Annotated in this window: 97 protein-coding genes, 2 tRNA genes, 1 other RNA gene and 1 CRISPR repeat array (1 of these 101 running past the window's edge); of the genes, 61 read left to right on the forward strand and 39 right to left on the reverse strand. The window is 36.7% G+C overall.

The window, feature by feature from the left end:
• From AACY93_RS01850 to AACY93_RS01895, 10 genes are all read left to right on the forward strand, one after another.
• A partial coding sequence (locus AACY93_RS01850; RefSeq protein ID WP_339611019.1) for an STAS/SEC14 domain-containing protein occupies window positions 1–155 on the forward strand: 155 nt, incomplete at its 5' end.
• A gap of 6 nt (window positions 156–161) precedes the next feature.
• Window positions 162–2,690 carry a heavy metal translocating P-type ATPase gene (locus AACY93_RS01855; RefSeq protein ID WP_339610939.1) on the forward strand — a complete coding sequence of 843 codons (2,529 nt, stop codon included), beginning with the start codon at window positions 162–164 and terminating at the stop codon, window positions 2,688–2,690.
• Window positions 2,691–2,740: 50 nt separating this feature from the next.
• The gene (locus AACY93_RS01860) at window positions 2,741–3,178 is read left to right on the forward strand and encodes a transcriptional repressor (protein ID WP_339610941.1); all 438 of its coding nucleotides are present in this window, start codon (window positions 2,741–2,743) and stop codon (window positions 3,176–3,178) included.
• Window positions 3,179–3,259: 81 nt separating this feature from the next.
• Entirely contained in the window at window positions 3,260–4,576 is a 1,317-nt protein-coding gene (locus AACY93_RS01865) for an amino acid permease (protein ID WP_163518181.1), read from the forward strand.
• Window positions 4,577–4,786: 210 nt separating this feature from the next.
• Window positions 4,787–5,146: an STAS/SEC14 domain-containing protein gene (locus AACY93_RS01870; RefSeq protein WP_045079533.1), complete on the forward strand. Its 360-nt coding sequence runs from the start codon at window positions 4,787–4,789 to the stop codon at window positions 5,144–5,146.
• A gap of 24 nt (window positions 5,147–5,170) precedes the next feature.
• Window positions 5,171–5,437, forward strand: coding sequence for a hypothetical protein (locus tag AACY93_RS01875; protein ID WP_110473888.1), 267 nt, complete (start codon window positions 5,171–5,173; stop codon window positions 5,435–5,437).
• 170 nt (window positions 5,438–5,607) lie between these two features.
• Entirely contained in the window at window positions 5,608–6,150 is a 543-nt protein-coding gene (locus AACY93_RS01880; RefSeq protein ID WP_045079774.1) for a hypothetical protein, read from the forward strand.
• Window positions 6,151–6,182: 32 nt separating this feature from the next.
• Window positions 6,183–8,138: a heavy metal translocating P-type ATPase gene (locus AACY93_RS01885; protein WP_339610957.1), complete on the forward strand. Its 1,956-nt coding sequence runs from the start codon at window positions 6,183–6,185 to the stop codon at window positions 8,136–8,138.
• 575 nt (window positions 8,139–8,713) lie between these two features.
• Complete coding sequence (locus tag AACY93_RS01890; RefSeq protein WP_339610959.1) at window positions 8,714–9,571, forward strand: cation transporter; 858 nt, start codon at window positions 8,714–8,716, stop codon at window positions 9,569–9,571.
• Window positions 9,572–11,446: 1,875 nt separating this feature from the next.
• Window positions 11,447–11,599, forward strand: a complete 153-nt coding sequence (locus AACY93_RS01895; RefSeq protein ID WP_286852459.1) for a hypothetical protein — start codon at window positions 11,447–11,449, stop codon at window positions 11,597–11,599.
• Between the two features lie 72 nt (window positions 11,600–11,671).
• On the opposite strand, the gene AACY93_RS01900 is transcribed toward AACY93_RS01895, so the two are convergent.
• From AACY93_RS01900 to AACY93_RS01915, 4 genes are read right to left on the reverse strand one after another with little or no spacing between them, the layout of a single operon-like run.
• The gene (locus tag AACY93_RS01900) at window positions 11,672–11,851 is read right to left on the reverse strand and encodes a hypothetical protein (protein ID WP_286852461.1); all 180 of its coding nucleotides are present in this window, start codon (window positions 11,849–11,851) and stop codon (window positions 11,672–11,674) included.
• Window position 11,852: 1 nt separating this feature from the next.
• Window positions 11,853–12,104: a hypothetical protein gene (locus AACY93_RS01905; RefSeq protein WP_286852462.1), complete on the reverse strand. Its 252-nt coding sequence runs from the start codon at window positions 12,102–12,104 to the stop codon at window positions 11,853–11,855.
• Window positions 12,105–12,127: 23 nt separating this feature from the next.
• Window positions 12,128–12,553: a DUF5675 family protein gene (locus tag AACY93_RS01910; protein ID WP_286852482.1), complete on the reverse strand. Its 426-nt coding sequence runs from the start codon at window positions 12,551–12,553 to the stop codon at window positions 12,128–12,130.
• 18 nt (window positions 12,554–12,571) lie between these two features.
• Window positions 12,572–13,327: a hypothetical protein gene (locus AACY93_RS01915; RefSeq protein ID WP_286852463.1), complete on the reverse strand. Its 756-nt coding sequence runs from the start codon at window positions 13,325–13,327 to the stop codon at window positions 12,572–12,574.
• Between the two features lie 253 nt (window positions 13,328–13,580).
• Between AACY93_RS01915 and AACY93_RS01920 the strand changes: the two genes are divergently transcribed.
• Complete coding sequence (locus AACY93_RS01920; RefSeq protein WP_286852464.1) at window positions 13,581–13,781, forward strand: hypothetical protein; 201 nt, start codon at window positions 13,581–13,583, stop codon at window positions 13,779–13,781.
• A gap of 56 nt (window positions 13,782–13,837) precedes the next feature.
• Here AACY93_RS01920 and AACY93_RS01925 read toward each other — a convergent pair whose 3' ends face one another.
• The 3 genes from AACY93_RS01925 to AACY93_RS01935 all read right to left on the reverse strand — a co-directional run bounded on the left by AACY93_RS01925 (window position 13,838) and on the right by AACY93_RS01935 (window position 15,613).
• Complete coding sequence (locus AACY93_RS01925; protein ID WP_286852465.1) at window positions 13,838–15,097, reverse strand: site-specific integrase; 1,260 nt, start codon at window positions 15,095–15,097, stop codon at window positions 13,838–13,840.
• Window positions 15,098–15,330: 233 nt separating this feature from the next.
• A tRNA-Arg gene (locus AACY93_RS01930) sits at window positions 15,331–15,404 on the reverse strand.
• A gap of 56 nt (window positions 15,405–15,460) precedes the next feature.
• Window positions 15,461–15,613: an SsrA-binding protein gene (locus tag AACY93_RS01935; RefSeq protein WP_286852466.1), complete on the reverse strand. Its 153-nt coding sequence runs from the start codon at window positions 15,611–15,613 to the stop codon at window positions 15,461–15,463.
• A 118-nt stretch (window positions 15,614–15,731) separates the two neighbouring features.
• On the opposite strand from AACY93_RS01935, the gene AACY93_RS01940 reads away from it, so the two are divergent.
• Window positions 15,732–17,681, forward strand: coding sequence for an endonuclease (locus AACY93_RS01940; protein WP_286852467.1), 1,950 nt, complete (start codon window positions 15,732–15,734; stop codon window positions 17,679–17,681).
• A gap of 67 nt (window positions 17,682–17,748) precedes the next feature.
• Here AACY93_RS01940 and AACY93_RS01945 read toward each other — a convergent pair whose 3' ends face one another.
• The 3 genes from AACY93_RS01945 to AACY93_RS01955 are packed head-to-tail and all read right to left on the reverse strand — an operon-like array spanning window position 17,749 to window position 21,369.
• Window positions 17,749–19,563 (reverse strand): M56 family metallopeptidase, encoded by a 1,815-nt coding sequence (locus AACY93_RS01945; RefSeq protein ID WP_286852468.1) that lies wholly within the window; start codon window positions 19,561–19,563, stop codon window positions 17,749–17,751.
• 4 nt (window positions 19,564–19,567) lie between these two features.
• Window positions 19,568–19,939 carry a BlaI/MecI/CopY family transcriptional regulator gene (locus AACY93_RS01950; RefSeq protein ID WP_286852469.1) on the reverse strand — a complete coding sequence of 124 codons (372 nt, stop codon included), beginning with the start codon at window positions 19,937–19,939 and terminating at the stop codon, window positions 19,568–19,570.
• Between the two features lie 2 nt (window positions 19,940–19,941).
• The gene (locus tag AACY93_RS01955) at window positions 19,942–21,369 is read right to left on the reverse strand and encodes a serine hydrolase (protein WP_286852470.1); all 1,428 of its coding nucleotides are present in this window, start codon (window positions 21,367–21,369) and stop codon (window positions 19,942–19,944) included.
• Window positions 21,370–21,510: 141 nt separating this feature from the next.
• On the opposite strand from AACY93_RS01955, the gene AACY93_RS01960 reads away from it, so the two are divergent.
• The 10 genes from AACY93_RS01960 to AACY93_RS02005 all read left to right on the forward strand — a co-directional run bounded on the left by AACY93_RS01960 (window position 21,511) and on the right by AACY93_RS02005 (window position 34,173).
• The gene (locus AACY93_RS01960; RefSeq protein ID WP_007649733.1) at window positions 21,511–22,461 is read left to right on the forward strand and encodes a calcium/sodium antiporter; all 951 of its coding nucleotides are present in this window, start codon (window positions 21,511–21,513) and stop codon (window positions 22,459–22,461) included.
• 125 nt (window positions 22,462–22,586) lie between these two features.
• Window positions 22,587–24,773, forward strand: coding sequence for a glutamine synthetase III (locus AACY93_RS01965; RefSeq protein WP_286852471.1), 2,187 nt, complete (start codon window positions 22,587–22,589; stop codon window positions 24,771–24,773).
• 545 nt (window positions 24,774–25,318) lie between these two features.
• The gene (locus tag AACY93_RS01970; RefSeq protein WP_286852472.1) at window positions 25,319–25,972 is read left to right on the forward strand and encodes a Curli production assembly/transport component CsgG; all 654 of its coding nucleotides are present in this window, start codon (window positions 25,319–25,321) and stop codon (window positions 25,970–25,972) included.
• Window positions 25,973–26,011: 39 nt separating this feature from the next.
• Window positions 26,012–27,190: an AIR synthase related protein gene (locus AACY93_RS01975; RefSeq protein ID WP_286852473.1), complete on the forward strand. Its 1,179-nt coding sequence runs from the start codon at window positions 26,012–26,014 to the stop codon at window positions 27,188–27,190.
• A 19-nt stretch (window positions 27,191–27,209) separates the two neighbouring features.
• Window positions 27,210–28,163, forward strand: coding sequence for a DUF3078 domain-containing protein (locus AACY93_RS01980; protein ID WP_286852474.1), 954 nt, complete (start codon window positions 27,210–27,212; stop codon window positions 28,161–28,163).
• A gap of 180 nt (window positions 28,164–28,343) precedes the next feature.
• The gene (locus AACY93_RS01985) at window positions 28,344–30,902 is read left to right on the forward strand and encodes an adenosylcobalamin-dependent ribonucleoside-diphosphate reductase (RefSeq protein WP_286852475.1); all 2,559 of its coding nucleotides are present in this window, start codon (window positions 28,344–28,346) and stop codon (window positions 30,900–30,902) included.
• A gap of 174 nt (window positions 30,903–31,076) precedes the next feature.
• Window positions 31,077–31,205, forward strand: coding sequence for a hypothetical protein (locus AACY93_RS01990; RefSeq protein ID WP_287005808.1), 129 nt, complete (start codon window positions 31,077–31,079; stop codon window positions 31,203–31,205).
• Window positions 31,206–31,370: 165 nt separating this feature from the next.
• Window positions 31,371–32,447, forward strand: a complete 1,077-nt coding sequence (prfA, locus tag AACY93_RS01995) for a peptide chain release factor 1 (RefSeq protein WP_286852483.1) — start codon at window positions 31,371–31,373, stop codon at window positions 32,445–32,447.
• 34 nt (window positions 32,448–32,481) lie between these two features.
• Window positions 32,482–33,303, forward strand: a complete 822-nt coding sequence (gene pyrF, locus AACY93_RS02000; RefSeq protein ID WP_286852476.1) for an orotidine-5'-phosphate decarboxylase — start codon at window positions 32,482–32,484, stop codon at window positions 33,301–33,303.
• Window positions 33,304–33,375: 72 nt separating this feature from the next.
• Window positions 33,376–34,173, forward strand: coding sequence for a helical backbone metal receptor (locus tag AACY93_RS02005; protein WP_286852484.1), 798 nt, complete (start codon window positions 33,376–33,378; stop codon window positions 34,171–34,173).
• Window positions 34,174–34,203: 30 nt separating this feature from the next.
• On the opposite strand, the gene AACY93_RS02010 is transcribed toward AACY93_RS02005, so the two are convergent.
• Window positions 34,204–34,404: a Lacal_2735 family protein gene (locus AACY93_RS02010; RefSeq protein WP_286852477.1), complete on the reverse strand. Its 201-nt coding sequence runs from the start codon at window positions 34,402–34,404 to the stop codon at window positions 34,204–34,206.
• A gap of 271 nt (window positions 34,405–34,675) precedes the next feature.
• Complete coding sequence (locus AACY93_RS02015; protein ID WP_286852478.1) at window positions 34,676–35,383, reverse strand: DUF4197 domain-containing protein; 708 nt, start codon at window positions 35,381–35,383, stop codon at window positions 34,676–34,678.
• 129 nt (window positions 35,384–35,512) lie between these two features.
• Between AACY93_RS02015 and AACY93_RS02020 the strand changes: the two genes are divergently transcribed.
• The 5 genes from AACY93_RS02020 (at window position 35,513) to AACY93_RS02040 (ending at window position 50,928) form a co-directional block, all read left to right on the forward strand.
• A complete protein-coding gene (locus AACY93_RS02020) occupies window positions 35,513–38,959 on the forward strand; it encodes a methylmalonyl-CoA mutase family protein (protein ID WP_286852479.1) in 3,447 nt (1,148 codons plus the stop codon).
• Window positions 38,960–39,176: 217 nt separating this feature from the next.
• The gene (locus tag AACY93_RS02025; protein WP_286852480.1) at window positions 39,177–39,917 is read left to right on the forward strand and encodes a hypothetical protein; all 741 of its coding nucleotides are present in this window, start codon (window positions 39,177–39,179) and stop codon (window positions 39,915–39,917) included.
• Window positions 39,918–40,614: 697 nt separating this feature from the next.
• Entirely contained in the window at window positions 40,615–45,273 is a 4,659-nt protein-coding gene (cas9, locus tag AACY93_RS02030; RefSeq protein ID WP_286852481.1) for a type II CRISPR RNA-guided endonuclease Cas9, read from the forward strand.
• A 95-nt stretch (window positions 45,274–45,368) separates the two neighbouring features.
• Window positions 45,369–46,721: direct repeats of the CRISPR family, unit length 36 nt; unit sequence GTTGTGGTTTGATTAAAGATTAGAAAACACGATATT.
• Between the two features lie 1,027 nt (window positions 46,722–47,748).
• On the forward strand, window positions 47,749–49,602 hold the full coding sequence (locus tag AACY93_RS02035) for a T9SS type A sorting domain-containing protein (protein ID WP_286854566.1): 1,854 nt from the start codon (window positions 47,749–47,751) through the stop codon (window positions 49,600–49,602).
• A 795-nt stretch (window positions 49,603–50,397) separates the two neighbouring features.
• Window positions 50,398–50,928, forward strand: a complete 531-nt coding sequence (locus AACY93_RS02040) for a transposase (RefSeq protein WP_339610980.1) — start codon at window positions 50,398–50,400, stop codon at window positions 50,926–50,928.
• Here AACY93_RS02040 and cas2 read toward each other — a convergent pair.
• A complete protein-coding gene (gene cas2, locus AACY93_RS02045) occupies window positions 50,925–51,254 on the reverse strand; it encodes a CRISPR-associated endonuclease Cas2 (protein ID WP_286854564.1) in 330 nt (109 codons plus the stop codon). The two genes, AACY93_RS02040 and cas2, sit on opposite strands and share 4 nt — an antisense overlap.
• Window positions 51,245–52,129, reverse strand: coding sequence for a type II CRISPR-associated endonuclease Cas1 (gene cas1, locus AACY93_RS02050; protein WP_286854563.1), 885 nt, complete (start codon window positions 52,127–52,129; stop codon window positions 51,245–51,247). The genes cas2 and cas1 overlap by 10 nt, the downstream gene beginning before the upstream one ends.
• A gap of 398 nt (window positions 52,130–52,527) precedes the next feature.
• Between cas1 and AACY93_RS02055 the strand changes: the two genes are divergently transcribed.
• Both AACY93_RS02055 and AACY93_RS02060 read left to right on the forward strand, forming a co-directional pair.
• Window positions 52,528–53,067, forward strand: coding sequence for a sigma-70 family RNA polymerase sigma factor (locus tag AACY93_RS02055; protein ID WP_286854562.1), 540 nt, complete (start codon window positions 52,528–52,530; stop codon window positions 53,065–53,067).
• A 163-nt stretch (window positions 53,068–53,230) separates the two neighbouring features.
• Window positions 53,231–53,362 (forward strand): hypothetical protein, encoded by a 132-nt coding sequence (locus AACY93_RS02060; RefSeq protein WP_286854561.1) that lies wholly within the window; start codon window positions 53,231–53,233, stop codon window positions 53,360–53,362.
• Window positions 53,363–53,602: 240 nt separating this feature from the next.
• Here the strand turns inward: AACY93_RS02060 and AACY93_RS02065 are convergent, their stop codons facing one another.
• A complete protein-coding gene (locus AACY93_RS02065; protein ID WP_286854560.1) occupies window positions 53,603–54,745 on the reverse strand; it encodes an acyl-CoA dehydrogenase in 1,143 nt (380 codons plus the stop codon).
• A gap of 30 nt (window positions 54,746–54,775) precedes the next feature.
• On the opposite strand from AACY93_RS02065, the gene AACY93_RS02070 reads away from it, so the two are divergent.
• The 8 genes from AACY93_RS02070 to AACY93_RS02105 all read left to right on the forward strand — a co-directional run bounded on the left by AACY93_RS02070 (window position 54,776) and on the right by AACY93_RS02105 (window position 62,103).
• The gene (locus AACY93_RS02070; protein WP_316928587.1) at window positions 54,776–55,903 is read left to right on the forward strand and encodes an anhydro-N-acetylmuramic acid kinase; all 1,128 of its coding nucleotides are present in this window, start codon (window positions 54,776–54,778) and stop codon (window positions 55,901–55,903) included.
• Between the two features lie 165 nt (window positions 55,904–56,068).
• Window positions 56,069–57,295, forward strand: coding sequence for a Glu/Leu/Phe/Val dehydrogenase dimerization domain-containing protein (locus AACY93_RS02075; RefSeq protein WP_007649699.1), 1,227 nt, complete (start codon window positions 56,069–56,071; stop codon window positions 57,293–57,295).
• 12 nt (window positions 57,296–57,307) lie between these two features.
• On the forward strand, window positions 57,308–58,702 hold the full coding sequence (nhaD, locus tag AACY93_RS02080) for a sodium:proton antiporter NhaD (protein WP_007649697.1): 1,395 nt from the start codon (window positions 57,308–57,310) through the stop codon (window positions 58,700–58,702).
• Window positions 58,703–58,756: 54 nt separating this feature from the next.
• The gene (locus AACY93_RS02085) at window positions 58,757–59,458 is read left to right on the forward strand and encodes a MotA/TolQ/ExbB proton channel family protein (protein WP_007649696.1); all 702 of its coding nucleotides are present in this window, start codon (window positions 58,757–58,759) and stop codon (window positions 59,456–59,458) included.
• Window positions 59,458–59,850, forward strand: a complete 393-nt coding sequence (locus AACY93_RS02090) for a biopolymer transporter ExbD (RefSeq protein WP_007649695.1) — start codon at window positions 59,458–59,460, stop codon at window positions 59,848–59,850. The genes AACY93_RS02085 and AACY93_RS02090 overlap by 1 nt, the downstream gene beginning before the upstream one ends.
• Window positions 59,851–59,856: 6 nt before the next feature.
• On the forward strand, window positions 59,857–60,750 hold the full coding sequence (locus tag AACY93_RS02095) for an energy transducer TonB (RefSeq protein WP_286854559.1): 894 nt from the start codon (window positions 59,857–59,859) through the stop codon (window positions 60,748–60,750).
• Window positions 60,750–61,964 carry a folylpolyglutamate synthase/dihydrofolate synthase family protein gene (locus AACY93_RS02100; RefSeq protein ID WP_286854558.1) on the forward strand — a complete coding sequence of 405 codons (1,215 nt, stop codon included), beginning with the start codon at window positions 60,750–60,752 and terminating at the stop codon, window positions 61,962–61,964. The genes AACY93_RS02095 and AACY93_RS02100 overlap by 1 nt, the downstream gene beginning before the upstream one ends.
• A 64-nt stretch (window positions 61,965–62,028) precedes the next feature.
• Window positions 62,029–62,103 (forward strand) — tRNA-Val (locus tag AACY93_RS02105).
• Between the two features lie 68 nt (window positions 62,104–62,171).
• On the opposite strand, the gene AACY93_RS02110 is transcribed toward AACY93_RS02105, so the two are convergent.
• Window positions 62,172–63,023 carry an AraC family transcriptional regulator gene (locus tag AACY93_RS02110; RefSeq protein WP_286854557.1) on the reverse strand — a complete coding sequence of 284 codons (852 nt, stop codon included), beginning with the start codon at window positions 63,021–63,023 and terminating at the stop codon, window positions 62,172–62,174.
• 148 nt (window positions 63,024–63,171) lie between these two features.
• On the opposite strand from AACY93_RS02110, the gene AACY93_RS02115 reads away from it, so the two are divergent.
• The 5 genes from AACY93_RS02115 to AACY93_RS02135 all read left to right on the forward strand — a co-directional run bounded on the left by AACY93_RS02115 (window position 63,172) and on the right by AACY93_RS02135 (window position 69,773).
• Window positions 63,172–64,086: a dihydrodipicolinate synthase family protein gene (locus AACY93_RS02115; RefSeq protein ID WP_286854556.1), complete on the forward strand. Its 915-nt coding sequence runs from the start codon at window positions 63,172–63,174 to the stop codon at window positions 64,084–64,086.
• Between the two features lie 104 nt (window positions 64,087–64,190).
• Window positions 64,191–65,774 (forward strand): aldehyde dehydrogenase (NADP(+)), encoded by a 1,584-nt coding sequence (locus AACY93_RS02120; protein ID WP_287006211.1) that lies wholly within the window; start codon window positions 64,191–64,193, stop codon window positions 65,772–65,774.
• Window position 65,775: 1 nt separating this feature from the next.
• Window positions 65,776–66,786 (forward strand): 4-hydroxyproline epimerase, encoded by a 1,011-nt coding sequence (locus tag AACY93_RS02125; RefSeq protein ID WP_007649689.1) that lies wholly within the window; start codon window positions 65,776–65,778, stop codon window positions 66,784–66,786.
• 438 nt (window positions 66,787–67,224) lie between these two features.
• Window positions 67,225–68,472 carry an FAD-dependent oxidoreductase gene (locus AACY93_RS02130; protein ID WP_287006213.1) on the forward strand — a complete coding sequence of 416 codons (1,248 nt, stop codon included), beginning with the start codon at window positions 67,225–67,227 and terminating at the stop codon, window positions 68,470–68,472.
• Window positions 68,473–68,474: 2 nt separating this feature from the next.
• On the forward strand, window positions 68,475–69,773 hold the full coding sequence (locus tag AACY93_RS02135) for an aminopeptidase P family protein (protein ID WP_287006214.1): 1,299 nt from the start codon (window positions 68,475–68,477) through the stop codon (window positions 69,771–69,773).
• Here AACY93_RS02135 and AACY93_RS02140 read toward each other — a convergent pair.
• The 5 genes from AACY93_RS02140 to gldJ all read right to left on the reverse strand — a co-directional run bounded on the left by AACY93_RS02140 (window position 69,765) and on the right by gldJ (window position 76,259).
• On the reverse strand, window positions 69,765–70,832 hold the full coding sequence (locus AACY93_RS02140; protein WP_287006215.1) for a proline racemase family protein: 1,068 nt from the start codon (window positions 70,830–70,832) through the stop codon (window positions 69,765–69,767). The genes AACY93_RS02135 and AACY93_RS02140 overlap by 9 nt on opposite strands.
• A complete protein-coding gene (locus tag AACY93_RS02145; RefSeq protein ID WP_287006216.1) occupies window positions 70,825–71,784 on the reverse strand; it encodes an ornithine cyclodeaminase family protein in 960 nt (319 codons plus the stop codon). The genes AACY93_RS02140 and AACY93_RS02145 overlap by 8 nt, the downstream gene beginning before the upstream one ends.
• A gap of 112 nt (window positions 71,785–71,896) precedes the next feature.
• Complete coding sequence (locus tag AACY93_RS02150) at window positions 71,897–73,210, reverse strand: S28 family serine protease (RefSeq protein WP_287006217.1); 1,314 nt, start codon at window positions 73,208–73,210, stop codon at window positions 71,897–71,899.
• A gap of 17 nt (window positions 73,211–73,227) precedes the next feature.
• Window positions 73,228–74,502, reverse strand: coding sequence for a UDP-N-acetylmuramoyl-tripeptide--D-alanyl-D-alanine ligase (gene murF, locus AACY93_RS02155; protein WP_287006218.1), 1,275 nt, complete (start codon window positions 74,500–74,502; stop codon window positions 73,228–73,230).
• 65 nt (window positions 74,503–74,567) lie between these two features.
• Complete coding sequence (gldJ, locus tag AACY93_RS02160) at window positions 74,568–76,259, reverse strand: gliding motility lipoprotein GldJ (protein ID WP_286854545.1); 1,692 nt, start codon at window positions 76,257–76,259, stop codon at window positions 74,568–74,570.
• A 263-nt stretch (window positions 76,260–76,522) separates the two neighbouring features.
• On the opposite strand from gldJ, the gene porU reads away from it, so the two are divergent.
• From porU to AACY93_RS02200, 8 genes are all read left to right on the forward strand, one after another.
• Complete coding sequence (porU, locus tag AACY93_RS02165) at window positions 76,523–80,401, forward strand: type IX secretion system sortase PorU (RefSeq protein WP_286854544.1); 3,879 nt, start codon at window positions 76,523–76,525, stop codon at window positions 80,399–80,401.
• 33 nt (window positions 80,402–80,434) lie between these two features.
• A complete protein-coding gene (porV, locus tag AACY93_RS02170; protein WP_286854543.1) occupies window positions 80,435–81,676 on the forward strand; it encodes a type IX secretion system outer membrane channel protein PorV in 1,242 nt (413 codons plus the stop codon).
• A 158-nt stretch (window positions 81,677–81,834) separates the two neighbouring features.
• Window positions 81,835–82,317 carry a cytidine deaminase gene (cdd, locus tag AACY93_RS02175; RefSeq protein WP_286854542.1) on the forward strand — a complete coding sequence of 161 codons (483 nt, stop codon included), beginning with the start codon at window positions 81,835–81,837 and terminating at the stop codon, window positions 82,315–82,317.
• Window positions 82,318–82,495: 178 nt separating this feature from the next.
• Window positions 82,496–83,494, forward strand: a complete 999-nt coding sequence (pdhA, locus tag AACY93_RS02180) for a pyruvate dehydrogenase (acetyl-transferring) E1 component subunit alpha (protein WP_286854541.1) — start codon at window positions 82,496–82,498, stop codon at window positions 83,492–83,494.
• 3 nt (window positions 83,495–83,497) lie between these two features.
• Window positions 83,498–85,177, forward strand: coding sequence for a pyruvate dehydrogenase complex dihydrolipoamide acetyltransferase (locus tag AACY93_RS02185; RefSeq protein WP_286854540.1), 1,680 nt, complete (start codon window positions 83,498–83,500; stop codon window positions 85,175–85,177).
• A gap of 90 nt (window positions 85,178–85,267) precedes the next feature.
• Window positions 85,268–86,299, forward strand: a complete 1,032-nt coding sequence (locus AACY93_RS02190) for a M28 family peptidase (RefSeq protein ID WP_287006221.1) — start codon at window positions 85,268–85,270, stop codon at window positions 86,297–86,299.
• Window positions 86,289–86,978 (forward strand): SDR family oxidoreductase, encoded by a 690-nt coding sequence (locus AACY93_RS02195; protein WP_287006222.1) that lies wholly within the window; start codon window positions 86,289–86,291, stop codon window positions 86,976–86,978. The genes AACY93_RS02190 and AACY93_RS02195 overlap by 11 nt, the downstream gene beginning before the upstream one ends.
• 146 nt (window positions 86,979–87,124) lie before the next feature.
• Window positions 87,125–91,165 (forward strand): FG-GAP-like repeat-containing protein, encoded by a 4,041-nt coding sequence (locus AACY93_RS02200; RefSeq protein WP_287006224.1) that lies wholly within the window; start codon window positions 87,125–87,127, stop codon window positions 91,163–91,165.
• A gap of 76 nt (window positions 91,166–91,241) precedes the next feature.
• Here the strand turns inward: AACY93_RS02200 and AACY93_RS02205 are convergent, their stop codons facing one another.
• Window positions 91,242–91,748: a DUF3124 domain-containing protein gene (locus AACY93_RS02205; protein WP_007649660.1), complete on the reverse strand. Its 507-nt coding sequence runs from the start codon at window positions 91,746–91,748 to the stop codon at window positions 91,242–91,244.
• Window positions 91,749–91,960: 212 nt separating this feature from the next.
• Here AACY93_RS02205 and AACY93_RS02210 point away from each other — a divergent pair, with 212 nt between their 5' ends.
• Window positions 91,961–92,893: an arginine deiminase-related protein gene (locus AACY93_RS02210; protein WP_286854536.1), complete on the forward strand. Its 933-nt coding sequence runs from the start codon at window positions 91,961–91,963 to the stop codon at window positions 92,891–92,893.
• Here the strand turns inward: AACY93_RS02210 and AACY93_RS02215 are convergent.
• Window positions 92,890–94,956 carry a tetratricopeptide repeat-containing sensor histidine kinase gene (locus AACY93_RS02215; protein WP_286854535.1) on the reverse strand — a complete coding sequence of 689 codons (2,067 nt, stop codon included), beginning with the start codon at window positions 94,954–94,956 and terminating at the stop codon, window positions 92,890–92,892. The two genes, AACY93_RS02210 and AACY93_RS02215, sit on opposite strands and share 4 nt — an antisense overlap.
• A gap of 420 nt (window positions 94,957–95,376) precedes the next feature.
• Here AACY93_RS02215 and argS point away from each other — a divergent pair, with 420 nt between their 5' ends.
• Window positions 95,377–97,161, forward strand: coding sequence for an arginine--tRNA ligase (gene argS, locus AACY93_RS02220; RefSeq protein ID WP_286854534.1), 1,785 nt, complete (start codon window positions 95,377–95,379; stop codon window positions 97,159–97,161).
• A gap of 39 nt (window positions 97,162–97,200) precedes the next feature.
• Window positions 97,201–97,593 (forward strand): STAS/SEC14 domain-containing protein, encoded by a 393-nt coding sequence (locus AACY93_RS02225; protein WP_286854533.1) that lies wholly within the window; start codon window positions 97,201–97,203, stop codon window positions 97,591–97,593.
• Here AACY93_RS02225 and AACY93_RS02230 read toward each other — a convergent pair.
• The 11 genes from AACY93_RS02230 to AACY93_RS02280 form a co-directional block, all read right to left on the reverse strand.
• Window positions 97,590–98,045 (reverse strand): tRNA (cytidine(34)-2'-O)-methyltransferase, encoded by a 456-nt coding sequence (locus tag AACY93_RS02230; RefSeq protein ID WP_286854532.1) that lies wholly within the window; start codon window positions 98,043–98,045, stop codon window positions 97,590–97,592. The two genes, AACY93_RS02225 and AACY93_RS02230, sit on opposite strands and share 4 nt — an antisense overlap.
• Window positions 98,046–98,145: 100 nt before the next feature.
• A complete protein-coding gene (locus AACY93_RS02235; RefSeq protein ID WP_286854531.1) occupies window positions 98,146–98,289 on the reverse strand; it encodes a hypothetical protein in 144 nt (47 codons plus the stop codon).
• A gap of 154 nt (window positions 98,290–98,443) precedes the next feature.
• Window positions 98,444–99,478, reverse strand: a complete 1,035-nt coding sequence (locus AACY93_RS02240; protein WP_286854529.1) for a DUF481 domain-containing protein — start codon at window positions 99,476–99,478, stop codon at window positions 98,444–98,446.
• Between the two features lie 12 nt (window positions 99,479–99,490).
• Window positions 99,491–101,206, reverse strand: a complete 1,716-nt coding sequence (locus AACY93_RS02245; protein ID WP_286854528.1) for an amidohydrolase — start codon at window positions 101,204–101,206, stop codon at window positions 99,491–99,493.
• 56 nt (window positions 101,207–101,262) lie between these two features.
• Window positions 101,263–102,030, reverse strand: coding sequence for a tryptophan synthase subunit alpha (gene trpA, locus AACY93_RS02250; protein WP_286854526.1), 768 nt, complete (start codon window positions 102,028–102,030; stop codon window positions 101,263–101,265).
• Between the two features lie 3 nt (window positions 102,031–102,033).
• Window positions 102,034–103,215: a tryptophan synthase subunit beta gene (gene trpB / locus AACY93_RS02255; protein WP_286854525.1), complete on the reverse strand. Its 1,182-nt coding sequence runs from the start codon at window positions 103,213–103,215 to the stop codon at window positions 102,034–102,036.
• Window positions 103,212–103,826 (reverse strand): phosphoribosylanthranilate isomerase, encoded by a 615-nt coding sequence (locus tag AACY93_RS02260; RefSeq protein WP_286854523.1) that lies wholly within the window; start codon window positions 103,824–103,826, stop codon window positions 103,212–103,214. The genes trpB and AACY93_RS02260 overlap by 4 nt, the downstream gene beginning before the upstream one ends.
• The gene (trpC, locus tag AACY93_RS02265) at window positions 103,823–104,608 is read right to left on the reverse strand and encodes an indole-3-glycerol phosphate synthase TrpC (RefSeq protein WP_286854521.1); all 786 of its coding nucleotides are present in this window, start codon (window positions 104,606–104,608) and stop codon (window positions 103,823–103,825) included. The genes AACY93_RS02260 and trpC overlap by 4 nt, the downstream gene beginning before the upstream one ends.
• A complete protein-coding gene (gene trpD, locus AACY93_RS02270) occupies window positions 104,605–105,603 on the reverse strand; it encodes an anthranilate phosphoribosyltransferase (protein ID WP_286854520.1) in 999 nt (332 codons plus the stop codon). The genes trpC and trpD overlap by 4 nt, the downstream gene beginning before the upstream one ends.
• Before the next feature lie 102 nt (window positions 105,604–105,705).
• Window positions 105,706–106,272: an aminodeoxychorismate/anthranilate synthase component II gene (locus tag AACY93_RS02275; RefSeq protein ID WP_286854519.1), complete on the reverse strand. Its 567-nt coding sequence runs from the start codon at window positions 106,270–106,272 to the stop codon at window positions 105,706–105,708.
• A 91-nt stretch (window positions 106,273–106,363) separates the two neighbouring features.
• Window positions 106,364–107,767, reverse strand: coding sequence for an anthranilate synthase component I family protein (locus tag AACY93_RS02280; RefSeq protein ID WP_287006230.1), 1,404 nt, complete (start codon window positions 107,765–107,767; stop codon window positions 106,364–106,366).
• A gap of 348 nt (window positions 107,768–108,115) precedes the next feature.
• Between AACY93_RS02280 and AACY93_RS02285 the strand changes: the two genes are divergently transcribed.
• The 5 genes from AACY93_RS02285 to AACY93_RS02305 all read left to right on the forward strand — a co-directional run bounded on the left by AACY93_RS02285 (window position 108,116) and on the right by AACY93_RS02305 (window position 110,610).
• Complete coding sequence (locus tag AACY93_RS02285; protein WP_287006232.1) at window positions 108,116–108,634, forward strand: TlpA disulfide reductase family protein; 519 nt, start codon at window positions 108,116–108,118, stop codon at window positions 108,632–108,634.
• A gap of 5 nt (window positions 108,635–108,639) precedes the next feature.
• Window positions 108,640–109,245, forward strand: coding sequence for a thioredoxin family protein (locus AACY93_RS02290; RefSeq protein ID WP_286854516.1), 606 nt, complete (start codon window positions 108,640–108,642; stop codon window positions 109,243–109,245).
• A 97-nt stretch (window positions 109,246–109,342) separates the two neighbouring features.
• Window positions 109,343–109,657 (forward strand): rhodanese-like domain-containing protein, encoded by a 315-nt coding sequence (locus AACY93_RS02295; protein WP_286854515.1) that lies wholly within the window; start codon window positions 109,343–109,345, stop codon window positions 109,655–109,657.
• Window positions 109,658–109,700: 43 nt separating this feature from the next.
• A complete protein-coding gene (locus AACY93_RS02300; protein ID WP_040491908.1) occupies window positions 109,701–110,093 on the forward strand; it encodes a rhodanese-like domain-containing protein in 393 nt (130 codons plus the stop codon).
• A 289-nt stretch (window positions 110,094–110,382) separates the two neighbouring features.
• On the forward strand, window positions 110,383–110,610 hold the full coding sequence (locus tag AACY93_RS02305) for a hypothetical protein (protein ID WP_286854514.1): 228 nt from the start codon (window positions 110,383–110,385) through the stop codon (window positions 110,608–110,610).
• Window positions 110,611–110,801: 191 nt separating this feature from the next.
• Here the strand turns inward: AACY93_RS02305 and ssrA are convergent.
• Window positions 110,802–111,196, reverse strand: a transfer-messenger RNA (tmRNA) gene (gene ssrA, locus AACY93_RS02310).
• A 157-nt stretch (window positions 111,197–111,353) separates the two neighbouring features.
• Between ssrA and AACY93_RS02315 the strand changes: the two genes are divergently transcribed.
• The gene (locus tag AACY93_RS02315) at window positions 111,354–112,556 is read left to right on the forward strand and encodes an NAD(P)-dependent oxidoreductase (protein ID WP_286854568.1); all 1,203 of its coding nucleotides are present in this window, start codon (window positions 111,354–111,356) and stop codon (window positions 112,554–112,556) included.
• A 15-nt stretch (window positions 112,557–112,571) separates the two neighbouring features.
• The gene (locus AACY93_RS02320; RefSeq protein WP_286854512.1) at window positions 112,572–113,354 is read left to right on the forward strand and encodes an SDR family oxidoreductase; all 783 of its coding nucleotides are present in this window, start codon (window positions 112,572–112,574) and stop codon (window positions 113,352–113,354) included.
• A gap of 197 nt (window positions 113,355–113,551) precedes the next feature.
• Here AACY93_RS02320 and AACY93_RS02325 read toward each other — a convergent pair whose 3' ends face one another.
• The 4 genes from AACY93_RS02325 to AACY93_RS02340 are packed head-to-tail and all read right to left on the reverse strand — an operon-like array spanning window position 113,552 to window position 115,214.
• A complete protein-coding gene (locus tag AACY93_RS02325) occupies window positions 113,552–113,926 on the reverse strand; it encodes a DUF2809 domain-containing protein (protein WP_286854511.1) in 375 nt (124 codons plus the stop codon).
• Between the two features lie 38 nt (window positions 113,927–113,964).
• Window positions 113,965–114,258 (reverse strand): transcriptional regulator, encoded by a 294-nt coding sequence (locus AACY93_RS02330; RefSeq protein WP_286854510.1) that lies wholly within the window; start codon window positions 114,256–114,258, stop codon window positions 113,965–113,967.
• A gap of 36 nt (window positions 114,259–114,294) precedes the next feature.
• Window positions 114,295–114,588 (reverse strand): hypothetical protein, encoded by a 294-nt coding sequence (locus AACY93_RS02335; protein WP_286854509.1) that lies wholly within the window; start codon window positions 114,586–114,588, stop codon window positions 114,295–114,297.
• Window positions 114,589–114,602: 14 nt separating this feature from the next.
• A complete protein-coding gene (locus tag AACY93_RS02340; protein WP_286854508.1) occupies window positions 114,603–115,214 on the reverse strand; it encodes a hypothetical protein in 612 nt (203 codons plus the stop codon).
• Window positions 115,215–115,304: 90 nt separating this feature from the next.
• On the opposite strand from AACY93_RS02340, the gene AACY93_RS02345 reads away from it, so the two are divergent.
• Window positions 115,305–115,343, forward strand: partial view of a DUF1801 domain-containing protein gene (locus AACY93_RS02345; RefSeq protein ID WP_007649613.1) — the 5' portion only. 324 nt of this gene lie beyond the right edge of the window; 39 of the gene's 363 nt are visible here — the first part of the coding sequence; its start codon is at window positions 115,305–115,307; its stop codon lies beyond the right edge, outside the window.

The raw sequence follows: 115,343 nt of genomic DNA on the forward strand, positions 1-115,343 counted from the left end.
CGAATGAAACACATTTAAAGCGTGTTGCTTTAGTGGGTAGCGTTAAATGGCAGGAGCAATTTACCGAGGTATTGCTTCCTTTTTCAGAAGCTCATATAAAATTTTATAAGCCAGAAGAAAAAGACGATGCCAAAGAATGGATTAAAAAAAAATAGTGAAAAATGAAAAAACTACAACTAAAAATCCCGGTTATCCTACAGCAAGTTCCAAACGAAAAAGACACTTGTGTTAAAAGGCTTATTCAAGAACTACAGGCCAAAGAGGGTATCGAAAAAGTACACGTTACCGATACAAAGGAAGATACCACGCCACAGCTCTGTTTTCATTATGACCCAGATATCATTTCCATAGACCGCATTCAATCTCTCGCAGAACAGACAGGTGCCGAGATTACCGAAAAATATGGGCATTTGCTCATTGAGGTAAAAGGAATCAGACATACAAGACAGGCACGTTCCATAGAGAAAAGTCTTTTGGCAATCAATGGGGTTTTGGAGGCTTCCGTTTCGGCCTCTGGAATGGTGCGCCTTGAGTTTGATAAAAAGCAAACAAATTTTGATGAAATAAGTAAACAGATTGAAAAGGAAGACCTTCAGGTTCAGCGGAGTTCTTCAAACGAAAATAATTACACCGAAGCATCCAAAAAAAAACAGGAACGTTCAAAGAAGGAAGATACTAAAGAGCAAACTTCCACAGAGGGCCACGAGCACAAGGAGGGCGAGACCCACGAGGAAGGAGAAGAGCACGCCCATGGTGGGGTTTTCGGTAAAAATACGGAGCTTATTTTTTCCATTATCTGTGGGGCACTTCTCGGGATAGGTTTCGGGCTTTCTTATGTGGAATCCATCCCGGATTGGGTCAGTCTTACTTTGTACATTGGCGCGTACTTTTTCGGTGGTTTCTTTACGGCCAAGGAAGCGGTTCAAACTGTGGCCAAGGGTGGTTTTGAAATTGATTTTTTAATGCTGGTCGCTGCCATTGGTGCCGCCATTCTGGGAGAATGGGCAGAAGGTGCACTGTTGTTGTTTTTATTTAGCCTTGGGCACGCCTTGGAACATTACGCAATGAACAAAGCAAGAAAAAGCATTGCTGCGCTTGCAGACCTTGCACCAAAAACAGCATTGCTTAAAAAAGATGGCAAGACCGAAGAAGTTGGAATTGAGCAATTGAGTATTGGCGATATTATAGTGGTCAAGCCCAATAGTAAAATATCCGCAGATGGCGTCGTGGTCAACGGAAAAAGCAGTGTAAACCAGGCCCCTATTACTGGGGAAAGTGTACCCGTGGATAAACTTCCCGTGGAAGATACAGGCAGGGACTATTCGGCAGACGATGATATTAAGGATGAAAATCGGGTATTTGCCGGAACTATCAACGGTAATAACACGCTGGAAATAAAGGTAATCAAAGAAGCCAAAGACTCTACCCTGTCCCGACTGGTCAAATTGGTCAACGAGGCACAGACCCAGAAGTCCCCCACGCAACTGCTGACCGATAAGTTCGAAAAATACTTTGTGCCATCCGTACTGATACTGGTTGGTATCCTACTCTTTGCCTTTCTGGTCATTGACGAACCGTTTAGTGCCAGCTTTTATCGTGCAATGGCGGTATTGGTAGCTGCAAGTCCCTGTGCACTGGCCATTTCAACACCAAGTGCCGTATTGAGCGGTGTGGCAAGGGCAGCACGTGGCGGCGTGCTCATCAAAGGTGGGCGACCACTTGAGGATTTAGGGGTCATAACCGCTTTGGCTTTTGATAAAACAGGCACGCTTACCGAAGGCAAGCCCAAACTTACCGAAGTAGTACCATTGGGGGATATTGAAGAAAATGAACTGTTAAAGATAGCCGTTGCCGTTGAAAACTTGAGCGACCACCCTTTGGCCAAAGCCGTCGTAAGGGATGGGAAAGAGCGTCTGAAAGGTACTGATATTATCGATGCGTCAGATTTGGAAGCAGTTCTCGGAAAAGGTATCAAAGCTTCTTTGGGCAAGGATAAAATCTATATTGGAAACCTTGACTTGTACGAAGACCTCGATGAAGCAAAACCATCCGAAGATATATCGAATAAAGTAAAAGAACTTGAAGGTGGTGGAAATACTACGATGCTCATAAGAAGGAACAAAGAATATATAGGTATCATCGCCCTGATGGACACCCCACGGGAAGCGGCCAAGGAAACACTGAAAAAATTAAAGGAAATCGGTATCAAGCGGATGATAATGCTAACCGGGGATAATCAAAAGGTTGCCGATGCCGTTGCTAAAGAAATTGGGTTGACCGATGCCTGGGGAAGCCTGTTGCCAGAGGAAAAGGTAGATGCCATTAAAAAATTAAAAGAACAGGAATCCAAAGTCGCAATGGTAGGCGACGGTGTGAACGATGCCCCTGCAATGGCAAACAGCACAGTAGGTATCGCAATGGGTGCAGCGGGCAGTGATGTGGCCTTGGAAACTGCAGACATTGCCCTAATGGCCGATAAATTGGAAACCCTGCCCTTTGCCATAGGCTTGAGCAGGAAGGCAAAGGCAATTATCAAGCAAAACCTTTGGGTAAGCCTCGGTATTGTGGCATTGCTTATCCCGTCGACCATTATGGGTTGGGCCAATATCGGTATTGCAGTGGTCATCCACGAAGGCTCAACATTACTTGTGGTTTTTAATGCGTTAAGGCTTTTGGCTTATAAGAAATAGCATCAAATATATGTTTTGAAAAAAGGGTTTGCTTTTGAATTAATATTGCAATGACTAAAACGGAAAAGATACTATTAAATCACGGTATTCGACCTACTCAAATGAGGTTGAAGATATACAAGTTCCTGAAAAGGAAGCAAAGGGCCGTGTCCTTTTCCGATTTGAAAAAGGCTTTTGTTCAAAAGAGCGAAACCAATAAAACAGCAAACAGAACGACATTTTATCGAAATCTCAAGATTTTCGAGGATAAAGGGCTGATTCATCAGATTAATGATGGGGTCGGAGTGGCAAAATATGCTATTTCTGATGAAAACGCCAAAGATAAATACGGTATAGATTTACATCTGCATTTTCATTGTACCGATTGCAGAAGAACAATCTGTTTACCGAATAAGATATCGAAAGAAAGCTTGCCAGACGATTATGAAGTGAGAAATGTGAACCTGATATTAAAGGGAATATGTGAAAAATGCAGGCAAAAATATTAGATGGAAGTTTCAGAATTCTGAACCCTTGGGTCCAATGGTCAGGTTCAGGTTTCTTCCACCTTCTCTAACTTAAAAAATATTATGGCAGAATTAAAAAAATCATTGGGAACAATTCGTCTTACCTTTTATGGAGTAGGCACTATTGTGGGTGCAGGAATATATACTGTCATAGGCGCAGCAGCTGGACAAGCAGGTACCGACCTTTGGTTGAGTTTTGTTTTCGCTGCAATTGCTGCCAGCGTTTCGGCATTGTCTTATGCAGAGTTATCCTCTACCTATCCCAATGCAGGTGCCGAATTCATTTTTGTACGCAAAGCGTTTCCGAAAATTGACATTCCTTCCTTTCTCACTGGCTGGACAATTGCCTTTCACAGTTCTGCCACGATAGCCGCTGTATTGCTGGCCTTTTCAGGTTATTTCAACACTTTTTTTAGTGTGCCTTCCCTATTGATAAGTTATGGCGTATTGATAATTCTTTCATTGATAAGCATTACGGGAATCAAGAAATCATCTACTGCCAATATTATAATGGTTAGCATACAACTTTTGGGATTGTTCATTCTTATTGTGGTCGGGCTTGCAGAAACTGGCCCGCCAAAGGCTGAATTTTTTAAAGTTGAATCCTTTTCCGGTACTTTGGCGGCTACCGCAACCTTGTTTTTTGTCTATACAGGTTTTGAGCATATGGCTGCATTGGGTTCTGAAGTAAAAAACTCTGGCAAGACCATTCCTCGTGCCTTTCTACTGACAATGGTTTTTACAACCGTTATCTATCTGCTCATAGCTTTTACGGTACTTAACATTGCCGACCCGTCAGAACTGGCAAAAGTAGATTCGCCACTTTCACTTGCGGCATCAAATCTCAACAGTTGGTTGCCCGTGACATTGGCGGTCGCAGCACTTTTTGCTACTGCCAATGCGGCCTTTAGCGGTATTATCTCTATCAGCAGGCTGCTGTTTGGAATGGCAAGCGTGGGCGAACTTCCGAAATTTATGACCAAAACCAATGCACATAAAGTGCCGTGGGTTACTACCATTGTGGTTATGGCGGCAGTTGCGGGTTTTATGCTATTGGGCGATATTAAAATCGTAGCGGGAATGTCGTCATTGGGTGCGTTGCTCGTCTTTGTCGCCGTGAACATTGCCCTTATCGTATTGCGTTTCAGAGCACCAGATAAAGACAGGCCCTTTAAAGTTCCTTTATCTGTTGGGAAAGTTCCGATACTGCCAATTTTGGCGATAATCATAAGCCTCTCTTTGGTCATACAATTTGATTGGAAAGTTTATGCCGCGTTTGTGGGAGCGATTGTAGTAGGTATCTTGCTGGATTATTTTTTGGATAAAAGAGAAAAAAAAGATATAGACCCCGAAAAGGAAAAGGAATTGTTTAACCACTAATATATTTTTTATGGACTGGACATTTGAAGAATTTAGAGCAGAGCTTGACACCCTTAATCCATCGGTAAGAAAATAGGCAATTGAAATTGCGAAAGAATTAATCGAAAAGGAAGACTTTTCAAAAGAAAAGGCCATCAAAAAAGCAATTGTAATGGCTGAAGAATGGTTTTACGATTTAGAAGGATAATAATTAATTAAAAACTATATAAAATGTTACAGATAATTGAGTTAAAGGAAAAAAATATTGTTGCAACAAAAGCTTCGGGCAAATTGAGAAAAGAAGACATCGAAAAAATCCATCCACTTATCCACGCTATACTGGACAAGGGGATGAAGGTTCGTTGGTATTTTGAGATGGACAATTTTACGGGTTGGGACTTGCCTAGTTTATGGGAAGACCTCAAAATGGATACGGCCCACGCCAGAGACTATGAAAAAATAGCAATGGTAGGAGATAAAAAATGGCAAGAATGGATAACCCAATTTATGAAGCCTTTTACCAACGCCGAAATTAAGTATTTCAATATAGACCAAAAGGAAGATGCCAAAAGTTGGATTGAGAGCCAGTAAGCTTACTTCCGTAAAAGACAGACGATGAATAAAAAGAATATTCTTATTACCATACTAATTGGGTTTGCCATAGGTGTTTTTATCCTTCAACCTTTGGGGATAACAATTTTCACGATTAGCAGTCAGAATTATGAAATTAATTGGTGGCAATATTTAATAAATAATTTCATTGAAATTGTGAATATCAATGGGAATCAAATTTTCGAGAATATTCTGTTTGGACTATTAGGTGCAAGTGTTGCTCTGATGTATTATTTCGGTAAAAGAGAAAAGGATATAGATAATAAATAGCGGTAAGTGGTTATGTGAAAGAGTGAAATTTTTTATTTAAAATAAATTAAGTGAAAACTTAATTAATAGCAGGCAGCTTTTATGATGCTTCTTAAAGCAAAATGATTAATAGCATTAAAAGCAAAAGTAGAAGCTGCTTTTTTTTAATTATACAATTAAAGATGGATATTATGAATGTTAAACATTGTATTTTAATAATCTTGTTGGTTAGTTATTATAAAGTAAACGCCCAAAAAATTTATACAACTGAAGAAGGTCATATTATGATGATGACTTTGGTTAACTCTAAACCCGTCAAGGCAGAAAGCCATAAATTGGCCTTATATCTTGATTATGATTCCAAAGTGGTTAATGGTGTACTCGACCTTAAGACTTTATCAACAGATATTCCTGAAATCAATACCATTTTACAACAGCAGGAAGCCCCTTTGATGCTTCGGTTCACGGGCACTATTCCATCACAGGATTTTTTATCAAAACGGCACGACCCTATCAACTTTAATTGGCTGATAGATGTTACTTATCAAGGAAAATCCTTTAAATCACAATTTAAAGCAACCATTACCCATATAGAACAAGGAGTAAGTATGTCCTGCTTGATAAGTGCAACCGGACAATTATTGGTTTCAAATACTGGTTTGGATTTCTTAATAGAGGGTATCGATGATACCATAGAAGTGCAGTTTGCGCAATTGGTGTTGAGATTGGAATAACTGTGAATTAAAATAAAATTATTATCAAACTAATGAAAAAAAAGAAAGTCAATTTAAGAGATTTGAATAAAACTTCTTCAGATACTCACAAGCGCAATGATGCCCACAACCAAAGCAGCGCAGAAAGCATAGTGAAATTTAAAGTTTATGTACCAGCAATTTTCAGCTTTGTAATGCTGATTATTGGCATTGCGATGGATTATTTTGACGTAGCATTTTTTAAAGATTGGATACGTATCGTCTGGTATGCAGTCGCATACCTTCCTGTAGGTTTTCCTGTGATAAAGGAAGGTTGGAACAGCATCAAAAATGGCGATTTCTTTACCGAATTTCTATTGATGTCCATCGCAACCATAGGTGCATTCGCCATTGGCGAATATCCGGAAGGTGTGGCAGTAATGTTGTTTTATGCGGTAGGCGAATTATTCCAAAGTGCCGCGGTTAAAAGAGCCAAAGGAAGCATCAAGGCATTACTGGATGTAAGACCCAATGAAGCTTTGGTTTATCGGGACAACAATTATGTTTCTGTAAATCCCGAAACCGTTGCTATTGGCGAAAAAGTGCAAGTACGTGTGGGCGAAAAAATTCCTTTAGATGGTATTTTATTGTCCGAAAAAGGCTCGTTCAATACCGCAGCATTAACGGGCGAAAGCAAACCTGATACCATTGCAAAAGGCGAAAAAGTATTTGCTGGAAGCATAAACTTGGACGGTGTAATTGAAATAAAAACTACTAAAGAATTTAAGGATAGTTCTATTGCAAGAATTTTGGATATGGTGCAAAACGCCACCGCACGGAAATCAAAGACCGAATTGTTCATTAGAAAGTTTGCAAAAATCTATACGCCTATCGTGGTATTCTTGGCAATTGCCTTGACATTTCTACCTTACTTTTTTGTGGACGATTATGTTTTTAGCGATTGGTTGTATAGAGCATTGATTTTCTTGGTTATTTCCTGTCCGTGTGCTTTGGTTATCTCTATTCCGTTGGGCTATTTTGGTGGATTGGGAGCAGCTTCAAAAAACGGGATTTTGTTCAAAGGCGCATCTTATTTGGATGAAATGACGAAGGTTAATACCGTTGTTATGGACAAAACAGGAACTGTAACCAAAGGTGTTTTTAAAATCAAAGAAATAAAAGCCATTGGCTGGAAAGAACCTGAATTTATGAAATACCTAATGGCGATGGAAGAACAATCTACCCATCCCATTGCCAAGGCAATTATGGATTATAAAGCCGATGGCGAAGATTTTCAAGCTTCCGAAGTAAGTGAAGTAGCAGGAAAAGGCTTAAAGGGAACAGTAAACGGCAAAACCGTATTGGTTGGGAATAAACCATTGATGATTTCAAACAATATCGAAGTTCCATCTGAAACCGACAACATTGTAGAATCTATCGTGATGGTTTCCATTGAAGGCAAATTTGCAGGCTATGTAATCATTGCAGACGAGTTAAAGGATGATGCCCACGAAGCCATTAATCAAATTCGGGAATCGGGTATTTCAAAAATCATAATGCTTTCGGGCGATAAGGATTCCATTACTCAACAAGTTGCCAAAGAAATGGGTGTAGATTGGGCAAAAGGCGGATTGCTTCCAGAAGATAAATTGAACGAAGTCGAAAAACTAATGTCCGAAAATGACGGAAGAGTAGCTTTCATTGGCGATGGCATCAACGATGCCCCAGTATTGGCAGTAAGCGATGTTGGTATCGCAATGGGCGGCTTGGGAAGTGATGTAGCGATAGAAACGGCAGACGTTATCATCCAAACAGACCAACCGAGCAAAATTGCAAAAGCTATTAAAATTGGTCGTTCAACCAGACGTATTGTATATCAAAATATTGCGCTTGCTTTTGGAGTAAAAGCTGTGGTACTTGTTTTGGGTGCAGGAGGCCTGGCGACAATGTGGGAGGCTGTGTTTGCAGATGTAGGAGTGGCTTTGTTGGCTATCTTAAATGCTGTTAGATTACAGAAGATGAAATGGTAATAATCAAAAACGATGTATCAAAAACAGAGAAATAAAAGAAATAAAAAGGTTAGTAAATCATCGAATAACAAAATCACAAAAAAAAGATAAGTTCAATGGGATTCTTGCAATAATCTTTGTGGTAATAACCGCATTCCTATTATACTATTTTGTGCTAAAAGGGAATATTCATAAGCATTGATTAACTGCGAGAATATAATTTTTGGGGTTACAGCAGATGAAGTGGAAGTGGTTGATTGGTTGGTTGGTTCATAGCAAAAATGATATTCTATGTTAGAAAATAGACGAAATAGACGAGATAGACGAAATAAAAAAAACACTAAAGTACCGTCTGTAAAAAATAGCATTACCAAAAAAGATAAAATAATTTGGATTGGTATTCTAATCGTTGTTATCCTGTTAATCTGCTTTGTACTGTTCTTACAGTTCCTAAAGTATTTTATATCTGTTTAGATACAACGCTTTTGCAATAGATGAACCGAATTCAGCAAATTCTACAAATCATTCAGCAAATAACATAATACATTAAAGTCTTTTAATCCTGAAATTTGCAGAGTACAAATTAGAATAGGACTATGGAGACAATTAACATATTTGAAACCAAAGAAAAGAGCCATAAACAAGGAATAAAAGAATCATTCCCGGTTACAGGAATGACCTGCGCATCGTGTGCAGCAAGCGTTGAATCTGTATTAAAACATACGGAAGGCGTTTTTGATGCAAGCGTAAATTTTGCCAATAGCTCTGTTCTTGTAGAGTACGACAAAGAGTTGAGTCCTAATCAGCTTCAAAATGCACTTCGCGAAGTGGGCTATGATATTATCATTGATGCGGAGAATCCTTCGGAAGTACAACAAGAACTACAGCAAAAGCACTATCAAGACATAAAAAATCGCACTATTTGGTCAGCGATACTTACGCTACCCATTTTTGTGTTGGGAATGTTCTATATGCAATGGGAACCAGGCAAATGGATTTCATTGGTATTGGCCTTTCCAATTCTTTTTTGGTTTGGGCGCAGTTTTTTCATCAATGCCTTCAAGCAGGCCAAACACGGTAAAGCAAATATGGATACCTTGGTGGCGTTGAGTACCGGAATCGCCTTCCTCTTTAGTGTATTCAATACCTTTTTTCCTGAATTTTGGTTAAGTCGAGGTATCGAGCCTCACGTTTATTATGAAGCGGCTACGGTAATTATAACTTTTATTTCTTTAGGGAAACTATTGGAGGAAAAGGCAAAGTCAAATACTTCTTCAGCCATTAAAAAATTAATGGGACTACAGCCTAAAACGTTGAAAATTATTGAGAATGGTGAAGAAAAGGAAATTCCTATTCCGTCTGCTCAACTACAATTGGAATTTCAGGTTGTCCATATTAATGATATAAATGGAAAATATAAAAAGCTATTCCCCGAGGTGAAAACTTTATTTTGAATAAATATAATTCAATTCTTAAACTAGTTTCTCATATTTCAGTATCATTAACCACTCCTTTCCATTTGCTAGAGAATCAGTTAAATTCGGTTCGCTCTTTTTCTGTCACACTTTTTGTAGAACGGTTATTCACCCATGTGGCAATTTCCTTTTTTGTTTAAGCCCATATATTTTAAATAGCGGCACAACAAAAAAGCAAATGTGAAACATTCACGAACACAATATTATAAAATATAAACTAGTGAGTAAAGAGCCACAAATCCGTCTTCTCAAAAACACTCAGTTACGGTGTCCGAACGGAGTCGAGGAAAAACAAAAAATCCGCCAGAAAAGGGAAGTGTCGATAGGGTCTATATTTACATAATGGTCTGTTATGGTAGCAATCCGGGACCCAGCTTCGCACCCAAATTGTACCATAACGCCATTATGTAAAATAGCGGCGCAGCCCCTGCTTTGGTTCCGTCTAAAATTAAAATTCGCCGCTATTCACGAGCACCATTAAAAACAATAAAAATGAAGCGAGTAAATAGCCACCTTCCCAACGCTCAATTCGTGCTCCAAATTATAATGAGGCTATTCATGAGCACCTCTAGGGCAATAGAAATAACGCGAACTAAATAGCCCCTAAATCACTGCTTAAATCCGTGCCCAAATTAAAATAAGGCTTTTCACGAACTCCTTGATTTATAAATATAAATTAGTGAACTAAATAGCGGCGGTCTCCTGCTTTAGTTCCGTCTAAAATCATAATGAGGCTATTCATGAGCACCTCTAAAACAATAGAAATAACGCGAACTAAATAGCCCCTAAACCACTGCTCAAATCCGTGCCCAAATTAAAATAAGGCTATTTATAAGCACCTCTAGGGCATTAGAAATAACGCGAACTACATAATCGCTATCCCACGCTCTATTCCTAACTTGGATTAAAGTGTAGTACACACAACTTTGCCACTTTTCCCCACCACCCAAGTCAGCGGTTATAAAAAAATAGGTTTTTAAAATATAGTAAAACGCCATAGCATATTGTTTTTTAACCCTGCCCTGCACATCAACCGAAAGTGTTAAAAAACAAAAAGCTATGGTCTATAAGTCCTGTATAAGTAGCATGTTTAAATGCTGTTTTATCAAACAACTATTTAAACATGCTACACATACAATCGCTTCTTCCAATGCTCAACCTCGCAAAAACCTATTTTTTTAAGAGTATATACCCCAAAAAAGTGAATTAAGTTTTATAAAAAAATAATATAAAAAGCAAGCAAATGTATGTGGCTTCCTTATGCCAATGCGTAAGGCTATAAAGGTCAAGCCCGATGGGTTTTGAAAAAAATCTCCACCCGGTCGGTACGTTAATAAAATATCTAGTAGTCATTTTTAGTGAACGTGCCAGCTGGCGCTCAGATATTGTATATTTATGATACACAGTAACTAAATACCGCTCATGTAAACTGTTCACTAAATCCGGGTAGTATTTTTTCCAAAAACCTTGACAGCCTTATCCACGCCACAAGTAGTTATAGCTTTCTTTTTTTTTGTTTTTTCTTTTGAAAAGTTATTGTCACGAAGCGTAGCGAGCGAAAGCATAATTAATTTTTTAAATCTTATATCTTGCTTAATTTCAAAATTAAAACCCACAATTTCAAACGATTCTACAACCTAAGTCATTTCTATATCCTAAATAAAGGAAAAAAACGAAGAAAAGCCTTCGTTCGAGCCATACAGAAACGCTTTTGTCGTTTTTTGCAATAAACCTAAGGAACTCCAAAAATTATACTGGATATGTGCCGGCTTAGATGTTGGATAGCAATTTATGCCTTATATCAAAGGCTCGGTCATCCCATTTATTACTATTTATGATGTCAGAAAACGAATCATGAAAAGTTGTGTCAAATACGATGGCCGATATAGGGACGAACGTTTTCAAGTGCTCAAAAAGCTAGAAGAAGAAGAAGAGAACTTCAACCGACAAGCTCTAAAACTCAAAGACTTTAGAATATTGATGTTGAGGCCTTACCTACCACAGTGAACCAATGAGGAATTTCAGTTCAAGACATAAAAAAGCCCGGACACCAACGCCGGGCTTTATCACCGAACCAAACTACTTTTTCCCGTGCTTTCGGGAAAAGTATTTTAACACAACAGATACAGAAAAACTTGCCACAGCACCAATAACAGCCATGATAATGGTAATAATAACATCTTCAACAGGCAAATTGGGCAACACACCAAAAGCAGTGCCACCCCAAAAACTAACCCGATGAAAAAATTGTGGCTCCATTTTATTTTATCAAGGCAGAATTATCAAAATCCTTTGGTTCGTCATCGTCTCCATCCTTAACAACCGCCTGACTCACTACTGATGCTACCGTGCCGGCAACTGTCATATACGTAGCAGCAGTTATTATGGTGGCTGGTATCGAAACTGGAGCAGCCAGTATCGCACCACCTGCAGCAGTTAGCGCAATCCCTATATTTCGCAAAATCTTAAAAAATTTAGGAGTTGGCTTTGTGTAACGTTCTTTTAAATTCATAATTTAAAACAAAATTAAATTAGCTAATAATTTCCATCACCGTTGCAAAACACGGCTGAGGTGATAGTCAATATCATAGGTTCTTTCTTCTTTCGACATCGTTCAAAAATCAACAAGAGTTTATCTAAAGCTTTACGGGAAAGTATTCCTGTCCCAATCCCTGTTAAATGTGTTACTGGAGCCAAACAGCCACGAAGCTCTTTTGAAGCATTATTGGCAGCATGCACCAAAATCCCCGATCGTCCTGGAACATTCTTAACCACCAAATGGTGTTTAAAACGGCTTGTAAACCAAAGTGCCAGTTCATATCGTCCGTCAGGAATACACGAAATATTTTGTGCATTTTCCTTCCAAGGCAACTCAATCATAAAACAGATAAATTTCCTTTGATAGAAGAGGGCACCATTTGTGCCCCCTTCAAACTGATTCCTTAACAATTGCAATTCCATCACTCCATGAAGTTACAATTACACTTGATCCACGCCAATCACACTAAGGGAGTTGTATGCCCCGTTTTTTAATGGATACATATCTCCGTTTACTTCTTGGTAAAAGCTCACTCCTAGCAGTTGCAATAAAGGCAGGGTAGAGTTAGCGGTTACAGTGGAGATAAGATTGATGAGTGTTGTCGCTTGGGCATCCCAAGGTAAAATAGCAGTCTCCTGACTGTCAAAAACAAACGTCTCGTTTATGAAGTCAACTTCTGCCAATCCACTTACAATTTTAAAGTGGGTTGTTCCTGTAGGGGCATCAATACTTGCATTGGGTGTAAACACAGGGATTTCTACGTCCAATGTCCCTGCAACCCGATCCAAAGTAGGAGTGTAGGGAGCAAACATTACTGTGCTCAACTTCCCTTTGATATTAAACTCAAACCCATTGATCAATACCATATTCCCATCTGGAATGGTTCTCAATCCACGCTCATTGGTTGAGTCCGTCTTGATGACTCTCATGAGCGATTGAGTCAATCTGCTGGTCACTCGCTTGTCCTTTGCATTCTGTAAAAGCAAACGAATGGCCTTTCTTACCAATTTACCACCAGAACCGGCACGTCCAAACTCAGCCCCATTTTCACGGGTTCTTTGAAACGCCGGGTCATTGGCAATTCGGTTTTTGTCCACGCCACCTTTCTCTCGTGCCAAATGCCCGTCGGTGGTCTTGTAAAAGGTAACACCTCCAATGGTGCCTTTCAACCTGATAATTCCGGTTTGTCTTGCCATAACTATACGTTTTTTGATTAATAATCATTAAATCTATAGTCTCATTAGCATTTCCAAAGAATCCCCTTTCCGATAAAAACCTCTTTTTCCTATTTATACCTTTTTTGCCTAAATCACCAATTCAAACCAAATAAAACCAGACTTTATGAAGTTAATATAAAACTTCAAAATGCATCTTTAAAACATTGGTTTTAAGTGCAATTAATAATACATTTGAAGTATGTTAACTGCCGAGACAAAGCATAGATAGAGTATGGGGAAGCCGAAAAGAATATGTATTTATCCAAAAGATATTCAACGTATCACTGGCAAAAGTGAAAGACATTCCCGAAACCTTTTATCTACAATCAAAGAGTATTTAGATAAAGAACCACATCAATTCGTTACTATAGAGGAATTCGCTTTATTCACTGGAATTAAAAAAGAATTAGTAGAAGAATTTATTATAGATTAATTATTTATAGACACTAATTTTTAAATAACACATCATTGTTAATATTTAGGCTACATTTATTTTTTTGTATTAAATTTTCTAGTAATAATTTTTTTTGATTTGAGAACATTCTTTAAACTACTCATATCTTCTGAAATTTTTCTATCTATGATTCTCGCATAAATTTGTGTTGTTGTTATTTTCGTGTGGCCAAGAAGCTTTGAAACAGTTTCAATCGGAACACCGTTTGTGAGGGTTACTGTAGTTGCAAAAGTGTGCCTCGCCATGTGAAAAGTGAGGTTCTTGGATATGCCACAGGCATCAGCCACTTCTTTTAAATATAGATTTAGTTTTTCGTTTGTAAGTACCGGAAGTAGTGTTCCACTTACTTGTGTGATAGGGTGGCCACAATATTTGTCGATAATATATTCTGCTTTCTCCAGAATGGGAATTTTTACCAGGGTTTTTGTTTTTTTTCTTTTGGTGTAAATCCAATTGTGGCCGTCGATGTCCATGACAATGTTTTCAGGTGTCAATCGTATGATATCACTATAACTGATACCAGTATAGCAACTAAAAACGAAGAGATCCCTAACACGGTCAAGCCTCTCGATGGGGAAGTAATAATTTTCAATGTTGGCGAGTTCGTTCTCTGTAAGGAATTGACGTTCCCTTTTCTCATAGGTGGGTTTCCATCTTACAAACGGATCTTTGTCTATCCACTCAATGTGATAAGCAAGGGTTATAATTTTTCTAAGTCTTTGAATGTGCTTCATCACTGTATTATGTCCCAATGCTTTGGGATGGTTTTTTGGATAATAATTGTGTAGAAAGGTTTCGAAGTCGCTAATGAATTTGTAGTCCAGCTGCTTGAGATAAATATCTGAAGTTTTTATAACCTCATTTAGGTATCTAAGGACGTAACCAGTGGAAACTTCAAAGTTCCTAATGGTACCTACAGCAAGAGTGTTTTCGATTTTCTTTCTGTGATAGTCAAAAATGTTGAGTAACGTTTTGTCTGAAATCGATTCACCTAAATAGGCTGCTTTGACTAATTGAGCTGTTATGAATTTTCCCTTGAACTTAAAATCCTGAAAAATCTGAAATAACCGGGAGTGTACCTGATCAAGATACAAATTTGTTTGTCTTGCTTGTTGGGAAGTTCCTTTGACTTTACTTTTTTTGGAATCCCAGTCATTGATGTAAACTTTTCTTTTGAGGCTTATGTTTACTCTTTTGGAATTAACAGTAATTCTGGCATAGAGAAGTGCATTTTCGTTTTTTGCATTTTTTAAATCTGCCCAGAACGAAATTGAGAAGGTGTTTTTGGTGCGCATAATATTCGTCTTAAATGGTTAAACATTGTTCGACGAAAGTCAAAATCCACAGTACCTGATGGTTAGCCTAAAAAGTTGAATCTGTCAGTTAACTGACAGATTGAAAAAATAACTGACGTATAACTGACAGGTTAAACTAAAACAAACCAAATTTAATGAACGTCTAAAAACTTGAAAAACCACGCTACTCCTATGGTTAACGTGGTTTTGTCATTTTTTGTAATTCAAATTAGTGACCTCGACAGGATTCAAACCTGTAACCTTCTGAGCCGTAATCAGATGCGCTATTCAGTTGCGCCACGAGGCCGTTTTTGAGGATGCAAATATATTCCTTTTTTAGTTAAACCTCAAAAAAAACTTGAATTAATCCAATGCGTTTTTGGTCACATATAATTTCCAGCCAAAAATGGCCATCTGGAATTTGCTTGCTTTGCTTAAATCCAAACCTTGTTTCGTGAAACTTAGAAGTAAGATTTTATTCAGTTTTGCTAAAAGTTTAAAGAATTTCTTTTTCATAATGGTACAAAGATACATTCCTATTTTTTATCCTAAAAATGTTAAAATTAACCAATTAATAATTTAGAAAACAATATATGGGCAAAGAGTTCTTTACATTTGCTAAAATTTTCCCTACATGAAACAATTAATTACTTTACTAGGATTCCTGTGTTTTTCACACCTAACCTATGCACAAGTGGTCATTAACGAACTGGATTGTGATACCCCTGGAATTGACGATCAAGAATTTGTTGAATTAAAATCTGATGTACCAAATGCCTCATTGGATGGTTATGTACTTGTGTTTTTTAACGGGTCTACTTCCGGAGCAGACTCCAGTTATTTTACCATCGATTTAGATGGATATACAACAGATAATAATGGACTTCTTTTAATAGGAAGCGATACTGTAACTCCTTTTCCGCAATTGCTTATTGCAGCTAATGTCATTCAAAATGGAGCAGATGCTGTGGCTCTTTACACTGGGGACGACACAGATTTTCCTGAAGGCACCTTAGCCACACAGGCAAATTTAATAGATGCCTTGGTTTACGGAACTAACGATTCTGATGATACCGAACTTATGGCGCTTTTGGGCGTTTCCGAACAAATAAACGAAGGTCCAGGCAACAATACCAACTCCATACAGCGAAATAACGACGGCAGCTATTTTGTGGGAACACCAACTCCAAGATTGTTAAACGATGGGAGTGGAGAGGTTTATAATGCTATTTCCATAAGTACATCCCAATCACAATATAACGAAGGCGACGTTTTTGATATCGTGTTTACAGCTCAACAAAACGTGACCTCAGATGTTGTGTTTAGCATTACTTTGGATTATTTTGGGTTCAATACATCCGATTTTACGGGAAACACCACACTTACCATTCCAACTGGACAAAATTCGGTGACTACCACTATTACTTTAATTGACGATACATTTGATGAAGGTGATGAAGAAGCACTTGTAAAGTTTTCAAGTTTACAGTGGCCATACATTCCGTACAACAATTTTTTAAAGCTTCGGGTGGTGGATAACGATTTTACGGTTGCACCTTTTGGGACACCTATAAATCCAACTTATGGCAATGTTTCCAGCACACAACCCAATGACTATTACAGTAGTTTGGATGGGTTTTCCGATGTGGCTTTGCGTCAAGCATTGCAAGATATTGTAGCCAATCCAAATGTGGTTAGGGCTCAAACTTATGCCGATGTTATTGATATTTTAAAAGAAGCAGACCAAAACCCAGCAAACAGCAATCAGGTATGGTTGGTTTATTTGGAACAAGGAAGACCAAAATTGGATTTTCAAGTTACTTCTGATAATACAGGAACTTGGAATAGGGAGCATACCTTTCCCAGGTCCCGAGCTGGATATTACAGTATTGAAGAAGATGAAATTGCCGATGGTGTGGATGTGTTTTGGGAAACCAAAGCAGATTCCTTACGTCATGGCAACTCCGATGCACATGGTATTCGAGCCGTTGATGGACCTGAAAACAGCAGTCGTGGCAATCAGTTTTATGGACAATATAATGGACCAACTGGAACGCTAGGTAGTTTTAAAGGCGATGTGGCTAGAGGTGTGTTTTATTTGGCAGTACGATATAACGGATTGGAAATTGTTAATGGCTATCCAGAAGGCATGGTAGGACAATTTGGCGATTTACAGCTCTTATTGGATTGGCATAGAAATGATCCTCCAGACGATTTTGAGATGAACAGGAACAATGTCATTTATAATTGGCAATTTAACAGAAACCCTTTTATAGATCAGCCGGATTTGGTGGAATATATTTGGGGGAATATGGTTGGTGAAACTTGGGAACAGAATTTAAGCGTAGAAGAGACACAAGAATTAAAAATTAGCGTTTATCCAAACCCAACTCAAGGAAAGCTCTATATTAGTGGCGTTGTCCAAGATACAACCATAGAGATATTTTCAGTGGATGGCAGACAATTAATGACTAAAGACATTTCGGGCAATACTTATATTGATTTAGATTTTTCAAGTGGCTTATACCTATTGAAAATGGCTTCAGAAGGAAAAACAGTTGTTAAAAAGGTCTTGATAAAATAAACTGATTGAGAAGACAAAAAAATCCCAAACCTAAGCTTGGGATTTTTTTATACATTTATTTTTTGTTTTACTTTTTGGTGGTTATCTCAACCACACCATCTTTGGCTTTTTCCCCATAAGTTTCTATGGCTTTATCGCCTTTTAACACATTTACATGGGCAATGATATTTGGGTTTATTTTTTCCATTTCATCTTTGGTTATTTCTTTGCCATCAAGAATAAAAAGAGGTGTTCCGTTGTCACTGGAAATAAAAAAACCTTCTTTTTCTTTCAGTTTCAAAACCTTTACTTTTTGATTCGCACTTGGATCATCTGAGGTAATTTTCAGGTTGTCCACATCTTCATCAGAACTTGTTATTTTTATTTTATAGGTTCGCTCTTTGTTGCCATTTTCACCTGAGGTCCAATTTACTTCGGAATCTTCTTTTGTAACCCAGATGGTTTTACTTGTTAAGCTTCCATCAGTTTCAAGTTCAATCACATCCTTATCATCAGAAAGCGTAACTATCTCAATGGTTCTATTGCCTTTTTTAAGGGTTTTAACTTTGGCGTCATCGCTAATAAACATTACGTTTCCATCTTGTTCCACATCTAATTCCACTTCTTTTTCAAGGCCATCTTTTGTTTTGTAAACAAACACATTTTCACTGCCCTTTTCGGTATCTATTTCGGTGATTTCGCCATCTTTGGAGATAAAAACCATTTTTTGTTCCTTAGAGTTTGAAGATGCATTGCCAATGGCAATATGATCGCCATTTTTTTCAAAACTAATTTGAATAGGGGCAATGGCTTTCTCTCCATTTAGGTTGTACTTGGCACTGGAATTATTGGATTTCACATCTAATTTTATGGCGATAATCTCTCCAGAGGTATTGCGTTTTACGCCTTTAAATTTAAAAATCAATCCTTTTTTTGAAAGTTGATTTTTAATCTCTTCCAAGTCGGAATCAGTAAAATCCTTGGTAATTACAACCACTTCCTGTGTTGGTTTGGTTGTGTTGTCTAAAGTATTTAAAGTGTGTTTTTGCGTGGCATTTACAAACACTTTTTTTGTGTTGAAGCTCATTAAAAATAAAGCCAATAGGGGAAGGACGATGCCTAATTTCCAGGTGTTTGATCTGTTTGATTTTGATTTGTGTAACATAAGGATTCGTTTTTTGATTAATGAATTATAAAAATTATTGGTAACAACCAATGGATGATTTGTGATGGACGCTTTAAGCAATAAACGCTGATAGCTTTTTTTGCATTGGGATTGTTTTTGAGCCTTAAAATCTGCTATAAACTCCTGGTTTTGCTGTATTTCTTTTTTGTACAGCCAACAAATGGGGTTAAACCAGAACACCACACAGCTTATTTGGGCAAGTAAAACATCTATGGAATGATATTCCTTGGCATGTGCTTTTTCATGGGAAATAATATGTGATAATTCTTCTTCCCGAAATTGATTTGGGTTGAATACTATCCACTTAAAGAATGAAAAGGGGGCCATGTTGTTAGTGGTCTCAACAAAGGTGAAGCCGTTTTCTTTTTTCTGTTTATGAGTTCTTATCAAGGAAAATAACGAGGTGAATTCCACAATCAATTTTCCTAAAAAAAATGCCAGTCCCATAACATACAACCATGTAATGATTTTAGAAATATTAAATAGATTGCTTGTGTTTTGTGGGTTGGTTTCTACCATCAAAACATTTTCTGAAAAAGCCATAGGCATATATTCCACATACACAGGAATAACCATGAAAGGTAAAAGACTGGCCATTACCAATCCAGACAATAAAAACCATCTGTTGGCATTGAAAAATGTTTCTTTTTCCAAAAACCATTTGTAACAAACATAAAATATGCACAAAACAGCTGAAGCTTTAATGAAATATTCCATGGTTTTATTTTTTATGGTTTGGGTTTTTCTCAATTAAAGCTATAATTTCCTTAAGTTCCTTGACACTAATTTTTTCTTCTTTGGCAAAAAAGGATACCACATTTTTATAAGAACTGTTAAAGTAATTTTCAATAGCAGTACTCATAAAACGTTTTTTGTATGCCTCCTTACTGATTAAGGGGTAATATTGATGTGTCTTTCCATACGCTTTGTATGCCACATACCCTTTTTCTTCCAAGTTTCTAATAATGGTTGAAAGCGTGTTGTAATGTGGCTTGTCATCTTTTATTTCTGCAAGAACATCTTTTACAAAAGCTTTTTCCAGCTTCCATAAGATGTGCATGATTTCTTCTTCTTTGTTTGTGAGTTTCTGCATGATTATTTTTTAAGGTCTTTTAATGCGTTTTTTGCTGATTCTAAATTTGGTCTTATTGTTAATGCTTTTTCATAAGCTTTAATAGCTTCCTCTTTCTTACCTGACTCTGCAAGTGCTTCGCCATAACTGTCCCAACAATTAGCTATGTCAGGAAATAGTTGTGTATTCAACTTAAATAATTTAATCGCTTTGTCAACATCATTGGCTTCATATAAATAGGCGTAGCCTAAAGCATTTATAATAATATCTTTTGGGTCTTTAGGGTGAAAGTTTATAGTGAGGTCTTCAAAATTTGCTTTTACAAAATCAGCTCCATTTTTATTGAAAGCCTCTCTAACATTTTGTATGGCTGGTGCTTGAGGTTTATTTGGTGTTTCTCCTCTTGTTAAAGCTAAAATATCCAATGCTATATGTTCTGCTACTGGTTCATCCATATTGGCAAATACAATAATTGTGAAGTCGTTGCTTACAACTTGATAAAGCGCTGTATTAAAACCTTCAAAACCACCAGCTGATCCTGTTGCTTTACCATCAGGTAACTCTTTTAAATAGTTGAAAAAAGAATCGTTAGATTTTGCTTCTTCACTCAAAAGCAAATCATCATAATAATAAGATCTGTAAAATGTCATGATGTCTTCAGTGGTTGATAAAAACCCACCATCAGGATTTGGAATATCTTGCAAAGGAGCAGATTCATCCAATTCGCCAAGTGGTGTGTAATAATAACCATGAGCAATCCTATTTTCTAAACCACTAAAGTCATTTAAATAGGTGTTTTTTAAATTTAGAGGTTTAACGATGCGTTCGTTTACATTATCAAAATAGGATTTGCCAGATACTTTTTCAATGACAGCACCTAATATAACATAGCCTAAGTTTGAGTAATCTTGTTCTGTTCCAGGTTCAAAATTTAAGTCGTATGATTTAGCGCGTTCAACAATAGCATTAAGTTTTCGCTCATTTAGTGGTAAATCAAAATAATTGCGAGTGTGATAATCTGCAAAGCCTGATTCATGGTTGAGTAAATGATTAATAGTAATCTTATTGGCATTTGGATCTTTAAATCCAGGAATATATTGAGTGAGCTTGTCATCTAAATTAAGCTTGCCTTCTGCAACCAATTGTTTTACTACAATAGAGGTGAAGGTTTTATTCATGGAGCCAATATCAAATAGCGTATTAATAGTGTTTGGTGCTTTAGTTTCCCTGTTTGCTAAACCATAGGCTTTATGAAATTGTATGTTTCCTTTTTCAGCAACTAATATGATGCCTGAAAAAATTCCTAAGTCTATATAGTCTTGAACAACAGCTTCTATGTTTTTTGATAGTTCTGCGAAGTCTTCCTTATTTGCTAATTCCTGTTTGTTTTCTTTGTTTTTGCAACCTATTAACATTAAAGATAAAAGAAGTATAACTGTATATGATTTCATAATAAGATATGATTTTTGATTGATGTTCCAAACTTATAACTATTTTTATAGTTACACAACTATTGATATAGTTATTTAACGAAATTTTTAGTTTTCATTAACTTTTCGTAGGAAATGTTATCTTCGCGAAAAATTTAGTTTATGAGTTTAGTTTGGATAGTGCTTGGGTTGGTTTTATTGGTTGTTGGAGGAGAGTTTTTAGTACGGTCTTCTGTGTCACTCTCATTTAAATTCAACATCTCAAAGTTGGTTATAGGTATGACGGTTGTATCCTTTGCAACTTCTGCACCGGAACTTTTGGTAAGCTTACAGGCAGCTTTGGATGGTTCTCCAGATATAGCTTTGGGAAATGTTATTGGGTCCAACATTGCCAACATTGGTCTGGTTTTGGGGATTACGGCTATTATTTCTCCTTTGTCCATAAGCGAGGATTTTTATAAATTGAATTGGCCCATGATGATGCTCCTGTCCATTGCACTCTATTTTATTTTGAAAAGTGGATTGATTATCAATTTTACTGAAGGTTTGTTGTTGTTTGTGTCTCTTATCGTGTTCCTTTATATATTGATCAAACGCTCCAAGGAAAAAGATACAGTGGACATTGAAGAAGTAGACGATGCCTTGCAAAAAACATCCAATTTTAAAATAATAGTTTGGTTGTTAATTGGTGGTTTTGCACTTTATTTTGGAAGTGAATGGTTGGTCTTAGGAGCCAAGGACTTGGCTTTGTCTTTTGGAGTGAGCGAACGTGTAATCTCTGTAACCATGGTAGCCATAGGTACCAGCGTTCCTGAACTCGCAGCATCGGTAATAGCTGCAGTAAAGCAGGAAAAAGCCATTTCTCTTGGGAATTTAATTGGATCAAACATTTTTAATATAGCATCTGTTTTGGGCCTAACGGCCATGATCCATCCAATTGCTTTAGACAGTCAGAAACTATTGACTAACGATATTTTCTGGATGATTGGATTTGCAGCTATTTTAATTCCTTTTATGTTATTGCCTAAAAAATTTGAAATAGGAAGGCTTAAAGGGTTTTTTATTTTCGGAGCTTATTTGGTTTTTATTTATTTGACCTTTACAGGCGAATAACAGGGTTTAAGGTTGAGTTTTATATAATTATTATAGTTGACCCCTAATTTTTTAGGGGTTATTTATTTGCAAAAGCATTTTTTTTATAACTTTGCCCTCAAATATTCAAAACTAACAAACAAATTATGTCAACTTTAAGATTTCACGCTATTAAGAAGTCCCTTAATAAGAAGCCCATTAAAATAGAAGAAAAAGAACGACGTTCCAATATCTTTTGTGCCAATGTTTTTAATGAAGATAAAATGCGTCAATACCTTACCAAAGAAGCATTTGTAAGTGTTATGGATGCCATTGTCAATGGCACCAAAATAGATAGGGTTGTGGCAGATCATATTTCAACAGGTATGAAAGAATGGGCTATTTCCAAAGGGGTTACACATTATACACACTGGTTTCAACCTTTAACGGGAGCAACTGCAGAAAAACATGATGCTTTTTTTGAACCTATAGGTAATGGACGTGCCATTGAAAAGTTTGGTGGAGGCCAGTTGGTGCAACAAGAACCGGATGCTTCCAGTTTTCCTAATGGAGGTATTAGAAACACCTTTGAAGCGCGTGGCTATACAGCTTGGGACCCTACATCCCCAGCCTTTGTTTATGGAACCACTTTATGTATTCCAACTGTGTTTGTTGCTTATACAGGAGAAGCTTTGGATTACAAAACCCCTTTGCTGCGTGCTTTACAAGCTATAGATAATGCAGCTGTTGAGGTATGTAAGTATTTCGATAAAAATGTTAAAAAGGTCAATGCCTCATTAGGATGGGAACAGGAATATTTTCTAATAGACAGAGGTTTGGCTGCTTCAAGACCAGATATCCAATTAACAGGTAGAACCTTGTTGGGGCATTCTTCAGCAAAAGGACAACAGTTGGACGATCATTATTTTGGCACTATTCCTAAACGTGCCATGCAATATATGAGGGATTTGGAGACAGAATGTATGTTGCTTGGAATTCCAGTTAAAACCAGACATAATGAAGTAGCGCCAAATCAGTTTGAGTTGGCTCCAGTTTATGATGAAGCTAACTTGGCTGTTGACCACAACTCCTTATTAATGGATGTGATGGATAAAGTGGCAGAACGCCACGATTTCAAAGTCTTGTTCCACGAAAAGCCTTTTGCTGGTGTAAACGGTTCGGGAAAACACAACAATTGGAGTTTGAGCACCAATACAGGTGTTAACTTGTTGGGTCCTGGAAAAACGCCTATGAGCAACCTTCAGTTTTTAACCTTTTTTATAAACACCATTAAGGCGGTTCACGATAACGAAGAATTAATTAGGGCTTCCATAGCATCTGCTAGTAACGACCATCGATTGGGGGCAAATGAGGCGCCTCCAGCTATCATTTCAGTTTTTATTGGCGAACAATTGACCAATGTGCTGGACGAATTGCAAAACGTTACCAATGGGAAATTGTCCCCAGAAGAAAAAACAGATTTAAAACTGAATGTGGTTGGCAAAATCCCTGAGATTCTATTGGATAATACTGATAGAAATAGAACCTCGCCTTTTGCATTTACAGGTAACAAATTTGAATTCAGGGCAGTAGGTTCTACGGCAAACTGTGCTAATCCTATGACCGTTTTAAACACCATTGTGGCAAACCAGTTAATTGAGTTCAAAAAAGAAGTGGATAACTTAATAGACACAAAAGGTCTAAAGAAAGACGAAGCTATTTTTAACATTTTAAGGGAGTATATTAAAAAGTCCAAAAACATTTTGTTTGAAGGCAACGGTTATGGTGAGGCTTGGGAAAAAGAAGCCAAGAAAAGAGGCTTAAGCAACCATAAAACCACACCAGAAGCCTTAAAAGCCAAAGTTTCCAAAAAAACAATCAAGATTTTTGAAGATTTGGGTGTGCTGAACAAGGTAGAATCCCTTTCAAGATACGAGATCGAGATGGAAGAATATGTTTTGCATATTCAAATTGAAGGACGTGTGTTGGGCGATATTGCCAGAAACCATGTGGTTCCAACTGCTGTTAGATATCAAAACATGTTAATAGAAAACGTAAAAGGCTTAAAGGAAATATATGGTAAGGATTTCAAGAAATTTGCAAAACAACAAATGACCTTGATTGAAGAAATCTCTGGACATATAGAATCCATAAACTCCAATGTCACCAAAATGATAAACGAGAGAAAAACAGCCAATCACATAGAAGATATAGAGAAAAAAGCGGATGCCTATTGCAATAAGGTAAAACCTTTGTTCAACGAGATTAGGTATCATTGCGATAAGTTGGAATTGTTGGTGGATGATGAGCTTTGGCCACTTACAAAATACAGGGAATTGTTGTTTACCAACTAACTTTTCTTTTGTTAAAACACATACATTTTAAAAGTCCTGGGAAACAGGACTTTTTTGTCTTAAATAATCACGATGTCGTTTATCTGATTTAATTTGTAAGTTAACGAAAAGTTCACTTATGGCTCTTGAAATAGGCTGCTTTTTAGTACTTTAGCAGAGCTATTAATCAATTATACAAATTAACATGAAAAGGCTCATTATAAGTGTTCTTATGCTTATGGCTGCAACCTTTATATTTTCACAAAGAAACAGTGAGAAGCATAAGGATAACGCTCAGAAGGATTTAATCGTTCATCAACAAACAAAACTTTTAAAATAACGTTGCTTTTTTTATTTTAAGCAATTGCTTATTTAAATATTGACCTTTTAATTAAGGTTTTCCAAGCACTGATTTTTTTTCAGATATTTTTCTTGAAAAATCAGTGTTTTTTTATGGAATAAAATCAGTGTTTTGTTCAAGCTTTCTTAAAAACGGCTAAGTAATTGATTATTTGCTATATTGCAGCGATAAATTGCTAGATGGCAATTCTAAAATATTTTAAAAAATGAAGAAAAGACAACTTCAAGTCCAATGCTTGTTTATACTGTTAATTGGATTGAGTGGTTTCAATGGATGGGCTCAAAAAAAAGCTGTTTTAAAACAGGAGTTCCATAGCTTAAGAGGGAATAACGTAGTGGATGTGGCTATTGGGTCCTCGGTTCCAAATGGGGACTATGCCAATGCCATGTTTGAAATTTATATGCACCTTGGTTATAAGAGATACATCATCCCTTATTTAAATGTCAACCTAAGCTATAACAAATTCAATTTGGCTTATAAAGATGTATTGAACGAAGGCTTTATGTCTTTTGATGTCAATTTGGAAACGACCTTATTCCCCTACAGCAGGTTTTCACCTTATGCTTATATTGGTGGAGGTTTGAATGCTGCGAACTATTTCGATCAAACTGCTGCTAAAATGCAGGGAGGCTTGGGGTTGGAATACATTGTGACAGATAAAATAGGTGTTAAGTTGTATTCAGATTACAATTATGTTTATAGCGATGAGTTGGATGGCAGGGTTTATGGGGAATCGGACGATGTGTATTGGAGAATGGCCCTTGGGTTGAATTTCTACTTTGGAGGTTCTAAAAGAAAAGTTAAAACTGATGAAAACGAGCCTACAATCATCAATTCCAATCCCATTATTAACAAATAAATAAATAACTATTCTTACTTTTGCCTTCAAACCAATGTCATGAGCGAAGAAGTAAGCAAAAGATATGCGCAAAGAGGTGTTTCTGCCTCAAAAGAAGATGTACACAAGGCTATAAAAAACATCGATAAAGGGCTGTTTCCCAAGGCTTTTTGTAAAATTGTTCCAGACTATTTAACCCACGATGATGCATACTGCTTGGTCATGCATGCCGATGGTGCAGGTACCAAAAGTTCTTTGGCCTATATGTACTGGAAAGAAACCGGAGACTTGTCGGTTTGGAAAGGAATTGCGCAAGATGCACTTATCATGAACGTGGACGATTTACTATGTGTGGGCGCAACAGACCATATCATGCTCTCTTCAACCATTGGAAGGAATAAAAACCTGATTCCAGGTGAGGTTATTGCTGCAATTATCAATGGAACAGAAGAACTAATTTCAGAATTAAACTCTTTTGGTGTGACCATTCATTCAACAGGAGGTGAAACTGCCGATGTTGGTGATCTGGTTAGGACCATTATTGTGGACTCCACGGTTACGGCCAGATTAAAGCGCAGTGAGGTTATAGATAACGCCAACATAAGACCAGGGGATGTTATTGTGGGCTTAGAGTCTTTTGGACAAGCTTCATACGAGAAAAGCTATAATGGAGGTATGGGTTCCAACGGATTGACCTCTGCAAGACACGATGTGTTTCATAAGTATTTGGCAGAAAAATACCCAGAAAGTTACGATGCTTCAGTCCCTGATAATTTAGTGTATTCGGGACAAGTAAGGCTTACAGATGCTGTAAAGGATTCGCCCATAGATGCAGGAAAATTGGTGTTGTCGCCAACTAGGACTTATGCACCAATTATAAAAAAAATATTATCCAAACATCAAAGCGATGTCATTCATGGCATGGTGCATTGCAGTGGTGGGGCACAAACCAAGATTCTCCATTTTATAGATAAACTTCACGTTGTAAAAGATAATATGTTCCCTGTTCCTCCGTTGTTTAAGCTTATTCAGGAGCAATCCAAAACAGATTGGAAGGAAATGTATCAGGTGTTTAACTGTGGCCATCGTATGGAGTTGTATGTGTCGCCCGAAGTTGCTCAGGACATCATTGATATTTCAAAATCCTTTCAAGTGGATGCTAAAATCATTGGTCGTGTTGAAGCTTCTGAAAAAAAGAAACTTACTATCAATAGTGAGTTTGGAGTGTTTGTTTATTAGTTTTTTAAAAATCAGATTCATGAAAAAGTTTTTGTTCATTGTATCTTTCATTAGTTGTCAATTTGTTTTTTCTCAACCAGATTCATTGTTTTTCAAAACAGAAGATATCACCATACCAAAATGGACCCATAAAAATAAAGCTAGTGCGCTTATAAGCGAGGTTGCTTTTGTTAATTGGAACGCAGGAGGAAGTAATTCCATTTCTGCCTTGTTCAATTTTGAAAGTATCTTAAAATACAGGTACAAACACTTAATTTGGCAAAGTATTTTGATTTCCCGATATGGAATCAATAAACAAGAAAATCAAGGCTTGAGAAAAACAGACGATATTTTGGATGTCAGTTCTACTTTAGGTTATAAAAAAAACGAATACAGCAATTGGTTTTTTTCTTCAAGGTTTAATTTTAAAACCCAGTTCACAAAAGGGTACAACTATCCAGACGATACCAATGTGCTGTCCAGATTTATGGCTCCAGGTTATCTGTTTATAGGTGGAGGTATGGAATATGGAAAAAATATAGAAGAACTCTCAATCTATTTTTCCCCTTTAACCATGAAAACCACCTTTGTATTGGATGACAAGCTGGCAAATGCTGGGTCTTTTGGTGTTGCACCAGCAGTGTATGATGACGAAGGAAATTTGGTGCAAAAAGGAGAACGCGTTAGAAACGAAATAGGCATTCTCTTTACCAGTGTGTATGAAAGGGAGATCTTTCAAAATGTCTTGCTTTCCAATTATGTAAGTTTTTATACAGATTACTTAAATGAATTTGGAAATATTGACGTTGATTGGCAAATTAATTTCGATTTTAAGGTGAACAGTTTTATAAAAGCCAATTTTGGTTCGCATCTTAAATACGATAACGATGTAAAAACAATCGTGGAAACAGATGTTGAAGGTGACTATGAAACCGAAGGAGCCTTGGTGCAATGGAAGCAAATCCTTGGTGTTGGAGTGGTTGTTGACTTTTAACGTAAAATAAAAAATTTGTTAACTTTTTATTGTTAATAAATTTTTAAACACTTAAAAAACAATACGTTGCATTTTTTTCTTGTAAACTTTATGATTTTAATCATGTTTTAAGTGCTAAATTTTTGTTTAATTTACATGAAATTAGAAAAACAAAAATACTTTAAAACAAGACTGAAAAAAATGAGTGTACAAACCCAACCAAAAGTGCTTCCTACAACCTATTCACAAGACGACGCCTTTGAAGCTTCTGTGAAATATTTTAATGGAGACGATTTAGCTGCTCGCGTATGGATCAATAAATACGCCTTAAAAGATTCTGAGGGCAATTTATACGAACTGACTCCAAACGATATGCATAGGCGAATTGCAAAAGAAATTGCAAGAATTGAGTCGCGTTACCCAAATCCATTGTCCGAAGAGACCATCTTCGACTTAATTAAAGATTTTAAATACATCGTACCACAAGGAAGTCCTATGGCTGGAATTGGTAATCCTTACCAAATAGCCTCGCTTTCCAACTGTTTTGTTATAGGAAACGAAGGCAATTCCGATTCCTATGGTGGTATCATGAAAATTGATCAAGAACAAGTACAACTTATGAAACGTCGTGGAGGTGTTGGTCACGATTTGTCTCACATTCGTCCTAAAGGCTCTCCTGTAAAAAACTCGGCGTTAACTTCAACAGGTATCGTGCCTTTTATGGAACGTTATTCTAATTCAACAAGAGAGGTTGCGCAAGATGGCCGTCGTGGAGCGCTCATGTTATCGGTGTCTATCAACCATCCGGATTCCGAAGATTTTATAGATGCTAAATTGGAACAAGGTAAAGTTACTGGAGCCAATGTTTCGGTTAGAATTGATGATGAATTTATGAAGGCTGTAAAAGCCAATTCAACCTATACTCAGAAATATCCCATATTCAGCAGCAACCCTAAGTTTTCAAAAACCATTGAAGCCAATAAGCTTTGGAAAAAAATTGTTCACAACGCATGGAAATCGGCAGAACCTGGTATTTTATTTTGGGATACCATCATTAAGGAATCGGTTCCAGATTGCTATGCCGATTTAGGTTATAAAACCGTATCCACGAACCCTTGTGGCGAAATCCCATTGTGTCCTTATGACTCTTGCCGATTGTTGGCCATGAACTTGTTTTCGTATGTTGAAAACCCGTTTACGGATAAAGCTACTTTTAACTTCGACTTGTTTAAAAAACACATTCATGTGGCACAACGCATCATGGACGATATTATCGATTTGGAATTGGAGAAAATCGATGCCATTATCGCTAAAATAGATGCTGATCCAGAATTGGATGAAGTTAAAGCGACCGAAAGAAACCTATGGTTGAATATTAAAACCAAAGCCAACGAAGGTCGTAGAACCGGAATTGGTATTACTGCCGAAGGTGATATGTTGGCAGCTTTAGGTATAAAATACGGAAGCAAAAAAGGAAATGCCTTTTCTGTTGAAGTACATAAAACCCTAGGGATAGAAGCCTATAGAGCATCTGTTTACACTGCAAAAGATAGAGGGGCATTTGCCATATTCGATGCTGAACGTGAAAAAAACAATCCGTTTATTCAACGTTTAAAAGAGGCTGATGATAAGTTGTATTACGAAATGTTGGAGCATGGACGCAGAAACATTGCGCTTTTAACGATTGCGCCAACAGGAACAACCAGCTTAATGACACAAACGTCTTCAGGAATTGAGCCGGTATTTATGCCAGTTTACAAGCGTAGAAGAAAAGTTAATCCTAACGATAAAAATGTACGTGTGGATTTTGTGGATGAGGTTGGGGATTCTTGGGAAGAGTATGTGGTGTTTCATCACAGATTCAAGCAATGGATGGAAGTTAACGGCATAGCTACCGATAAGAATTACACTCAGGAAGAACTCGATAAAATAGTTAAAAAATCCCCTTATTACAAAGCCACTTCCAACGATGTGGATTGGATGAGTAAAGTAAGCATGCAAGGTGCTGTGCAAAAATGGGTAGATCACTCCATAAGTGTGACTATCAATTTGCCTAATGATGCAACTGAAGAATTGGTAGGTAAATTGTACTTAGAAGCTTGGGAAGCAGGTTGTAAAGGAGTAACTGTTTATAGAGATGGTTCCCGTTCAGGTGTATTGATTTCCAACGAAGAAAAGAAAGAAGATGAACAACAAGAAACCTTAACAGCCTTCCCTACAAAAAGGCCACAAGTTTTAGAAGCTGATGTGGTACGTTTTCAAAACAACAAGGAAAAGTGGATTGCCTTTATAGGTTTGATTGATGGTAAACCTTACGAAGTATTTACTGGTTTGGCTGATGATGAAGATGGTATTTTAATACCGCGTTGGGCAAACAGTGGCTTGATCATTAAAAACAGAAACGAAGACGGAACATCGCGTTACGATTTTCAATATCAAAACAAAAGAGGTTACAAAACCACTATTGAAGGCTTGTCGCATAAATTCAATCCAGAATATTGGAACTATGCCAAATTGATTTCAAGTACCTTGCGTCATGGAATGCCAATTGATAAGATAGTCGATTTAATCAATAGCCTGCAACTGGATAGTGAATCCATCAACACCTGGAAAAATGGTGTGGTTAGAGCGTTAAAGCGTTATGTGGAAGATGGAACACAAGCCAAAGGGCAAACCTGTACCAATTGTAGTTCAGGGAATTTAATTTATCAAGAGGGTTGTTTAACTTGTAAGGACTGTGGTTCTTCTAAGTGTGGATAATCACATATATAGAATTTAATGGTATAAGGGAGGTTGTTTACAGCTTCCCTTTTTTATATAAATGCTTTTATGAAATAAAGATAGGCAAGCATGATCAGAACGTCAATTATAAATATTGCGCAGAAAAGTTTTAAAGTTGAAATGCCAAGGTTGTTGTAAAAAATCAATTTGCGTTTGGCATGGGTTTCGTTTATCAAGTACCACAATAAAATGGTTAAAAACAGTTTGGTGAGTATGGCAGGAACAAGTTGGGGATTTGCAAACGTGATCACGATATTAATTGCAAACGACCAAATAAAATAGGGTTTGTAAAATAACCATATAGCTCCAAAACGCTGCATCATGGTATAAAAACGACTTTTTTTTGAAAATATTTCCTAAGAAATGATAGAGGCTAAAATTCAGGAATTTAAAAAATTCCAAAATCCATAAATTATCGTATTTTTGGCACACAATTTAGAATGGTACATGTTAGATAAATTACAAATAGTAAAGCAACGTTTTGATGAGGTTAGTGATTTAATCATCCAACCAGATATTATTTCAGATCAAAAACGTTATGTGGAGTTAAATAAAGAATACAAAGATTTACGTGTGTTAATGGACAAACGTGAGCAGTATATAACCCTTACCGAGAACTTAAAAGAAGCTGAGGACATTATTTCTGATGGAAGCGATCCCGAAATGGTGGACATGGCCAAAATGCAATATGAGGAGGCCAAAGAAGGGATTCCGAAATTGGAAGAAGAAATAAAACTCCTTTTAATACCCAAAGACCCTGAAGATTCCAAAAATGCCGTAGTTGAGCTACGCGCAGGAACAGGAGGAGACGAAGCCAGTATATTTGCAGGCGATTTATTTAGAATGTACACCAAATATTGCGAAAGCAAAGGATGGAAAGTGGATACTGTGGATTTTAGCGAGGGAACCAATGGTGGTTTCAAGGAAATTCAGTTTGAGGTGTCTGGCGAGGATGTTTATGGCACCTTGAAATTTGAAGCAGGTGTGCATCGTGTACAGCGTGTGCCACAAACAGAAACCCAAGGACGTGTGCATACAAGTGCTGCTACTGTTATGGTGTTTCCTGAAGCTGAAGAGTTTGATGTGGAAATCAACCCAAAAGATGTACGAATAGATTTTTTCTGTTCGTCTGGACCAGGAGGACAGTCGGTGAACACAACCTACTCGGCTGTGCGATTAACACATATTCCCACAGGATTGGTGGCTCAATGTCAAGACCAAAAATCACAGCATAAAAACAAAGAAAAAGCGTTTAAGGTATTGCGCTCCAGATTATACGATATCGAGCTGGCCAAAAAGCAAGCCGAAGATGCTGCCAAACGTGGCTCTATGGTAAGTTCAGGAGATAGAAGCGCCAAAATTAGAACTTACAATTATCCTCAAGGACGTGTTACAGATCATAGAATTGGTTTAACCCTTTACGATTTGCAAAATATAGTAAATGGAGACATACAGCGTATAATAGATGAGCTTCAGTTGGCTGAGAATACAGAAAAGTTAAAAGCAAATACAGATATTATTTAAAACCTGGCCTCTTAATTGAGGCTTTTTTTATAAGATGACAACACAGCAACTCACAGAACAAATCAGAAAAAAGAAATCCTTTTTGTGTATTGGATTGGATGTTGATTTAAACAAGATCCCTCAACATCTATTGCAGGAAGAAGACCCTATTTTTGCTTTTAACAAAGCCATTATAGATGCCACACATCAGTTGTGTGTGGCTTACAAACCCAATACGGCCTTTTACGAAGCTTATGGGTTAAAAGGATGGAAATCTTTAGAGAAAACCATTCAATATCTCAATGCAAATTATCCAGAAATCTTTACGATAGCAGATGCCAAAAGAGGCGACATAGGAAATACCAGCAGCATGTATGCCAAGGCTTTTTTTGAAGATTTGGGCTTTGACAGTGTCACTGTAGCTCCATATATGGGCAGGGATTCAGTTGAGCCCTTTTTGGCTTTTCATGACAAGCACACCATTATGTTGGCCTTAACGTCCAATGCAGGCGCATTCGATTTTCAAACGCTAAAGGTCAATAATAAAGAATTGTATAAAGAAGTTCTTGAGGTGTCTAAGACCTATAAAAACTCTAAGAACTTGATGTATGTGGTTGGAGCAACCAAAGCCACGTTTTTAGCAGACATTAGAAAGATTGTTCCAGATAGTTTTTTGTTGGTGCCAGGAGTTGGTGCTCAAGGTGGAAACCTTCAGGATGTCTGTAAGTATGGGTTAAACAAACATGTTGGCTTGCTTATAAACTCTTCTAGAGGAATCATTTATGCTTCCAATCAAACGGATTTTGCTCAAGCAGCTGCAAACAAAGCCAATGAACTTCAACAGGAAATGGAAGTGATTCTCGACAGTCATTCCTAGAAGTGATAACGATGTGGGAATCTTTTTGTTTAATTAAGAGATTGATACAGAAAAATTTAAATTTTCTTGGCAATGACAATAGTGGACCAACTAAATAGAACAATTCAAATAATGCATATCCCAAAACGGATTGTGTCTTTGGTGCCATCCCAAACCGAATTGTTATGCGATTTAGGTTTGGAGCCTTCCCTTGTAGGCATTACAAAATTCTGTGTGCATCCAAAACACTTACTCTCCAACAAGCAGGTTGTTGGAGGTACCAAACAGGTGCATTTCGATAAGATAAAAGCGCTTCAGCCAGATATCATTCTTTGCAACAAGGAAGAGAATACCCAAGAAATGATAGAGGTTTTGGAGACCATAGCTCCCGTTCATATTAGCGACATTTATACCCTTGAAGATTGTTTGGAATTGATACACATGTATGGCAACTTGTTTACAGTGGAAGATAAAGCAGGGAAACTAGTTGCAACCATAAAACAGGAACGACTAAAATTCCAGGAGGATATCAAGGGCTTAGCTCCATTAAAAACTGTTTATTTTATTTGGAAACATCCATGGATGGTAGCCGCAAACCACACCTTTATCAATAACTTGATGCAGGAAGCTTTATTTGAAAACCTGTTTCAAAACTTAGAGAGGTATCCAGAGATTGATTTGGATAAAGATATCGATGGGCAGGTTGAAGTTATCATGCTTTCAACAGAGCCATTTCCGTTTAAAGATTCGCATGTAACAGATATGAAAAACAAGTTTCCCCAGGCAAAGGTGTTATTGGTAGATGGCGAATTGTTTTCTTGGTATGGTTCTAGATTGGCAAAATCTTTTGAATATTTTAAAGCGCTAAGGTTTGAATCTTTAAAAGGATAAAGACTTTTAGCACTTAAAAAAAACAAGTAATTACAACAAGCGTTGTTTGGCAGGTTCCCTGTTTAGATACTTTAACCTGTTCAGTTTGTTTAACAACTTGATGGCTTTAAATTCCGAAATGTCGCTCAAGGCACTATCCGTTTCGCGTAGGTTGTAAGCCTGCTCAATTAGTTGTTTGTAACGATTCTGTAACTTGATTTGGTTTTGTTTGATTTTGTTTAAATTTTCCATTGCTCACACCTTTGAATAATAAATATATTTAAAATTATAGAATTCAGCAAGTTAACAATGTGTTAATTGTGTGTTTTGTTAATAAAAAAAATCGATTCAAGTAGAATCGATTTCATTTAAATAACTAACTAACTTAATTCAAATTCTCCACAAGACGCGTGAAATTTTCTTTTTTGAAATAAAATCAATACAAAGATGGTGTTTTTTACGAGGTTTTATGTTAGCTAAATGTCAATAAAACTTAAAGTTTAAATTAATGCGATAATGCCGATTAATCCTGAAGGGCAAAAACCTGTTTCAGTAAATTGGTGGTCCTGGAAGTGTATTTGGTTCTAATCTCTTTTTCTTCCACGGCAATCATTTTGTAGACCCCTTTTAAGGCTTCTTGAGTCACATAATCGGTTAAATCTGGGTTTACATTGGATGTAAATGGAACAGCGTTGTACTTATTGATTAAATTGGACCAGATTTGATCGGCTCCCACTTTTTGAAACGATGCGTTTATAACCGGATGGAACTCGGTATATAACGCTGCTTCTGTTTTGCCTGCCAAATAGCGTGTAGCAGCATCGTCATTTCCCAATAGAATGGTTTTGGCATCGGCAAAGGTGATGTCTTTTACAGCGTTTACAAAAATAGGGGTAGCAGTGGCTACGGCATCTTCGGCTGCACGATTCAAGACTTTCAAGCCTTCATCTGCCAAGGATCCCAGTCCAATATCTCGAAGGGTCTTGTCTACTTTTTGCAACTCTTCCGGGAGTAGAATTTTCACTAAGTCGTTTTTATAAAACCCATCTGTTTGGGTAAGTTTGCTTACTTGTTTTTCTATGCCTTGATCCAAGGCTGCGCGTAAGCCAGCTGCAATTTCGGTATTGCTGATGGTTGAGGTGCTTTCCGGTAATTGGTTGACAGCCTCTTGTAATTCGGCACAAGAGAGCAAAGTCATACATACTAATAAAACAGTACATTTTTTAATCATGATATATTTTTTTTGGCAAATATACCATGATTGATTCTAAAATCCCTTAAAAGATTATAAACTCAAACTAATATGGTGGTTTTATTGAATAATGCTTAAATTTGTGCCACTAAAAAAATAAGATTTTATATGAAGCCTATAGCACCTTATAAACCCAAACATAAAGTACGAATTGTAACTGCAGCCTCTTTATTTGATGGTCATGATGCCTCTATAAACATCATGCGACGCATAATACAGGCAACAGGTGTGGAAGTGATTCATTTGGGACATGACAGAAGTGTTGATGAAGTTGTAAACACTGCCATACAAGAGGATGCCAATGCCATTTGTTTGACGTCTTACCAAGGAGGACATAATGAGTATTTTAAATACATGTACGATTTGTTGAAGGAAAAAGGTGCTGAGCACATCAAGATTTTTGGTGGTGGTGGAGGTGTTATTTTACCATCGGAAATCAAAGAGTTGATGGATTATGGGATTGCCAGGATTTATTCCCCAGACGATGGCAGGGAAATGGGTTTGCAAGGCATGATTAATGACTTGGTTGCCCAATCCGATTTCGCAGTAGGCGATCACTTAAACGTGACGATAGAGGAGCTTCAAAAGAAAAACCCCAAAGCCATAGCCCGTGTTATATCTTCGGCAGAAAACTTCCCTGAGGTTGCCAAGGGCACTTTGGAACAGATACATGACAAGAATAAGAACTCCAAGACACCCGTATTGGGCATTACAGGAACAGGTGGTGCTGGAAAATCGTCTTTGGTAGATGAATTGGTGAGACGTTTTTTAATCGATTTTCCTGAGAAAACGGTTGGTTTAATTTCTGTGGATCCCTCCAAACGTAAAACAGGAGGCGCACTATTGGGAGATAGGATTCGCATGAACGCCATAAACAACCCTAGGGTTTATATGCGTAGTTTGGCTACCAGACAATCCAATTTAGCCTTGTCCAAATACGTTCATGAAGCCGTGGAGGTATTGAAAGCAGCTGCGTACGATTTGATTATTTTAGAGACTTCAGGTATCGGGCAAAGTGACACGGAAATTATAGAGCATAGTGATGTTTCCTTATATGTAATGACTCCGGAGTTTGGTGCAGCCACCCAATTGGAAAAGATTGACATGCTGGATTTTGCCGATTTGGTAGCCATCAACAAGTTTGATAAACGTGGGGCTTTGGACGCTTTACGCGACGTGAAGAAACAATATATGCGTAACCATCAATTGTGGGAAGTGAATCAGGACGAACTACCGGTTTTTGGAACCATTGCTTCGCAATTCAATGATCCTGGAATGAATACGCTTTATAAAGCAGTCATGGATACCTTGGTGGCAAAGGCTGATGCCGATTTAAAATCGACCTTTCATATTTCCGATGAAATGAGCGAAAAGGTATTCGTGATTCCACCTTCAAGAACACGCTATCTGTCTGAAATAGCTGAAAACAATCGTAATTACGATAAAAAAGCGTTGGAGCAAGTGGAAGTAGCTCAAAAGTTGTATGGGATTTATAAAACCATAGAATCTGTTTCCAATGTCATTGGAAATGAAGCGAAGCAATCTTTTCTTGACAAGAATGGGTTGAATAGTAATGGGATCCTTCGCTACGCTCAGGATGACAGTGACAAAGACTTTTTGAGCTTATTGCTTAAAGAATTTGACCGTGTGAAATTGGATCTAGATCCTTACAACTGGGAAGTGATAACTGGTTGGGATGATAAAGTGAACAAATACAAAAATCCTATTTACTCATTTAAAGTAAGGGATAAAGAAATAAAAATTGAAACCCATACGGAATCCCTGTCCCATACACAAATTCCAAAAGTGGCTTTGCCAAAATACCAAGCTTGGGGAGATATTTTAAAATGGTGTTTGCAAGAAAATGTACCAGGGGAATTTCCATATGCTTCAGGCTTGTATCCATTTAAGAGAACAGGCGAAGATCCAGCTAGAATGTTTGCTGGCGAAGGAGGTCCAGAGCGTACCAACAAACGGTTTCATTATGTGAGTCAAGGCATGCCTGCCAAGCGTTTGTCTACAGCTTTTGATAGCGTTACCTTATACGGAAACGATCCGGATCTGCGACCAGATATTTACGGAAAGATAGGAAATGCAGGAGTGTCCATTTGCTGTTTGGACGATGCCAAAAAACTGTATTCAGGCTTTAATTTAGCAGATGTGATGACCTCTGTTAGTATGACCATTAATGGTCCAGCACCTATGTTATTGGGCTTTTTTATGAATGCAGCCATAGACCAACAATGTGAGCTTTACATCAAAGAGCATGGATTGGAACAGGAGGTTGAAGCAAAAATTGCAGCCTTATACAAGGAAAAGGGAACAGAAAGACCCAAGTATCATGGAAAACTACCGGAAGGGAACGATGGCTTGGGCTTGATGCTTTTGGGGGTTACAGGAGATCAAGTGCTTCCAGAGCAAGTATATCAAGAGATCAAAACCAAAACCATAGCACAGGTAAGAGGAACGGTTCAAGCAGATATATTAAAAGAAGACCAGGCGCAAAACACCTGTATATTCTCTACGGAATTTGCATTGCGTTTAATGGGTGACGTTCAGGAATATTTTATAGAACATAACGTGCGTAACTTCTATTCGGTTTCTATTTCAGGATATCATATAGCCGAAGCAGGAGCCAACCCAATCACGCAATTGGCTTTAACCTTATCCAATGGGTTTACCTATGTGGAGTATTATTTAAGTAGAGGGATGGACATCAATAAGTTTGGTCCAAACCTATCCTTCTTTTTCTCCAATGGTATTGATCCGGAGTATGCTGTTATAGGACGAGTTGCCAGGAAAATTTGGGCCAAGGCCATGAAATATAAATATGGTGCCAATGAGCGTGCTCAAATGCTTAAATATCATATCCAGACATCAGGACGTAGCTTGCATGCCCAAGAAATTGACTTTAACGATATTCGTACCACGCTACAGGCCTTATATGCGATATACGATAATTGCAACTCCTTGCACACCAATGCCTATGATGAAGCCATTACCACGCCAACCGAAGAATCTGTGAGACGTGCCATGGCCATTCAATTGATTATCAATAAAGAGTTAGGTTTGGCTAAGAACGAAAATCCATTACAGGGCTCTTTCATCATAGAGGAGTTGACCGATTTGGTAGAGGAAGCCGTATTGATGGAATTTGATAGAATTACCGAACGTGGAGGGGTTTTAGGTGCTATGGAAACTATGTACCAACGCAGTAAAATACAGGAAGAGAGTTTGTATTACGAAACCTTGAAACACAATGGTGAGTTTCCGATTATTGGTGTGAACACGTTTTTGAGTTCGAAAGGGTCTCCAACGGTATTGCCTGCAGAGGTTATTAGAGCTACCGAAGAAGAAAAGCAGTTACAAATTAAAACCTTGGAGAATTTGCATAAAACCTATGATACAAAGGCCTTGTTGAAAGACCTTCAGCAAAAAGCGATTCATAACGAAAACATTTTTGAAGCTTTAATGGATGTGTGTAAGGTATGTTCGTTAGGAGAAATTACTACAGCTTTATTTGAGGTTGGAGGCCAATACAGACGCAATATGTAAGAGAAGTAACATAATTATTATATGAAAGTCCCGGGAAGTTTCCTGGGATTTTTTTTGGAGCATCTGTAAGTAAAAGTCGACATAAAGTCGACATATACTCGGTACATATACGGTTTATATTTGTAATAAAATAGATGTAAATTTGGTATATACTTGATGTATTTATTTGATTTTTAAGGATTTTGTATTAACTTTATAAGACTAAACAATATATATTATGGCAACGTATCGAGGTATTATATTTATTAAAGGGACTATAGGTGGTATTAATTTTTACGATCGTTTGGGCAAACCTACGCTAAGGGAAGGAGGAGGAGGTTTTACCAGAGAAGCTATTAAAAATAGTCCGAGGATGGTTCGGGTTCGTGAAAACAATGATGAATTTTCTGAAGCTTCACGGACCAATAAATATTTTAAGCGTTCCATAAGGCCTTTTACAATAGGGTATAAAGATGGTACCTTGCATAGTAGGTTGATGCAATTGTTTACAAGGATCAAGGATGCGGATCTGGTTTCCAAGCGAGGTGAGCGTCAGGTATCATTAGGCATGGCAACCGATACAGGGAAACACTTGTTGACGCATTTTGTGTTTACACCCAAACGGCCCAATTTATTTCCCTGTAACTATGAATTTGATTGGAACAGCTTGACTTTACATGTTACTGGATTTCAGGCAGCTCATGCCGGTTTTCCAAAAGAGGCCTCTTATATGGAAGTGCTTTTGGGATTGATACGTTTTGATTTTGAAACCAAAAGCTATACGCAGGTGATAGAAGCTCCTTTGATCCTAGAACGGGATTATATGGGAGATGCTTTTAGTATACCTGTGTCTGCACTGCCAAGTGGTACTGGAACAGTGTTTGCCATAGCTCGTGTGGCGTTTTACCAAATGGTAAATGGCGAAGGCTATATGTTGTCTGGAGGACATGCTTTTGGGGTCCAGGTTGTTGGGATTTAGGTGTTTTATTTAATTTGTTAAATTGAGAGGTATCTCTATTTAATTGGGCAGTTCTTTTTATTTAAAAGAGCTGTTTTTTTTTATGAGAATGGCTTTTTAGGACAGCTCACGAGCTTTAAGGGATAGCTCACGAGCTTTAAGAGGATAGCTTTCGAGCTTTAATAGGGCAGCTCACGAGCTTTAAGCGGACAGCTCACGAGCTTTAAGCGGACAGCTCACGAGCTGTCCGTACGGGGAATTTAAATAAAATTTGTGAATCATTTTTAAATATCTGATTTTGAAAGGCATTATATAAAAATTTTAAAAGGGTGAGATATTTGGGCATGTTCTCGAGCTTTAAGAGGGCAGCTCTCGAGCTTTAGGGGATATCTTTCGAGCTTTAGGGGATAGCTCACGAGCTTTAAAGGACAGCTCTCGAGCTTTAAAGGACAGCTCTCGAGCTTTAAAGGACAGCTCTCGAGCTGTCCGTACGTGGGGGAGCATAAAAAAAGTCCCACCGAAGCAGGACTAAAGATTTTCATCTACGGCATATAGTACTTCGACAAGCTCAGTACAAGCCTTATTGTGATAAGATTAAAGATTAGAAATTTTAATCTGAATCAAATATACTAAAATAAAATTAAGATTTCAATGAGGTTTCCCGTAATATAAAATATGAAGTTTTTTGTAACTTGAAGACTTATAAAATTTAAAGATTATGAGTAAGGTTTTAGGTCTTGATTTAGGTACAAATTCAATTGGGTGGGCATTATTAGACCTGCGCGATGAAGAAAATAAACTTGAAGGTAAAGGAGTACTTATTTTTTCTGAAGGAGTTAAGAAGGAGAAAGGACAAGAAAAATCAAAAGCTGCCGAACGAACAGGTTTTAGAAGTGCTAGAAGAATAAAATTCAGAAGAAAAATCAGGAAATACCAAACGCTTTTAGTGTTGGCGAAGCACGATATGTGTCCTTTAACGATTGAAGAAGTAAAAGAATGGAGAAAATCTAATTTTAAGAAATATCCGGCTAAACCAGAGTTTTTAGAGTGGTTAAGAACAGATGAAGAACAAAATATCAATCCTTATTATTACAGAGATAAAGCCAGTCGAGAAAAAATAAGCAAATACAATTTGGGTAGAGCTTTGTATCACATCGCACAACGTAGGGGCTTTTTAAGTAATCGTTTAGACCAATCTGATGACAACTTAATTAAATCGAAAAAAGATGAAATACAAGACATTATTAATAATACTAGTCTTAACAAAGTTGATTTGATTGATGCCATTGAAGCTATTTTTGAAACCTATGAATTTAAAGAGAAAAAGAAAAAAGATTGCACTAATGCAACAGAAGAAAAGCTTTGGAGTATCAGAAAGTATATTCTCAATGTTATCGAGAACAAGATAAAAGGTAAGGATTATTCGAAAAACGAAGATGTAAGAAAAGAAATTGACAGATATATAAACAAACCCGAAAATCTTGGAGCTGTACAAGGTAATATTTCTGAACTAAATACAGCAATCAGTGAAGCAAATTGCAAAACCTTAGGACAGTATTTTTGGAAATTATACCAACAAGACAGAAATGATGCAAAAAACAAAATAAGAAATAATTATACTTCACGAGAGGATCATTACTTACACGAGTTTGAAGTCATATGTAAAACACAGGGTTTAGATAGTATAAACGAAGCTAAAAAAGACCCAAGCGAAAGATATTCAGGTATAGTTAAAGAATTGTATAAAGCTATTTTTTACCAACGCCCATTAAAATCTCAAAAAGGGTTGATAGGAAAATGTTCGCTTGAGCCTAATAGAGTTAGATGTACAGTTTCCCGTCCCGAATATGAGCTATTTAGGATGTACAGTTTTATTAATACCATTAAACTAAAAGAACCAACAGCTGAAAAATTTAGGTTTTTAAATAGTGAAGAAAGAGAAAGTATTAAATCCAAATTCTTTAGAAAATCAAAGCCAACGTTCACTTTTATTGATATTAAAAAAACGCTTGGAGAAGACAATAAATATAATTACAAAGACAATTCAACAGTAAGTGGATGTCCTACTGTTTCTGCTTTAATTTCAGTTTTTGGCGATGATTGGGAAAATATCATTTATGAAAACTATACAGATAAAATAATCAGAAATTTAAAAAACGATAAGTCAGAAGAAGTAAAATCGAAAGAAGATGTAACGGCTGATGTGTGGCACGTATTATCTACATTTACTTCTGATGAAAAATTGGTTGATTTTGCTAAAAATAAGCTGCAATTAAGCCAAAAAGATGCAGAAAAGTTTTCTAAAATCCATTTGAAGAAAGATTACGCTTCATTAAGTCTTTATGCCATCAAAAAAATACTTCCATATTTAGAAAAAGGTTTGTTGTATTCTCATGCAGTTTTTATGGCGAATATGGACAAAATCATCAAGCCGGAGCGATGGGAAAACAATGAAGATAGAGAACTGATTGAAAAAGAGGTTGGCGAAATTATCAACAATCATCAAGAAGAAAACAAAATGTTGTTTGCTGTAAATAGTGCTTTGAAAATTTGTTTTGATAATCATCAGACCTATTCCAAAGAAGCAGAAACAGGCTATAAAGATGATGTGGAAAAGCAGCTTAAAAAAGAATTTGGAGAAAAAACATGGGATAATAAGCCTAACAAAGAAGCCTTATTTTCAGAAGCTTTTGACATTTTTATCCAACATTTGAAAGAAAGAAAACATCCTGCCATTAAAAGAATTGATGAAAAGGTTATGGAGTTTTTATCGGATAATGATTTATTAATTCCAAACACTTTTAATAAACTGTATCATCCTTCTGATATAGAAAAATTTCGCTCGGTAAAATTAAAAGATAAAGATGGCAATGTTATTAAAATAGATGGTAAAGAAGCGATTGGTTTAGGTAGTCCTGATGTGGGTTCTATTAAAAACCCAATGGCTATGAAAGCCTTACATCAACTGAAAAAGTTGATAAACACTTTGATATTGGAAGGACAAATTGATGAAAACACCAAAGTAAATATCGAGTTATCTCGTCAGTTAAATGATGCCAACAAACGTAAAGCCATTGAAAAATGGCAAAACGATAGAAAAGAACTGTTTCAAGAATATGAAAAAAAGATTAAAGAACTCTATAAAATTGAAACAGGAAACGAGTTGAAAGAAGTTACCAATGAAGATATTGAAAAATTTACTTATGCTTTAGAACAAAGAAAAGATAAAAAACTGGTAAGCAAAGAAGATGTCATGAAATACGTTTTATGGGAAGAGCAAAACCATATTTGTATTTATACAGGAAAAACCATTAGTTTGTCAAGCTTTTTAGGAGCAAACCCGCAGTTCGATATTGAACACACTCTACCTAGAAGCCGCTCATGGGATAATTCGCAAATGAACAAAACGCTCTGCGATAAAACCTATAATCAACAAACTAAAAAGGAAAGAATGCCCATAGAATTATCTGAAAAGGATTATTCGGAAATTCTTCCTAGAATACAACATTGGAAAGATAAATACGAAGCATTAGCTAATGAAATTGAAAAGAAAAAAAGAAGCACCAGAGGAGCAACAGATAAGGAACAAAAAGATAAATTAATTCAGCAACGTCATTACTTACAAATGGAGTACAATTACTGGAAAGGTAAATATGACCGTTTTGTAATGAAAGAAATTAAAGAAGGTTTTAAAAACAGTCAGGCAGTAGATATAGGTATTATCTCCAAATATGCCACAGCCTATTTAAAATCGGTATTTAAAAAAGTGTATTCGGTAAAAGGCGAAATGGTTTCGGAATACCGAAAAGCTTGGGGATTGCACGATACTTTTAAAGATAAATGGGGGCGAACCCAATACCAACCAAAAGATAGAAGTAATCACATTCACCATTGCATTGATGCGGTTACCATTGCTTGTATGAATAAAAATAAATACGATAAGTTAGCTCACGCTTGGGGATTGGAAGATAAAGGGGAATTTGACAAAGCCAAAAAAGAATTAGAAAACGAAAAACCTTGGGACACTTTTACGCAAGATGTTCGCAATTTAGAAAACGAAGTGTTTATTGTGCATCAAAATAAAGATGTATTGCCCATACAAACTAAAAAGAAATTTAGAAAGAGAGGTAAGGCTCAACCCAAAGTAATTTATAAAAAAGATGAAAATGGCAAATATGTTTTTGATACAAATGGCAAAAAAATAGTTGAAAAATATATTTACAAAAAAGATGATTTAGGAAACTTAATCCCTGTTAAAGGCAAAAAACTCAATACTGATTTAATAAAAGATAAAAAAGAAGGTGAAGATTACTTTAAGATAGAATCTGAAAATGGAACCAAATTCTATGAATATCTAAAAGATAAAGAAAATAAAATTGTTTATCAAAAAGACTATATGATTGAGCAAGGGGATGGAACGAGAGGCTCGTTACACAAACTTAACTATATAGGTGTAATTGCAAAACCTGAACTTGAAAATGGTAAGCCTAAAACAGAAAACGGTGCGTTTATTTTACAAAAAGATGATGAAGGAAAAGTTTCAAAATTTTATGTAAAAAGAAATCCGGTAACGAAAGATTTTTCAGAAAGTGACGTGAAAAAAATAGTTGATGAAGGAATTAAGAGAAGAATTGAAAAACATGGATTAAAGAATGTTAAAACTCCAGATGGCTTCATATTGCTACCAGCAGAAAAAAAAGGATTAAACGGTAGTGAAAAAGATTTAAAAGAAATGCTAATCAAAAAAATAAGACTTTTTGAAAAAGATAAACCTATTGAAATAAAGAAACAAAATGAAATTAATTTGCAAACTGAAAAAGCATTAAGAAAAAAACATAAACACCATTTTTATGCCCAAAATGATGAAAATTACTCCATGGCTATTTATGAGGGTTTTGACAAAAAAGGAAAACCAAAACGTGATTTTGAATTGGTCAATAACATTGATGCCGGAGAATATTATAAATTAAGTAATAAATCCCATCGCGAAAACCACGATTTAGTGCCTAATCCACATTTAAAATCGAGTTTGCCTTTAAAATATATCCTGAAAAAAGGTATGATGGTGTTGATGTACGATAAAGATCCAGATGAGATTTGGGAGTTGTCAGATAATCAGAAACTTGGTCGTTTATATGAGATAACGCAACTAGATGTTGAAAAATACGCTGAAATTAAATTACTTCATCATCAAGAAGCAAGAGAAAAGAAAGAAATAACAAAATTTATGGGACTTAAAACTGGAATGAAAGGAGGGAAAAATCTTGATAATTATAGAAAATTTCCATGGATTAAAATTGGTTATACTACTTTTGATTGTATTGTAGAAAATATTGATTTTAAAATTTTACCAACAGGTAAAATAGAAAAAATATAAATCTTCATTTTCTTGAAGATAAAAAGTTCTTTGACATAAACTGGTCGAACTCTCTTAACAGACCAAAATCAAACCACAACGTGAGCGAAGCGAGCGTTGTGGTTTGATTAAAGATTAGAAAACACGATATTCTTTTAGGAATCCATACTTTTTTGCCAAAGGTTGTGGTTTGATTAAAGATTAGAAAACACGATATTATCAAAAGATACAAGATTATTGTAAGTATAGTTGTGGTTTGATTAAAGATTAGAAAACACGATATTAAAGAAAAACTACTCGAACTTTCACCATCAGTTGTGGTTTGATTAAAGATTAGAAAACACGATATTTTGGTTGATATTATATCTTCCAACTACTCTGTTGTGGTTTGATTAAAGATTAGAAAACACGATATTAGAACTTTTAGGCCTTGCCGAAGAAGCTGGGTTGTGGTTTGATTAAAGATTAGAAAACACGATATTTAGGTGATATAGTAACAGCTTCAAAGTCTGGTTGTGGTTTGATTAAAGATTAGAAAACACGATATTACTTTATTAGCATATTAATTAAAAAATCTGGTTGTGGTTTGATTAAAGATTAGAAAACACGATATTCTCCAGCAGCAGCAGAGCCAACAGCTGAAGGTTGTGGTTTGATTAAAGATTAGAAAACACGATATTGCAGTAATAGGTCAAGTGGCTAAACATTGGTTGTGGTTTGATTAAAGATTAGAAAACACGATATTCCCCGCTTCAAAAACACAAGTCTACCTAGGGTTGTGGTTTGATTAAAGATTAGAAAACACGATATTGGTCCAACAATGCGCCAGTATTTAGTAGTGGTTGTGGTTTGATTAAAGATTAGAAAACACGATATTTGTTTTGCCATTTTGCATCAAGATATTACGGTTGTGGTTTGATTAAAGATTAGAAAACACGATATTGGTAATGTCCTAAAGGCACGCATTGCTACGGTTGTGGTTTGATTAAAGATTAGAAAACACGATATTGGATTAAGCGGTCAACAAGCAATGTCGGCAGTTGTGGTTTGATTAAAGATTAGAAAACACGATATTCAAAAAAGTACGCCAAACCAACATGTGGGGTTGTGGTTTGATTAAAGATTAGAAAACACGATATTAGATAACGTAAAAACACACGCCACTTTTCGGTTGTGGTTTGATTAAAGATTAGAAAACACGATATTTCAAGGATAACCATAACGCCCAGACGCGCGTTGTGGTTTGATTAAAGATTAGAAAACACGATATTTAAAAAACAACACCGAAGTAGTAGCTGCTGGTTGTGGTTTGATTAAAGATTAGAAAACACGATATTTTCGCCATTGGAAAAAATCCCCTTACAATGGTTGTGGTTTGATTAAAGATTAGAAAACACGATATTTATATCCACCTGGAGCAGAAGGCACAGATGGTTGTGGTTTGATTAAAGATTAGAAAACACGATATTAGATGTCTTGTTAGATGCTGATATTCATTATTTTAAGTAGAAATATCGTTATAAAAAATGCTTCTTTTTTGCAGTGATAAGGCAAGATTGAGGCATTTTTTGATTTTTAATGTAGGGACAGCTCTCGAGCTGTCCGTACGGTGATTTTAAGTAATTTTTTTGAAATATTATTTAAAATGATGCTTCTTTCTTGCAGTGATAAGGCAAGATTGGAGCATTTTTTGATTTTTAATGAGGACAGCTCTCGAGCTGTCCGTACGGTGATTTTAAGTAATTTTTTTTAAATATTATTTAAAATGATGCTTCTTTCTTGCAGTGATAAGGCAAGATTGAGGCATTTTTTGATTTTTAATGTAGGGACAGCTCTCGAGCTGTCCGTACGGTGATTTTAAGTAATTTTTTTGAAATATAATTTAAAATGATGCTTCTTTTTTGCAATGATAAGGCAAGATTGGAGCATTTTTTGATTTTTAATGAGGACAGCTCACGAGCTTTAAGGGGATAGCCTTCGAGCTTTAAAGGACAGCTCACGAGCTTTAAGGGGATAGCTTTCGAGCTTTAGGGGATAGCTTTCGAGCTTTAAGAGGATAGCTTTCGAGCTTTAAGGGGATAGCTCTCGAGCTTTAAAGGACAGCTCACGAGCTTTAAGCGGACAGCTCACGAGCTGTCCGTACGGGGAATTTAAATAAAATTTGGGAATCATTTTTAAATATCTGATTTTGACAGGCATTATATAAAAATTTTAAAATGGTGAGATTTTAGGAACAGCTCATAGGGAATTAAGGTTTTTTTTTTGAATATGTTTATTGGTTATTTAAAAATTTTAAGGATAAAAACTAGTTTTTCAGTTGATTATACAATAATTGCAACCTAATATACAATTTTTAATACCAATTATGTAATTATTATCTATATATCGGAAATTATTATTAATTTTAAGATTGCTGTTATTAATTATGTAAAACCCTATTAATAAGTGCGGTAGGGTTGATTTAAATTTTTCAAATCATTTTAAAAATTTCGTGCTATGAACTTAAAATTACTCTTATTTTTATGTGTGCTATTCAGTTTTCAGTTTACTAACTCTCAAGTTTTAGTGCCTATCAGCTCACCAGCAGGTTATGACAACAACACCTTTGGTTACAATAGTTCACCTATAGAGTTTAACGGTTCACTGTATTTAAGATATCGAAAAAACAACGGTAACAATGTCTTGTTTCGCTTTGATGGTAATCAATTGACCGAAATTCCGTCACCTGCCAACTATGATGGTAACAGTGCTGGATATGCTATTTCTGTTTCCTCTTTTTGGCCTACATTAAAACCTGTAGTGTGGAATAACAAACTGTATTTGGGTTATAATAACAACCAATTTAATACATCCACTACACTTTTTGAATTTGATGGCACAACCTTAAGCCCAATAAGCAACCCTCTTGGTTTTGGTGATGGCCAAAATTCAGGTGGGGTCAAAGCCATGATTACTACTACAACAGATGCTATGTACCTTAATTATGAAATAAATGGTGGTGGAGAACGTGTCTTATTTAAGTATGATGGTACCACTCTTGTAGAGATACCGAGTCCTCCTGGATATGATGCTACTAACGATTCTCCTGGCATTGGGTTATTGGATTTTCCAGATAATATCAATAGTTTCTTTAAGGAAATTCCGATTATTGGCAACAATATGTTTCTTCAATATTCTGGAGAAGATTATAGTTCTGATTTAACGCTATTAGACCTAACCACTAATCAACTTACGCCCTATAGAGGAGTGGGTTATGACGGTGTCAATAGAGGGTTTTTGGGCTACCCGATGCTTATAGATGACGTCCCTTATTTTAAGTATATAAATAATGAAGGACTCTTCAAACTGGTTAAGTTTGAAAACAACAATTTGGTAACCATAGATTCTCCTCCTGGCTATAGCAATGAATTTTCAGGATATCTTGGCGATCCTATTCTTTATAATAACCAACTTTACATAAGAGCAAAAAAAGACAACGGTTCTTTTCAGCTATTAGGTTTTGATGGGACACAGCTTACCGAAATTGCACCGGCAGATGCTGCTTACCAACAATCCCAATACGGCTATATGGGTGATCCTATCCTTTTCAACAACAATCTTTACCTACGCTATTATAAAGGAGGTGATGATACCTATAGGTTGTTTAAGCTAGAAGGTGGCAGTTTGGTAGAAATAAGCCTACCACCCAATTACGAGTTTTTTGGACGAGGCTATTATGGAGACCCCATACTTTATGATAATGCACTTTATTTAAACTACTATAATTTTTTTGGAGTTTATACACTTTACAAATACGATGGAAGTACCTTAACCGAAATTTCAACCCCTACTGGGTTTAGCAATTTTAACAAAGGCTACACAGGAGAAGCCTATGTGGCAGGTTCAGATTTGTTTTTGGTCTATAAAAGCAATACAGACGCTCGGGTTTTATTTAAATATAATGGTACCACCTTACAGGAACTTGCAAGTCCATCAGGTTATGAAACCTATGGGTTTATAGATTCTTTTCATATTTATAACAATAAATTGTATATGAGATATAGGCACAACGATGGACAATATGACCTTATGGAATATAATGGTCTGACTTTAGGGGTGGATGAGGTCACGACTAAGCAAATAAAAATATACCCAAACCCTGTAACTGATGTCTTTCATTTAAGTGACTCTGAATATGATAGTTTCAAAACATTGATTTTGTTTGATATTAATGGTAGAGAGGTTACTACTTTACATGGTGACAATGGTGATGGCTCATATTATATTGGCCATATAGCAAAAGGCATGTATTTTTTAAAGTTTGTTTACCCTGATGGCACAACGAAAAGTCTTAAATTAATTAAAAAGTAAATATTTATTTTTTATGAGTAAACGATCAATTTTGTTGAAAATTGACAAACTTATTTTAGGATAATATTTTTTAGTTATCAATAAGCTCTATAGAATATGTGTTTTGGTGGTAGTTGCTAATAATTTTAATTTTCAATTCTCATATTTAACGATTACAATATTTTTATTGTTTATTTTGGATTTTTCCAGTTATAGAATATTGTTCATAACAATTTAAATTAATGACTATTGGATGACTTTTTACCTCAGGAAGAATAAGTCCATAAGGTTGTTTTGAAATATACCTATTTGGGGAATCTTTATAATTAAAGCAATGATTTTTTGGTTGTTGTTTAAATAGGTTTTGTTTTAGAAGTTACTTAATACTAAAGGTATATTGGGTAAAGTTGCTCTATTTAATTTGTTATAATGAGAAGTATCTATTTAATTGGGCGGTTCTTTTTTTATAAAAGAGCTGCTCTTTTTTTATGAGGATGGCTTTTTAGGACAGCTCACGAGCTTTAAGCGGACAGCTCACGAGCTGTCCGTACGGGGAATTTAAATAAAATTTGGGAATCATTTTTAAATATCTGATTTTGAAAGGCATTATATAATAATTTTAAAATGGTGAGATATTTGGGCATGTTCTAGAGCTTTGAGAGGATAGCTCTTTTTAAGAGGATAGCTTTCGAGCTTTAAAAGGACAGCTCACGAGCTTTAAAGGACAGCTCACGAGCTGTCCGTACGGGAATAATTTTTTATATTTATTATTAATCTTTTTTAAATTTTAATTTGAAACGCAGAAAACGAAATAGAATGAAGGGTTTTGATTATTCCAGTGATCATCTATATTTCGTCACTATTTGTGTGAAGGATATGTTATGTTGTTTTGGGGAAATTATTGAAGGGACAAGTCGCGACTTGTCCGTACAGGAGGATATCAATAAATCAAATCAATCAAATTCGAAAAAGGGTCATAATCAGAAAATGCAATTGAATAAATATGGTTTAATTGTTAAGGAGCGTTTAGGTTGGTTGCCTGTTCAATATCCTTATGTGTCTATCCATAATTCTGTGGTCATGCCAAATCATTTGCACCTAATCCTTGAAATAGATAGTTCAAGTGTTTCGAAAGAAATAAAAATTAAATCTTTGTCTAGCCTTATGGGAGCTTTTAAGACAACGGCTTCTAAATTAATACATGAAACAGGTTTTTTGGAGTTTGCCTGGCATCGCTCTTTTCACGATCATATTATTAGAGATGATAAAGCATATAAGAACATCCATGCCTATATTGATGAAAACCCCAAAAACTGGTTTGAGGATGATTTGTTTCGTTCGGTTTAAAATAGTTCCAGTTGTGTTGGTTGTGGTTCTTTGGGCACCTCGGCTCTTCCCCAAAAATTCATAATGTTTCCAAATTGTTTATCGGTTATTCTTAGCACGCTTACTTTGCCCAAAGGAGGCAATAAGCGCTTGATGCGTCTTTCGTGCACATCTGCACTTTCACTGCTGGCACAATGGCGCATGTAAACTGAATATTGCATCATGGTAAAACCATCCTTTATTAAGTTTTTTCTAAATCCAGCTGCATTGCGTCTGTCTTTAGGAGTATCGGTAGGTAAATCAAAACAAACAAATAGCCACATAACTCTATAAGCGTTTAATTCCATAATTCTGGATATTTAATTTTCTTTCTATTGCCAGCATAACATTGTTGTAAGGAACTGGCTGTTTTTTGCAATGCAACCATTAACGGGCTTTTTTCTTTTTTAAAATAAACCGTTCTGGTAAGTATTTGGAGGAGCTCAGACTTTATTGGAGTTGTAAGTTTCTGTTCATCATCTTGCTGCATGATTAGATAAACAGCTTCGTCCACTATGGGTCTAAAAGGTTCCATGATATCATCTGCCAAGGCAAAAGCATTGTATTTACTCTTATGGTGGATGCCTAAGGTATTTAGCAAACCGCTACCAGATAAGGCTCTAGCAGTAGCAGCCCTTAAAATGGCATAACCATAATTAAGAAAATTGTTTGGGTAAGCTCCAAAGCGTTCCCTTTTAAAATCGTGTTCAAAAAACGATTTCCAATAGAAACTGGCAGCTACTGCTTCCATATTTGAGGAATCTCCACTTAACACTTTGGATTCCAAAAATTCAAAGGTGTTTTTTTTGTTGGTTATTCGGTTCAATAAGATGCCTTGATTTTTAATCTTTCTCTTAATGGTTTGTTGCCATAATTGTTTTTTTAAAGGCATACTGGCATTTATTTGATGTTTAAACATTTCTTGTTGAATATGATGGCTATTTAGGTTTAGGAACATGCCATTGGGAAGATGTGAGGTATTGCAAATAATTACAGAAGTGTTGTTTTCCACAAGTAGGTTTAAGGCTGGGATGCTTACATATGTTTCGGGATTGTCTATTACCAAAAACCCTATATCTTCAATGGGAATACTCGCTTCACGTTTTTCGGTTTTTATATGAAGTTGTAAATTTTTACAAGTGACTTTGCTTTTTTGTTCTATTAAAACGGACTTTTTTATCATTGCTTTTTATTTATAATATAGATACAGATAGTTTTTGTAAAAAAATATTTCTTTATAAGGTTGATTTTTGAGGTAAACTGTCAGACTATGAAGATTTTACCGATGAATTGCGTGTGCTGATAGATAGTTTAGCAGAAATGGATTGAAAAAAAAGGCGTCCATTTTGCATCTTTTTTACCTGTGCCACGTCTATTATATAAACTTTAAAACATATACCATGAAACAAACAGCATGTACCTGCAACTGCGAAGGTTGTAGCAGCGGAACTTGTAAAAACTGCACTTGTGACAATTGTACTTGTGCGCATTGCAACTGTTAAGATTTGCTAAATAAGAATGAAGCAGCAACTATTTTAGTAATTTTATGCTAAAGTAGCTGTTGCTTTTAATGTTATAAACATGACCACCCAATACATTTGGAATTTATATGCCGATGATGTGAAACACTTTATTTTAAGTAAAGTGCAGGATGATTTTGTGGCAGATGATTTGTTGCAGGATACCTTTATAAAAATCCATACCAAAAAAGATAGTTTGAAAGACGCATCCAAATTGAAGGCTTGGGTGTTTTCTGTAGCCAGATATACGGTTTTGGATTATTTTAGAAAACACAAGTTGGTTGCCAGTGATAACGACACAGAGGTGGTTTATCCAGAAGACACTTCAGAACACACAGAAGCCGACTGTTTGCATGGCATCCTTAAAAGCCTTCCTAAAAAATACAAGCTCCCTTTATACCTGTCTGATATAAAAGGTTTAAAACAACAGGAAGTTGCAGCCCAGCTAGACTTGCCCTTGGCAACAGTTAAATCTCAGATACAACGTGCCAGAAAGCAGATAGCACAAGGATTTATAGATTGTTGCGACTTTAAAATGAACGACCAAGGTTATTTGGTGGGAGAGATAAAAGAACGGGAAGATTGTAAAGTTTGCTTTTAAGGGACAGCTCTCGAGCTTTAGGGGACAGCTCCCGAGCTGTCCGTACTATTTTTTGTAAGTGGGTGTTTTTTAGGGTAATAAATTTGCTGTTGGGCTAAAATATTATTAAGACATTTTTTCTCCATGTAACTTTAAGTTGACTCATTTTATAAACACTAGGATTATGGAAGCAACTTTAAATTACCCTTTTAAAAGACGGTCTGAAAATCATTTGGACTGGTTATTGAACATCATTAAATCTGAAAAATACCACGAAGCAGATAGTTACATCCTTCCCTTGAATAAGGCTAGTTAGCTTGTATGCGTTTCGTTGGATTTCGCGAACGGCATTTTATCAACACATAAAAAAGAGGCTGTTTGAAAAGTGTTTTTATCATCGTTCTTAGTGAAACTATAGATATTATTTAATATCGTCTGTTTTAGAATCACTGTTTTAATATGAAGTAGATTCTTCATTTTATTCAGAATGACACTTCTCAGACAGCCTCTTTGGTATCTACTTGTTTTTTACTTTGTTTTTTTACAAAGAGGACATTTAGTCTTTTAAGATGCCTCTTGAGATTACAATTTTCTGTATTTCTGAAGTACCTTCATAGATTTGTGTGATTTTGGCATCACGCATTAAGCGTTCCACATGGTATTCTTTAACAAAACCGTTACCACCATGAATTTGCACGGCTTCAACTGTATGTGTCATAGCTACTTGTGAGGCGTACAGTTTGGCCATGGCGCTGGACATATCGTAATTGTTGCCTTGGTCTTTGTCCCAAGCAGCTTTCATTACCAACATTCTTGCAGCTTCAATTTCTGTGGCCATGTCTGCCAACTTAAAAGCAATGGCTTGATGGTTTGAAATTTCTGTTCCGAAGGCTTTGCGCTCTTTGGAGTATTTTAGAGCCAGTTCGTAAGCGCCAGCAGCTATCCCTAGGGCTTGTGCTGCGATTCCTATTCTACCTCCAGAGAGTGTTTTCATGGCAAATTTGAACCCAAAACCATCTTCTCCAATTCTATTTTCCTTAGGGACCTTTACGTCATTAAACTGTAAGGTATGGGTATCGCTGCCTCTAATGCCCAACTTATCTTCTTTTGGTCCAATATCAAAACCAGGCATGCCTTTTTCAACTATAAATGCATTGATGCCTCTATGGCCTTTATCTCTATCTGTTTGGGCAATCACCAAATAAACATCTGCACGTCCGCCATTGGTGATCCAGTTTTTTGTACCATTTAAGACGTAATGGTCTCCCATGTCTATGGCAGTGGTTTTTTGTGAGGTTGCATCGCTACCAGCTTCAGGCTCACTTAAACAGAAAGCACCAATAACTTCACCTGTAGCCAATTTGGTAAGGTATTTTTGTTTTTGTTCTTCAGTTCCAAAAGCCTCCAGGCCATAGCACACCAAAGAATTGTTTACAGAAACCATTACGGAAGCCGATGCATCAATTTTAGAAAGTTCTTCCATGATCAACACATAAGAAATGGCATCCATTCCAGAGCCACCATATTTAGGGTCTACCATGATGCCCATAAAACCCAATTCGCCCATTTTGCGAACCAAGCTATCTGGAAACGTTTGTGTGTTATCTCGTTCTATCACACCAGGAAGTAGTTCGGTTTGCGCAAAATCGCGAGCAGCATCGCGTATCATGATGTGTTCTTCGGTAAGGTTAAAATCCATAGTTTCTTGTAATTGAAGTATTATTTAAAAGTGCACAAAGATACTTTTTTATTGGCATTTTTTCAAAACGGATTGTTATTTTTACAGGATATGAATAAAACCCAATACCGTGTTGTAGGAGTTATGTCTGGAACCTCTTTGGATGGGGTGGATTTGGTGGCTGCTTCGTTTAGCCTTGATGATGGTTCCTGGACTTACCATATAGAGGCTGCCCATACAGAGCCTTATTCTGCCTATTGGCAAGCTGTATTGAAGGATTTGGTATCTCAATCCATGGAAGATTTACAGCAGATAGATAAAGATTATACCGAGTATCTGGCAGGCTTTATTCAGGATTTTATAGCAGCCAACAAGCTCAAGGCGCTTGATGCTGTTTGTTCGCACGGGCATACAGCCTTGCACCAACCCGAAAAGGGCTTGACCTATCAAATTGGGAATTTACCAGAGTTGTATGAACTTCTTCAGTTGCCTGTGGTGTGCAACTTTAGGGTCCAGGATGTAGCTTTGGGAGGGCAAGGGGCTCCTTTGGTTCCCATAGGTGATGCTTTGTTGTTTTCCGATTATGATTTTTGTTTGAATTTGGGAGGCTTCGCCAATGTCTCCACCGAAAACCAGCAACAGCGTATTGCGTACGATATTTGTCCAGTGAACATTGTATTGAACCACTATGTGTCTTCATTGGGATTGGCCTATGACGATCAAGGCCAGATAGCTTCCACAGGGGACATTCATCAAGAGTTGTTGCAGCATTTGAACGGGTTGGAGTTTTATAAGAAGGAAGCTCCAAAATCTTTGGGGTTGGAATGGGTGAAACAGCAGGTCTTTCCTTTAATAGATAGTTTCCAGTTGCCCATAGCGACTGTTTTAAGGACCTTTGTGGAACACATAGCCACACAAATAGCGACCGAACTGAATAAAGCTCAGGAGGCAACCGTCTTGGTTACGGGAGGAGGCGCTTACCATCGTTTTTTAATTCATCAAATTCAAGCCAGGACCTCCAACAGTTTGGTGGTTCCAGACAAGGCCTTGGTAAATTTTAAAGAAGCCCTGGTATTTGGGTTTTTAGGGGTTTTAAAACTAAGAGGAGCCGTCAACTGCCTAAGTAGTGTGACAGGAGCAAAGCAGGACCATAGTTCCGGAATCATTTTTAATCATTAAAATTATTATAATTTTAATAAGAAAGGCTATTTGTTTTTTATATTTGTTTTCACATTTAATAATTAACCATCCGAATGAAATATTGTCTCATTAAAAGTTCACTTATTATGTGTGGTTTTAATTTTTCAATTTTCTTCAATTGATTTAAAAAATGACTCTCACCAGATGAAAGACCTTCTTCAAAAGTACGAAGCCAAAGAACCAGAAATAATTTTTAATTGGAAAGACCCAGAAACAGATGCCGAAGGGTGGACTGTGATAAACTCCCTAAGGGGAGGTGCAGCAGGAGGAGGCACGCGTATGCGCAAAGGTTTGGATATGAATGAGGTTTTGTCTTTGGCAAAAACCATGGAGGTAAAATTTACCGTGTCCGGTCCTGCCATAGGAGGCGCCAAATCCGGTATCAATTTTGATCCAAAAGATCCACGGAAAAAAGGGGTATTGGAACGTTGGTACCAAGCCGTTTCCCCCTTGTTGAAAAGTTACTATGGAACAGGAGGGGATTTGAATGTGGATGAAATCCATGAAGTGATCCCTATTACTGAAGAAAGTGGGGTTTGGCATCCACAGGAAGGGGTTTTTACGGGACATTTCAAACCTACAGAAGCCGATAAGATAAACCGAATTGGCCAGTTGAGGCAAGGGGTTATCAAGGTTATTGAAAACCCGAACTTTTCACCCAGTGTTAAAAGAAAATATACCATAGCGGATATGATTACAGGTTTTGGGGTTGCCCAAGCCGTAAAGCACTATTATGACATCTATGGGGGCACTGTTGTAGGAAAGAAGGCCGTGATTCAAGGTTTTGGGAACGTAGGAGCAGCAGCCGCTTTTTATTTGGCACAAATGGGTGCCAAGGTGGTTGGGATTATAGATATTACAGGAGGCTTGATACGTGAAGAAGGGTTTACTTTTGAAGAAATCACCGATTTGTTTTTAGCCAAAACAGGGAATACGCTGGTTGCAGACCAGGTAATCCCTTTTGATGAGATCAATGAAAAGATTTGGGGCATGCAAACTGAAATATTTGCTCCTTGTGCAGCCTCCCGATTGATAACCAGACAGCAAATAGACCAAATGATAGATAGTGGCCTGGAAGTGATTTCCTGTGGTGCCAATGTGCCTTTTGCAGATAAGGAAATATTTTTTGGACCCATTATGGAGCATACAGATAAGCGCGTAAGCTTGATTCCAGATTTTATTTCCAATTGTGGAATGGCTCGTGTATTTGCTTATTTTATGGAAGCTCGTGTTCAAATGACCGATGAAGCCATTTTTAACGACACTTCGAATACCATTAGAAAAGCCATTCAAAACGTATACAATCAAAACAATTCTAAAACCGATATCAGCGAAACTGCATTCGAAATTGCACTTAGCCAACTTATTTAACAGTTCATTTTTATGGAAACAATCATCATATTAGTATTCGTACTGGGCTATTTGGCCATTACTTTAGAACACAACTTAAAAATAGATAAACTTATTCCTGCTTTGGTTATGATGGCCATTTGTTGGGCTTTAATAGCTTTGGGGCTGGATCATTTTACCCAATGGTTCGATTCTGCACAACATAGTTTGTTGGAGAATTTTGGGTTGTTGAACCATGAGGAAAAGATGCATTTAATGGAAGAGACCCTCTTGCACCATCTGGGTAAAACAGCTGAAATATTAGTCTTTTTATTGGGAGCCATGACCATAGTTGAAATTATAGATTATTTTGACGGCTTTGCTACCATAAAGAGCTTTGTGAAAACAAAAAGCAAGAAACGCATTTTATGGATTTTTGCTTTTTTGGCTTTTTTCCTTTCGGCCATTATCGATAACCTAACAGCCACCATTGTACTTATATCCATATTACAGAAACTGGTACACGACAGAAATTCCCGTATTTGGTATGTAGGTTTAATAGTTGTAGCAGCCAATGCTGGAGGAGCTTGGTCTCCAATTGGAGATGTAACCACGACCATGTTGTGGATAGGGAAGAAGGTTACAACAGGACATTTGTTTGTATACTTATTTATACCTTCTTTATTGTGTATGTTGGTACCTACGTTTATTGCCTCATTCCTTCCGGTTTTCAAAGGGACATTTGAGCATGTGGAAGAAGATACCGATAAGCCAAAAAGCAAATTTAGCGCAACCATGTTATACTTAGGGTTGGGAGGTATTGTTTCTGTGCCAATTTTTAAAACCATTACCCATTTACCTCCTTATGTAGGCATGATGTTGGCTTTGGGCGTTGTGGCCATTTTTGCAGAACTGTACAGTAACTCTAAATTTGCCTTGTCTTTTGATACGGATGAGAATGCCGACCACCAAGGGCATCACAGTCCGGTGCATGCGTCTTTATCCAAAATAGAATTGCCAAGTATCCTTTTCTTTTTGGGGATATTAATGGCAGTTGCAGCCTTGGAATCTTTAGGAATCTTGTTTGGTTTTGCAACCAGTTTGCAAGAGCATATGCCTATGTTGGGAACCGAGTTGCATCATGAGGGCGTTTCGGATTTAGTGGTGTTGTTATTGGGTGTAGGCTCGGCCGTTATAGACAATGTGCCATTGGTAGCAGCTAGTTTGGGTATGTTTTCGGAACCTATTGATAATGAATTGTGGCATTTTATTGCCTATTCGGCAGGGACAGGCGGAAGTATGTTGATCATTGGATCGGCAGCAGGAGTAGTTGCCATGGGAATGGAAAAAATAGATTTTTTCTGGTATTTGAAAAAAATCTCTTGGTTGGCTTTGGTAGGCTTCTTGGTAGGAGCCGTAGCCTTTATGTTTACCAGAACCATTTTCTAATTATAATTTAAAGCACAAACAAACGTTATTAACGTAATAATAGAATAAAAGCATATGATACATTTATTTTTACAAGACGCACAAGAAGGAACCGAGTTGCTTAACGATGGTGAATCTGTAGAAAAAACCTTGTCCATTATCGAGTTGATAACGAGTGGAGGAACAGCTGGAATGATCATTATTACCATCTTGTTTGTGTTGTTGATTGTTGCCACTTATATTTATTTTGAACGGTTATTTGCCATCAAGGCAGCTTCCAAAATAGATGCCAATTTTATGAACCAGATCAAGGACCATGTCTCCAATGGGAAAATAGATTCTGCACAAATGTTGTGTGCCCAGGTAAATTCGCCTGTATCCAGACTTATTAGTAAGGGCATTACGCGAATAGGGAAACCTTTGGAAGATATCAATACTGCCATTGAAAATGCCGGTCGTTTGGAAATTTACAGTCTGGAAAAAAATGTGAGTGTTTTGGCAACCATTTCTGGGGCAGCGCCTATGATTGGGTTTTTAGGAACCGTAATAGGGATGATCCTTTCCATTTTTGAAATAGCCAATTCAGGAGGGCAAATAGACATCAAGCTTTTAGCCGATGGTTTGTATACCGCCATGACCACAACCGTTGCTGGATTGATAGTTGGGATTATAGGTTATATAGCCTACAATCATTTGGTGGTTAAAACAGATAAAGTAGTGTATCAAATGGAAGCGAATTCCTTAGAATTTTTAGATCACTTAAACGAACCTATTTAATGAATTTAAGAGGAAGAAATAAAGTCACGCCAGAATTCAATATGTCGTCCATGACAGATATTGTATTCCTGTTGCTTATCTTTTTTATGTTGGCTTCCACGTTGGTAACTACCAATGCCATAGATATTTTGTTGCCAAAGGCCAGTGGAAAAACCGAAAATAAAAAATCGGTTGCCGTGAGCATTAAAAAAGACCTGACCTATTATATAGATCAAAAACGAGTAGGGGAAAGCATGCTGGAGTCTGAACTTATAGCTGTTTTATCCAACGAAGAAAAGCCGACTTTGGTTTTAAGGGCAGAAAAATCTGTTCCTGTGGAACATGTTGTAAAGGTGATGGATATTGCCAATAGAAACAAATTCAAGGTAATTTTGGCTGTAAAACCAAATTAGAGTTAGATGAAGTATTTTGAAACCATACACGAACGTAATTCAGCGAAATTAACAGCCCTTATTGCTGTATTGATTATTTTGTTGTTGTTTGTGGTTGGTACGCAATATATGGATCCACCAGAGGAATATGGTGTTGCTGTAAACTTTGGAACCACAGATTTTGGCAGTGGCGATGTACAACCAACAAAGCCAGTTAAGTCGGAACCAAGGGAAGTAAAGGAACAGCCTCAGGAAACGGTAAAACAGCCGGAACAAAAGCAGCCAGAGGCAGCAGCATCCAAGACCAAGGTCGAAGATGTTTTAACTGCAGATAACGAAGAAGCCATAGCCATAAAAAAACAGAAAGAGGCTGAGGCAAAAGCAAAACAAGTGGCAGATGCCAAAGCCAAGGCGCAAGCAGAAGCAGAAGCAAAGGCTAAAGCAGAAGCTGATAGAATAGCCAAAGAGCAAGCTGAGAAAGAAGCTAAAAAGAAGAAGCTGGACGCGTTAATAGGAGGTGTCAGTAAGTCGGAAGGCCAAGATACTGGAGGCGAAGGCAACGATAACAAAGCAGGAGATAAAGGGCAGTTGGATGGCGATCCGTATGCTGCAAGTTATTTTGGGGAGCCAGGTTCTGGCAATGGAGGTGTAGGTTACGGATTAAAAGGGCGTGGAGCTCCTACAAAAAAAGTCTATAAGCAAGATTGCAATGAATCTGGTATGGTTATCGTAAAAATCGTTGTCAATAGAAATGGCGATGTTATTGAAGCCATTCCGGGTGTTAAAGGCACTACCAACACAGCTGCCTGCTTGTTGGAGCCAGCAAAAAAAATAGCCTTATCCCATAAATGGCGCGCAGACAATAAAGCACCAGCCAAACAAATAGGCTTCGTAAAGGTAAATTTCAATTTAGGGCAATAATGACATATCAAGATACTGTTAATTGGATGTTCTCCAAACTTCCAATGTATCAACGACAAGGGCAATCGGCCTACAAAGCAGATTTAAAAAATTCCCTTTTATTAGCCGAACATTTAAACAATCCGCAACAACACATTAAAACCATCCATGTAGCAGGTACCAACGGGAAAGGGTCTACCAGTCATATGTTGGCTTCCATTTTACAGGAAGCAGGTTATCAGGTAGGCTTGTTTACTTCGCCACATTTAAAGGATTTTAGGGAACGCATTAAAGTAAATGGCAAAGTGGTAAGCAAAGCCTTTGTTGTTGGGTTTATTAAAAGGAACAGCCGTTTTTTGGAATCCCGGAATTTATCTTTTTTTGAAATGACTTCAGGGATGGCCTTCGATTATTTTAAAGAGCAACAAGTAGATGTGGCCGTTATAGAAGTTGGCTTGGGAGGCAGGTTGGATTCCACCAACATCATCACACCAGTAGTTTCGGTTATTACCAATATTGGTTTGGATCATACCCAATTTTTGGGAACTAGCTTAGAACAGATAGCATTTGAAAAAGCAGGTATTATTAAGCCACACCTGCCAGTGGTTATAGGAGAAACGCAGGAGGCAACCAAACAAGTTTTTAAAGAGGTGGCAACCAGGCAGCAAAGTGATATTTATTTTGCAGATGCATTGATACAAGAGGTGTATCCAAGCGATTTAAAAGGAAGCTATCAACAAAAGAACATCAAAACCGTACTACAAACCATACAGGTTTTAAAGAGCAGCTTTTCAGTTTCTGAACAGCAAATAAAAAAAGGCTTATTGCATGTTGTAAAAAATACCGGTTTGCAAGGTAGGTGGCAAGTGCTTCAAGAGTTGCCCAAAATTATTTGTGATACTGCCCATAATACAGAAGGTTTAAAATACATAGTAAAACAGTTGGAAGAAGAACCGTTTCAACACTTGCATGTGGTTTTTGGAGTTGTAAATGATAAGGATTTGGGAGGTATTTTAGACCTATTGCCTAAACAAGCCACTTATTATTTCTGTAAACCGAATGTTCCAAGAGGTATGGATGCCGATTTATTGGCAGAGGCATTTTTAAAAGAAGGGTTTGTGGGCAATAGCTATCTAAGTGTAAATGAAGCATTCATGGCAGCCAAAAAGGAAGCCACGAACAAGGATTTGATTTATGTGGGAGGCAGCACGTTTGTGGTAGCAGAAATAATTTAATTTTTTTTCAAAAAAGCTTTTGCAATATGGAAAACTAATTTATATTTGCAATCCAATTACGAAAGGGCGCGTAGCTCAGTTGGTTCAGAGCACCTGGTTTACACCCAGGGGGTCAGGGGTTCGAATCCCTTCGCGCCCACTTTATATAGAAAATCCACACTAAAAGTGTGGATTTTTTTTATTCCAGCTACAACTCTTTTAGGAGCTTTATTGAAACGCGTTGTTTTTTTTGAAACTCAAGGGTGTTTCCTGTTTTACTTTTTTAAACTGTCTGTTGAAATTTGAGATGTTGTTAAAGCCTACTTTATATGCCACATCGGAAATGGTATGGTTTTTTTTGGACAAAATGAGTTTACAGGCATGTTCTATGCGCAACTCGTTTAAAAATGCCCCATAGGTTTTGTTGGTATATTTCTTAAAGTATTTGCAAAAAGCATTCTTGGTCATGTTTGCTACATTGGCAACAGCGTCTAAGGTTATGTCTTGGTGGTAGTTGTTCATGGTATAATCAAACACATCCCTTAAACGTTCCCCTTCAACAACCGAATAATTTTTTTCATAAATAAAAGAGGAGAGACTTTTGTAATCGCTATTTACAACATGTTTTAACAATTGCAGGAGGATGATAAATCTCTCCAATTTCGTGGCTGTCTCAATGTCGTTAAACAGCGCAATTATTTTTTCGTGATTGGAAGTCACTTTAAAACCTTGTTTGGCTCTATTGAAAAACACTTGTAACTCCATAAGTTCTTCCAATTCAAAAAAGGTCTTTCCAAAACTGGTTTCCGTAAAGAATAAAGAAACCATGTGTGATTGTTGATATTGTTCTTGATCGCTTTGAAATACGTGTGGAACTTGACTGCCAATAACCAACACATCGCCAGGCTTGTAATAATTGATACTGTCGCCCACAATAAGAGTGCCTTCACCTTCAACGATATAACTCAATTGGATTTCTTCATGTTGATGAAGTTTATCATAAAAGAAAGCTTCTTTATCCACTTGATAAATTAAGGCGGCCAATTCAGGTTTGGGGATTTTAAATGGAAGGACTTTCATCTTATATAATTTAATACACATACAAAATTAAGCTAATTATGTATTAATTAATAATAAATGGATAATATAATATTATAACTGGATAAATATGGGTTATATAACTACAGGTTTCCAAATTAATTTTGTATTAACAAAAAACACAGAAATTATGAGTATTCAATGGAAAGGCGTTATGCCAGCAGTTACAACCAAGTTTACAGAAACAGACGAATTGGATTTAAACATGTTTGAGGTTAATATTAAGGCCCAACTGGAAGCCGGAGTTCATGGCATTGTACTAGGAGGAACTTTAGGGGAAGCGAGCACCTTACTGGACGAAGAGAAACGCCAGTTAACGCAAGCCACTGTTGATATTGTAAAAGGGCAAGTGCCTGTTTTGATAAACATTGCAGAGCAAACCACCAAAGCCGCCATTCATGCTGCGCAAAAAGCAGAAGAGGATGGAGCCAAAGGTTTGATGATGTTACCACCTATGCGCTATAAATCTGGAGATAGGGAAACCGTGGAATACTTTAAAGCTGTGGCCAATAACACGTCGTTGCCAATTATGGTCTATAACAATCCTGTGGATTATAAAATTGAAGTGACAATGGACATGTTTGAGGAACTGTTAAAATGTGACAATATTGAAGCTGTAAAGGAATCGACAAGGGATACGACCAACATTACACGAATCAAAAACCGTTTTGGCGACCGATTAAAAATCATGACAGGAGTAGATACCATAGCCCTTGAGAGTTTGTTATTGGGAGCTGACGGTTGGATAGCTGGTTTGGTTTGTGCCTTTCCTGCAGAAACAGTAGCTATTTATAAACTTCAAAAAGCAGGCAGGCTAAAAGAAGCTTTAGATATTTATAGATGGTTTATGCCTTTGTTAGAGTTAGATATAAACCCTAAATTAGTACAAAATATAAAATTGGCAGAAGTAGCCACTGGAATTGGAACGGAACATGTTCGTGCACCAAGGTTGCCTTTAATAGGTGATGAACGCCAGCATGTTTTAAAAGTGATTGAAGAAGGTGTAAAAAACAGACCCACACTTCCAGATTATAAAAACATTTAAAACAACTTATTAATAATTAGGTTTTGTTATTTCGCAGGTGTTGTGGAATTCAAAATTTAAATCAATAAAAAGATTCCTGTCTTTACAGGAATGACATACATCTTATGATATCAGGAAAAAATTATATTGGGAATCAATTAACTGCCACAGGAACCAAAACATATAAAACGTTTAATCCACAGTTACATATTGAAAACCAGCCTGTTTATACTGAAGCGACCAAGGAGGAGATAAATGCAGCCGTGACTTTAGCTTCTCAGGCATTTAAAACTTTCAGAAACACTTCTGGGGAGCAGAAAGCGGCCTTTTTAAATGCGATAGCAGACGAAATCATGGCACTGGACTCCGAATTGATTGCAACATATTGTTCAGAAACCGGTTTGCCAGAAGGACGTGCCATGGGAGAAAGAGGAAGAACGGTAGGGCAATTGCGATCTTTTGCCGAGTTGGTCCAGGAAGGGTCTTGGGTTGAGGCCACCATAGACACGGCCCAGCCAGAACGGCAACCCATGCCAAAATCGGATATTAGAAAAATGATGGTGCCTTTGGGGCCAGTGGTTGTATTTGGAGCCAGTAACTTTCCCCTGGCCTATTCAACTGCTGGTGGAGATACGGCTGCTGCCTTGGCAGCAGGCTGTCCAGTTTTAGTTAAATCACACCCCATGCATGCTGGAACAGGGGAATTGGTAGCTTCGGCCATCATTAAAGCAGCCGAAAAAACGGGTATGCCAAACGGCGTTTTTTCAAATTTAAACAGTAGTGGCATAGAGGTGGGCATGCAATTGGTGTCCCATCCAGAAGTTAAGGCTGTTGGGTTTACAGGCAGTATTCGAGGAGGACGCGCTTTATATGATTTAGCTGCAAAACGTGAAGAACCCATTCCAGTTTTTGCTGAGATGGGAAGCATCAATCCTGTGGTAATGCTTCCAAAAGCTTTAAGACATAGAGGCGAAGCGCTGGCTAAAACTTATGCAGGATCCATTACATTGGGAACGGGTCAGTTTTGTACCAATCCAGGGTTGTTGTTAGGTATTCAAGGCGATGAACTAACACAATTCATCCAGGATTTATCTGATGAAATTGTGAAGATAGAGCCATCTTGCATGTTGCACCCAAACATTATAGGGGCTTATGAAAACAACAGGCAAAAAGCCTTGTCACAACCAGAGTTAACTGTTGTGGCAGAATATGACTCAGAAGTACAATCAAATTATGCCAGACAAACCGTTACCACAGTTGAAGGAGCTACATTTTTAAAAAACACGACCTTGCATCAAGAGGTGTTTGGGCCCTATTCCATGGTGGTTCAATGTGAAAATGCCGAACAATTGGAGCAAATTATTTCGAAATTGGAAGGTCAATTAACAGGAACATTAATTGCAGAAAGCGACGAAGCTTCGCAGTATCCTGACGTCATTGACGCCCTTAAAAATCGTGTAGGACGTATTATATATAATGGTGTTCCTACAGGAGTAGAGGTTTGTCCGTCCATGGTTCATGGAGGTCCTTATCCAGCATCTACCGATAGCCGTTTTACAGCCGTTGGTATTCATTCCATTAAACGATGGGTAAGACCGTTTAGTTATCAAGATTCGCCCAATGATTTGTTGCCAGCTGCTTTGAAGAACGAAAATCCTTTAAAAATTTCCCGTTTGGTCAATAACAAACAAACCACAGACAGCATATAAAATGAGTAGAAGCACTTTTGTTTGCATAGACGCGCATACCTGTGGCAATCCGGTAAGAGTTGTTAAAGAAGGAGGCCCAGACTTGGTTGGAAAGACCATGAGCGAAAAGCGTCAGCATTTTTTAAAAGAATATGATTGGATTAGGAAAGGACTTATGTTTGAGCCTCGTGGTCACGACATGATGAGTGGAAGTATTCTATATCCTCCGCACGATCCAGAAAACGATTTTGCCATTTTGTTTATAGAAACCTCTGGTTGTTTGCCCATGTGTGGTCATGGTACCATAGGTACTATTACCATTGCTATAGAGGAGGGGTTGGTAATCCCAAAAATTCCCGGAAAAATTAGAATGGAAGCTCCAGCTGGTTTGGTTGAAATTGAATATCAGCAAACAGGAACCAAGGTGGATTGGGTAAAGCTAACCAATGTAAAAAGTTATTTGGCAGCCGAAGGCTTGACCATTGATTGTCCGGAATTGGGAGAAATTACTTTTGATGTGGCATATGGTGGAAATTTCTATGCCATAGTAGATCCACAAAAGAATTTTTCGGGAGTACAGGATTTTTCTGCTTCAAAAATCATACAATACTCGCAAGTGGTCAGACAAGGTATCAATGAAAGTTATCCCAACCGTTTTGTTCATCCAGAAAATGAAACCATTAAGGATGTGACGCATATGTTGTGGACAGGTACACCAATTGACCCAAGGTCTTCTGGAAGAAATGCCGTGTTTTATGGAGATAAAGCCATCGATAGGAGTCCGTGTGGTACAGGTACTTCAGCAAGATTGGCCCAATTATATGCTAAAGGACATTTGCAGATTGGAGAAGATTTTGTTCACGAGAGTTTTATAGGAAGCAAGTTTGTTGGACGTGTGGAAAAAGAAACCATTTTAGATGGGACCTTGGCCATTATTCCTAGCATACAGGGTTGGGCTAAGATTTATGGGCATAATACCATTAGCATAGATCCAGAAGATGATCCTTATGCGTATGGTTTTCAGGTGATTTAAAATGTCAATGATTTCATGAATTGTTAAAATCATTTAAAGATGCTTAAGTCAGAATTTGTTGAAAAGTTAAAGTATAGAACAAAAAATAGGCTGTAGATGTTGTGTTATTTACGATAGCATAAAAATTGAGGCAACCAAAGTGATAGCATATCAAATTATTAAATCAATTCCCTTGACAGCATCACATGATAGCGATGCTTGTTTGGTTCGCTTAAAAAAAGCATCTTTTGCTAAAATTTCAATAGTTTTTTAAAGAAGCTGTTAAGCCATTTTCCCCATAGAAATTTTAAACGATACAAAATAGATTTCAGAAGAAGATTTAATACCTTTAATAAGTGAATCTTTGGAATATTTAAAATCATTAAAATAAATATTCAATTATTAAACTAAATAAGTTAGAAACGGAATAATTACATAATACATCAAGTCAATAACTCAATGTCAAAACAAGTAATCATTATCGGAGGAGGCATCATCGGGTTGTGTTCTGCCTATTATCTTCAAAAGGAAGGCCATCAGGTGACCATTATCGATCAATCGAATATGGATGCTGGTGCTTCTTATGTAAATGCAGGTTATTTGTCACCTAGTCATTTGGTGCCACTATCTGCTCCAGGAGTCATGAAAAAAGGCTTAAAATGGATGCTTAACCCAGCAAGTCCTTTATATATAAAACCTCGTTTGGACCCAGACTTCATTAAATGGACCCTTGCTTTTAATAAATCTTGTCATATCAATCATGTCAATAAAGCCATTCCGGCCATTAAGGCCATTACTTTGTTAAGTCAGGATTTGTATGATGACATTAAACAAGAGGAACATTTTACGTTTCATTACGAAAAAAAGGGTTTGCTCATGTTGTGTCAAACCGACAAGATGTTGGAGGAAGAAATTGAAATAGCTCATTTGGCTAAGCGCGAAGGTTTGGACGTCCGGGAAATGAGCCAAGAAGATTTAAAAACTATAGAGCCACATGCCAGGTTAAACGTTAAAGGTGCTACCTATTATAAATGTGATTCCCACACGACTCCCCATGAGTTTATGACAGAGATGAAAGGACATTTAAAAGCCGTAGGAGTCACTTTTTTTTCAAATGAAAAGGTTGAGGGCCTTGTTATCAAGAACGGAAAAATTGAAGCTGTTCAAACTCAGAATCAAAGCTTAAAAGCTGATGAATTTGTTTTGTCTGCAGGTTCTTGGAGTGCCACATTAAGCAAAAAATTAGGATTAAAATTATTGCTTCAAGCAGGAAAGGGCTATCGCATCAATACCCATCAAGATACAGGTATTAGCATTCCTTCCATTTTAGCGGAAGCTAAAGTGGCTGTAACACCCATGAATGGGTTTACACGTTTTGCAGGTACCATGGAGATAGCTGGAATAAACGACAGTATCAATCAGGTGAGGGTGGAAGCCATAGCCAAGGCAGCCCATTCCTATTATCCAGAAGTCACTTTGTCCCAGGCAGAAAAAAACGATGCCGCTTCAGGCTTACGTCCAGTTAGCCCTGATGGGTTGCCATATATAGGTAAATCTTCAAAGTGCCATAACTTAACCATAGCCACAGGGCATGCCATGATGGGTTGGAGTATGGGAACAGCCACCGGGAAGTTGGTTTCTGAGGTTATTTCAGATAAAAAAACCATTTTAGATTTAAATCCGTTTCATCCAGATAGAACTTTTTAAACATGAGATATCATCCTATTTCAAATAGCTTATTCATAACCAATAGAAAGCGCTTTGTTTCCAAAATGAAGTCAAACACCTTAGCAATTTTAACTTCCAATGATGTGAAGCACAACAATGCAGACGATGTGATGGGTTTTGCCCAAAACAACGATTTGTTTTATTTGTGTGGTATTGACCAGGAGGAAACCATTTTGCTTATGTATCCAGATGCGTATAAAAAGGAGCATCGTGAAATTTTGTTTATAAAGGAGACCAATGAGCACATTAAGATTTGGGATGGCGATAAATTAACCAAGGAGCAAGCCACAGATATTTCAGGAATCAACCGTGTGGAATGGTTACAGGATTTCGAGAAAACCCTTCAGCTTATGGCTTTTGAAGCCGATGGGATTTATTTGGGGCATAACGAGCACATTAAGCGTGTGACATACAACCAGCAAACCCAGCAAGACCGAATGATTGCTTGGTGCAAGGAAAAATACCCTTTACATGAGTACCATCGGGCAGCCAAAATTACCCGAGAGTTAAGGCTTATAAAATCGGAAGAGGAAATCGCTTTAATGCAAGAAGCTGCCAACATTAGTGTGGCATCTTTTAAACGTGTGTTGAAAGCATGCAAGCCCCTTATGAAAGAATACGAGTTGGAAGCCGAATTAGCATACAATTTAATTAAATCTGGTGCCACGCGACATGCTTTTAAGCCCATAGTGGCTTCTGGTAAAAATGCATGTGCCTTACATTACAACACCAACGATGCCGTTTGTAAAGATGGTGAGATGATTCTTTTGGATTTTGGCGTTTGCTATGCCAATTACAACAGCGATACCACCAGATGTTTTCCAGTAAATGGGAGCTTTTCCAAAAGACAAAAAGAGGTTTACAGTTCTGTTTTGCATTGTTTAAAAGAGGGCAGTAAGTTATTGAAACCTGGCGTTTTACCTCCTGATTATGAAACACAGATGGCAACATTGGTTGAAACCGAACTCATAAAATTGGGATTGTTAGACGCCAAGGATGTTGCTAATCAGAATCCTGAAAAACCTTTATATAAAAAATATTTTATGCATGGAACAGCACATCATATAGGCTTGGATGTGCATGATGTGGGATTGTATTCCAAGCCCTTGGAGGCTGGCATGGTTTTAACCTGCGAACCAGGGATTTATATTCCTGAAGAAGGGCTTGGTTGCCGTTTGGAAAACGATTATTTAATCACCAAAGAAGGAAACATCAACTTAACAGAAGCCATGCCGATAGAAATTGATGAGATTGAAACCCTTATGACTTCTTTATCTTAATATAAAGCCATTCCTCATCGGGTCGTTTGGGTCTATAACAAAGGTGTGTATGCCTGTTATGTGAGCTGTTCCTTCAACTTGTGGAATAACAGCTTTAAACGGGCCATAATTTTCTTCAGATATTATAGAGCCTTTAAATACAGAGTCCGTTATGCTTTCAATGGTCATGACTTCTCCATACGTGATTTCATTTCTGGCTTTGTGAATAGCCATTCTTCCTGACACACCGGAACCTGTTGGACATCTGTCTACCTCACCTTCGGCAAAAATACAGACATTACGGCTGTCAGCACCAGATGCTTGTTTGTTGTTGTCTATAAAAATAGTACCATAAAGAAAGCTTAAATCTTCCTCAAAGGGATGTGCAATTTTTTTGTTGTTTTCCATGACAGCCTGTTTAATATCCATCCCTTTTGAAATCAAGGAACGATAGGATTCAGGCTTTAAATTAAAATCGAAATTATTTTTAGCCATATCCACATAGGCATAAAAAGCACCTCCATACGCTAGGTCGTAAATCACTTCGCCCAGCCCATTAACATGTACTTTATTATCTAAGCCTACCACAAAGCTTGGTACACAATGAAACCTGACACCAGTTACTTTTCCCTCTTTAACATGTGCATAGGAAGTGATCCGACCACAAGGTGCATCAATTTTTAAGATATTATCACCTTCTTTAACGTCTATCCAATTCATTTCAACAGCTAACGTTGAAATGGCAATAATGGCATGACCACACATGGTAGAATAGCCTTCGTTGTGTAAAAAGATGATTCCAAAATCGCCATCATCATCGTTTGGGGGTGTTAAAATACAGCCGTACATATCTGCATGTCCACGAGGTTCAAACATTAAGCCTGTACGTAGGTGGTCGAAATTTTGTTGACAGTACCTGCGATACTCCAATACGGAATTGCCTTTTAATTCGGGAAACCCATCGATAATAACCCGAAGGGGTTCTCCATCCGTATGCATGTCTATGGTTTTTATTTCAAGCCAATTAGGATGAGGCTTAAATTGGGTTTTGTTGCGTATGTTTAAATAAGTATCACTCATTTTTAAATTTATTATAATAATAGGTTGCGGCTGTTAAATCTTCCAGGGAATGACCCACAGACTTAAATAGAGTTATTTCTTCAATATTCTTTCTTCCCGATTTTTGATTTGAGCAAAGCTCAAACAAATCTGCTTTAATGTCTTTTTCTTTTAGAACACCACTTTGTAATGGAATAAAAATATCACCACTTTCTTTTAATCCACCTTGATAGGTATCGATAAATACAGATGCTTTTTTTATGGTGTCATCGTCTGCTTCCCTCATATCTGGTTTATAGGCACCAACCAAATCTATATGTTGTCCCGGTTTTAAATATTTGCCTAAAACCAGAGGGGTTTTAGATAAGGTGGCGCAGGATATTATATCAACCTCTGAAATTTTCTCTTCAAGGGTTGGAATGGGATGCACAGCGAATGTTTCATTTTTAAGTTGGGAGGCTATGGCTTGTGCTTTTTTAAACTGTCTTCCCCAGATGTAAACAGTCTCAATGGGTCTTACAGCAGCATGGGCCTTTATGAGGTTTATGGATAAAGCACCAGTGCCTATCATCAGTAATGAGTTAGAGTCTTTTCTGGAGAGAAAGGACGATGCCAAAGCAGAGGCTGCAGCCGTACGTTTTACAGTTAAAGCCTTGGCTTCCATGATGGCTTTAATGGTTCCTTTTAAAGCATCAAAATAAATATAGGTTCCTTGAATGGCAGGTAGGTGATACCTACTGTTTTCCGGACTTACCGTTACTATTTTAACACCTGCAATATCACTGGGTTTCCATGCAGGCATCAATAACAGTGTGGAGTCTGAATTCACTTCCGGATTGGGAAAATCGTGATGATGACGTAAAGGCACCAAAACCTCATTATTGGAAAAGCTTTGTTTCAATTCTGAAATCAATTCAGGGAACAGGGTGTTTTCCTCAATAAATGTATCTGTAATCTGTAATATGTTATCCATACTTTAAAAGTAGCCAAAATTTAAATTATATATACATTTTTACTTTAAACTGATGAAAATACTATCAGTATTGGATAATATACTACCTATTTAACAAGAATTACAAGAGCGGTTACTCTTTTAACCAACCATCGATAATGTTATAAATTTCTTTTTGTTTTTCTGGACTGAAACTTTTAATCCTGGTTGTATGACTGCCTTGAGGCAATACAAATTTATAAACTTCACGTTTGGCTGCATCCTTGTTCAATTCAACAGCAGTAGCACTCCAAGCATCATATTCGCCATAAATAAAGAGCATGTCTTCTGCTGAATTATCAAGAAAGGTTTGAATATCTTTCATTGGGATGGGGTCAAAATCTTTAGTGATTCCATCAGGAAAAGCCCAATCGAATTTATAAATGTCTTCGGTGTTTAAATATTGTTTAAAAGGTGCTGTTTCATAACCATATATACCTTGTTGCGTTAAGGCAGCCCAAAAGTACGGTTGCAAAGCTTCAACGGATTTCTCTTCAAAAAACCCATAACCAACCACATCAATCAGGTGTTTGTAAATAGCTTCTGGAGAAGCGTTTTCATTAGGGATGCTTTCAATAGGTGTTCCCCATTGCCAGAAAGCAAACGCGTATTCCAAAATGGTATAATCCAAGGCATTTTCCACGCCAAATTCCCAGGACATTTCTTTTTCCTTGGCTTCTTGTTTCATTATTTCCAAAAGAGCAGCTCTATTTTCAAAACACAATTCTTGAAACTCCCTTACCTTGTCCCTGTTTTCTTGGGTACTTACTGTATTTAGGAACTCATAAACCCTTGGGTCTTCGCGTTCAAAGTTCAATGGGCCTACATAACAAACGCAGGCATCGACATTGTCTGGGAAATATCTGCGATGCGCCATGGTTGTTTGGCAGCCTTTAGAAATGCCAGTAGAAATAAATTTCGCGTCAGGATAGAGGGTTTTTCTAATGGCATCGATAATTCTTTTTTGGTCTTTAGCAGCATTTTCAATGGTCAAGGTGTTCCAATCTATGGTTTCTGGTCGTGACTTGTTAAAATAGCGATGTTCTATGTTTAATTGGTTTGCTTGATAATGACTGGCCAGTTCGCCAGCTTTTTCAGAGCCTATGCCGTAGCCTTGAAGCTCCACGATAACTGGTTTTGATGGATTTTCGAACCCTAAAAACACACGCTGTTTGAATGTGCCTTTGGAAAGGTTGTTGTGATCTATGGGTTGTTCGAACCAGATTTCATAATTCTCATCGAAATGACTGACAGGCTCTCTTTTTTCAATGCTAAACACATGTTCCATAGAGGCGAGTTTTTCAAAAGTAGATAGGTTGCCTGTGGTAGCAACAGGAGTTTGTGTTGTTTTGCAACTTATAAATAATACAACAAATAGGGTTAGTGAAAACGAGCGAAATAGTTTCATTTTATTTTGGTTTTAATTTATAATAACTCTAAGATACGTTCCAAAGCCATGCCTCTGGAACCTTTAATCAATACTGTGGCATTTTCCAAGGTTTTTAAATGATATGCAGTTTTAAAATCGTCAAAGGTTTTATAGGTTAGGTTAGAGCCTGAAAGGGCTTTGTGGAAATTTTCGCCAATAAAAACCACTTGCGATAATTTTAAGGAATTTGCCAATGCTGCCAGGTCTGTATGTTCTTTATTGGCATCTTGTCCCAACTCGAACATATCTCCAAGAATGGCTATTTTGTTTGTAGCTTCCAATTTCCCAAAATTTTGTAAAGCCACTGTCATGCTTGAGGGATTGGCATTGTAGGCGTCCAGGATTATTTTGGTTGTCCCTTTTTCGATAATTTGAGATCGGTTGTTGTTTGGCACATAATTCTCAATCGCTTCTTTTATTTGTTTTTCATCTACTTTAAAATAAGCACCTATGGCAATGGCCACAGCGATATTGTTGAAATTGTATTCGCCAATAAGCTGACTGTTAATTTCAACATTATTAAAAGTAACAGTTACATTTGGTTGGGCACTATTAAAATAAATTTCATAATCATCTGTTTTTCTGGACCCGAACCTGATGGTTTTGGCTTCTTTGCTTTTTTCCAATTGAATGGGGTCATTGGAGTTTACAAAAATGGTTTTGTTATGGGCAATTAAATGTTTGTAGAGTTCCGATTTTCCTTCAATGACACCTTCTATGCTTCCAAAGCCTTCCAGGTGTGCCTTTCCAAAATTGGTGATCAACCCATAATCGGGATGTGTAATGTTGGAAAGAAACGCTATTTCCTTTTTGTGGTTGGCTCCCATTTCAACAATTCCAATATCTGTGTTTTTGGTCATTTTTAAAAGGGTTAAAGGCACGCCAATATGGTTGTTAAGATTGCCAACAGTTGCTGAGGTTTTATATTTTTGGGAGAGTACAGCGTGTATTAATTCTTTGGTGGTTGTTTTGCCATTGCTTCCGGTTAGGGCAATAATTGGCAAGTTTAGATATTTTCTGTGAACATGCGCCAATTCCTGAAGTGTTTTTAGAACATCGGTCACCAAAATACATTGTTTGTTTAAGGCATAGGTGTTGTCGTCAATAATGCAAAAGGAAGCGCCTTTGTCCAAGGCTTGCTGGGTAAAGGCATTGCCATTAAAGTTGTCGCCTTTAAGGGCAAAATACAAATCGTTTTTGACAATTTTTCTGGTGTCTGTGGAAACAGATGGATGCTTTAAAAAAAGCGTATGGAGTTGTTCTATGTTCATGAAATAAAAGTATAAAAAAAAGCCCTAACAATTTGTTAGGACTTTTTTAAAAGTTATGAAAATTCTTAGTTTTTAGTTTTGTTCTTGTTTTTGGATTTAGAACCTACACGAGACATGGCACATCTAAAGCCAATGTAATCTGTAGCCATAGTTTGTGGGAAGTAACGTCTTTGCGCTGGATCTAACCAGTATTCCCTGTCTTTCCAAGAACCACCTTTGTACACACGAACTTCGTCGTTGATTAATGAGGTTCTTTTGTTTGATTTATCATATTCCCTGATTAAGGCACCTGTAGAATCATCTACATCAATATTGTGTTTCGGGGAGTTGTACATTTTACTTGTCATGGAAGTTTCGGTAGTAACCCCATCTTCTTCACTAAAGCTTTCTCTGTATTGACGTGATGATTGTTTGTCTCCATCCCTAAAGTTTCTGTTATCGCTTCTGTCGAAGTTTTGTCTTAAATAGGTTTCATCTTCATCCACAGGCACTTGCGCAATTTCTCCAGGTAAATCCCTTGCAATTACTTTTCCGTTAGGTAAGGTATCGAATACAATTTCGTCTGTTGTTACAATTTTAACCGTTCCATCTTCGCTAATGGCATTTTTGGTATATACGTTACCACGATAGTAGTTAAAGTCGTTGAATTCATCGTCCACAATAGGTCTGTAAACATCAGCAACCCATTCGGCCACGTTTCCAGCCATATCGTAAAGTCCAAAATCGTTTGGTTCGTATTGTTTTACTTGGTTGGTGATATCTGCACCATCATCAGACCAGCCAGCAATTCCACCGTAATCACCTTTACCTTGTTTAAAGTTGGCCAATTGATCGCCTCTTACCTTACGTTTTCCAGAACGTGTGTATTGTCCATCCCAAGGGTATTTTTTTCTACCTCTGTAAATGTTGTAACTACGTAACTCTGTTAAGCCTAAGGCTGCATATTCCCATTCGGCTTCAGTAGGAAGTCTGTAACTTGGAGAAATGATACCTGTTTCTCTTCCAGCATAAACATTAATGGTATCTCCACTAGCAGTAGTTTGAACTCTTCTTCTAGTATTTTGAGGACTTGTAATACTGTCGTTACCACCATAAACTTGTGTTGGTGCATTAATATAAGTATCTGTGTTGAATGTTTGTCCAGCTTCTACACTAGCTATTTTAGCATCCCTAGTAATATATCCAGCTTCTTCCAAATACATTTCATTAACACGATCTGTTCTCCAATTAGCAAACTCAACAGCTTGAATCCAGCTTACACCTACAACAGGATATTCGCCATAGCCTGGATGACGTAAATAATTTTCTGTCATGACTTCGTTATAGCCCAAACGGTTTCTCCAAACCAAGGTATCTGGCAAGGCACCAATGTAGATGGCTCTATAATTTTCTTCAGATGGCGGATATATTCTCTTTAACCAATCTAAGTACTCCATGTACATTTTATTGGTCACCTCCGTTTCGTCCATATAAAACGATTGAACATGTTGTTGTGTAGGCGTGTTGTTCCAGTCGTGCATTACATCGTCCTGAACGCGACCCATGGTAAACGTACCACCTTCCACAAACACCAATCCAGGAGCTGTTTCTTGTTCTTTAAATTGTGTGTTGTATTGGAATCCACCATCTCTGGAGTTTATGTCCCAACCAGTAGCTCTGGAGCTGTTAGAGCTCGATGATCTTTTACAACCAATCGTAGTTAAAGATATTGTTACTAACAACAAAATCTTGAATGCCATTACTTTTTTCATATCCATACTTTTAAGTAAGCTTATAATATTTTTGGTGACGCAATATAAGAAATATCGGTAATAATACAAGATAAAATGTAAAATTTGATTAAAAATTTATGTATTTCATCCTATTTATTGAGCGTTATAACGATGTTTTTTGCGTTTTATACCGTTAATTTGTGTTTAAATAACGTGTATTTTTATAAATTATTATTGTAATTTTGAAACGTTTGTTAAAATTGTTTGCTTTGTCATACTAACAATCAATTATTCACGTTATTTAATCAATGAAAAAGACATTTTTATTCCTAACCTTTTTTGCAAGCTTAGCTATCCATTCCCAACAAAAGCAATTTCAGATTGTTTGGAAAGGAGATAAGATTTTGACTGCAGACACTTATTCTGTAACAGTGCCTTCTTTTAATGAAGCCAATTTTAATTATAGTGATTCCGATGGGTTACAGTTTGTATCGCAGTGGCAGGTTAGCCAAGCCGTAGATCCTTCTTCGGTACGTGTTGAAAATGTTACTTTTGCTACCATGTCAAGAAGGGATTTGAAGCAGTTGGCTATTGAAACCATTCCTTCCAGATTGACCTACAGTTTGAAAACCTCTATGGCCAGGGACGATATGTACGCTTATTTTGTGATGTCCCCAATAATTAAGGAAGCCAATGGGAGTTTTAAAAAAGTAACCTCTTTTACGGTGAGCTATTCCAATGGTAGATTGATTACAAATAGACGCGGACAACAACGAGCCATCACAAATTCTGTTTTGAGTAGTGGGCAATGGTACAAGTTTTATGTGGACAAAACAGGAGTACATAAAATAAGTAAAAATTTCTTGTCTCAAATGGGGATCCCTGTAGATAATATCGATCCAAGGACTTTAAAGCTTTATGGTAATGGTGGGAATATGATTCCTTATGCCAACTCGGAGCCCTATCCCATTGATATCAATGAAAATGCCATAAGAATTATAGGAGAAAGCGATGGCGTGTTTCATGACAGCGATTATATCCTGTTTTATGCACAAGGGCCTCATGAATTCAATGAGGAAAGCAATACACATATTAATTGTTATACAGATAAAACCTATTATTATATAAATGTAAGTCCCGGAAACGGCAAACGCATCCAGCCTTTTATGCAGCCAACGGGACCAATAGATTTGGATATTAATACGTTTCAGGATTATAGATACCATGAATTGGACGAATACAACTTAGTGAGCGTTGGAAGACGTTGGTTTGGAGATAAATTTGATGTGGAGGATGTTAAAACCTTCGATTTTAGTTTTCCGGATTTGGTAACCACAGAGCCAGTGAATTTAAAAGTTTTTGTTGCTGGTACATCAGAAACCCCAACTTCCATGACTGTTAAGGTGAACAATGATAACATTACCACTTTACCCTTGTTGGCAATTACAGACTCCAACCTGGCAACGGAAGCTAGTTTTAATAATAATGTTTCTGTTAATTCATCAAATATCTCTGTGTCTTTAATATACGATAGAGGCTCAAACCCTTCGGCCTTGGCATATGTGGATTACGTATCGCTTGAAGCAACCAGGGCTTTGAAATTTTCAGGGCAACAATTTACCTTTAAAAACAAGGCAGTAACCCAAATGTCTGGAATAGGGCAGTATACTGTTACCAATACATCTCAAGTTCATGAGATTTGGAATGTTACGGACATTTATAATGTTACAAATTTGGTAAATACGGACAACAGTCCAAGTTTAAGTTTTACCTCTTCTTTAGGGACTTTAAAATCTTATGCTTTAGTAACCCCTTTAAATTATTATGAACCCATTTTAGCAGCTAACTCTACGGTGTACAATCAAAATATCAAAGGTAACATCTTTAAAAATGCACAAGGGGAAACCATAGATATCGATTATATCATTGTTACACCAACAAGTTTGAAAGGGCAAGCAGAAAGACTGGCACAAATTAATAGGGTTAACAACAATTTGAATGTAAAAGTGCTTACCTTAAATGAAATTTATGCAGAGTTTAGTACCAGCAATCCAGATATTGGAGCCATAAGGAATTTGGTAAAATATGTGTATGACAATGCCAGCTCCCCGGATAAACGTTTAAAATACCTGTGTTTGTTTGGTGATGGCTCCTTCGATTATAAAGACCGAATTCCCAACAACACCAATTTAGTACCTTCTTGGCATGCATATAACAGTTTCAATTTAACCAATTCGTTTATTTCTGACGATTTTTACGGTATGATGGATTTTAATGAAGGAGACATGTCCATTTCAGATAAATTGGATATAGCAGTGGGTAGGATCTTGGCAGAAAACTATCAAAGTGCCACAGAATTGGTTGATAAAATTGAAAGGTATTACATAGAGGCCTCTTTTGGAAGTTGGAGAAATAATTTTGTGGTTATTTCAGATGATGTCAATGAAGCATGGGAAGAGATACTTGAAGAAACCACTGATGAAATTGGGGATGAGGTAACTGCTGAAAAACCCTTCATTAATGTTACCAAAATACATTTAGATGCTTTTCAGCAAGAATCGTCTGCTGGAGGCGATAGGTATCCTGCAGTTAACGTGGCCATTAAGAATGCTCTCGAGACAGGTGCTTTGGTTGTGAATTATTTTGGTCATGGAGGAGAAGATGGTTTGGCTCACGAGCGTGTTTTTACCAAACCTGATGCACAAGAACTAAATAATGTGTGCAAACTTAATTGCTTTGTAACAGTAACCTGTGAGTTTACCAAATTTGACAACCCCTTACGTCCCACAGCAGGAGAGTATACCTACTGGAATAAAGATGGGGGAGCCATTGGCTTAATTACCACAACCAGACAAATATTTGTACAGGTTGGTGTCGCATTCAATACAGTTTTGGAAGAGTATTTGTTTTCTTATAGCGATAATGATAGCTATCCGGATCATGAGTACCCTAGTATGGCAGAATCTTTAAGGCTTACCAAAATAGATCCTGCTATTTCCAGCACCTTGCAAAGGCGCTTGGTGTTTTTTATAGGAGATCCAGCCATGAAACTGGCTTTTCCACAACCTAATATTGTATTAACAAAAATAAACGATGCCCCAATTTCAGGAACTACAGATGTTTTACAGGCTTTAAGTCGGGTGAAGTTATCCGGTGAAGTTGTGGATTTGTCTGGAAACACCCTTACAAATTACAATGGGGTGTTATCAACCACGATATACGATAAAAATATTCAAAGACAGACTTTGGGGAATGATGGTGTTAGGGATGGGGGACAATTGATTATTATGGATTTTGAAACCTTAGGGCCTATTATTTTTAGAGGGCAATCAACTGTAACAAACGGTCAATTCGACATTGAATTTGTTGTTCCAAGAGATATAGGTATTCCTGTAGGTTATGGCAAGGTGAGTTTTTATGCAAAAAAAGATGGTGCATTGGAAGACCAAGCTGGGGCAAGTGTCAATCAAGTGCAAATAGGAGGGCTTAACCCAAACGCACCAGAAGACAATATAGGACCTGTTATTGCTGCCTATATGAATGACGAAAGTTTTGTGTCTGGAGGAATTACAAACAGTTCCCCTAATTTATTGGTTAAATTGGAAGATGAAAATGGGATCAATACCGCTAGTGGCATAGGACATGATATTGTTGGGATTTTAGATGGAGATGAAGCAAATCCATTTATCTTAAACGATTATTACCAAACAGAACTGGACGATTACCAACGAGGCGTTGTAAATTATCCTTTAAGGGATTTAGAGCCAGGTTTGCATACCATGACCATTAAAGCATGGGATGTTTACAATAATTCTTCCACCACAGAAATTCAATTTGTGGTTTATGACGAGAATCAGCAGTTGATCATCGAAAATGTTTTAAATTATCCAAATCCCTTTGTTAATTACACCGAATTTTGGTTTAATCACAATAGTTCGGAGTCTTTAGACGTTTTAGTGCAGGTATTTACCGTTACAGGAAAACTGGTTAGAACTTTAAGTGGGCAAACCAATACGGGTGAATGCTGTGATAATGGAGCTTCTTCGTTGTCCCGTGAGATTATTTGGGATGGGAGGGACGATTTTGGAGATAAAATAGGTAAAGGCGTATATATTTACAAACTTACAGTACATTCGGCAGCCTTGAACAAAACCGTAGAAAAAATAGAGAAACTTGTTATACTATAATAAAAATTTATATTTGCTAAATAAACAACATTCATGAAGAAATCTTTTTTAATCCTATCAGCATTCTTTTTTGCTACTCAAATACAAGCCCAGAATATTGTTGAAGAAATAACCCCAGATCCTTATGATTCCAGAGTCATTACCACAGGTGTTCCTTTTTTATTGATTGCTCCAGATGCGCGTTCGGCATCTATGGGAGATATGGGGGTCGCTACCTCTGTGGATGGGTTTTCACAGCAGTGGAATGCCTCTAAATATGCCTTCTCTGAAACCAAGCAAGGTGTTGCTATTAGTTACACGCCCTATTTAAGTAAATTGGTAAATGATATTTTTTTAGGAAACCTTACCTATTTCAATAGATTGAACGAACGAAGTGCTTTTGGAGCCAGTTTTAAATATTTTTCTTTGGGTGAGATTGAATTTGTTGAAGATGAATTTTCAGAAGAATTAATTAAAAAACCAAATGAATTTACTTTGGATGTCTCTTATGCGCTAAGGTTGAGCGACCAATTTGCCATGGCAGTAAACATGCGTTATTTAAATTCCGATTTAAAAATAGATGACACGCAAGATGCCAAGGCAGCAAGTACCTTTGGTGTGGACATTTCTGGGTACTACCAAAGTGAAGAGGAGGCTTACAATAGTTTTAATGGCCGTACCAGGTTAGGTTTTGCCATTCAAAATATAGGGCCTAAATTTAAGTATGATGCAGGAGGTCAGGAAAACTTCCAACCTACGACTTTGCGTTTAGGAGGAGGGTTCGACTTTATTTTGGACGATTTCAACAAAATATCCCTAACGGGAGAGGTAACAAAACTATTGGTGCCTACACCGCCAATTAGAGGGGAAAGACGTGTATATGAAGATGTAGATGATAATGGAGAATATGATCCATCCATAGATAATGAAATCAGTTACGAGCCCAATTATATTATAGAAGGGAAAGATGACGATGTAAGCTTTTTAAAAGGCATGTTCCAATCCTTTGGTGATGCACCAGGAGGTTTCAGCGAAGAAATGCAGGAATGGACTTGGGCCTTAGGAGCCGAATATTACTACCAAGACTCCTTTGCTTTTAGAGCAGGATATTTTCATGAGAGTCCAGATAAAGGGGCCAGACAGTTTTTTGCCATTGGAGCTGGATTTAAATACAATGTGATAGGAATTGATTTGTCCTATTTATTTTCAGCATCCAAAGTACCTAGCCCATTGGAAAACACCTTGCGTTTTTCCTTAACCTTTAATATTGATAGAGAAGCTTATTCAGAATATTAATAGGTACATTTACAAAAAACTTGCAAATGAAGACTTCATTCATAACTAATTATAATAAGATTCTTCGCTTTGCTCAGAATGACAAAAAAACTATTGCCAAAAGCAATAGTTTTTTTGTCTGAAATAGGATTGTTATCTTTAAGTATATTTCAAACACCATGAAAGACATAAAAATTGAATCGACGTTAACCGTTTACGATCACATAGACGAATTGCCAACAGATATCATAGAATTAATGGATCAAGCTGCCATAGCGAGAAAAAATTCGTATTCCCCATATTCCAAATTTAGTGTAGGAGCAGCCATTTTATTGGAAAACAAGCAAATTGTTTTAGGTTCCAATCAAGAAAACGCATCTTATCCTTCTGGCCTGTGTGCCGAACGTACAGCCATATTTTATGCAGGTTCCCAATATCCAGAGGTTAAAATTTTAAAAATGGCCATTATAGCAGGTTCCAGAATCCATCAAACCATTACGCCAATACCTCCCTGTGGAGCTTGTAGGCAAGCCATTGCAGAATATGAAGTAAAACAGGATGCACCCATAGAAATTTATTTTATGGGAGAAACCGGAAAGGTGGTCAAGTCGCATTCCTTAGCTAATTTACTGCCTTTGGTTTTTGATAAATCGGTGTTGTAAACAGCCCAATACCTATTTATTGAACACTTCTATAAAAATTTTACGATTTACAGTTTTTTCATTAGTGACTAAAGTGTTACTTTTGTTAATTGTTTAACTCTTTTTTTCAAAAGAGGTATTTTTATTCTTTAGCCTTGCAAAAGGCTTTACAGAAATTATTTTTTTAATATTTACTTAAATGCAAAAAATAACCAAAGAAGTGTACCTTAAATGGTATGAAGACATGTTGTTTTGGAGAAAGTTTGAAGACAAACTTGCTGCTGTTTACATTCAACAAAAAGTAAGAGGATTTCTTCACTTATATAATGGTCAAGAAGCTGTATTGGCTGGAGCATTACATGCCATGGATTTAACCAAGGACAAAATGATCACGGCTTACCGTAACCACGTGCAACCTATAGGAATGGGAGAAGACCCTAAGCGTGTTATGGCAGAATTGTATGGGAAAGCCACAGGAACATCCCAAGGACTTGGAGGATCCATGCACATTTTCTCAAAGGAGTACCGTTTTTATGGAGGACATGGTATTGTTGGAGGTCAAATTCCATTAGGGGCAGGTATTGCATTTGGAGATAAATACCACAATATTGATGCCGTAACCCTTTGCTGCTTTGGTGATGGAGCAGCCAGACAAGGTTCGCTTCATGAAACATTTAACATGGCCATGCTATGGAAACTTCCAGTAGTTTTTGTTTGTGAAAACAATGGGTACGCCATGGGAACATCGGTAGAACGTACAGCCAACCATACAGATATTTGGAAGTTAGGTTTGGGCTACGATATGCCTTGTGGACCTGTTGATGGCATGAACCCTGTGAAAGTGGCCGAAGCTTTTGATGAAGCCATACAAAGAGCCAGAAGAGGTGATGGCCCAACATTCCTAGAACTAAAAACATACAGATATAGAGGTCACTCAATGAGTGATGCACAGCATTACAGAACAAAGGAAGAAGTAGAGGAGTACAAGAAAATAGACCCAATTACCCAAGTAAAGGATGTTATTCTTGAAAAGAAATATGCTACGGAAGCCGAACTAAAGAAAATTGATAAGCGAGTGAAGGATTTGGTAAACGAATGTGAAAAGTTTGCCGAAGAATCCCCTTATCCAGAAATAAATGTGATGTACGATGCTGTTTACGAACAAAAAGATTATCCATTTATACAACACAAATTATAAGCTATGGCAGAAATTATAAACATGCCTCGTTTAAGCGATACCATGGAAGAGGGCACTGTGGCTACATGGTTGAAAAAGGTTGGAGATAAAGTAGAGGAAGGCGATATCCTTGCCGAAATTGAAACAGATAAAGCCACCATGGAGTTTGAGTCCTTTCATCAAGGGACCTTGTTACACATAGGTGTTCAAGAAGGGGAAACCACAAAAGTTGACGAATTGTTGGCCATTATTGGCGAGGAAGGAGAAGATATCTCAGATTTAATTTCAAATTCCAAAACGCTAGCTTCAAATTCCAAAGAGGATAAAACATCGGACCAATCAAAGGAAGATGAAAAATCCAAAGATGATAAAGTTGCACAGAGCGAAGACGAAGCATCCCACAACGATTCCAATAACACAACCGAACTCCCAGAAGGGGTTACTGTAGTGACCATGCCGCGATTAAGTGATACCATGGAAGAAGGAACCGTTGCAACTTGGCTAAAAAAAGTAGGCGATCAGGTATCTGAAGGCGATATTTTAGCCGAAATTGAAACAGATAAGGCAACCATGGAATTTGAAAGTTTCCAAGCAGGAACCTTATTACATGTTGGTTTAGAGGAAGGTGAATCTGCCAAAGTTGATGCACTTTTGGCCATTATAGGTCCAGAAGGCACAGATGTTTCTGCAATTGCCAAAAACTTTAAAGCCGAAGGAGCTTCCACCAAAAGCGAAACAACAGGAGCAGATACAGCTTCCAAGACAAAAGAAAATGCACCTCAGGAGGCACCTAAACAAACAAGTGCCACTTCAGGTTCCGGATCAAGTTCTTCATCAACGTCAAGTTCAGATTCAAGTAGAATTTTTATTTCACCTTTGGCCAAAAAAATGGCAGATGAAAAAGGGATAAATATTCAACAAGTAAAAGGGTCTGGCGAAAATGGCAGAATCATTAAACGAGATATCGAGAACTTTACACCTGCTGCTTCAGCTTCGGTTGGGAAATTTGTACCAACAGGACAGGAAGATTTTGATGAGGTTAAACACTCGCAAATGCGTAAAGTGATTGCCAAACGATTGGCTGAATCCAAATTTACGGCACCACATTATTACTTAAATGTGGAGTTTAATATGGAACATGCCATAGCGTTCCGTGAGCAATACAATTCGTTACCAGACACCAAAATATCCTATAACGACATGATAGTTAAGGCCTGTGCCTTGGCTTTGAAAAAGCATCCACAAGTAAATTCACAATGGTTTGATGATAAAATGCAATTAAACAACCATGTACATATAGGTGTGGCAGTTGCTGTTCCAGATGGGTTGGTGGTACCAGTAGTGAAATTTGCCAATGAGCAAAGTCTGACACAGATTGGAGCAGCCGTTAAGGATTTTGCTGTAAAAGCCAGAAACAAAAAGTTGACACCACAAGAGATGGAAGGCAGTACGTTTACCATTTCCAATTTGGGAATGTTTGGGATAGAGAGTTTTACGTCTATCATCAACCAGCCAAATTCGGCCATACTATCCGTTGGAGCCATTATAGAAAAACCTGTGGTTAAAAACGGACAAATAGTTGTTGGGCACACCATGAAACTTACCATGGCTTGTGACCATAGAACTGTTGATGGTGCTACGGGATCGGAGTTTTTGCTCACTCTAAAAGGATATATTGAAAATCCTGTGACCATGCTGGTATAAACATTTTCAGCAGGAATACCCTAATAAAAAAACCTGTTTCATTTTAATTGGAACAGGTTTTTTTATCTTTAAACAAAATACGCTAAACCTATGAAACATTTTTTATTTCTTATCAGTATCACATTGCTGTTGCTTGGTTGTAATTCCACGACTGTGGTTATGAACAACGACAATCCTAAGGAGAACATTATTCCAGAACCTTCAAAAAACGATGTGATCATGACATCGTCTGCCGAAACAGTAGACATCCCTTTAATTTCAAGTTCAGAACTTAAAGAAACAGTTGGTTTTTTAGCTTCCGATGAATTGAAAGGAAGGGGAACGGGAACTAAAGGAATTGAGCAGGCTGCTGCTTTTATTGAAAATACATTTAAGGCCAACCGGTTGAAGCCATATTTTGAAACCTATAGGGATTCGTTTTTGGTAGGCGATAAGCATGCTTATAATATTGTAGGTTTTTTGGAAGGTCAGGATGCCTTGCTTAAAGAGGAAGTTATCATCATAGGTGCACATTACGATCATATTGGGTATGGAAAAGTTGTTGAAAACGATTCCATAGCCAATGGGGCAAACGACAATGCTGCCGGAACCAGTGCTGTTTTGGCAATGGCAACATATTTTTCAAAGAAAAAATCTCATGGAAGAAGCTTGATGTTTGTGCTTTTTTCTGCTGAAGAAATGGGTTTGTTGGGTTCTAAACATTTGGCAGGGAAATTAAAAACCGAAGGTATTGATTTGTACACCATGTTAAACTTTGAAATGATTGGTGTTCCTTTTACGGATAGGGATTATGTGGCTTTTGTAACGGGTTACGATTTATCCAATATGGCAGCAAAAATCAATGAATACGCAGGAAGCAACTTGGTGGGATTATCGGAAATAGCTAAGCAATATCAGTTGTTCAAAGCTTCCGACAATCACCCATTTTACGAGGCCTTTAAATTGCCATGTCAGACCATTGCCTCTTGTGATTTGTCCAATTATGATTATTACCACCATGTGGATGATGAAGCCGATCAACTGGACTATCAGCATATGTCATCATTAATAAACAGCATGATTCCTGTTATTGAAAAAATGAGTCTAACTCCAACCAAAGAAATTGTATTATATGAAGAGTAAACACATTATTATTACAGGCACAAGCAGAGGGATTGGTTACGAATTGGTACAGCTATTTGCAGCCCAAGGACATCGTGTTTTGGCTTTGTCCAGGAATCATCAACCCATATCAAAACTTCAATTACAAAACGTTACCACGTTTTCTTTCGATTTATCTGATCCTGAAGCTTATAGTGAAGTGGATGCATTTATTCGTAAAGAATGGAAGCAGCAGGTAGATGTGTTGATAAACAATGCTGGTGCTTTACTGAATAAACCTTTTAAAGAAACCACATTTCAGGAATTTCAGCAAGTATATCAAACAAATGTGTTTGGGGTTTCTGAAATGATCAGGACCATCCTGCCATTTACCAACAAAGAAAGTCATGTGGTAAGCATAAGTTCCATGGGAGGTGTACAGGGAAGTATGAAATTTCCGGGACTTTCGGCCTATTCTTCCAGTAAAGGGGCTGTTATAACCTTAACCGAATTATTGGCCGAAGAATACAAAGAAACAGGACCCCGTTTTAACGTGTTGGCCTTGGGAGCAGTACAAACAGAAATGTTGGAAGAAGCCTTTCCAGGATATCAAGCTCCAATAACAGCTCTGGATATGGCCAAATATATTTTTGATTTCTCATTGAACGGACAAAAATATTATAATGGAAAGCTGCTTCAAGTTTCAAATTCAACTCCTTGAACTCTTTAAAAACGAAGTGATTATAAGCAGTTTTGTTTAAGGAAAAATAATGTTAAAACACAGTTAAAAGATTATATTTCGCATTTGATAGATTATATTTTTTAGAGTAAGTAATTATGTATTCATTTATGTTAAAATAAAACAAGATGAAAACAAAATTACATTTAAAACTAATTAATAGCATTCTTATTTTTACATGTTTTTCGTTTCAATTAACTGCCCAGGTTTTTGAAAGGGCAGAGGCCATTTCCGGTCTTGGAATTTTGGAGCAGAATAATGGCGTTGCTGTTGCAGATTATAATGGCGATCATGTCATGGATTTATTTGTTGTTGCCAAGTCCATAGACAGGAATGGGATAGAAAGAACCCATAGTAGGCTTTTCCGGAACAATGACGACGGTTCTTTTACAGATGTAACTGTAGCCTCTGGATTGACAAACTTGTTGATTCAGGATTATAGCCTGGATGGCGAGTTTTATGTTTTCGATGGTTTTAAAATTGGTGCTTATTGGGGAGATTATGACAATGATGGCTTTCCTGATTTGTTTTTTACCAATACCTTCAATGTACTACTATACAGAAATCAAGGTGATGGCACGTTTCAAAATGTAACGGCAACAGCTGGTTTCAATGTTGCAAATTCATGCCAATTTTCTGGTGCTACCTGGTTTGACTTCAATAACGATGGATTTTTAGATATATATATCTGTGATTGGGGCGCATGTGCTTCAAACTTATTGTATCAAAACAACGGAGACGGTACCTTTACCGATGTTACCGTAAGTATGGGAATGGATGAATCTTGGCCTCATAACAGTTTTACAGCAACTCCATTCGACTTCAACAGTGATGGGTTTATGGACCTTTATGTTGCCAATGATTTTGCCCAAAGAAACTATTTGTATATCAATCAAGGTGGAACAGGTTTTTCTGAGCAAGCTACGGCCTATGGTTTTACAACGCATATAGATGATATGGGTATCACTATTGCAGACTATAATAACGATGGCGCTTTTGATATTTATAACACAGGAGTGGATGAACAAGTATTGTATACCAATAATGGCGACAATACTTTTTTTGAAAACTCAGTGGTTAATAATCTTGTTGGAGCTGGTTGGGCTTGGGGAGCCAAGTTTGCCGATTTGGATTTGGATGGCGATGATGATTTGTTTATAGCAAATGGTTACCTGTTTGAAAATAGAGGCGCAGAATACAATAAGTATTTTAAAAATAATTATGTTGAAGGATTGAACAATTTTTCAGATGAAACCATTGCTGCCAATTTACACGATTTAACCATAAGTCATGAAGCTTTGGATTTTGATTATGATAATGATGGCGATTTGGATTTGTTTTTAACAAATACAGATGCCCATTCCTATTTATATGAAAACAAGACCCTTAGTTTTGATCAGCCCAATGCCATCCATTATTTAAAAGTGTCTTTAGAAGGGGTTACTTCAAACAGAAGTGCCATTGGTACCGAGTTGACCATTGTAACCAATAGTGGAACTTTCAAGAAATATTTTAATGGTGTCGGGTTTTTGGGACAAAGTATCAAACCCGTGGTGTTTGGCTTAAATGCTGAAACCACTGTAACAGATTTAACCATAAAATGGCCATCGGGCTTGGTGGAGACCTATCACAACATTACAGCCGATACCCACGTAAAGGCAACAGAAGGTGTTGGTTTGGCCACACTTTCAGTATCACCTAGTGTTAAAATATATGGTTGTACGGATCCACAATCCTGCTCTTATAACCCATCGGCAACCGTGAATGATAATTCCTGTACCTATTTACCGTCTGGCGTGATCTCTGGTCCAACGTTTTCAGGATTTTTAAGGGAAGCCATTTACAGTTATCCAACTACATCTGGTTCATCAACTTTTTGGGAGGTCTCTGGTGGCGAGTTGGTTTCTGGTCAGGGAACAGGACAGATTACCGTAAGATGGGGTATAAATACTGCTGGAACGGTTTCGGTTATAGAGAACGATGGCACTTGTTATAGTCCATTGGTAACCTTAGCTGTAGATCTGGATTTAAATCAAACCGAAGACCATATATCTGTTGCAAGATTATGGAATGAAGCACTCTTGGACGCAATTAGAAATGATTTTGCCAGACCAACAGTACATGCTAGGAATTTGTTTCATTCCAGTGTGGCCATGTATGATATTTGGGCTATTTACGATCCTACTGCAGTACCTTATTTAATGGGGAACCAGGTTCATGGTTTTGTAAGTGTTTTGGATAACTTTACTCCAAGCGAAGGAAATCAGGCATCTAACAACAAGGCAATTAGTTATGCCATGTACAGACTGTTAAGCGAAAGGTTTGCCAATTCGCCTGGAGCCCAAGAATCTCAAGAACGTTTCGATTATTTAATGGATGAATTAAATTATCCTATCAATTATACTTCTACATACTATCAGTCTGGTAATGCAGCCGATTTAGGGAATTATGTGGCGCAGACGATAATCAGTTATGGCTTGACGGATGGTTCCAGGGAAGCTTCCGGTTATGATAATGCTTATTACGAACCCATTAACCCTCCATTGGCTCCAGCTTACGAAGATAATACCATTATTTTTCCAAACAGATGGCAATCGTTAAGTTTGGATACCTATATCGATCAAAGTGGAAATCTTATTGATGGAGCCATGATTCCTTTTTTGGGACCAGAATGGGGAAATGTAAATACATTTGCTTTATCTTCAACAGATATGACTACCCATCAAAGAGATGGTCATAACTATCTGGTTTATAAAGATCCAGGAGATCCTCCTTATTTAGACAATACAGGTACCAGTCAATCGAGCAACGCTTATAAATGGAATTTCTCGTTGGTATCTATTTGGGGCTCTCATTTAGACCCTTCCGATGGTGTGATGTGGGATATTTCCCCTAATTCCATTGGTAATATTTCAGCCTCTTCCTTACCAACAAGTTATTTACAATACCCTAGTTTTTACGATGTTTTAAATGGAGGAGATATCAGTACAGGAAGAAGCGTGAATCCGGTTACAGGGCAGCCTTATGCCCAGCAGATGGTTCCTAGGGGAGATTATACAAGGGTTCTTGCAGAGTTTTGGGCAGATGGTCCAGACTCTGAAACACCACCAGGACACTGGTTTACACTTTTGAATTATGTGTCTGATCATCCACAGTTTGAAAAAAGGTTCAATGGTCAGGGTCCAGAACTGGATCCTTTGGAGTGGGATGTGAAAAGTTACTTTGTACTTGGTGGCGCCATGCACGATTCGGCTATCACTGCTTGGGGAATTAAGGGTTGGTATGATTATATCCGACCAATTTCGGCCATTCGTTATATGGCATCCAAAGGGCAGAGCACCAATCAGTCTTTAAGCAATTACGATCCAGAAGGGATTCCTTTACAGCCAGGATACATTGAGGTCGTTGAGTCTGGAGATCCATTGGCAGGTGCTTTAGATCAACATGTAGGCAAAATTAAATTGTATACTTGGAGAGGTCATGACTATGTAAACAATACAGACACAGACACAGCAGGTGTAGGTTGGGTGTTGTCTGAAGATTGGTGGCCTTACCAAAGACCTTCATTTGTAACACCTCCATTTGCAGGTTATGTATCTGGTCACTCCACCTATTCCAGAGCTGCTGCTGAAGTCATGACATTAATTACAGGCGACGAGTATTTTCCAGGAGGTATGGGAGAATTTCATGCCAGACAAAATGAATTTTTGGTGTTTGAAGAAGGCCCTTCTGTAGATGTAGTATTACAATGGGCGACTTATAGAGATGCTTCAGACCAATGTAGTTTGTCCAGAATCTGGGGAGGCATCCATCCGCCAGCCGATGACATTCCAGGACGTTTAGCTGGTGAAGAAATTGGCGTTGAAGCTTATGATTTTGCCTTGCCATACTTTTATCCGAATACTATTGGGATAAAAGACTATGAATTGTCCAATGTTTATCCGAACCCTGTAAATTCTGGAGAATATATTCATGTTACGAATGTAAAACCATCTGATACATTTGAGATGTTTGATATAAGTGGAAGACTTATTAAAATCAACCAAGTGGATTTTAATTACCAAAATAATTCAAGTAGAGTTACCATACCTTCAGGTACTTCATCTGGTATTTACTTTTTAAGATGGAATGGTTATACTAAAAAAATCATGGTTAAAAAAGGCAGTTAAGCCTTTCCATGCTTTAAATAAAACAGGCTTTAAGCAACTTGCTTAAAGCCTGTTTCTTTTTTAGGTTTGGATACTCTTACAATTTAACACCTTGGGTAGTAAAAGAAATCCCTTGTTGTCCAGAGGTAGAAATCATTACAGCTTCGAACAAAGGTTCATGCTCGTTGTGCTTTAAGGCCCAATCAAAAACAAAATTTGCCCCAGAACCACCATGAGTGTCTTTTTCATCAATTATAATTTCTATGGTTTCCAAGGGTTTTAGGGAAATTGGATCATTAAAATAAGTACGTATCAAATCGCCTTTGGTGTTGTAATAATTGGCTTTAAGCAAATAAATTTCATGTGTGGTGCTTACATTTCTCAAACTTACGGTTACAGTTAAATTTATGGTTCTGTGTTCTGTAATGCTATAGATTTCTGAATAAACCGATAGATAGCTTTGACCTGTTTTTAAACTGTCGGACTCCTTAAGTTTTACAGCGCGATTTTTCCAATTTATGGGATTGATGTCTGTTGTTTCTTTTGGTTTTTCACAAGAAAAAAACACCTGACAACAAATAAAAATAATTAAAATACGTTTCATCTATTTAAATTTTATCTAGAACTTGTGGTTTAGTTAATTAATTATTTTGGTGTGTAATGGCCATTATTTATCAAATGCCCATTATGGGCTTTCATAAGTATTTACAATTTAATAACTCTCTTATTAGTTTATCAAAGTAACAATTTTTATTGCCTTACACAATTGCTTTTCATAATTAATAAAGTAATTTTGCAATTCTAAAAAGTAAAGATATGAATCAAACCACAAATACCATCCTAATGATTCGTCCTGTTCAATTTAGGATGAATGAGCAAACGGCTGTTAACAATTATTTTCAGGAAGACTTAGATTTAAAAAATGCTGTTATTAATGCCAAGGCTCAAGAGGAATTTGATGCGTTTGTAGAGAAGCTTCAAGCAGTGGGTGTTCATGTTATTGTGGTAAGCGACAACAAGGAATTGGACACTCCAGATTCTGTATTTCCCAACAATTGGGTAAGTTTCCATGAAAATGGCGATGTGGCTTTATACCCTATGTTTGCCGAGAACCGTAGAAAAGAACGTAGAGAGGATATTTTAGAGCATATTGAAGCACAAGGTTTTACAATTGAAAACATTGTGGATTACACAAGCGCAGAAAAAGAAGGTATTTTTCTTGAAGGTACAGGAAGTTTGTTGTTGGATCGAGTAAACAAAAAAGCCTATTGTGCGTTATCGGCTCGAGCAGATGAGGACTTGTTTATAGAGTTTTGTGAAGATTTTGAATATACTCCGGTTATCTTCACGGCCTACCAAACGGTAGAAGGGGAACGTAAACCTATTTACCATACCAATGTAATGATGTGTTTGGCAGAAACCTTTGCTGTAATTTGTCTGGATAGTATAGACGATAAAAAAGAGCGCAAAAATGTTTTGAAACATTTAAAAGAAGATGGCAAAGAAGTGATTGTAATTACAGAAGATCAGGTGGCCAACTTTGCAGGAAACATGTTGCAGGTTAGAGGGTTGGACAATAAACGTTTTTTGGTAATGAGCCAAGCTGCTCACGATTCTTTAACGACTGCTCAAATAAAAACCATTGAAAAGCATTGTGACATCCTTTCAAGTTCTTTGGAAACCATTGAGACCTGTGGTGGAGGTAGTGCTCGTTGTATGATGGCTGAAATATTTTTGCCTAAAAACTAAGATTGATTTTGAGGATTGGATTTTGGCAATTCCACATAAAACGTTGTTCCAACATTTAAATCGCTTTCCACCCAAATTTTTCCATGGTTTAAGTCTACCAGTTCTTTGCAGATGGTCAATCCTAAACCAGTCCCTTTTTCGTTTTGGGTGCCAACAGTTGTAAACGATGAATTTTTGAATAATTTTTGCTGGTTTTCCTTAGAGATGCCAACACCAGTATCGGAAATGCTGATGATGGATTTTCCATTACTAATTTGGTTGGCAATGGTAATGGTATCCCCTTTTTTACTGAATTTTATTGCATTTGTAAGTAGGTTTTGAATAATAATCTCTACCATACTTTTATCAGCATAAACAAAATCCCTTAAGGTTTTATCCCTTAAAATAATGCCTTTCTTTTCCAGTTTTTGTTCCAGTAGATTTATTTTGTCTGCAAAGACTTCCTGTAAATCGAATAAACTTGGACTTGGCTCTAAGGATTGCATTTGAGATTTGGACCAATTTAATAGGTTGAACAGCAATAAAGAGGCATTGTTGGCATTTTCACTTAATTCCGGGATTAAGGTTTTAAATTCCTCTTGGGTTAAAGAGCCGTCTTTTAACAAGTCTATAAAACCTTTAATGGAGGTTAAGGAATCTTTTAAATCGTGAGATACTATGGAAAACAATTTGTCCTTCACCTTGTTTATATCTTCAAGGTGTTTGGTTTGTTCCAAAATAGCTTCGTTTTGAATCTCAATACGTTTATTTTTTTCTTCCAGTTCCCTGGTGTATTGCAATCTGCTATTTCTTTTAAGATAGATTAAAATTAAAAAGGTTGAAAGGATGGCCACAGCCCCTAACAACCCATAGAATATAAGTCTTAACCTATCAAATTCTTTTTGTGTTTTAGCAGCATCGGGATCCATGTTAACAGCTTCAGTATCTTCAATACGATTGTTAATGCTTAAGTTGTCAATTAAAATGGGTTCCTCTGGTTCTATGAGTGTTAAAGCTTCTTTTTTAGTGAGTTCGTTTTGCAACTGGTAGTATTCCCTTTGCCAAACAAAAGCACGATCAAATCTTTTATTGGTGGAATCCAAGGATTTTAAAAGCCTATAATTTTTTAACTGTTCATTCTTGGCGTCTATGTCGCTGGCTATGTCTTTGGCTTCCAAAAGCTGTATTTCGGCATATTTAAGAAAATTTCTTTGTAGGTTTAAATTTCCAAGGTTGTTAAGCGAGACCAAAATGCCATGACGATTGTCAAGGCTTCTATTCAATTTTAACCCTTCAACCAAATACTCCAGTGCTTTGTCATAATCATTAAACTGTAAATATTCCCCTCCCAACTTGGGCAGGATTTCGCTTCTTAAGGAATCATTTTCAACCGAAGTCATCTTTAATACCTTTTCGTAATAGTCTATGGATTTTCTATATTCTTTTTGTAAGGAGTATAGTTCAGCTAATTTTTTTAAGACCTCTATGGAACCTTCATTGTTGTTTATTTGTCTTTCCATATCCAAAGTCTTAACATAGTATTCGGTAGCTTTTTGGATATTGTTAATGCTGTAATATGCGTTGGCCAGACATTCGTAGGCAGAGCGCAACTCTTTTTTCAAGTTTCGTTTTTCAAACTCTTTTAACGCTAAAAGCGAATATTGCAAACCTACGTTGTAATTGCCTCTTTTAATTTCGTTTAAGCCTATGCTGTTGTTGACTTTTGCAATGTTTAAGGTGTCTTGAAGTTGTATAAATAGTTCCTTGGCTTTCAAATAATTGTCCCTGGCATTGATGTAATCGTCTTTAAGGGCATAAATCAATGCTTTGTAATAGGTCATTTCTGCAATGCCATCCTGATAATTTAGTTTTTGGGACAGTTTTTCGGTTTGCGAAATGTATTTTAATGCTTTGTCGTACTCTTGATCCCTGTAAAGGACTTTTACCAGTAATAAAGAGGTTTTAATTTTTGTGGTATCGGAATTTTGAAAGGCTAATTGAATGGTAAGACTATCTTGTTCCTTGGTTTGTGAAAAACCAATGAAAAAAACGAGACAAGCGACTAAAGAAAATAACTTCTTCATACATTAGCCTTACAACAAAAAATAAGAGCTTTGTAACTTGTTGAGATTAAGTCTAATAGCTGGTATTTAGAGCTGTAATTGTTAGTTAGTTCAAGAATGCCCATAGTTTTGGGGCGATTAATAGCATTACCTAACAAAAATTGTAAAAAGAGTTTTAATACACTAATTTCTGCGTTTTAATACCAATAAATTAGTTGAAATGGCAGTTCAAAAAAAAGCAAAAAAAGACGCTATCGATGAAAGGTAAAAAAGTAGGAAAAAATACACTTTTGTCGATGAAATACACTTCTTAGTTTTGGGGAAAACAAAAGACGGAATCTAAGCCAAGGCCTAATTTAAATTTAAAGAAAGATAAGCTGCCACATAAGCTATAAACCTTTAATAAAAGTTTTATCTTTGCATCCTTAAAAAGATTAGGTTATGGGTCTTCAAGACATCTTGTCAAAACATGTTGTTCAAGCAGTAAAAGTTATTTATAATAAGGAATTGCCCACAGTGGAGTTTCAAGCAACCAGAAAGGAATTTGCCGGAGATATAACTGTGGTTATTTTTCCTATGTTACGTGTAATTAAAGGAAATCCTGTGCAGATAGGAGCGCAAATTGGTCAATATTTGGTGGAGCATGTGGCAGAAGTGGAAGGATACAATGTTATTAAAGGTTTTTTAAATGTTGAAATTAAAGCTGCTTATTTTATTCAGTTTTTCAATAGCATTAAAGCAGATGCCACATATGGATTTACAAGTCCTGATCCTGAAGACAAAGCCATTATGGTGGAGTATTCTTCGCCAAACACCAATAAACCCTTGCATTTGGGACACATAAGAAACAATTTGTTGGGTTATAGTGTTTCTGAAATTTTAAAAGCATCTGGAAAGAAAGTTTACAAAACACAGATAATTAACGACAGAGGCATTCATATTTGTAAAAGTATGATTGCCTGGAAACAGTTTGGTCAAGGAGAAACCCCTGAATCTACAGGCTTGAAAGGCGATAAGTTGGTAGGGAATTATTATGTGAAGTTCGACCAGGAATACAAGCAGGAAATAAAACAAATGATTGGGGATGGCTACCCAGAAGAAGAGGCCAAAAAGCAAGCACCAATATTTAAAGCAGCCCAAGACATGCTTTTAAAATGGGAAGCTGGTGATCCAGAAACCGTTGCCTTATGGGAAAAAATGAATCAATGGGTATATGATGGTTTTGATGTGACTTACAAAAACCTTGGAGTTGATTTTGATAAACTTTACTATGAAAGTGAGACCTATTTATTGGGTAAGGAGTTTGTGTTTGAAGGTTTAAAGACAGGTGTTTTTTTTAAAAAAGAAGATGGTTCTGTTTGGTGTGACCTAACCGATGAGGGATTGGATGAAAAACTTGTGTTGCGTAGTGACGGAACAGCTGTTTACATGACTCAGGATATTGGAACGGCCATTCAGCGTGTTAAAGATTATCCAGATGTTGGAGGTATGGTTTATACAGTTGGGAACGAGCAGGAATATCACTTTAAGGTCTTATTTTTGATAATTAAAAAATTAGGCTTTGAATGGGCAGAAAACCTGTATCATTTAAGTTATGGCATGGTAGATTTGCCTTCCGGAAAAATGAAAAGTCGCGAAGGAACCGTTGTGGATGCAGACGATTTAATAGATGAAATGGCTGCAACAGCTGGAGAGATTTCTGAAGAATTAGGGAAGTTGGATGGTTATACCGAAACCGAAAAACAAGACTTGTACAAAGTGATTGGCTTAGGTGCTTTAAAATATTATATTTTAAAAGTGGATCCAAAAAAACGAATTTTGTTCGACCCAAAAGAATCCATAGACTTTCAAGGGAATACAGGACCATTTATTCAATATACCTACGCTAGGATTCAATCTATTTTAAGAAAGGCAGATATAGATGTTGCTATGGAGTTAGATCCAGAGAATGTGTTCCTATCAGACAAAGAAAAGGCCTTAATAAAACAAATACAACTTTTTGAAGATGTGGTACAGCAAGCTGCCACAAATCACAGTCCAGCATTAATTGCCAACTACACATATGATTTGGTGAAAGAATTTAATTCCTTTTACCAAAATATGTCTATCTTAGGAGCAGATACAAACACAGAAAAGGTGTTTAGGGTCCAACTCTCACAAACAGTTGCAAACATTATTAAAAATGCATTCAGCTTATTGGGAATAGATGTGCCTAAACGTATGTAAACTTAGAAATACGGTTTAATTTATAATTGTAATGCAGTAATGAAAATTATACAATTATCTTATGGTACCATCATCCTATTGGAAGAGAACATAGCCGAAGTGATCATCAATGAGGGAGTGGTGATGGACATAGCTATGATTGATCATTATCATGACGTTTTAAAATCAAATTTAAAGGCACCTTTCTCCTTGCTTATAAATAAAAAATTCTCTTATACTTATGATTTTTATGCCCAAAGAAATTTAGCAACCTTAAAAGAAATTGTTGCTATGGCTGTTGTGGCTTATAATAAAATGGCAAGTATGAGTACTGAGGTCCTGGAGAAATTACCAAGACCAACCGAATGGCATTTAAAGATTTTTTCAGATAGGGAAGAAGCCTTAAAATGGTTGCAACATGAGCAAGAAGCACATGATAATAAAAAAGATTAATGGTTTAGATGTTTTAAACCTTCATATATCACAATACTTACTGCGTTTGCTAAATTCAAACTCCTAACATGTTCACTGAACAAAGGGATTTTAAACAATTTATCGGGATGTTTTTCGGTCAAGCTTTTAGGTAGGCCAACAGATTCTTTTCCAAAAACCAGAAATAGGTTATCTTGAAAGGGAATGTCCCAATGGTCTTTTGTTCCATGACTGGATAAAAATACCATGTTGGCAGTTTTATGGATTTTAAAAAACGCCTCAGTATTTTCGTAATAACTAATATTTAAATGTTTCCAATAATCCAAACCAGCACGTTTTAAGCGAGAATTATCTATTTTAAACCCAAAAGGTTTTACAAGGTGTAAGTTAGCGCCTGAGGCTAAGGCCAATCGTCCAATATTTCCAGTGTTGTTTGGGATTTCAGGTTCAATTAAAACAATGTTCAATGGCATGTATAAGATTTAAAAAAGGATTATAAAAATTGAGCAGGTAATATAAAACAAAAACCTATTCTTTTAAGGAATAGGTTTCACTTTAAAGTTTATTGAACAATTATTTTTTGTTCTGTTGTTTTTTTATGGTCTCCTTATCAATATCAAACTGGTTTGTTTCTTTTTTTGTTTTCCCAGTAGGATTTGTAGGGTTGCTTTGCTCTTTTGTTGGTTTAAATTTCTTTTTATCTTTTATTGTTCCCATGTTTTTTATTTTTTTAGTTCACTTATAATATAGAAAATAAGGATTAAAAAAGTATTAAAACGGTCTTAAAATCAGTTGGTTAAATGTTAAATAAAATGAAAAACCAAGGTTGTGATGTTGTTTTTTCAGAAATCATCAAAAATATGGTTCTTTATCAATTAAACTCCCAACCAAAGGACGATTGAAACACATAATCAGAACTGGAAGCTCCTTCCACAGGTTTACTATCATAATTGTAAGATAAGCCTAGTTTTAAAAAGAAATCCAAGGGTAAATCGTATTTAAAATTAAGGTTGTAATCCAACCTGTATCTACCACCTTCGGTTAAGCTGGGATATAATGTTGCATCTGTACTTAAGCTTAAATCGTTTAGGTCGAAAATGTTCAACATTAAAGTGCCATAAGCTTCCAGGGAGTTTCGGTTGGTGCTGGACTCGTCTGTATATTTTTCATTGTTGAACGCCAAACCAAACCCTCCACCAAAGTACAATCTGTTGGTATGGGTAAAGTATTTTCCAAGACCACCTTTTATTGTGGAACGCAGTTCCAATTTTTGTTCATCGTTGGATAAAAAATCTGCTGAAGTGGAGTAAAACCAATCATTCTTCATAAAATATTTAATACCTATATTGGCATCTGTACGCTGGGTTTCCTCTACATCGTCCTGGTTGCTTCTTACAGAATTAAAGCCAGCAGTAAAGAGCCATTTATAAGCCGTGTAACTTAAATTACTGCTAACGGAAAATTGATGGAGGTTGTTGCTTTTTGTAAGGTTGTAACCTAAGGAAATGGAAGCTACAAACCTTGACAGGAAATCGTTTTTAACGGGTTTTATATAGACAATGTTTTTAATATCGGTTGTAAATTCAAACTCGTCTTTTAAGGTCACTTTTGTTGTGTCTCCAGGTTTGGTATAGAGCGTACTATTGATTCTGCTGCCATCAGACAAGGTAAGTAAATAGGTTTGTTCACTTCTTACACTTATAACTTCCAGCCAAGTTATTTTAAAGTCCGAATCGCTATAATCGGTTTTAACTGTGAGTACACCTTTGTCCAAAGATTTGATTTCCCCAACAATTTTATCTTTGTTTTTAAGCACTATACTATCGTTTTGGGACCACGACAAGGTGCTGAACATGAGTATAAAGAGGCATGATAATTTTATTTTGTTTGTAACGAATGCTATCATACAGGTTATCTTTTATATTTTTTTGAAAATTGTTTCTCCTTCCTTAATGGTTTCCAATACCACAATATCCTTGATATCTGACAGGTCTACTTTTAAAGGGTTTTTGTCCAAAATAACCAAATCTGCAAGTTTGCCAGCTTTAAGGGAGCCTTTGGAATTTTCTTCAAAATGTTGGTGAGCAGACCAAATGGTAATGGCTTTTAAGGCTTGGTATGGTGTGAGTCTTTCTTCTATGCCAATTATTTCCCCAGAACGCGATTCCCTTTTGGAAGCAGTCCATAGAACACGCATTAAATTGGGTAAAGCCACGGGAGCATCAGTATGTATGGTTAGTTTTAAGCCTTTATCGAGAGCTGTTTTTGTTGGGCTTATTTTGTTCCCTAAACTATCCCCAATTATTTCTTTATGCCAATCTCCCCAATAAAAGGTATGTAAAGGAAACAGAGAGGCAATAATATCCATTTCCTTTAAAGAATCCAGTTGGTCTTCTCTTACATATTGTCCATGAATCAATACGTTACGTCTATCTTGGTTGTTGTATTTTTCAGTTAGGGGTTTCATGGTCCGAATCATCTGATCTATGGCAGCATCTCCATTGGCATGAGTTAAAATTTGCCAATTGTTTTTAAAGCCTTTTTCATAAATACTGGAAACGATGCTGTCTTGAGGGATGGCAGGATATCCAGAATATCCTTTTTTAGCGCCATCTGGGAGTAGGAGATAAGGTTGTGTTCTCCAGGCAGTCCTGCCTTGAGGCGAACCATCAAGAGTTACTTTCATGCCACCTATTCTATAATGATTGTTGTAGGTGTTACTATACCATTTGGAAGACATATAGTCATCCACAAACAGGTAATCAATATAACTTACAACATCAATTTTTAACTGGTTGGATTCTGCTTTGGCCACCAAATCTTCATGGTTTTGCATGGTTCTTCCATCTTGGGCAGTCGTGTAGCCATAAGACATGGCCATGTTTAAACCAGCTTCAAAAAATTTGTCTGCCACCTCTTTTGAGGAAGGCATTAGCACCTTTGCCATATATGGTACGGCAGCCAATTCTTCCAAAACACCATTTGGTTCCCCGTTTTTTTCACGTCTAATAAGGCCTCCTTCTGGATCTTTGGTTTTGGAAGTAATATTCAGTAACTCCAAGCCTTTGGAATTAACAACGGCAAAATGTAAAGAAATATGGGTAATCATAACAGGATATTCTGTAGATACCTTATCCAAGTCGTGTTTGGTTGGAAACCGTTTTTCTTCAAGAACAGAATCGTCGAAACCCATGCCAAAAATCCATCCTGTTAGGCTTCTGTTTACAGGTGTGTTCCATTCCTGTAAAATATTGATCAATGTAGGAATGTCTTTTGCTCCAGCATCTGGAGGAGGCAATATTTGAGCGCCAATGGCTTGAGGGCCAAAATTTGAAACATGCACATGACCATCTATGAGTCCAGGAATAAGCGTATTGCCTTGCAGGTTTTTCATAACATGTCCTTTTCCTGCAATTTCCATGGCTTTTGAGGAGGTGCCAACATATTCTATCTTACCATCCCTAACAACCAATGCTTCGGCATATTCAGGTTCTTCACCTTCCATGGTTAGGATGTCTCCACCATAATATACAGTTGCTGTACTGGCAGTGTTAGTATTTTCTTTAGATTCGTTTTTACAAGAAAAAGAAATAGTTAAAATAGATAGAATGAGAAACGTGGTAATTTTTTTCATTTATTTTTTTTAAGGTGTTTATATAGAAGTTATAAAGATATTAAAATTGTAAGAATCTATAACTTTGTGATTTGCTTGATGTATTCGGGTATCTTATTGGTTCCAAATTTTGATAGGTGTTTAATAAACGCACTTCCTATTATGGCACCTTTGGCATCTTGTGAAGCTTGTAAAAACGTTTTGTTGTCTGAAATCCCAAAGCCAACAATTTGAGGGTTTTTAAGTTTCATGTTGGCAATGCGCTTAAAGTATTGTGTTTGTTCTTCACCAAAACCAGAACTATTTCCTGTAACACTGGCACTACTTACCATGTAGATAAATCCGTTGGAAACAGAATCGATAAAACGGATACGTTCCCCTGAAGTTTGTGGAGTGATTAGGAATATATTTAAAAGCTTGTATTTTTCAAAAACAGTCTTGTAGGCTTCATTGTAAACCTCTATAGGTAAATCTGGAATAATGAGTCCATCGACACCAATTTCTGCACATTTTTTACAGAAAGCTTCAACGCCATATTGCAATATTGGATTAAAATATCCCATGATGATTAATGGAATGTGAACAGACTTTCTAATGTCTTTTAATTGCTTGAATAAAACATCAGTAGTCATGCCATTTTTAAGCGCTTGTGTGGAACTTGCCTGAATGGTTGGGCCATCAGCAAGTGGATCGCTAAAGGGTAGGCCTATTTCAATCATATCAACACCACTTTTTTCTAAATTTTGAATGATGGTAACAGTGTCACCAAGTTCGGGATAACCAGCTGTAAAATAAATGGATAAAAGCTTTTTGTCTTCTTGTAATTTCTGATTGATTCTGTTCACAATTTATAAGTTGAAATAGTTTATATATGTTTCCAAATCTTTATCGCCACGACCAGATAAACTCAAGACCACCACATCATTTGGTTTAAATGTTTTCTGTTCGAAGATTGCTAAGGCATGAGAACTTTCAATAGCAGGAATAATGCCTTCTAGTTTACATAATTCCAATCCAGCTTTCATAGCTTCATCATCTGTTATAGAGATAAATTCTGCGCGACCAGTTTTGTACAAATGTGCATGCATGGGGCCAATACCAGGATAATCTAATCCAGCAGAAATGGAATAGGGTTCTGTAATTTGTCCATCTTTGGTTTGCATTAAAAGAGTTTTACTGCCATGAATAATCCCTTCTTTTCCTAATGCAGAAGTTGCTGCACTTTCACCAGATTGAATGCCTTTTCCAGCAGCTTCCGCAGCAATAAGTATTACATTTGTGTCTTCTAAAAAATGATAATAGGCTCCAGCAGCATTACTGCCTCCACCAACACAGGCAATGACATAGTCTGGTTTTGTTTTTCCTTCTTGCTCCTTTAATTGCCATTGTATTTCTTTAGAAACCACAGCTTGAAAACGCGCGACCATATCTGGATAGGGATGAGGTCCAACCACAGAACCAATAATGTAATGAGTATCTACAGGATTATTGATCCAATCCCTAATGGCTTCGTTGGTAGCGTCTTTAAGGGTTTTGCTTCCAGATACTGCAGGAATAACAGTAGCGCCAAGCATTTTCATTCGTGCCACATTTGGTGCTTGTCTGGCAATATCAATTTCTCCCATATATACTATACATTCCAAACCCATTAAAGCACAAACCGTTGCTGTTGCCACACCATGTTGTCCAGCTCCAGTTTCGGCAATAATGCGCTGTTTGCCCAAACGTTTTGCCATGAGAATTTGCCCTATGGTGTTATTTATTTTATGAGCTCCTGTATGGTTGAGGTCTTCGCGTTTTAAGTAAATTTTGGTATTGTATTTTGCAGAAAGCCGCTTTGCAAAATAAAGAGGTGAAGGACGACCCACATAATCTTTTAAAAGCTTATCAAACTCTTTTTGAAATTCTGGCTCAGCCATCACTTTTAAATAATTTTGACGTAGTTCTTCCACATTTGGATAGAGCATTTCTGGAATGAAAGCACCACCAAACTCTCCATAATAACCTTTATTGTTTATGTTGTAACTCATAATTGAGATTTTAATTCTTGTAATAATTGAATGTCTTTAAATCCTGGTTCAATTTCAAATTGACTATTAACATCAATGGCATGGCAGAATTTTGATGCTTTGCTATTTTGAAAATGCTTTAAATTATCTACTTGATCCAATCCAATGCCACCACTTAAAAAATAAGGTTTGGTTGATGGATACTGTTCCAAAACCGACCAATCGAACCTATAACCATTTCCTCCTGGTAATTTTCCTTTGGTATCAAATAAAAAGTAATCGCAAACGTCTTCATAAGGTGTTAAAACCGAAAAATCAAATTCATTTTTTATGGAAAAGACTTTAAGCACTTTGACACCAGATGATTTTAAAAGACGACAAGTTTCGGGGGATTCATGACCATGTAATTGGATAGCAGATAATTTGTGTTTATCAATTTGGCCAGAAATAAATTCTACCTTTTCATCCACAAAAACACCTACTGTTTGAATTTGATCAGACAATGCTGGAATTTTTTCTTCAAAGTGTCTTGGCGATCTTTCATGAAAAATAAACCCGAGATAATCTGGTTGAAGTTGCGCCACTTGAGAGATGTTATCCGGATATTTCATGCCACAGATTTTTAGTTTCATAATTTTAAATCTTTTATAAATTTTGCTGCACTTTTCCCAGCGTCATCTGTTTTCATAAAATTCTCCCCAATTAAAAACCCTTTATATCCAAATGGTTGTAATTCTTTAATAGCATCAACACTGCTAATGCCACTTTCAGATACTTTTACAAATTCATTAGGCATTATTTGGCTTAAGGTTTTACTTGTATCTAAACTAACATCGAATGTTTTTAAGTTTCTATTGTTTACACCAAACATATCTAAACTTGGCATCATTGATTTATGCAACTCTTCTTCGTTATGAACTTCTAGGAGCACATCTAAATTCAGGCTTTTTGCGAATTCAGAAAACTGCTTTATTTCTTCTTTGGTTAATATTGCTGCAATTAGTAAAATAACATCTGCACCATAAGCTTTAGCTTCCAATATCTGATATTCGTCAATAATAAATTCTTTACGTAATAATGGTAGATTGCAACTTGCTCTGGCTATAAGTAAATCGTCTAAAGAGCCACCAAAATATTTTGAATCTGTAAGTACAGACATACCACAAACACCTGCATTTTCATATCCTTTTGCAACATCGAAAACATTTAAGTTTTGATTGATTACAGATTTTGATGGAGAACGACGTTTGTGTTCTGCAATAATACCTGTAGGACTATTCTTAAGCTTTGAAGCAAGCGAAATTGTAGGTCTTTCAAACAATACAGATTGCTCCAATTGTGAAACAGGAATGAGTTGTTTTCTAAGAGAAACTTCAATGCGTTTGTCTGCTACTATTTTATCTAAAATATTCATTTTTTATTACTTAGTTTCACCAATGTTTTAAAGCTGTTTAAAGCGCGACCACTCATTAAGGATTCTTTGGCCATTACAAAACCATCAGCTACTGTTTTATTTGTAACGGTAGCGATGGCCAAGGCAGCATTGGCACAAACAACATTATTTTGGGAGTCTGTACCTTGACCTTTTAATATATGTGTGAATATTTTAGCTGAAGTTGCTACAGTATTCCCACCATGTATTTCGTTTTGATTTAAAGTTTCCAGTCCAAAATCTTCTGGGGTTAAAATATATTCTGAATTTTTTTGTACCACTTTTGCAGGACTTGTTAGTGAGATTTCGTCAAACCCATCCAAAGCATGAATGATGGTATAATTTTTATTGGTATTTTGATAAAGATACCCATACATGCGAAGTAATTCCAAATTAAAAACACCAACCATTTGATGTTTGGGAAAGGAAGGGTTGACCATAGGCCCCAACATGTTAAAAAAGGTTTTTATCCCAAGTTCCCTTCTTATTGGAGCCACATGTTTCATGGCAGGATGAAACAAAGGCGCGTGTAGCACACAAATCCCAGCTTCATCTAAACTTCGTTTTAAAAAATCTTTATCTGAAGTGAATTTTACACCTAAATGTTCCATTACGTTTGAAGAACCACAAGCAGAGGAAACACCATAATTTCCATGTTTTGCAACAGGAATACCTGCTCCAGCTGTAACAAAGGAGGCCAAAGTGGAAATATTAAAAGTATCTTTTCCATCGCCACCTGTACCACATAAATCTATGGCATTATATGCTTCTAGATCTACAGGAATACACAATTCCAAAAGGGCGTCCCTAAAACCAAAAAGTTCTTCAATGGTTATGCTGCGCATCATAAAGACGGTTAAAAAAGAAGCTATCTGGCTTTGGTTGTAATCGCCTTTGGAAATGTTCACCAAAACTTGTTTGGCTTCTTCACTGGAGATGCTTTCCTGGTTGATTAATCTGTTTAGTATTTGTTTCATATTCATTTCCTTCCAGAGGGAATTTTTTAATTTTGTTTTTAAAAATCGAAAAACTAGAAGCACTTGTTAAAAGATGCTTCTGTAAATTCAGCATGCCATTATTCATTGATTCACCCAATTTTCCAAAATCCTTTTCCCATTGGGAGTCAATACGGATTCTGGATGGTATTGCACACCTTTAACATCAAAAAGCCTATGTCTTAAAGACATGATTTGACCATGTTCATCGAAAGAAGTGGCTTCCAGGACCTCAGGTAAATGAACATCGACCACCCAAGAATGATATCTTCCAACTTCAAAAGTTTGATCTAAATTTTTAAATAATATCTCATCGGTGACACAGGTTGTTACTTTGGTTGCCACACCATGAAAAACAGTGTCCAAGTTAATGAGTTTGCCACCAAAGACTTCGGCTATAGCCTGTTGCCCCAAACAAACACCCAAGATGCTTTTTGTTGCCGCGTATTTAGAAATTATGGGTTTAAGCAAACCTGCTTCATCAGGAATTCCAGGTCCAGGAGATAAAACAATTTTGTTGAAAGCTTCAACTTCATCCAAATGTAATTGATCGTTTCGTTTTACGGTTACCTGGCATCCTAACTCTTCCAAATAATGTACTAGGTTGTAGGTAAAACTGTCGTAATTGTCTATGACTAATATGTTTTTCATCTGTAACTGTTTGTTGTATGTTAATGGTCTGATGGTATGTTTAAAGAAACAGGTTTCATGATTTGTAAATGTGTTAACAGACATTTCATGGTTATATGTTTTCGGCTAATTCTATGGCTTTTGTTAAGGCACCCAATTTGTTATATACTTCCTGTAATTCGTTTTCAGGTTCTGATTTTGATACCAAACCAGCTCCGGCTTGCCAATGCAATTGATGGTTTTTACTTAAAAAGGTCCTGATCATAATGGCATGATTGAAATTGCCTTCAAAATCCATAAACCCTATGGCTCCTCCATAGAATTCCCGACTTGTTTTTTCGTATTTTTCTATTAGTTGCATGGCTTTGTGTTTTGGTGCACCACTTAAGGTTCCAGCGGGAAAGGTGTCTGCTACCACTTGCATGGTGGTGGTGTTTTTATGTTTTGTTCCTGTTACCTTACTTACCAAATGGATGACATGTGAAAAGAATTGTATTTCCCGATATTTTTCCACCTTAACGTTGCTTCCATGTCGGCTTAAATCATTTCTGGCCAAATCTACCAGCATGACATGTTCAGAGTTTTCTTTATCGTCCAGAGCGAGTTTTTTTGCCAGCTCAGCATCTTTTTCATCATGTCCTGTGCGTTTAAAAGTACCCGCAATTGGATGGATTTCGGCTTTGTCTTTATTGATTTTGAGTTGTGCTTCGGGAGAGCTTCCAAAAATTTTGAAATCGCCATAATCAAAATAAAACAAGTATGGCGATGGATTGACGCTTCTTAAGGCACGATATACATTAAATTCGTCCCCTTTAAAGGATTGAGAGAATTTTTTTGAAAGCACCAATTGAAATACATCACCTCTAGCACAATGCTTTTTGGCTAAATTTACCTGTTGTTTATATTCTTCATCGGTTAAATTGGAAGTGGTTTTCCCTTGTTTGGCAAAAGCAAATGCAGCAAAGTTTTTAGATTTTATAAGTTGTAAAATGTCATCAATGTTGTTTTCAGCATTAAAACAATGTGCAAAAATATAAGCTTCATTTTTAAAGTGATTGATGGCTATGATGTTTTGGTACACGGCATAATACATGTCAGGAATTCTTAAATGGCCCTCTTTTTTTGAAATATCAACATCTTCAAAATACCTAACGGCATCATAGGCCATGTAACCAAAAATCCCGTTGTTGATAAATTTAAAATTTTCTTCAGATTGTACTTTAAAGCGCTTCGAAAATTTATGGATTACCTCGGGAACCTGTGTGTTTTTGTTGATATTGTTTTTAAAAACAGTTCCATCTGGAAACGTTTGTGTGATTTTATTGTCTAGTACCTTAATGGTGGCAATGGGGTTGCAACAGATATAAGAAAAACTGTTGTCGTTAGCGTGATAGTCACTACTTTCCAAGAGAATGCTGTTGGGGAACTTATCACGTATTTTAAGGTAAATACTAACAGGGGTCAAGGTGTCTGCAAGTATTTTTTTATAATGTGTGTAAAGACTGAATGTTTTCATATCTATGTGCTAGTGCCTTTTTCGCTAAGGAGGGAAGGGCTTAAATTAATTTGCAAAAAAAAGGCTTGTCGTGAATGACAAGCCTTAATATTATGGTTTAAATATACAAAAGGGTTACTTCACGAAGTTCGAGTTTCGAAAGTTCCACCACCAAGTATGATTTAAAATTGTTTTCATGTTTGTTTAATTGTGTGTCAAATATAGTCATGTAATTGATTTTTTCAAATTAATTTGCATAAAATGTTCTGAAGGGTTTTCAAGTTGTTGGTATTTTGTATTTTAGTAACAAACTGCATAATGTTTTGTTAAAGTTTGAAAAACAATAAGTTCCATTATTAATTTTAGGTCATGAGATTTATACTTCCATTATTAATGCTATTGCTGTTTGCCTGTAAAAATGACACCAAGGCAGTTGCCAAAGCAGATTTACAGGCCGAAGTCCAGCAAATGGACTTGGAAATTTATGATTTTGATGGATTGAAAAATTTTTTAAACACAACATCCAACAAAACCTATGTGGTGAATTTTTGGGCCACTTGGTGTGCACCATGTGTTAAGGAGCTGCCATATTTTGAAGATTTGAATACACAATATAAAAATGAGCAAGTGGAAGTTATTCTGGTTAGTCTGGATTTTCCAAAGACTTACGAAACAAGTTTAAAACCCTTTTTAAAAGAGAAGAAATTACAAACTAAAGTTGTAGCTTTGGATGATGCCAATTTTAACTCTTGGATACCACAGGTTCATCCAGATTGGTCTGGAGCGATTCCAGCAACGCTTATTTACAACAGGGAAAAGCGTAAATTTTTTGAAAAATCATTTACTTACAAAGAATTGGAAAACGAAGTAAAACAATTTATAAAATAAACATTATGTATACATTAAAAACATTTACTGCTGTTATGGCAATGATGCTCATTTCAGTTTTTACATCTTTAGAAAACGGTTATAAAGTAGGAGATATTGCCACAGATTTTAAGTTGGAGAATGTAGATGGAAACATGGTTTCCCTTTCAGATTACAGTCAGGCAAAAGGCTTTATTGTTATATTTACCTGCAATACCTGTCCGTTTTCAGTGGCTTATGAAGATAGGATTATTGCTTTAGATAAAAAATACGCTTCTCAAGGTTATCCAGTTATAGCCATTATGCCAAATAATCCAGCAGCCAGCCCTGGAGACAGTATGGAGGCCATGAAAGCCAGAGCCAAAGCAAAAGGTTTTACATTTCCATATTTAATGGATACAAACCAAGAAGTTTATCCAAAATATGGCGCGGTAAAAACACCACATGTATATGTTTTGCAAAAGACTAAAAAAGGAAACCAGGTAAAATATATTGGTGCTATAGACGATAATTATCAAAACCCAGAATCTGTAAATCAAGCTTATGTTGAGAATGCCGTAGATGCTTTATTGGCTGGAAAACCAATTACAGAAACACATACCAGAGCCATTGGCTGTACCATAAAAGTTTAAATGTTCATTAAAAGTTCAAGGTATCTGTTCAACTTTTTTTAGTCATTTTTTATTTAGAAATAGTATTTTTGTTGAAATTTATATAAAATAGTATTTCATGGCAGATTTAAACCAAGAACAGTGGCAAGAACAATTATCTAAAGATACCAATGCTTTAATTATAGATGTAAGGACTTTAGAGGAAGTAGAGGAAGGCTTTATTAAAAATGCCAAGCATATAGACATCTATCTTCCACAAGAATTTATGGAGCAATTAGAGGCCTTGGATAAGAGCAAAAACTATTATGTATATTGCCGTTCTGGAGGAAGAAGCGCTCAAGCCTGTGCCATTATGAGTCAGTTAGGTTTTGAAAACACCTACAATCTGTTGGGAGGGTTTTGCGAATGGGAAGGTGAGGTTGAAACCTTATAGAGTACATTTTGTTTGCCATTAATTAACATAAAATATACCAACAATGAAACATCTGTTATTTAGTATTTTGTTCGTGGCTGTGGTTTTAGGTTGCAAAGAGACTAAAAACGACCATGTGAAAATTGTAACAGCCGAAGAGATGCAATCCATACTGGAACTGGAAGAAGTTCAATTGATAGATGTTAGGACACCAGAAGAATTTTCAGAGGGCTTCATTAAAGATGCTCAAAACATTAACTTTTATTCAGATACATTTGAAGAGGATATTTTAGAACTGGACAAAACCAAACCTGTAATTTTATATTGTAAATCTGGACGTAGAAGCGCAGCTTGTTCAGAAAAACTTATAGAAGCAGGATTTGTAAAAGTTTACGATCTGGAAGGAGGTATCACTCAATGGAAACACCAAGGTTATGGTGTAGAGCTTTCAAATTAATTTTTTAACAAGGATTTTTTACATACTTCAATTTCCCATATTGAATTTTCAAAAAAGGTTTTTTCTTTATTTTTTATAATAATATTTATAAAAAACTGACGTTCAACTAAAATTTTGGATCTTAATCTGTTCTTTTGTAGTGTTTTAATTTATTTTAATAGATTTAAGTAAGCATGTATGAATAGCATAGTCTTCCCAAATCTTAATTCATATAAACGTCAAATTTTTATTAACTTAAAATTATATTATTATGATGAATGGGTTTGTTATATTGTTAATTCTTGCAGGAATGTTTTTATTTTTTTATTGGTATTCCTATAGAACAGTGGCATTGGAAGATAAAAAACGAGAAGCCATCTGGAAGCGAAAACATGAGAGAGAGGAAGCCTTTAACAAAAGGATGAAGGAACGCGCAGAATTGAGGCGTCAAAAATTTGAAAAATTCATGAATAGAAGTAGAGAGATCCAACAAGAGCTCATGAGGTTACAGAACTCTAAAAGGATCCAACCTAATTAATTTGCCATTAGCTTACATAAAAAAAGCCACTATAGCATGTTGTTATAGCGGCTTTTTTGGTTTTAAAAGTTACATTTAAAGCCTTTATACAAAATTCCAATATTTCAGTCCAAGCATTTTTAAACAACAAAGCTCAATCAAGTAGAACTTATTGAGCTTTTATGCTGAAAATCGCAACAGAGTTGCTTTGCTTGTGGAGTCGGAGAGAATCGAACTCTCGTCCAAACAAGTAACCAAAGGGCTTTCTACACGTTTATTCTGTTCTTGTTTTTTCGATTGTAAGCTGGTTACAGACAACCTACTTACAACTTAGCTTTTTAATCTCGAAAGTGCATCAAAGCACTGCACTATCTTGGTTAATTTTTACGATGCCTCTAAATAGAACGCCACTAACCAAGGCTTTCTGGAGACATTTAGCTTGTACACCTTGTGTACCTAGGCCAATCCTACTGTAATTCAGATTAGGCAGCTAAAGCGTAGTTATTCTCGCCGTTTAAAAGTTTGACCTAGCCTTTTACGTGTTTCAAAGTCATTACACGACGTGCTTACCATTTCATTAATCTCGCTGTCAAAACCAGTCGACCCCAAGTATCATTTTAAAAAGGGAAGCGAAGTTACAAAAAATAGTTGTGCAACTTCATAAATCCATGTATTTTCGTGCAAAATCTATACCAAATGTAAATATGTCAGTTTAGACTCACTACATGTGGTTGAATCAAAAAATAAAATTTGTTTGCATGAGTATGAAGTTTGCCATCATCAAAGAACGAAAAAATCCACCAGATAGACGTGTGGTATTTTCACCTGAAAAGTTAGCAGAAGCCAGAGCGCAATTTCCTGAAGCAGTTTTTAAAGTGGAATCCAGTGATATTAGGATCTTTCCAGATGAAGCATATAAAGCCTTGGGTTTTGAGGTAAGCAATAATGTGAGTGACTGTGATGTTATGTTGGGAGTTAAGGAAGTTCCCATTGAGGCTTTAATTCCAAATAAAAAGTACTTTTATTTTTCCCATACCATAAAAAAACAGCCTTATAACCGTAAACTGCTTCAAGCCATGCTTGAAAAAAACATTGATATGTACGATCATGAAACCATTGTGAAAAAAAGTGGTTCCAGATTAATAGGTTTTGGTCGCTATGCAGGTTTGGTAGGAGCTTATAATGGTTTTAGGGCTTTGGGATTAAGGGATGGCTTGTTCCATTTGCCAAAAGTGGAAACCTTGGCAGATTTAAATGAAGTAAAAGCAGAACTGGATAAAATTAGTATTCCCAATATTAAAATTGTATTAACTGGTACAGGAAAAGTGGCCCAAGGAGCCAAAGAAATTCTGGATCATTTAAAAATAAAACAAGTAAGTGATGCCCTATACCTAACCACCAACTTTTCGGAGCCTGTTTATTGTATGGCAGATGTTATGGAGTACAATAAACGAACAGATGGGAAAGTAGGTTTTAAACAGGAGTTTTATAAAGATCCAAGTGGGTATGAGAGTAATTTTATGCCTTATGCAAAACAAACAGATTACTTTATTGCAGGTCATTTTTATGGCAACAATGCACCCTATTTGTTTACTAGGGAAGATGCCAAACATCCAGACTTTAGAATAAACCTGGTGGCAGATATATCTTGCGATGTGGATGGGCCAGTGGCTTCAACTTTAAGGGCTTCAACCATTGCAGACCCTTTTTATGGGTATGATCCCAAAACTGAAACCGAAGTGGCATTCAACGCCAAAGGCGCCATAACCGTTATGGCAGTAGACAATTTACCTTGCGAACTGCCCAAAGATGCCAGTGAAGGCTTTGGAGACATGTTTTTGGAACACGTTATCCCAGCATTTTTCAATAAAGATGAACGTGGCATTCTAAAACGTGCCAAAATAACCGAAAACGGGAAATTGACTGAGAAGTTTTCGTATTTACAGGATTATGTGGATGGCAAATAATGTCTTTTTATTAAAATGAGTAAAACAGCTTTAATAACAGGTGGAGCTTCAGGCTTGGGATATGAATTGGCACTTTTGTTGGCTAAAGATGATTACAATTTGGTATTAATAGATATTGATGCAGAAAAGCTACAAGAAGTCAAACAAGGTATAGAGACTGATTTTGCTGTGAACGTTCAGATCTATGCCAAGGATTTAAGTGTGGTCAATATTTCCGAAGAAATCATGTTAGAACTTAAGGGGTTACCCATAGATGTTTTGGTGAACAATGCTGGTTTTGGTTTGTTTGGTTCCTTTTGGGAAACCGATTGGGAACGCGAAAAACAAATGCTGCATTTGCATGTTATCACCACTACCCATTTAACCAAATTGGTTTTAAAAGACATGATTCAAAGAGGTTCTGGAAAAATCCTTAATTTATCGTCTCTTGCAGCTTTCCAGCCTGGACCACTTATGTCCTTGTATTATGCAACCAAGGGTTATATTTTATCTTTCTCTGAAGCTATTGCAAATGAACTTAAAGGTACCGGAGTTACGGTAACAGCCCTGTGCCCTGGACCAACCAAGACATCGTTTCAAAAGGTGGTATCCAATGCTTCATCGGAGAATAAAATAACCTTTAATATGGCCAATGCCAAAGAAGTGGCAGCTTACGGTTATAAAGCCATGAACAAAGGGAAAGTCTATGCCATTCCAGGGAAATTCAATAAATTATTGGCTACCTTGCCACGATTTATTCCAAGAAATACAGCAGCAACCATTGTTAAGAGAATTCAAGAAAAAAACAGGGAAGCTTAAGTTTTATACTTCAAGCTAATAATTTTACCTGCTGTCTAGACAGGTTTGGATGTTTCCTGTAAAAGCTGATTTTACTGCAAGCGACGGAAGAATTTCAGTATTGTTCCTGGTTGGTTAGTTATAAGGTTACATAGGATTTTAATACTGTAAATTCTTAGCTAGGCAATGTGCTAATTTGTACTTGAAATTTATTTACTCTACCAATTATTTTGTTTGTATTCAACAATTAAAACCAAAAGGATGCCTAAGGTATATGCCAATAAATCTGTTACTTGAAACGTACTTCCTAAAACAAGCTTGGCTAAGGTGTTGTTTTGCAGGTTTAACCATTCCAGCAGGTTGCATAACTGTAAAAATTCTATGCAAAAAGCAATTATCAAAACCAAGATTGAAGCTTTTAGAGGTTTGATAGGGAGAAAGCTTTTTAAGAAGCCATATATAAGGATCACCACTAGGAAATCTCCAAAAGTGTGTCTTATAAAACCACTAACTACATATTTTGCAATTAATATTTCAGCTATAAACAGTATGGAAAAAAGTACAAAGTATGTTTTGTTAAAGTTTAATTTCATTTAACATTATTCTGTTTGATAGGAAATTGATAAAAATGTTATTGCGTATTAATTAACTTTTCAAGTGCATCTATATGTTTTTTAAAAGCAGCTCTGCCAAGTTTTGTTGTTGCATATCGTGTGTTGGGTTTTCTGCCAATAAATTGTTTTTCAACCATAATGTATTCTGCTTTTTCAAGCGCTTTGGCATGACTTGCCAAATTACCATCTGTAGCACCAAGTAATTCTTTAAGAGTATTAAAATCGGCATACTCATTCACCATAAGGATGGACATGATGCCCAACCTAATTCTATGATCGAATACTTTGTTTATGTTTGTAATGATGCTCATAATGGTTCCTTTTAAGAGGAAATTTTAAACTATTCTTTAACTTCCAGCCAAGGGAGTTCCAAAAAGACCAACAGCCAGTTCTATCCAAGTCAAAAGAACCAAAGATATAATGATTAAAAGTAGCATCCATCTATTTTGTTTTTTGGTTACTTTTCTTAAAACAAGTTCTATGAGAAACCCTGTTCCAAATAAAAGAATTCCAGCGATTAAAAAATCGAATGCGCTCCAATTAACTTCTGTTGAAAATTGCATGGCAATAAAAGGGATCAATAGTAAAATAGTGGCAGTAGTTAAGATAATTGGGACTCTTTTATTTTGTGTCATCATCATGTTTTTAAAAATTATTAATAGTTTGTATCGAATTTAATGTGCATCCAAACACCATAAATAATGTGCATAACTCCAAATCCTAGAACCCAAATCCAAAATCCGTAATCTGGAAACAAGGCACAGATCAAGCCTAAAATTGTTTGAATAAAGCCTAAATATCTAATATTGCCAATGCTATATTTTGATGCATTTATTAAAGCAAGACCATAAAAAATGAGCATTAAGGCTGCAGTCAGTCCATATTTTTGTTGGTTTAAAACAATTAAAATATAAATGCCACCTGTTAGCAATGGAATAAGAAAATTAACTACCAAGCGTTTGGAGGTGTTGTCCCAAACTTTTTCGTCTTGTTTTTTGGCTTTTTTAGTAGTTAAAACCACAGCAGTTGCTATGCTTAAGAAAGCTATTAATGCCAAATCCAATAACACCAATCCATAGGTTTTTCCTTCCAGTATTAGTGTTCCATCACTATAGCCTTCTACCAACCAATAAGCAACAGTTGCACCAATTATGGCATAAATTCCTGCTAAAACACCAGATAGTCCACTCAAGGAAATAAAACGGGAGGATTTGTTCATGAGTTGTTTTATCTCAGTGATATCTTTCAAATAATCTTTTGGCTCCATATTAAAGTACTTTGAAAAACAAAGTAAATAAATATTTTTGAATCTGACACTATTTAATTTTATTATTTTTGAAATACAGCACTTAAAAAAATGAAACCAGCCGAAGCATATATTTTAAAGCAAAAAGAA

The sequence above is a fragment of the uncultured Xanthomarina sp. genome (assembly GCF_963971605.1).
Lineage (GTDB): Bacteria > Bacteroidota > Bacteroidia > Flavobacteriales > Flavobacteriaceae > Xanthomarina > Xanthomarina gelatinilytica.

What these genes read in the sequence shown, in the direction of transcription:
- AACY93_RS01855 (WP_339610939.1), top strand. Translation starts at nt 162, where the DNA reads ATGAAAAAACTACAACTAAAAATCCCGGTTATCCTACAGCAAGTTCCA.
- AACY93_RS01860 (WP_339610941.1), top strand. Translation starts at nt 2,741, where the DNA reads ATGACTAAAACGGAAAAGATACTATTAAATCACGGTATTCGACCTACT.
- AACY93_RS01865 (WP_163518181.1), top strand. Translation starts at nt 3,260, where the DNA reads ATGGCAGAATTAAAAAAATCATTGGGAACAATTCGTCTTACCTTTTAT.
- AACY93_RS01870 (WP_045079533.1), top strand. Translation starts at nt 4,787, where the DNA reads ATGTTACAGATAATTGAGTTAAAGGAAAAAAATATTGTTGCAACAAAA.
- AACY93_RS01875 (WP_110473888.1), top strand. Translation starts at nt 5,171, where the DNA reads ATGAATAAAAAGAATATTCTTATTACCATACTAATTGGGTTTGCCATA.
- AACY93_RS01880 (WP_045079774.1), top strand. Translation starts at nt 5,608, where the DNA reads ATGAATGTTAAACATTGTATTTTAATAATCTTGTTGGTTAGTTATTAT.
- AACY93_RS01885 (WP_339610957.1), top strand. Translation starts at nt 6,183, where the DNA reads ATGAAAAAAAAGAAAGTCAATTTAAGAGATTTGAATAAAACTTCTTCA.
- AACY93_RS01890 (WP_339610959.1), top strand. Translation starts at nt 8,714, where the DNA reads ATGGAGACAATTAACATATTTGAAACCAAAGAAAAGAGCCATAAACAA.
- AACY93_RS01895 (WP_286852459.1), top strand. Translation starts at nt 11,447, where the DNA reads ATGAAAAGTTGTGTCAAATACGATGGCCGATATAGGGACGAACGTTTT.
- AACY93_RS01900 (WP_286852461.1), bottom strand. Translation starts at nt 11,851, where the DNA reads ATGGAGCCACAATTTTTTCATCGGGTTAGTTTTTGGGGTGGCACTGCT.
- AACY93_RS01905 (WP_286852462.1), bottom strand. Translation starts at nt 12,104, where the DNA reads ATGAATTTAAAAGAACGTTACACAAAGCCAACTCCTAAATTTTTTAAG.
- AACY93_RS01910 (WP_286852482.1), bottom strand. Translation starts at nt 12,553, where the DNA reads ATGGAATTGCAATTGTTAAGGAATCAGTTTGAAGGGGGCACAAATGGT.
- AACY93_RS01915 (WP_286852463.1), bottom strand. Translation starts at nt 13,327, where the DNA reads ATGGCAAGACAAACCGGAATTATCAGGTTGAAAGGCACCATTGGAGGT.
- AACY93_RS01920 (WP_286852464.1), top strand. Translation starts at nt 13,581, where the DNA reads ATGGGGAAGCCGAAAAGAATATGTATTTATCCAAAAGATATTCAACGT.
- AACY93_RS01925 (WP_286852465.1), bottom strand. Translation starts at nt 15,097, where the DNA reads ATGCGCACCAAAAACACCTTCTCAATTTCGTTCTGGGCAGATTTAAAA.
- AACY93_RS01935 (WP_286852466.1), bottom strand. Translation starts at nt 15,613, where the DNA reads ATGAAAAAGAAATTCTTTAAACTTTTAGCAAAACTGAATAAAATCTTA.
- AACY93_RS01940 (WP_286852467.1), top strand. Translation starts at nt 15,732, where the DNA reads ATGAAACAATTAATTACTTTACTAGGATTCCTGTGTTTTTCACACCTA.
- AACY93_RS01945 (WP_286852468.1), bottom strand. Translation starts at nt 19,563, where the DNA reads ATGGAATATTTCATTAAAGCTTCAGCTGTTTTGTGCATATTTTATGTT.
- AACY93_RS01950 (WP_286852469.1), bottom strand. Translation starts at nt 19,939, where the DNA reads ATGCAGAAACTCACAAACAAAGAAGAAGAAATCATGCACATCTTATGG.
- AACY93_RS01955 (WP_286852470.1), bottom strand. Translation starts at nt 21,369, where the DNA reads ATGAAATCATATACAGTTATACTTCTTTTATCTTTAATGTTAATAGGT.
- AACY93_RS01960 (WP_007649733.1), top strand. Translation starts at nt 21,511, where the DNA reads ATGAGTTTAGTTTGGATAGTGCTTGGGTTGGTTTTATTGGTTGTTGGA.
- AACY93_RS01965 (WP_286852471.1), top strand. Translation starts at nt 22,587, where the DNA reads ATGTCAACTTTAAGATTTCACGCTATTAAGAAGTCCCTTAATAAGAAG.
- AACY93_RS01970 (WP_286852472.1), top strand. Translation starts at nt 25,319, where the DNA reads ATGAAGAAAAGACAACTTCAAGTCCAATGCTTGTTTATACTGTTAATT.
- AACY93_RS01975 (WP_286852473.1), top strand. Translation starts at nt 26,012, where the DNA reads ATGAGCGAAGAAGTAAGCAAAAGATATGCGCAAAGAGGTGTTTCTGCC.
- AACY93_RS01980 (WP_286852474.1), top strand. Translation starts at nt 27,210, where the DNA reads ATGAAAAAGTTTTTGTTCATTGTATCTTTCATTAGTTGTCAATTTGTT.
- AACY93_RS01985 (WP_286852475.1), top strand. Translation starts at nt 28,344, where the DNA reads ATGAGTGTACAAACCCAACCAAAAGTGCTTCCTACAACCTATTCACAA.
- prfA (WP_286852483.1), top strand. Translation starts at nt 31,371, where the DNA reads ATGTTAGATAAATTACAAATAGTAAAGCAACGTTTTGATGAGGTTAGT.
- pyrF (WP_286852476.1), top strand. Translation starts at nt 32,482, where the DNA reads ATGACAACACAGCAACTCACAGAACAAATCAGAAAAAAGAAATCCTTT.
- AACY93_RS02005 (WP_286852484.1), top strand. Translation starts at nt 33,376, where the DNA reads ATGACAATAGTGGACCAACTAAATAGAACAATTCAAATAATGCATATC.
- AACY93_RS02010 (WP_286852477.1), bottom strand. Translation starts at nt 34,404, where the DNA reads ATGGAAAATTTAAACAAAATCAAACAAAACCAAATCAAGTTACAGAAT.
- AACY93_RS02015 (WP_286852478.1), bottom strand. Translation starts at nt 35,383, where the DNA reads ATGATTAAAAAATGTACTGTTTTATTAGTATGTATGACTTTGCTCTCT.
- AACY93_RS02020 (WP_286852479.1), top strand. Translation starts at nt 35,513, where the DNA reads ATGAAGCCTATAGCACCTTATAAACCCAAACATAAAGTACGAATTGTA.
- AACY93_RS02025 (WP_286852480.1), top strand. Translation starts at nt 39,177, where the DNA reads ATGGCAACGTATCGAGGTATTATATTTATTAAAGGGACTATAGGTGGT.
- cas9 (WP_286852481.1), top strand. Translation starts at nt 40,615, where the DNA reads ATGAGTAAGGTTTTAGGTCTTGATTTAGGTACAAATTCAATTGGGTGG.
- AACY93_RS02035 (WP_286854566.1), top strand. Translation starts at nt 47,749, where the DNA reads ATGAACTTAAAATTACTCTTATTTTTATGTGTGCTATTCAGTTTTCAG.
- AACY93_RS02040 (WP_339610980.1), top strand. Translation starts at nt 50,398, where the DNA reads ATGAAGGGTTTTGATTATTCCAGTGATCATCTATATTTCGTCACTATT.
- cas2 (WP_286854564.1), bottom strand. Translation starts at nt 51,254, where the DNA reads ATGGAATTAAACGCTTATAGAGTTATGTGGCTATTTGTTTGTTTTGAT.
- cas1 (WP_286854563.1), bottom strand. Translation starts at nt 52,129, where the DNA reads ATGATAAAAAAGTCCGTTTTAATAGAACAAAAAAGCAAAGTCACTTGT.
- AACY93_RS02055 (WP_286854562.1), top strand. Translation starts at nt 52,528, where the DNA reads ATGACCACCCAATACATTTGGAATTTATATGCCGATGATGTGAAACAC.
- AACY93_RS02060 (WP_286854561.1), top strand. Translation starts at nt 53,231, where the DNA reads ATGGAAGCAACTTTAAATTACCCTTTTAAAAGACGGTCTGAAAATCAT.
- AACY93_RS02065 (WP_286854560.1), bottom strand. Translation starts at nt 54,745, where the DNA reads ATGGATTTTAACCTTACCGAAGAACACATCATGATACGCGATGCTGCT.
- AACY93_RS02075 (WP_007649699.1), top strand. Translation starts at nt 56,069, where the DNA reads ATGAAAGACCTTCTTCAAAAGTACGAAGCCAAAGAACCAGAAATAATT.
- nhaD (WP_007649697.1), top strand. Translation starts at nt 57,308, where the DNA reads ATGGAAACAATCATCATATTAGTATTCGTACTGGGCTATTTGGCCATT.
- AACY93_RS02085 (WP_007649696.1), top strand. Translation starts at nt 58,757, where the DNA reads ATGATACATTTATTTTTACAAGACGCACAAGAAGGAACCGAGTTGCTT.
- AACY93_RS02090 (WP_007649695.1), top strand. Translation starts at nt 59,458, where the DNA reads ATGAATTTAAGAGGAAGAAATAAAGTCACGCCAGAATTCAATATGTCG.
- AACY93_RS02095 (WP_286854559.1), top strand. Translation starts at nt 59,857, where the DNA reads ATGAAGTATTTTGAAACCATACACGAACGTAATTCAGCGAAATTAACA.
- AACY93_RS02100 (WP_286854558.1), top strand. Translation starts at nt 60,750, where the DNA reads ATGACATATCAAGATACTGTTAATTGGATGTTCTCCAAACTTCCAATG.
- AACY93_RS02110 (WP_286854557.1), bottom strand. Translation starts at nt 63,023, where the DNA reads ATGAAAGTCCTTCCATTTAAAATCCCCAAACCTGAATTGGCCGCCTTA.
- AACY93_RS02115 (WP_286854556.1), top strand. Translation starts at nt 63,172, where the DNA reads ATGAGTATTCAATGGAAAGGCGTTATGCCAGCAGTTACAACCAAGTTT.
- AACY93_RS02120 (WP_287006211.1), top strand. Translation starts at nt 64,191, where the DNA reads ATGATATCAGGAAAAAATTATATTGGGAATCAATTAACTGCCACAGGA.
- AACY93_RS02125 (WP_007649689.1), top strand. Translation starts at nt 65,776, where the DNA reads ATGAGTAGAAGCACTTTTGTTTGCATAGACGCGCATACCTGTGGCAAT.
- AACY93_RS02130 (WP_287006213.1), top strand. Translation starts at nt 67,225, where the DNA reads ATGTCAAAACAAGTAATCATTATCGGAGGAGGCATCATCGGGTTGTGT.
- AACY93_RS02135 (WP_287006214.1), top strand. Translation starts at nt 68,475, where the DNA reads ATGAGATATCATCCTATTTCAAATAGCTTATTCATAACCAATAGAAAG.
- AACY93_RS02140 (WP_287006215.1), bottom strand. Translation starts at nt 70,832, where the DNA reads ATGAGTGATACTTATTTAAACATACGCAACAAAACCCAATTTAAGCCT.
- AACY93_RS02145 (WP_287006216.1), bottom strand. Translation starts at nt 71,784, where the DNA reads ATGGATAACATATTACAGATTACAGATACATTTATTGAGGAAAACACC.
- AACY93_RS02150 (WP_287006217.1), bottom strand. Translation starts at nt 73,210, where the DNA reads ATGAAACTATTTCGCTCGTTTTCACTAACCCTATTTGTTGTATTATTT.
- murF (WP_287006218.1), bottom strand. Translation starts at nt 74,502, where the DNA reads ATGAACATAGAACAACTCCATACGCTTTTTTTAAAGCATCCATCTGTT.
- gldJ (WP_286854545.1), bottom strand. Translation starts at nt 76,259, where the DNA reads ATGGATATGAAAAAAGTAATGGCATTCAAGATTTTGTTGTTAGTAACA.
- porU (WP_286854544.1), top strand. Translation starts at nt 76,523, where the DNA reads ATGAAAAAGACATTTTTATTCCTAACCTTTTTTGCAAGCTTAGCTATC.
- porV (WP_286854543.1), top strand. Translation starts at nt 80,435, where the DNA reads ATGAAGAAATCTTTTTTAATCCTATCAGCATTCTTTTTTGCTACTCAA.
- cdd (WP_286854542.1), top strand. Translation starts at nt 81,835, where the DNA reads ATGAAAGACATAAAAATTGAATCGACGTTAACCGTTTACGATCACATA.
- pdhA (WP_286854541.1), top strand. Translation starts at nt 82,496, where the DNA reads ATGCAAAAAATAACCAAAGAAGTGTACCTTAAATGGTATGAAGACATG.
- AACY93_RS02185 (WP_286854540.1), top strand. Translation starts at nt 83,498, where the DNA reads ATGGCAGAAATTATAAACATGCCTCGTTTAAGCGATACCATGGAAGAG.
- AACY93_RS02190 (WP_287006221.1), top strand. Translation starts at nt 85,268, where the DNA reads ATGAAACATTTTTTATTTCTTATCAGTATCACATTGCTGTTGCTTGGT.
- AACY93_RS02195 (WP_287006222.1), top strand. Translation starts at nt 86,289, where the DNA reads ATGAAGAGTAAACACATTATTATTACAGGCACAAGCAGAGGGATTGGT.
- AACY93_RS02200 (WP_287006224.1), top strand. Translation starts at nt 87,125, where the DNA reads ATGAAAACAAAATTACATTTAAAACTAATTAATAGCATTCTTATTTTT.
- AACY93_RS02205 (WP_007649660.1), bottom strand. Translation starts at nt 91,748, where the DNA reads ATGAAACGTATTTTAATTATTTTTATTTGTTGTCAGGTGTTTTTTTCT.
- AACY93_RS02210 (WP_286854536.1), top strand. Translation starts at nt 91,961, where the DNA reads ATGAATCAAACCACAAATACCATCCTAATGATTCGTCCTGTTCAATTT.
- AACY93_RS02215 (WP_286854535.1), bottom strand. Translation starts at nt 94,956, where the DNA reads ATGAAGAAGTTATTTTCTTTAGTCGCTTGTCTCGTTTTTTTCATTGGT.
- argS (WP_286854534.1), top strand. Translation starts at nt 95,377, where the DNA reads ATGGGTCTTCAAGACATCTTGTCAAAACATGTTGTTCAAGCAGTAAAA.
- AACY93_RS02225 (WP_286854533.1), top strand. Translation starts at nt 97,201, where the DNA reads ATGAAAATTATACAATTATCTTATGGTACCATCATCCTATTGGAAGAG.
- AACY93_RS02230 (WP_286854532.1), bottom strand. Translation starts at nt 98,045, where the DNA reads ATGCCATTGAACATTGTTTTAATTGAACCTGAAATCCCAAACAACACT.
- AACY93_RS02235 (WP_286854531.1), bottom strand. Translation starts at nt 98,289, where the DNA reads ATGGGAACAATAAAAGATAAAAAGAAATTTAAACCAACAAAAGAGCAA.
- AACY93_RS02240 (WP_286854529.1), bottom strand. Translation starts at nt 99,478, where the DNA reads ATGATAGCATTCGTTACAAACAAAATAAAATTATCATGCCTCTTTATA.
- AACY93_RS02245 (WP_286854528.1), bottom strand. Translation starts at nt 101,206, where the DNA reads ATGAAAAAAATTACCACGTTTCTCATTCTATCTATTTTAACTATTTCT.
- trpB (WP_286854525.1), bottom strand. Translation starts at nt 103,215, where the DNA reads ATGAGTTACAACATAAACAATAAAGGTTATTATGGAGAGTTTGGTGGT.
- AACY93_RS02260 (WP_286854523.1), bottom strand. Translation starts at nt 103,826, where the DNA reads ATGAAACTAAAAATCTGTGGCATGAAATATCCGGATAACATCTCTCAA.
- trpC (WP_286854521.1), bottom strand. Translation starts at nt 104,608, where the DNA reads ATGAATATTTTAGATAAAATAGTAGCAGACAAACGCATTGAAGTTTCT.
- trpD (WP_286854520.1), bottom strand. Translation starts at nt 105,603, where the DNA reads ATGAAACAAATACTAAACAGATTAATCAACCAGGAAAGCATCTCCAGT.
- AACY93_RS02275 (WP_286854519.1), bottom strand. Translation starts at nt 106,272, where the DNA reads ATGAAAAACATATTAGTCATAGACAATTACGACAGTTTTACCTACAAC.
- AACY93_RS02280 (WP_287006230.1), bottom strand. Translation starts at nt 107,767, where the DNA reads ATGAAAACATTCAGTCTTTACACACATTATAAAAAAATACTTGCAGAC.
- AACY93_RS02285 (WP_287006232.1), top strand. Translation starts at nt 108,116, where the DNA reads ATGAGATTTATACTTCCATTATTAATGCTATTGCTGTTTGCCTGTAAA.
- AACY93_RS02290 (WP_286854516.1), top strand. Translation starts at nt 108,640, where the DNA reads ATGTATACATTAAAAACATTTACTGCTGTTATGGCAATGATGCTCATT.
- AACY93_RS02295 (WP_286854515.1), top strand. Translation starts at nt 109,343, where the DNA reads ATGGCAGATTTAAACCAAGAACAGTGGCAAGAACAATTATCTAAAGAT.
- AACY93_RS02300 (WP_040491908.1), top strand. Translation starts at nt 109,701, where the DNA reads ATGAAACATCTGTTATTTAGTATTTTGTTCGTGGCTGTGGTTTTAGGT.
- AACY93_RS02305 (WP_286854514.1), top strand. Translation starts at nt 110,383, where the DNA reads ATGTTTTTATTTTTTTATTGGTATTCCTATAGAACAGTGGCATTGGAA.
- AACY93_RS02315 (WP_286854568.1), top strand. Translation starts at nt 111,354, where the DNA reads ATGAAGTTTGCCATCATCAAAGAACGAAAAAATCCACCAGATAGACGT.
- AACY93_RS02320 (WP_286854512.1), top strand. Translation starts at nt 112,572, where the DNA reads ATGAGTAAAACAGCTTTAATAACAGGTGGAGCTTCAGGCTTGGGATAT.
- AACY93_RS02325 (WP_286854511.1), bottom strand. Translation starts at nt 113,926, where the DNA reads ATGAAATTAAACTTTAACAAAACATACTTTGTACTTTTTTCCATACTG.
- AACY93_RS02330 (WP_286854510.1), bottom strand. Translation starts at nt 114,258, where the DNA reads ATGAGCATCATTACAAACATAAACAAAGTATTCGATCATAGAATTAGG.
- AACY93_RS02335 (WP_286854509.1), bottom strand. Translation starts at nt 114,588, where the DNA reads ATGATGATGACACAAAATAAAAGAGTCCCAATTATCTTAACTACTGCC.
- AACY93_RS02340 (WP_286854508.1), bottom strand. Translation starts at nt 115,214, where the DNA reads ATGGAGCCAAAAGATTATTTGAAAGATATCACTGAGATAAAACAACTC.